Genomic DNA, 109,370 nt, shown 5'->3' with positions numbered 1-109,370 from the left:
TTCTACCCACTGGCGTTCTTGCTCTGATAGTTTTTCCCAGTATTTGGTACTGATCAGTAAGACATCGGGAACGGCTGAGTGTTCGTCTATTGTATAATACTTGCTTACTTCGTAATGGTTTGAGGAGACAAACGAGGGCGGGTTGTTCTCGGCTCCGTCCACTACGCCTTGTTGGATTGCGGTGTATAGTTCTCCATAGGCCATCGGTGTGGCCGAGCCTCCCATCGCATTGACCATGTTGATAGCCATTTGGTTGTTCATCACTCTTATCTTCAGTCCTTTTAGGTCGTCGGGGGTACGGATTGCTTTGGAACTGGTATAAAAACTTCTACTCCCTGCATCGTAATAACAGAGCCCTCGCAACCAAAATTTACTCCCTTTTTCCAATATCGACTTGCCTACAGGGCCTTCTAGTACGTCAAATTGATGCTGCTTGTTTTTAAATAGGTAGGGGATTCCCAGTACATGGTATTCGGGTACAAAATTAGAGAGCGTCGCGGCACTTACTTTGGTTATCGCTACGCTTCCTATTTGTAATAGCTCTAATACTTCGCGCTCGGAGCCTAACTGACCGTCTGGAAATACTTTTATTTTCAATGTGTTTCCTGACTTTTTTGCTAATACTTCTTGGAACTTTAAAATCCCTTTGTGTACTGGATGCGTCTGAGGTAAGGTATGGGCCAGATACAGAACCTTCTCGCCGGATTCTTCTTTACAGGAAATAAATACAAGGAACAGTAATAGTATGGGGAGTCTTTTTAGCATTACGTATAGTATTGAATAATTTGACTTTGTTAATTTACTTTTTGTTTTATGCATCTCTTTATGGTAAAAAACAAAACACTAAAACTATCTTATTTTAATTCATGTTTTTGCACATACTACAAGATAATTTATATTATGAGCAATTTTAATATAAATATTAAATATGACGAATAAATTATAATTCAAACACTATAAACTATAATCCCTTTATGAATTATAATTTATATTATTCTTCACTAACATTACTTATAGAATTCATTTTCTTTTAATCAACTAACTTTTATTAATGAACTCTTCTATTGTTAGTCAAATTCATTTATGTTTGAAATTACTAGTTTTAAACATCTTTCTAAATAACCTTGCTCAATTATACAACCCTGTATTACCTGCTTCTAACAATGGCATTAGCTTATTTACAGTTTCTGCATTTTCTGATGCTATATTAATGGTTTCAAAAGGGTCATTCAGATAATCATATAATTCGATTGTTGGCTCTCCTTGTCTAAAATATTTGGTTAAACGGTATCTCTCTGTTCTTAGTGAAATACCATTTTTAAAATAACTATAAGCTACATCTTTTTGCCTTGGTTTAGAATTATCCATTAAACCTACCAAACTTCTTCCATCTAAATTATAAGGTGCTTCAATACCACAAAGTTCTAATAATGTTGGATAAATATCAACTGTTTCAACCACCGTTTTATTAGTTTTTCCAGAAGATTTTAAACCTGGAACTTTTATAACAAGCGTACTATTTAAAGCCTCTTCAAAGATAGTGTGTTTACCCCAAACTTGTTGATCTCCTAGATGCCAACCGTGGTCTCCCCAAACAACAATAACGGTGTTTTCTTCTAATCCAAGAGCTTCTACTTCTTTAATCAAAAGCCCTATTTGCTCATCAACATAACTAACACAAGCATAATACCCATGAATCAATTTTTTAGCATATTCGTCAGAAACTCGATGTTTAAGCGTTGCTATTTCATCCCCCAAAGCATAACGATTAAATTCTCCACTAGCATGCAAACTTTTCAAGTTTATATTTTTTGGAATGTTTGGGTTTTTTGAGATTTTTATTGAATCTCTATTGTATAAATCCCAATATTTTTTTGGTGAGTTGAATGGTAAATGCGGTTTAAAATACCCTACTCCCAAGAAAAATGGTTTATCTTTTTCTTTTAACCTTTTTAGTGATGATAATGCCATTTTTGTAGTAAGCCCGTCTGGATACCCATCATCTTCCACATTGCCAGCTTCATAAGGTTTTACCTGATTTTTCATGCTTTGACGGTTTTCACCATCGGCATAGGCAAAAAATGAATTCCAACCTGTCTTCCATTTTCCGCTATCAAAAAGTATTTCGTCCCAACTATGCGGAAGTTCTCTTTTATTTGAAGGCATATCGTTATATCCGTATACCAAACCATCTGCTGAGTGGCTAATTTTACCTATTCCAACGGTATAATATCCATTGCGTTTTAAATGATGGATGAATGATTCTGGCGTTTCTCCTTCTGGTTTGTTTGAAGTTTCTATGGCTGTTATATTGTTATCCAACTGAACTACCGTTCTTGGTCGTAATCCTGTTAGTAAACTTTGCCTTGAAGCACCACAGGTAGGAATTTGTACGTAATGATTAGCAAACGCTGTACCTACTGAAGCCAACTTATCCAAATTTGGTGTTTGAATAACCGAATTGCCATAAATGCCTAATTCGGTTTTTAAATCATCAACTGCTATGAATAATATGTTTGGTTGTTTTTCTTTCTGAATTATTTCGCTTTTACAAGAAAATGTAAAACATAATAAAACACTATAAAGAATGAATTTGCTAATAATTTTCATAAATTAATTTACAGGAATAATCTCAAAATCTTTGCTTAATCGTATATCTTCTGATGAACTACCAATCATAGCTTTAAACATACCAGGTTCGACAGTCCAATCCATATGCTTGTCTAAAATAACCAAATCGTCTGGGTTTAATGTGAAATTTACAGTTTTTGTTTCATTTGGTAATAAATGTATACGTTCGAAACCTCGAAGTTGCGATTCATAAGTCGTTACAGTACTTACATAATCTTTCACATAAAGTTGAACTACCTCATCACCTGCACGTTTACCTGTATTTTTTATTTTAAATGACACTTCTACATCACTTTGAGATTGTTTTGTTTTTTGATTCACCACCAAATCACTATACTCAAACGTGGTATAACTTAATCCGTAGCCAAAAGGATAGAGAGGTCCTAAAACTCGGGTATTTCCATAACCATTTGGTCCTGCTCCGGGTTGTCCTGCTTGTGACCCTGGTTTGAATGGAAAATTTAATGGAATTTGTCCTACAGATTTAGGAAATGTTACCGATAATTTTCCGCCAGGATTATAATCTCCAAATAATGTTTCTGCAATCACTTCGCCAGCAGCTGTACTAGGAAACCACGCTTCTAAAATAGCTGGTAAAAACTTGTTTTCCCAGTTTATAGTTAAAGGTTGACCGTTTATAAGTACTAAAACCACTGGTTTTCCTGTTTCATAAAGTGCTTGTACTAATTGAAATTGTCTTCCTGGAAGCCCTAAGCTGGTTCTCGATTTTGTTTCGCCTACTCGTTTTTCATCTTCACCAACTACGGCTATTATTATATCAGATTGTTTAGCTTTTTCAACAGCTGCATCAATATCGGCTTGCTCTTCACTTGAAAGTGGTGTTGGAATAATTTCACTCCCTGGCCAATCGGGGTCTACAATATCACAACCTTTTACAAAATTGACTTCGGCCTTATCTGCGACATAATTTTTAACGCCTTGACACACCGATGTTGATGGATTGAAAGCGGGTCCATATCGGCTGTATGTAAAACTTACCTCGTCTGCTAATGGTCCTGTAACTAATATTTTATTTACCTTATTTACATCAAGTGGTAATAAATTGTTTTCGTTTTTTAACAATACTAATGATTCTCTATTTATCTGCTTTGAAAATGCTTCATCTGCTTCTGTATGAACCAATTTATCTGCTTCTTTCGGATTTTCTACGTAAGGCGTATCAAACAAACCTAACTTAAACTTAACTCGTAAAACATCGGCAACTCTAGAATCAATAGTTTTCATTGATATTTTGCCTTCTTTTATCAACTCTCGCAAAGGTTCAATAAACGACTCTGGGGTTCTAAACGTGGTACGTACATTTAAACCTGCTTCTATAACTTGTCTAACTGCTTCTTTATAATCTGCTGCTACATGATGTTTATCTGAAACGTATTCTACGGCTTCACTATCTGAAACAACATAACCTTTAAAACCATATTGCTCTCGTAACAATTCTGTTAAAAAATAATGACTTGCTGAAACTGGTACACCATCATAATCGTTATAACTACTCATAACCCCCATAGGTTTAGCTTCTTTTAGTACTCTTTTAAAAGGGTACAAATGTAATTGATGCATTTCACGGGGTGCTACGTGTGGGTCTGTTCTTGCATCTCCATCTCTTGCTCCTTTTGGGATGCTATACACTGCAAAATGTTTTATGGTTGAAGCGACACCTTGCGATTGCACACCTAATACCATTTGTTTCCCCATTTCTGCTATATGAAATGGTTCTTCTCCATAGCATTCTAACACACGTCCCCATCTTTGGTCTCTCGCTATATCTAATATAGGTGCATACACATTTGTGTAACCTAAAGCTTTGGCTTCTCGTCCAACAATAGTTCCTGCTTTATAAACCAATTCTTTATTCCAAGTACTACCAATACCAATTGGTGCTGGTAATGGTGTTGCTTTTTTGTGACATAAGCCATGTACTCCTTCATTTGTAAAATCTACAGGAATGCCCATTCTTGTTTCTTCTACAAACCATTTTTGAACTTTATTAATGGCTTCGGCATGGGTACTATATGGAAACGATAATTTTGTATGGGTTTTTTCCTGATTCCAAATCGTGTTTAAGTGTTCATCTATATTGGCTATACCATCTTTCCATACACGGTTTTTCCATTCTGGTGTTGGCAATTCATCTTTTAAAACTCGTGCATAGCCATATAACGTAGCGAGTTGACATGTTTTTTCTTCAACATTCATCAAAGAAATTAAGTTAGCTACTCTAGCCTCTATATCTGCTTTAGAGTCTTCGAAAATATCTTTTACACCATTTTTATTAAAATCTATCCAGCCTTTGTGATAGATTTTTGAGTTTTCTTTTTTAATACTTGCTGATAATAAAAAAACACATGATAAAACTAATATCGATGTTTTATACTTCATCTTTAGTTATTTAATTTATTTGTTCTATTAATACTAAACTCCATGGTGTTATCTCGTGCTTAATTGACAGATTACCTTTATCATCGACTTTTACAAATTCTATTTTCATTTTGTTAGCGTATTCTTTCATCACTTTAATTTCTTCTCGTGTTGGTGGTTCTGGTTTACCCATAGATTCCCAAAAGTTATGAATGTTTCCATGATCTTTGTCTAAAATTTGAATTTCAAACATGGTTCCTGGTTTTAAGTTTGAAAGTACTAAATCAAGATTTTTAGATGTTCCTTTTTCGCGCTTATCTTTCCCTGCTGGTACTGAATTTTCATATTCTTCTGGATAGTTATAAGCAAGGGCAACAATATTTCCATTTTCAGATTTTTTACTTACAAAAAGGTAATCGTCTTTATATAATTTTTCATCGCCTAATTGATGCAACATACGATAGGCGTGGTAAGATGGTTTTACTAATCCTTGAAAATTAATCATACCAAAGCCTCCATGAAAGATACTAGCTGCTCCGCCTTTTTCTTCAAATATATCTGTGAAGGTCCAAAAGGCTAAAGAGTTTGTTAAACCAATACAATCTAGGTTACTTTTAACAATATAAGCTGCTGCGGGTAAACGATCGTGCATATCGTCTCTACTACTTGGGCTGGTATTCCATTCTGTAAGGTGCACTTCAACATCTGGAAATGCACTTTTTGCAATGGTTTTATTTAGCCATTCTAAATCTAACTTAGTAGATTGCACAAAACGAGTAAGCCCTTTTCCTTTTCCTGTTTCGGGATTAAAGGCATAGTCGGTTGGATACGGATGTGTGGTTACAAAATCTACAGGAAGCCTTTCTTTTTTGCAATACTTTAAAAAATCTTCTATCCATACGCCATGCCATTCCAAACTATTAATATCGTCAGTATTATAAATAGCTTCTGAAGCTTTATTATCGGTTGTTTCTCCATCAAAACGGGTGTCTGGCACAAAATTACTGGTTGATGGCCCTCCAATTTTTAATCTTTTATCAACAGATTTGACTGCTATGGCAGATTGTTTATACAATTCAAAATACTGTGATTTTGTACCATCCCAAAATAATGGGTATAAATTGGGTTCGTTCCAAACTTCAAAATACCAGGTTAGTACTTCTTCAATACCATATCTATCTACACAATGCTGTGTAAAGGCTTTAACTAAATCGTGCCATTTTTCAAATGAATCTTCGGCTGGTGTTATATTGGCTTTCCACCAGAACACGGTTTTAGAATTTTCGGCAGCCATACTGGTTGGTAAAAAAGCTAATTCTACAAATGGCTTGACATTTAAATCTAGCATGCGATCAAACAAATCATCAATATATTGCCAGTTGTAGAGGTTTTTTCCTCGTTCTATAATTACAGGAAACATATCGTCGTGAAAAAGCCCGTGAAAACGAACATATTCAAAGCCACAATTTTCTTCAACAGTTTGCAATTGTTCTAACCAACCTGCTCTAAGCCCTTCGTTTGCTCGACCTGCACCAACCACCTTACTCCAGAAATGTTCAAATTTCTCTCCTTCTTTAGAGGCATTAACATTAACTTGTTGTGCATTTACCCCCAACATTATAGTGAGTAAGAACACAGTGATTCTTTTTTTTAATAAATTCATTATTATAAATTAATTAGATGTTTAAATTTTATTTTTTTGTTGCACTTAATTGATATACTTTAAAGTTATCGACTGTCATATGATTATTTACTGTTCTAAAACCAAAATGCCCTGATTGATAAGGGTTTTTATCAAAAAAATCTACCATTAAAATATCGTTTCTGTAATATTGGATAATACCATCAAAAGCAATGATCTTTATTTTGTATGGCTTATTTGGCGTTAACAAAAAATCAGGGTCTGTATAATCATGTTCTGGCAACAAAGGTCTGTTACCATCTCCAACGTATCTTCTAAATCTGGTTTTTGTATTGTAATGCCCTCCAACTCCCATATAATACAGGCGTAAAGTATCATAATTAGAAAATTTACCGCCGCGCTTTTCAGAGTTTTCAAAAATATTATTTGAATTTTCAGGGTCTATCGCCATCCAAAAACAATTTAAATCTGACACTCTATCTTGTGGGCCACCATTATCAATTACAACAACATCATACTCAATCATAATTGGTCCCCTAAATGACATTTTTTGCCAAATGGTACAACCTGCTACATCTGTAATTTCTAATTTCCCATCTTTAATTTCAACTTTTCCTTCTGGCATTTGTTCTACTTTCCAATCGTCTAAATCGTTTTCAAAAGCATCATTATATATTAATGTAGCTTTTGCTGTAAGCGAATCGTTTATATGAACAGTATGTGCCTTTTTTTCGCATGAAAGCATAAAAACAGAGAGGCATAAAAGGGATAAAATGTAAAACCTGTTTGAATTAAATTTTTGAATATTCATTCGTATCAATAATTAATTTTAAATTATAAGTGTACTAATCGGTTTGGGGTTTATCTGCACCGAAATAGGTTTATTATTATACATAACATTCAGTGTTTTTGATGTTTCTTCTGGGTTATTCACAAGCAATATAGTACGACCATCTTTAAGATGAAAGGCTAAATGATTTTTTCCTTTAGAAGATTTTAAAATTTCGTTTTGTGGCATAATTGCAAAAAGCGGAATGCCTTTCTTTTTATACGTCTGAACAAATTTCGAAAAATATAACGCATAGGCTTTAAGATATCTTTCTTGCATTTTAAAGACCGTCGCATTGTTAGCTTGTACCCAACACTCTGTAGGTGTTGTATAAATTAAATCTATTTTTTGGGCAAAAAGGGAGTTAAACACAAAAGGCATGATTATTATTAAAGCATACTTTGTAGTCATTTTACAAGTCCATTTTTTAATCATCGTTATATTTTACTTTTAGTAAAAAGAAATAAATATTTTATGCAATTTTGCAAAAAATAAGATTTAAAACTATAAATAATTACCCATACCTTATAAATGATGGTTCATTTGGAAATAAAAAAGTTTGAACTAGCTTTTTTAGAGATTTTTGAAACGTTCTATGCTACTCTATTCCGAACTTCCCCTCTTTCTGTATTTAAAACAAAAAAACAGCACCAAATAAAAAATTTCTTGAAACGAACTATCCTCGAGGCAGTCCCGATAGCTATCGGGACATAGGGGTATTTCACTCGTTTCAAGAAATTTTTTATTTAGATTCCCGATTTCTCGGGAATGACAATTTCAACCGAAACCCCGAGGCAGAGCCTCGAGGAATTCTTTTTGATTAAAAAGTGCTGCTTTTTGTTTTTAATAATTTAATTTCTTAAAAATCTCTACCTTCAGATGGGTAAAGCTTCAAAAATTCTTTTCGATTAACTTATTCAATTCTTTACCAATTTGAAAGTCTTGGTTATATGATTTCCATTTAATGACATTATATAAACTCCTTTTGAAAGACGACTAATATCCAAACTCGATTCTTTTGCTCCTGATGGAATAAGGCCTTTTATATTTGCTCTCCCACTTATATCAAAGATGGTATAGTTATTAAATTTTGAAGCAGGTGTAACAATTGTTAGACTACTGGAAGTTGGATTGGGATAAATCCCCACATTACTTCTTTGATCATTTTCATCTTCTTGTGATAACAATTTCTCATTGGCTGTTTTTGAACTACTAGCAACAGTATCGAATCTCCACTGTTGATTTTGATTGTTACTATTTGAACTCCATAAATACACATTTTGGTTGATGGCACCTCCACCGCCTCCGTCGATAGAGTACCCCGATGCATTTCGTTTTTGTAGTCGATAGTGGCCATTTCCTGCATTAATTTTTTGCCAATGCTGGTTTTGGTTGTTGTCACTGCAAGTCCATAAATAAACATCTTGTCCATTGGCTCCTCCATTACCTCCATCGATACAATAATTGGTGCCATATTTTTGATAGGAATAGTAACCATTTCCTCTATCTATTTCGGTCCAGGTTAGATTATTATGATTTATATTCGTGTACAACTCGATACTCTGCCCATTAGCGCCACCACTGCCACCGTCCATGGCAAATCCCGTAGCATTACGCTTTACTAACCGAAAATTTGGGGAAGCCGTACCTCCAGGGCAAATACCTGTATTTCTAGTAACACTATTGCTGCTACCAGAATTGGTAATCGCCCCACAAGATATACCTGATATACTTGAACTGCCAGAGTTTAAAACCAAGGGATAATGAGAGTAATTATCTATATCAATATTACTTGCTATTAAACTATTTGTACTTCTAACAACTGTATTGGTGCCTGCTACGCGTACTCTGTACAGTGTGTTTATACCTGTTTCGGTACTATTCAAAGTAATGTTGTGTCCGCTACCTCCTATGTATGCAATCATTCTACTGCCATTATAAGCGCCACTTGTAGAAGGTAATAGAGTGATATTAATATTTGAGTTTTTATCATTATTATAATCAAAACCCAAAACAGGGCCATATTTAGCATCTCCACTACAATTGGTAACTGTTGCAGATGTGCCTACCGCAAAACCTCTTTCGCACTCAATTACAGTTGTTCCAGACACATTTTTGGTACCCGATGCATGAGTTATTGTTACACCGCCTCTCATGCGTTTAACAGTACAATTCTTAATAGTAACATTACTTGTTCCTCTACTATAAAATGTTCCATTAATAATTGTTTCACCAGCATTATATGCCCGAATACCTTCTTCTTGAAGACTCATCATGTAACCTGCCGGAAGTCTATATCCCCAAGTGGTCATAAAATTAACATCATAAGCAGGACCAGAGTTTTCTGCCAACATATTGTCTGTTGTACGCACTTCGCCTTCCACATAACACCCTTCTATAGTTGGGTTTACTGCTGCTTGCATAAATATTCCATGTCCATAAGAGCGATGAATAAGTGTACAGTTTTTAACTGTATTATCTAGGCCTCGAATAAGTAAAGCGGAATGCTTTTTATGTCCAATAATAGTGTTACTACCTCCTTTACCAAAGGCATCTCCATAACCGTAAGGGTAAGAGCCTTGTATGGTCATATGGAACCCTTCTACGGTATTATCTGAACCATCTATTACAATATCTGTTGCGCTTCTAGTTGGTCTTGTGTTACCTACATCCACCATTTTTAAGTTTTTAACTACTGTGTTATTTCCTGTTATTTGAAATTGATGAACAACATAGTTGCCAAATGCTTGTAATACATTGGTATTAAAATTAATCGTTACACCAGTAAAATCGTATGTGCTGTTTGACCCTTCAATTAGCATAACAGTTCGAGTCCAGTCCATTTGTGAAACTGTATAACCCCAACTCCCATTTGAGATATCGGTTGCTGAAATAGTGTACGTTCCTGGCGCAAGTTTAACATTTACGTTATTATCATTTAAATAAGGCTTTAGAGCCGCAAGTGAATTAACCGTTGTTTGAGCAAAACTATTTGCAGACACAAACAACAATAATGTTAAAAATATTTTTGAATATTCTTTTAATAAAAATAATATGATATTTTTTTTCATGATTTTATGTTTTATTTATTATTGTTTTTTCGCTAGTACACATACATTTATGTATATATTGTATACCATGATGACATTTAAAACAAACAGCTCTACTAAAAGATTCTGTTTACTTTGTTAACCAATTTGAAAGTCTTGGTTATTTGATTTTCATTTAACGAAATTGGAAACCCTTTCTCAAGAGTTGGAGAATTTTTCGAATAAATTTTGAATAATCCTGCAGAGATTCAGGTATTCTACTTCCTTATTGCGCATAGCTTTTTCTCCTTCAAAATATCATCGTAAAGCATAGTAATATGCAACACGACTGACACTTTAAAGAATCGTTATAAATTATGGTTTTGATACATTATCCAAAACCGCGTAATTGTATAACTTGCCATAGACAAAGTATATGTGTTAATACGGACTACAAAAGAATTCTATTTGTAGCTCTACCATAACCATATATCATTCGGTCCAGGTCGGATTTTTTGCGTAATAAAACCGAATGTACGAATTGGGTGTTTAAAGAATTTGTTACGGTGGGTGAAAAATGACAAAATAAAGAGTGTCCTTTTGGTTAAAGACAGACCACCACCTAGTCCATTAATAGTTTTTTTCATGCTTCTTAGTTTAAAGTTTAAGCGGTCAATAAAACATGTCTTTTCACCTTATAATAAATTGATTATCAATTTAAAATAGCATTCACATAATGTAGGGTTTTTATTTAAAAAAATATATAAATTATAGCTCTTTCTGTATAAATTATAGTTCTTTTTACTCAAAAACAATCATTCTATAATAGTAAATGAACTATTGGAATGAACTTTATTAAACTAATTATTTGTTAGTGATTTATTTAATTTTAGAGAAGATAATGCAGATTAGATGGTAGTAATATCGAATTTATAACAGCTATAACCATGAAGGTTTTAGTAAATTATTTGGAAATAAAGAAGATAGATACAACTATAGTATTTTTATTAATCTTCTGTTGAAAACACAGAGGCTGGTAAACCTTCTTTATTGTATAAATTTGCACCTTCTGGGTTTCCAGACCATGCATAGCGTACATGTAATGGATTTGTTATTGATACATTCCAAACTTCTATTTTATGCTCTGAAACTATTTTAGCTTCAGCTGGTTTCCATTCTCCATCTTCTCCAACTATTTCAAACCATTTTAATGGTTCATCAACCAAAACAGCTTCATCTAAAAGATGCTTATGTCCTACCATTAAACCAGTACCAGTATGAGTAAACGCAACTTCTATTTTATTGTTTTTTATTTCAAAAGATTTGTATAGGGGACCGCTTACTGCTTTAACTTTTTTATGATAGTCTTTTGCTAAAGCCCAAAGTGCCAAACGTTTTCCTGCATCCATTTTATTATGCGGATGAATATCTTTTGGCTCACCAATATCGTATAAAACAGCCATTCCTGTATTTGGTAATTTTAAAGTTCTTCGTAATTTATCATTAACGGTTGCCCAACCTTTATCAGCCTCATCATTTGCTCTATTGCATGCTGCTAATTGCACCCAATAGAACGAAAAATCTCCTTGATTCCAATCTGCTCTCCAACTATTTATCATAGTTGTTAATGATTCCTCATATTTATTTGCTCTATAAACAGCATTACTTTCTCCTTGATACCAAATAGCTCCTTTTATTTTATAGGGAATAATGGAATACAACATACCATTATACAATGTTGCAGGGATCTGTCTCTCTTTTCTTGGGTGTGTAGCTGGTCTTGGTTTACGACCTTTCTTTCCCTTTTTTGTCCAAGTTGCTAACTTACGTTCATAAATGGTGTCTTTATATCCCTTTGCATCCATCTTTTCTATAGTCTCGTTAACTTCCTTTCTATTGGCCTCAAAATAAGCTTTCATATTTTCATCGGCTAAATAAACATCTTCAGAAATCCAAGGTTCAATGCGTGAACCGCCCCAAGAGCATTCTACTAAACCTATGGGCACATTTAAATGTTTACGCAGTTCTTTTGCGAAAAAATAACCTGTAGCTGTTATTTTTTCAATGCCTTCTGAATTGGCACTTACCCAATTGCCATTAAAATTGGGTTTCTTTTCAAATATGGAAGTTGTTTGTGGTACTTCTATATGTCTAATCCAATCGTCATTTACAGTTTCTATTTCTTTCCGTATGTATTCTACTAAAGGTTGATGTTTTGGATCTCTGGCATCTCTAACAAACTTTGCCATTGCGAAATCCATATTAGATTGTCCTGTACATAACCACACTTCACCAGATAACACATCATTAATTACAATAGTATTTTTCCCAGAAACGGTTATTTTAAATGGTCCACCTGCTTTAGGTGTTTTTAACATAACTCGCCAAGTACCATCTGCTTGTGTTATTACTTCTGCTTGTGCACCCCAGCTTGCTACTACAGAAACTTTCTCATTAGCATCTGCCCATCCCCAAACTGGAATTTCTGTTTCTCTTTGAACGACCATGTGATCAGAAAAAACAGCATTGAGTGTTACATCTGCCATCAAAAATTGTGGCAAAAAAATCAAAAAAATACTTAGTAACTTATAGGGTGATTTCATAGGTTTTTAGTTTGTTTATCTAAACAAAGTAATTTATTGCAATTTTTCGAAAATAAAAAAAACAAACTATAAATTATGACCCTTTAATTATAAATGATGGTTATTTTAATTTTTAACCATTTTCTTGCTAGCAATTATTCCCTTATTATTAATTTGAATATAATATACCCCGCTATTAAAATTACTTACATCTATTGATTCTGAATTACCTTGAATCTTAGTCTTCATCATTAATTTCCCAACCATATTGTAGATTTTTATAACTGCACCTTGGCTGTTTGTAATTGTAAATTGATTAGTAACTGAATTTGGAAATAGTTTTATGGTATTTAAGGTAGTTTCTTCAACACTTAAAACCGATGTTCCATACACCTCTACCTCTGCCAGAGTTATTCCTCTATCCGAAGTTTTTTCAATTCTCACTATTTTACCAGTAATTTCATCTACATCTATTGTTAGTGAAGGGTTTGGAGGATCTACATATATTTCTGAAAAAGTGGTGTTTCCATTAGAATCAATAACAGATACCGTAAAATTATTTAACCTTTCGCCGTAATTACTACCTGTTCTATTGTAAATTACAATACTCCAAAGTATTTTATCTTCTCCTAAATCTACTTGCCACCATTTAAGACCCGCATCATTACTTGTATGTGAGACTGAACCCCCACCAAAGTTTCCATCTGTGTTACCATCAATAGCTAATTCGGGCAGGCCACCAAAATCTGTTGTAGATTGAGAAGCAATACTTCCATTCGAAGCTAAAGCTAGATTAATTCCTATGTCGCGAGTAACAGTTACCGCGCTTACACTTACATGTTCTCCATCTAATGTGGCTACTGTAATAGCAGTTGCTCCATAACCTATTGCTGTTATTAACCCGTTGGCATCTACTGTTGCTACAGATGTATTATTGCTAGTGTATATTACATTTTGATTCGTTGCATTTGTTGGATATATTGTAGTTGTTAATTGTTGCGTTTCTCCAAGAGCATCCATATTTATATTTGATGGTGTGGCAGATATCCAAATTATATCATTCGAGTTTAAAGGCGTACAAGTAAAACTATTTATAGTATTATTTGTACCATTATCTGTTACTGCACTACAAGAAGCTATGTTGGCTTGACTACAATTAGCTCCTAAAGTTATAGGAAAATAGCCTTGATTCTCAAATACAATGTTATTGGCATCTTTATAGGGGGGTTCTTCTCCTGAACCTGCAAGCCATCGATGGCCTAACCTAGTTCCTCCTATAAGAATTTCTATCTCGTTATCAACGTTTTCAGTTCCGTCTTTTAAAGTAACGTTATGGTTTGTACCAGCTATGTACATCGTAGGGGTATTACCATATTTTGGCACATAATTATTTAGTAATGTCAATTCTATATTTGAATTACTACGTTCAACATCTTCCGAATACAAAGGGCCAACGGATGCATCTCCTCGACAATTAATCACTTCGGCATCAGAACCACACCAAAAACCAGATTCGCAAGCTAGAGCGGTACAGTTTTCTACATATTTATCTCCTTGGGCCCAACCAATAGTTACACCCGATCTCATTTTAACAACCTCACAATCAATCACTCTTGGTCTGTTAGTTCCTCTTTCTAATTCAACACCGTTTATAATGGTTTCTCCTGCATTATAAGCTCTAATACCATCTTCTTGTAAACTAAAGGTGTACCCAGGTTGTAATCTATACCCCCATACGGTCATAAAATCAACATTATCTGCTGGTGAACCTGTCCCTTCTTCTGCTAAAACTTCATCTGTTGTTCTTAGTTCTCCTTCTACACGGCAGCCTTCAATTATTGGATCATTGGCAGCCTGAAAATAAATTCCATGCCCATAAGCTCTATGAATAAATGTGCTGTTTTTAACATGATTAGAATTTCCTCTAACCAAACATGCACTATGTTTTCTATGTGAAATAACTGAACCACCTCCTTTTCCAAATATGTCACCATAGCCATATGGAAAGGAGCCTCTAATAGTACAATGAAAACCTTCAATTCTATTATTCTCTCCATCCATCACAATGCTATTCGCCCCTCTTGTAGGAGCGTCTTCCGATGCTCCCACATCTACTAAAGTCAGATTTTTTATTACATTATTGTTACCTACTGTATGGGTCTCATATATTTGATAACTACTTCCATAAGCTTGAAACACTTTTGTTTCTACATTAATAGTAACATCTGTAAAATCATACGTACTGTTGTTTCCAGCGAAAAGAAGTAGGGACTTTGATAATCTACCAACAATATCTGTTCCTGTCTCATAAAGACCATTCTTTGCGTCTTCTTCTGTTATCCAGTACGTACCTGGCACTAGTTTTACGTTTGCATTATCATCATCTAAATAAGGCATTAACTCACTTAAAGAATTTACAATAGTTTGTGCTTGTAATTGAATACATGACACCAATAAGCATAAAAATGCCAGAACTTTTAAAGTATAATAATTTTTCATAATTTAATTTAAAAAAGTTAAATAATTCGAAGGTTCTAACTAGTGTCTTTTTCTCCTACTAAAGGTAAGAATAGTTGAATTTTTATTAAAAAAAAAGACTGTAAGATATAGTTCATTAACTATAAATTATTAGTCTTTTAGGTAATTATAAATTATATTTTTACTCTTTTGGCTAACGCTTCATTTTCACTTCTTAATTTTAAATACCATCCATCTAAATTTTCTCCAATAAAGAATTTCTTGAAACCAACTATCCTCGAGGCAGTCCCGAGGCAGAGCCTCGAGGAATTCTTTTCGATTAAAAATGGTTTATAAGTCATTTTTAATGTCTTTATATTTCACAATTAATTCTTCTAAATTCTTGGTGGTATGCTTTTGTTTAGCCATAAGTGCTAAAGAGAATAGCACTCTTATTATTTAAAACTTATAGTTAGTTTAATGTCATCCAGTTAACCTGTTTCCAATTTTTCTTCACATAAGGTTGAGGAGTCCCAACTGTCGATCTTCCATTTTTAATAATTTGGGTAATCTTCTCTTTGAGTTCTTTTACAATTTCTGGATGTTTAAAATAAAGATTACTCGTTTCTTCTGGGTCATTTTCCATATCATACAACTCAAACAAGGCTTCTCCTAAATCGGGTTTTATAATAGTTGGCTTTAAAGAGCCTCCAGAGCCTCTAAACATGTTTAATTTCCATTTTCCTTCTCTGATGGCAAAATGTCCTGTAAATGAATGATGAATAACGGCTCTATCTAAATTTTGATTCGAGTTGGTCCCTTTCATCATTGGATATAGACTATAACTATCTTCTCCTGCATTATCTGGAAGTTTTGCTCCTATAATATCTGCAATAGTTGCTAAATAATCGGATTGACATACAGGTGAATCAACCTTTTTTCCTGCACTAATAGCATTAGGCCAACGCATTAAAAACGGTACGCGATGTCCGCCTTCATAGATATCTCGTTTACCTCCTTTAAAATTCATACAGCTATAATGTTGATAGGTATCTCTTTGGTATGCATAATTAGATTCAGCTCCATTATCTGAAGAAAAAATAACTAAGGTATTCTCCTCTAAACCATTTGCTTTTAAAGCATCTAGCACTTGTCCAACACGATAATCGGTTTCTTCCATAAAGTCACCATAATTCCCACAGTTGCTACGTCCTTGAAAATCGGGGTGTGTACAATGTGGTAAATGCGGACTGGTTAATGGCAAATACAAAAAGAAAGGTTTACCAGACTTGGCATCATTTGCAGATTTATTAATATACTCAACTGCCTTATTAGCAAAGGTTTCTAGCACTAATTCATCATTAAATGAAGGAGCTACCTCAACATAACCTTTACTTTGCTCTTCTTTATATGGCGGAGTCATCCTATAGGTACGAGGCGTAATATCCATTTTCTTTTTAGTAAATAACGTGGGCGGATCTAATACTCGGTCGTTCTCTAAATAAGTCAATATTCCGAAATTCATAGAGGCAGGGATACCAAAGAAATAATCGAAACCTTTTTCTATAGGTCCATCGGTAAATGGTTTTGACCAATCTCGTCCACCTTCTTTTAAACTACCTTCAAACTCCATTTGAAGATGCCACTTCCCTACCATAGCTGTATTATAACCATTGTCTTTAAGTAGTGAAGCAATCGTCATCCGATCTTTTTCAATTAAACATGGCCCGTCTGAACCAATAACACCTTTTTTTAATGATGTTCTCCAACTATAACGCCCAGTTAATAAACTGTACCTTGAAGGGGTACAAACTGCATCACTACTGTGGCCATCTGTAAAAGTAAGCCCTTCATTAACCAATTTATCTATATTTGGGGTCTTAAATTTAGCTTCTGGATTAAGTGCACTTACGTCTCCATAACCTTGGTCATCTGTATAAATAATAATAATATTTGGTTTACTTGTTTGAGCACATCCAAAAAAAACACAAAAAACAAAGTAAAAACAACATGTTGGTATTGAAAAAAACCTATCTAATCTTGTTTGTATATTCATAGTTATTTTTGTTTTTTTTGATCCCAAAATCGATATGGGGCGTCAGAACAATTCTTTTTATTTAATCACGCTGTCTTAATTCGTTTACTTTACGGTCTGCATTATTTGTAATATGACGATCGTATTCTTGTGTATATAATGTTGCAATAGTGTTATATTGTTCTGGAAGCTTGTTGTAATCTACCCAAGCTTTATCATAAGCTTTAATCCACTTCTGAATACCTTTTTTATCACCTTTAGACTCAGCATCAGACATGTAAATAAGTGCTCTATATATTTTATAAAGCCTTAAACCATATTCTGCAGAACCTATAGCATGACTTTCGGCCTCTTTACTTTCCCAATGAATTGATTTTGCCAGCTTAACAATGTCTTCCCACTTGGCTACAGATTCGTCTTTTTGTTCTAAATTTCGTTTTTGCCCCACAATATCTTTTGCAGGTTCTGGCCATCCAATCCCTTGATCACGAGTCCACCATACATTCATATCATAATGAGTTGAATTTCTTCCTCTCACTACTGCCTCTGCCGAAAGCAGACAAAGTTTTCTAAATTTAGCAACATCGTCACCTTTTAAATGTAAACGCTCCATTGCGTATCGATTAAAAATAGACACTTCTGTTTGCTTGGTATTTTTGGCCCACTGTGCCATAACCCAAGAGTTTAAATCGCACCACATTTCTCTTTTTATATATGGACCTTCCCATCCACCACCACGAGACCAAGTCCAAATACCAGCATACAGTTCCGGTTTTTTTTCAACAAATTCTCGTAAGCTATTAGTTTTTTCTTCAGGCATTCTAGCATGTTCTTCAAATCCTTCAATTACTCCATTAGCAATATAGTTTGGATAAGCTCCTTTTCCTTCGTATTCACGAGCTGATTGTACTTCTATAATTTGAGGATGACGCCCTTGACCAATAACTTTACTGAATGGACGTGCCCTATGAAAATCTCCCTCACAATGCTTGATACTAATCATTAAATTCTCGTGTGGCTCAATAGCATTGCTAACTTTCATATAAGAACCTAGGTTTCTATCGAAAGCATTCCAAGTACGAAAAACAAGTTGCTTATTTCGTTTTACACAAATCTCTTCTCGCAAAATCTGCATTAAAGGAATAATCGTTTTTTCTGGATTTGTTTTATGTTCTATAGCACCTTGATGATAGGGAGCATCATGCAAATAAGTTTCCCCTATTCTTACAACCAATCCATCAAGACTAGGAAACTGATCGAACATCTCATTAATTTGAGCACGAATAAACCTCTCTGTTAATGGGTTGTTAGGATCTCCAAATGTATCTTCTATCTTATATTTCTCTATCAAACGTTTAGGGAACAAAACCAAATCGGACATAGCATAAATAGCCATATCTTGATCTTTACAGGCTTTATGCATTTTATTAATTTGTTTTGCTTTATCATCAACCCACTCACGCTCTTTGGAATCTTTTGGTAAAATATCTGAATCTACCGATTCCCAATTGATTGCCAATGCTGGAGATTCAAAAAGGAAATATACTTTTCCATTATATCCCATCTCTTTTATCACTGCAGGATTATTATAAACCGATTGATAAGGTGCCTCGCCTGGGTTATGGTGAACCATATCTAAAACTAAAGGTTTAGAAAACTGATTCTGTGCTATTAATTTAGTGCCCAACACAGCATTAGACACAAAAAGGGATAATACTAGTATCTTGCGAAGATTTAATTTATTCATTATATCTATATTATTATTTTTTAATCAAAACAATTTCTTGACCTATTTTTGTTGGAATATCATATAAGTACGTTGGTCTTAGTACCACTTCATTTAATGTAGCGGATTTAGATATTAATGGCTTTTTAATTGTAGGCGTTTGATAAAAAGGGTTTTTATTCATGCCTGAAGCTAAAGTAATCTCGTTTTTATCGGCATATACTAATTCGTTATAGGTACGTATACGGCAGTTACCTCCTAATTTGGATTTTATAACAACTTTTTCAACCACGCCATTTTTCCATTCTAAAGCTATAATTTCAAAACTACCCCTAGCACGTAAACCACTTACATTTCCATCTTTCCAGACATCGGGAAGTGCTGGAATTAAATGAATGGCTTCATCGTGACTTTGCACTAACATTTCGGTTAAACCAGAGGTAAATCCGAAATTTCCATCAATTTGAAATGGCGGGTGTGCATCTAACATATTTGCATAAGTACCGCCTCCTTTTGGAGAACCTGGCCTACCTACTAATTTGATTTGATCGCCCATTAATTTGTACGCATGGTTTCCATCTAATAATCTAGCCCATAAGTTAATTTTCCAATTCATAGACCAACCTGTTGAAGGGTCTCCTCTTTGAATTAAAGTATTTTTAGCTCCTTGAAATAACTCTGGGTTTCTGTAAGGTGATATTAGATTTGAAGGATACAATCCATATAAATGCGATACATGACGATGTTTATTTTCCGGGTCGTCTAAATCTTCTATCCATTCTTGTAATTGGTTGTATTGACCAATTTGCATTGGTGGTAGTTTAGACAATGTTTGTTCACTTTTTTGAATCCATTCAGAATCTACATTTAGTAATTTAGCGGCATTTATTGTTTTGGTTAGTATGTCAAACACTAACTGATTATCCATAGTCGTACCTGCTTCTATATTAACACTTTTTGGACGCCCTTTAGGACCGTGTTCTGGAGAAATTGACGGAGAAATAACCAACCAATCGTTTTCTGGGTCTTTAGTTAAAAAGCTTAAGCAAAATTCTGAAGCTCCTTTCATAGCAGGATACACCGAACGTAAATAATCTAAATCTCCACTAAACATGAATTTCTCCCATAAATGCTGACTTAGCCATGTACCTCCTGTTGGCCACATTCCCCAAGTAGCACCATCTACTGGACCACTAATTCTCCAAAGATCTGTATTGTGATGTGTCACCCAACCATCGACACCATACATAACCTCTGCTGTCTCTTTTCCTGTAACAGAAAGGTCTTTTACCAGTTGAATAAGTGGCTCGTGCATTTCGGGTAAATTGGTTACCTCGGCTGGCCAATAATTCATTTGTGTATTAATATTTACAGTATATGCACTTTTCCATGGCGGTGTTAATTGATTACACCATAAACCTTGCAAGTTTGCTGGCTGTCCACCTGGTTGTGATGAAGAAATTAGCAAATATCTGCCAAACTGAAAATATATAGCTGCTAATGAAGGATCGTATCCTTTACTAAACTCTTTTATCCTAACATCTGTTGGTTTTTTAACCGCATCTGTTTTTCCTAAATTAAGCGATACTCTTTTAAAATACTTTTGATACAAAGCTGAGTGGTTACTCAGTAATTGTTTGTAATCTTTTTTTTCTGCCTTAGCAATATAATCTGCTGCTTTTTTATGAGGGTCGGCACTAATATCATTATAATTTACAAAATTGGTAGCTACAGATATATAGAGAATAACACTATTCGCTTTAGAAACAATTAATTGGTTATTCTCTGAGGTTAACTCTCCGCCATTTGGTACAATTTTTACACGTGCATCAAACTCAACTTCTCCTTTAATAGCAGGAACATCTTTTGGTAACCGTTTGTTTTTATTATCACTACCAAAACCAGTCATTTTTAAAACATTCTCATTCTCTAAAGAAAGAGTAACCTTAGAAGGAGCAGGACGATCCATACTTGCTGAAAAGCTAATGGCTCCTTTTTTATTGGCTGTTAATTTCATTACTATAACCTGATCTGAAAAAGAGGTGAAAATTTCTCGCTTATAATCAACTCCTTCAACAGTGTACATGGTTGTATTCACTGCGTTTTCAATATCTAATTCTCGATGATAATTTGAAAAATTCTGATGTCCCACAAAATTCAATCTTAAATTCCCTACGGTTTCATAAGGCATACCGTGAGATTTTTTCGAAATAAATGCACCTTCTGCTAAACGATGCGCTTCGCTATATTTATCTTGAAATATTAGTTCTCTAACTTCTGATAAAACTTCTTTAGCCTTAGGGTTGTCATTTCTATGAGGGCCACCCGCCCAAAGTGTATTTTCATTTAACTGAATGTTTTCATGTGCTGGATTTCCAAAAACCATGGCACCTAAACGGCCATTTCCTAGAGGAAGCGCTTCATTCCAATCTGCCGCTGGTGCGGTATACCAAAGTTTTAAATCTGTCTTTTTTTGTCCAAAAACATTAGATACAATAAAAAGCACTATTATAAGAACAGCTATTTTATTCTTTTTGTATGCTATTATCTTATTCATCATAATTAAAGTATATGTGTATATAATTGTTTATTTATTAGTTTTTTATAATCCAATTCTATTGTTATGATTTACTTATCTATGTGAACTTTAAACTTTTTAGAATTGTAATCTCTTACGGCTATAACTGTTACTTTTTGTCCTTGATACTTTTTAAGATATTTTTCTAAATCAGCAATATTTTGAATTTTATGTTTGTTTATTTGTTGTATAACCCAATCGCTTTTCAATCCAGCATTCAACCACATTTTTGCCTTTTTAGCGTCTATTGATTTAATATAACATCCAAAGTCATAACCACCCGTTGCATCTATCAAATCTGGATCATCAGCAATATTTATCATTAAAGCACCATGCACCTCTTTTTCGAGTGCTTTTACTGATTTTTTTTCGTTTGCTCCTTCATATTTACCTGCTAATAACGTGCTTAACCAACTTGGGTAACTAACTGTAGTTACTTTTTTAAATTTAGCTTCCGTCGTAAAACCTACAGGAATACCATTAGAATTAAATGTTTTAGCTTTTAATAACGTAGTGGATGTTATTTGAAATGGCTTCGAATATTCTAACGAATGTGTATTTGGTTCTGAACCATCTAAAGTAAAATATATTTTAGCTCCAGTACTTGCTCGATTATCCGCCACTAAACTTACTGTTTTCTCCTCTGAAAACTCACCCCCAAAAGGAACAATCCTTGTCATTTGGTGTCCAAACTTATCCATTGGAAAGTTTTTAAAACCTAATTTTAAAGCTGGTGAATCTTCCTTAACTTGATAATTACCATTAATAGGATCTACAAAATTAGGGTTACCGACAACTGCATTAAGGTCATAACCTCTTTTTTGCCATGCTTCCATATTTACATTTTCTAAGACATCAAAATCATTAGGGTGATTTATATTCCAGTACAAATTGTTGTCGTAGTTAGTACTCCACTTAGTTTCTACTGGTAACCTCACATCTCTTATAAAACGCTTTGTGGGTTGCTTCTTTCCTGGAATAATCCCAGATATAACAAAAATATTTTTATAGATTTCGTCTTCAGATTCTTTTGGCCATACATGCCACCCTAAAGGAACCGCACTAACTGTAATATTATTAAAAACCTTTCTCGCCATACCATCTCTTAATTTAATGGTTGACCCCAGATTTAAATTATTGTAAATTTCAAAATAACTAGAGCCATCATCTAAATCTATAGTCCAGTTTCCTGCACTTATAGATTTACGGTAATTAGCAATACGGTTATTTCTTATAATAACATTATCAATAGCATCTAGTTTGGTTAATTCTTTTAGAAAATGCTCATCAGATCCTCTAGAACCTTTCCATTGCCTTTCTCGTCCCCAAGAATTAAAAGGGCCGTGCTCTCCAGTTTCTCTAGCTGTTTCCCATATATCGTTAAATTCAATGATGTGCCCTCCCCAAGTACCATCATTAATACATATTCCTGCACGCGGACAATTGTAAATAGTATTGTGAGATGCTTTAATTTTATGACTCATAGAAATATAAACTCCTGCAACTTGTTTCCCAACATCACCAAAATCGTGCATAATACTATTTTCCACCACGCATTCTTTTGGATAATCAGACGTTTTAGGGCCTGGTTTTAAATCCATATTCTTGCGCATCTCGTTCCAATCTTTTCCGTCAATTTCTTTATCATCCCATGTTTGGTAAAAACGAACCGCAGAAGGTGAACCTACAAAACAAACAGCACTTTCTCCTGTATGCACAAACCTACATCCTGATACTTTATTATTGCGATTGTATGCGCTCATAAAAACACCGTTACCGCCTATATATTCAAAGCTACAGCCTTCCACTAAACAGTCTTCTGTGCCTTCCATGAAAATGACTCCACCTCGATGAATCGCCCAGTCACCACGAGCAACTGGCTCATATTCTTCCATAAAAGTGTATGATGATTGTGTGAAATAAAACCCTTTAAACTGAATATTTTTTACTGGTGATTCTTTACTTCCTTTAAGTTGAATAAAGTCTTTAATAACAGGCACTTCCACTTTTGCCTCTCTTAAGCTAACTCCTGTTGCTGGATAATAGTAAAGTAGATTAGATTCTTTATCTAAAAACCATTCACCTGGCACATCCAATTCTTCAAATATATTTTCTATAAAATACCAAGAGCCTTTTGATCCTTTACCACCAACACCAAAATTTCTTTGTAATTGCCAACCTCCTTCATCTAGATACACTTTGTTTTCTTCTCGATTAACAGTTGCAATTCGGTATTGCATATTTCCCCAATTATGACTTTGATAAGCATGAACAATTCCTGTTTTCGGATTATTCCATATTTTATTTGAAAAAGTCTTGGGGTTATAAGAAAACCATTCATCATAACGGCGATCTGTTCCTCCTGTCACTTGCTGATAACCTTTACCTCCACGAAGCGGATTATCATAATCATAATTAGGAAAACGAGCTCGAATTTGGCGTTCATCATCAATAAATAACTGGTCAAATTCTAATGCAGATGGTAACTGGGTTACATATATACCATCTTTATATTGGTTCCAATGTAAATTTTCTAATCGTTTAGAGCCTTTTATAACAACCTTAGCTCCTGGTAATGCCGAAAAAACAACAGGTTTATTTGATGTCCCTGAATAGTCACTTCCTATTTGGATGGTTCTATCCAAGTAATAAGTACCCTCTTTAAACCAAACAGTGACAGCTTCTTTACCTGCTAACTTATTTACTTCTGCTAAAGCCTTATAAAATGTAGCATAAGGGTTTTCTTGAGTACCGTTTCCTTTATCATTTCCAATAGGAGACACAAAAATGTCTTTAGCAAAAAGATGATTTGCTATTATTAAAAAAATGATAAAAGCTTTATATTCCATGGGTATGTTACTATTCTACAAACTTTAATAATTAGTTTGTTTGATTCCACAATCTATATGGATCGTCATTAATAACCATTTGTTCAAGTAATAAACCTTCCATTTCTGCTAATTTATCGGCATATTTTGGGTTTTCTGCTAAGTCAGTTTCCAGTTCGCCAGCCTTATTATGCTCAGGTAGATATTCATTAGGGTTTTCTGCTAAATTAAAAAGCTGAGTTTCTCTAACTGCTCCATCTAAAACATCGTACTTTATAAGTTTCCAATCACCTTTCTTAACTGTACGCATTCCTGGTTTTGTTCCTCCAGCATAAACCCCATACATTACATCTCTAACCTCTTCTTTTTCTCCTTTTAAAACTGGAACAAAGCTTTTGCCTTCAACCGTTTCAGGAGTATCTATACCTGCTAAATCACATAAGGTTGGTAGTACATCTAAAAGGTAAATATTTCCTTTTACGCGTTTGCCTGCATCTATTCCTGGTCCCTTTACAATAAATGGAACCCGCCAAGTATGCTCATATAAATTTTGTTTTCCCATTAACCCATGTCTTCCAATAGACATTCCATGGTCTGAGGTGTAGATAATATAGGTATTATCCAACTCGCCCATAGCTTCTAATTTATCAAGCACTTTACCTAATTGTATGTCTATATTTTCTGAACAGGCATACTCACGACCTAATTCGTTACGAACCGTTTGTTCATCTCTGTTTTTCCAAACACCGCTTACACGCTCTTCGTCTCTAAGCTTTGGATGACCATGGTGAAATGGATGTGCTAACAGATAATTGTCCTGAAGTAAAGGTTGTTTTTCGTTGGCTGGGGGACGATTAATCGTGTCTTTATGATTTACTGCGCCATATTTCTCTAATAATTCTGGTGTTCCATCACGTGTATCATGAGGGTGTGAAAAACCAAAATAAATGAAAAAGGGTTCTTTTTCTTGATTAGCTTCTCTGTCTCCTAAATAATCTAGGACTTGTTTCCCATGCCATGCACTTCCACTTTCTTCTGTACCTCCTCGTTTTGTAGCATCTTTTACCACTGTAAATTGCTTGTTTGCATCTTTGTAAGAGTTCCCCATTTTACAAGTACGCATCGTTTTATAACCTGCTCTATTAAAAACAGCTCCTATAGTTTGGTTCGCAAGACTATCTGTACCATTATTTCTATTTTTTGCACTAGGTGGCAGATGCCATAAAGTGCGCCCACTCATAATCATATGTCTTGAAGGTGTACATACAGCACCATTCATAGACCCCATATGACGTGCTTGGTCAAAAACAGTTCCTTCTTTTGCAAGCTTATCTATATTAGGTGTTTCTAATATTGAATTGGAATCGTAGGTTTTTAAATCGAATGGTGATTGGTCATCCACTAATACAAACAAAAAGTTTGGTTTCTTTTTTTCTTCTGGTTGTTTTTCAACACAACTTGTACTCATTATTAAAATCGCAGAGACTACTAGTATTACTGTTTTTTTCATCTTTTGTAAAATGTATATATTATTCTTTTGGTTTAATTTACTACTCAAAACAAGTTTATAAACTTATTCTTTATAATCTCAATAATCTACCTGTTTTATAACCCTCACTGATATTTTTTTTGCCGTCTATAAGATAGAAGAGTGTTTATTTGTATAATAATATTAATTGTAAACAAACCATTAGAAGTTTTCAGTCGAGCATAAATTTCATTCTCAACTAAATTCCTCATCCTTATTTAGCTTTTTACAATAAATCAAAATCTTAAAGTAAAACCGTCTATTTAATCCTCTAAATTTAATGAAGGTGGTGGTATAGCTACACCCCACTCTTTATTAGGCTGTTGCCCTAGTTTTATTTCTAAAGTACCGCCCTCTGCGAAATCATCATGATAAAACCAACAGTTATTTAAAGCGCTACCATTCAATTTTGTTGATTGGATATAAATGTTTTCAGATAGATTATTGGAAGTCTTTATTACAAATTTTTCTCCTGGATAATATTCATTATTCAAGTGAATGGTAACTTCATCAAAAAGCGGGCTTGTAATTTCATAATATGGTTTTACAGAAACACCACCATCAAGCTCAAAAACTCCCATCGCCATTAAAACTCCCAAAGCTCCCATCTGCCCTTGATCTTCATCTCCTTTATAACCTCCATAGGGTGTTGTATCTCCATACACTTCTTTTACTTTTCGTACCCATTTTTGTGTTAACCAAGGAGCTCCCGAGTAATTAAACACATGTGCCATTCCTGTACCGGGTTGGTTACCATAATCAATCCAACTAGCGGCATGGTTTTTTCCTTCACCAACAAAATCTAGTTCTTTACCCTTTTTAAATGATGCATTCAAAAAATCATTATAAACAGCTTTGCCTCCAAATAATTCAATTAAACCTCCCATGTCTTGTGGAACAAAATGTGTATATATTGCAGAGTTACTTTCACAAAAACCACGTGCATTAAAATCATCAACCACAGGTTTAAAGTCTTTAATCCAACTACCATCTATTTCTCTAGGGTGCATCATTTTTGTTTCTGGATTCCATAAGTTTTTATAGTTTAAAGATCGTTTACTAAAGAGTTTATAATCTTCTTCTTTATTTAATGCCTTTGATAATTGAGATAAACACCAGTCCTGGTATGCATATTCTAATGTCATAGACGCACCATCCTTATGCCCTCCTTTGGCTTTAATGCTTTCTGGTACCCATCCTTGATCTACATAATACTGCATCCCGCCTCCATAGGCTGGAATGTTATGCTCATAACCTGCATGGTCACGAGAACCTCCAACAAAAGCATTTTTCCGCAATCCTTCATAGGCTTTTTCGATATCATAATTTCGAATGCCTTTATTATAAGCTGTAGCAAAAAATGACACTGAAGGATCTCCAATCATCACAAAAGTATAATTCCCTCCCGAGGGACCTCTAGGTATTAGTCCTCCGTTCTGGTACATATCTACCATAGTGTTACAAAATCCATCCATAAGTTCAGGGTATGCCATAGACCATAAAATATTTAGCGACCAATGACTGCCCCACCACGCATCAAAATTGTAATGAGGAAATAAGGGTTTCCCATTCTTATCTAACTTAACACTTCTGATTACTGGCTGTTCGCCTGTCATATCGGTGTATTTCCCATCAGCATCGCTTATAATTCTTCGTCCTAATAATGCATGCCATAAATCGGTATAAAACTTTACTTGTTGTTTTTGAGTCCCTCCTTTTATTTCAATTTTACTGAGCCAATCATTCCAAGTATTTAACGATTCATCAACTACTTTATCAAAATCCCAATGATTGATTTCTGTATCAAGGTTTTTACGAGCCTGTTCTACACTTACATAAGAAATACCCACTTTCATTAATACTTCACTGGCCTCTTCGTTTTTAAAAAACAACCCTGCACCCGCATTTACACCTTGAATGGTGTCCGTTTTTACTTTAAGCATATTGTTATTTACCCATCCTTTAAAGGAATCAAACGGTTTATTGAGCTTTGCAACAAAATATACCGGAGTATCTTTAGGGCGTCTCCCCGTTTTTTTTAAAACTTGCACACCCGCTATTTCTGTATTACTAACTTTCCAAACCTTAGAAAAGGTTGTTGGCCCGTGTGCTAATCTAGCTCCTGTATCAAAAATGATCGATTTATTTTTACTTTTAGGGAATTTATACCGGTGGAATCCCACTCGAGTCGAAGATGTTAATTCAACCGAAATGCCATAATCTTCCAGAAACACTTTATGGTATCCGGGTTTTGCTATTTCTCCTTCGTGACTAAATGATGATTGATAAACATCCATCCCTTCATGCCCTTTAAATTTACCTGTAGTTGGCATTACAGCTACACCTGCTAATTGCCATGCATGCACATGGCTAAAACAGCGAATAGAATCACTACCGTAAAGGTATCCTGAGCTCCACGTTTTATCTGTATCTGTATCAGGGCTTAGGTTTACCATACCAAAAGGACGACTTGCTGAGTTGAAATAAAACCAACGCGAATTATGTGTATCTACAAATGGGTTTACTAAATCTACAGGTTTAACTTGTGCTTGTAAGCTTGCAAAAAGCACTAAAAATGTACATAAAACGATATATTTAATTGATTTCTTTATCATATAGCAATTCTGTTTTCAACTATTTCAGGCATTTAATTAGTTATTTTGTTTGATCTAAAACTTCTCCCACACTATCAATTTGAGCGTTTTTTGCCCCTGGTAAAAGAAGAACTTTTGCTTCGGTTTGGTTATCCAATTGAATATCCGAGGCACTTACTCCTGAACGTTGATAGTATGCATATCCATTTCTGGATGACAGTTCTATTGTCAAAAGTGGAGGGATAAAAGAAGTACTGGACGTTTTAATAGTCACTTTATGCCCTGTACCATTTATCGCTGCTAGCAGATTGTTATTCATTCCTTCTCTGCTATCAAGAATTTCAATATCTACAGAAGCTTTTTTGGCTTTGGCATTAGTAATACAAAAAGCTTCTGCATATTTAGCATCAGCACTGCAATTAATAAGTACATCTTGGTTCCCCACATTGAATCCAGCAGCAATAGTATTGGTTACTCTACAATTAATAACGGTGTCTCCTTTAGCATTCAAACCTGTACAAATACCGCGTCTCATATTTGTTACTGTACAATCCTTAATTGTTGTTGAACCTGTTAAGGGGCCTGGAGATGTCCCTGTATATATCCGAATGCCATCCTCACTCATTGAAAACATTTCTCCCGGTAGAAAAGAGCCATCTTCAGCCACAATAGCGCCTTCAACATATCCTCCTTTTGCCGCTTTAAAGTTTTTATCGAAAGCATAACCAGACTTTTCGGCTAAAATATCATCCGTAGTTCTTAGTAATCCATCAACATGACAATCTTCAATCAAAGTGTTTTTAGCACCTTGTACAAAAATGGCATGTCCCATGGCTCGCATGTGTACTTTACAACCAATCAATTTAATATCTTCAGCTGGATACCCTATTCGAATCCCATTCATTTTACGCACATCATTTCCTCCTAACCCATAAAAGCTTCCATATCCCCATGGATTTGAGCCTGCAGTTCTTACTTCTGCATTTTTCAATGTTACATCTACACCTACTAAATTAAATATTTTGTTTTTACTTTGATGGCCATAATAGTTTCCATAAGTTTCAATATACGGTCCTTCCATGGTCGTATGTGTTCCCGATATTTCCAATGCACAGTACAAACTTTTCTCACTATTCCCTCTGGCTAAACTCTTGTTAGCAAATAATTTAGTATTTACCATAATACTAACACCATTTAAATCATATTGGCAATTATTTCCAGAAAGCTCAACAAAACGTGTGCAATAGGATTTGTCAATTTTATAAGGTCCTGGCTTAAGCTTAATTTTTACATTATCCTCTGCTGCATAACCTCTAAAGTCAGTAATGTTATCAACTAGAATAAATCCATCTTTATCTATTACAGGTTTTGTATCGTCTAAAGTAAATTTAATATTACTTACAACATGTGATAAAGCATTGGTTACTTCAACGCCTTTATCTTTTTCAATTCTAAAAACAAGTTGACCTCTAACTTTTAAATCTTTAAGTTCAATCAATTTTGATGATCTACTTTTCCCATCAAATCTCCACAATTCATTTGCAGCAGCGTCTAATAATGTTATAGGAACCGACATTGTTTCTCCTATTTGTTCATAATTAAATCTTAATTCTTTAATAGGATTATCTATCTTTAAATGACAATACGCATATAAATCTCCAGTATTTTTATTAATAGGATTCGTTTTGAATGTGAATCCTTCTTTTAAGGTCGATATTGTAAATAATTCTTGAGCTTTAGGTGTATTATAACGAACTGTCCATGCATCCTCAGTTCGATTTTGCGCAAAATATTGGTGCCCAGAAACTTGCATAAACATAATCATTAAAAACAAAAAGTTGTTTTTTAAAACCTGTTTCTTCATTTTATAGTTTTCTATTTAGAGTTTTAATTTATTTAAATCTTCACTTTCTAGACTATCATCAAGACTTGTTTTAGTAAATAATTAAGGGCAAGCCTACGAAATTTAGCGTTGTTACAACCTCACTCACTCTTTTAATTTGAAGGTTTATTGTCCTTGATCTTTCACTTCTTGGAATTCAATGATAATTTTACACTTTGCAAATTCACAGGCTTCCAATTATCTCGTGTTGGCTTGAGATGTATGCTATGATCCCCCGCTTTATCTATAACTACTTCCCCAACATTAACTGTTTTATAAGATTTGAATCCACCTGTTGCAGGTAGTTTGGTCTGGATTGTTTGTCCTGCAATAATTAGTTCTATTGCACTCTCTTCTTCTGAAGCTATGTGCATCGAAATTGTATAGGTGCCAACTTTATCAACAGTGAAATCCCAATCTACTGTCGCTTTTTTATTTGACCATTGATCGATGCAATCGTTTACTTTATTATAAGTTACATGAGAGCCTATCACATTATTAATTATGGATTTTTGCGCAGGTAATAAAACGGTTCCGTCCTTATTTTGCTTGATCTTGTCTGCGTCACTTACCACAGGTTTACCGCTTAATTTTAGGACAACAACAGAACTTATTGCATCTGGAGCTTTACCTACTAAAGATATTGTGGTACCCTGCTCATCGGTTTTGGTTTTATATTTTTGAGACTTATCCACAAGCAAGTTACAAGACATAACCTTATTGGTAATAGGAAGAAATATCGTGCCATTTTCTGGCCAATCAAAAACGTTAAGATATAGTGTGGTATTTTTTCCTTTTGTAAGTGTGGTGATACGTCCCCATGCAGGAGTACGGCAAGGACTAGCACTTGTACTATAGATTGATTCACTATTTTTATCCATCCAAGCTCCTATATTTTTTAATCGTTCAATGCTTGGTTCTGGTATTAGCCCTTCAGCTGTTGGTCCTACATTAAGCAAATAGTTTCCGCCTTTACTAGCAATATCAACAAGGTTTTGCACAAGTGTTTCGGTAGACTTCCATTTGTTATCGTAACTTTTGTATCCCCATGTTTTGTTCATGGTCATACATGATTCCCAATCACCAGGAAGACCTGTACCTGGTATATGCTGCTCTGGCGTACTGATGTCTCCTTTGTATTTTCCACCAAGTCTATTGTTATGAATGATTCCTGGTGCTAGTTTTAAAAGGGGTAAGAATTGTTCTGCTCGTTCATCATTCATTCCACGTGGCGTATCCCACCATAATATTGCTGGCTTGTATTGTGTTAAAATTTCCTTTACTTGAGGTACTGCAATAGTTTTAATATAATCGTCCATATCATGTTCTTGGGCAGGATCCCATTTGCCTTTATATTCATTGCCTCGAGCTGAACCACCTTGATTCCAATCCTGAGCTTGAGAATAATAAAGCCCTAGCTTAATACCATTCTTTTTGCAAGCCTCGGCCAAGGGAGCAATAAGATCTTTTCCATAAGGAGAAGCATCCATAACATCCCATTTCGAGACTTTTGAATCAAACAATGCAAAACCATCATGATGTTTCGAAGTAATAACAATATATTTCATTCCAGCTTCTTTAGCCAGCTTTACCCATGCTTCTGGGTCGTATTTAATGGGATTAAACTCTTTAGCATATTTTTGATATTCTGCCATAGGGATTTCTCCTTTAGACATAATCCACTCTCCTATTCCGTCTATTTTTTTACCCTTGTGGGTTCCTGCTGGAACAGCGTAAACACCCCAATGAATAAACATTCCAAATCGTGCTACACGAAACCATTCCATTCGCGCATCTCTTTCAGCTACAGTTTCATTGGCGTAAGGATCCAATGAGGACGCACCAGATTGAGCCTGTACAGCTCCCATCGTTATCACAAATAAAAGACAGCTTAATAATAGTTTTTTTATAATCATAATAGTTACTTTTTTATTTAAATCGATTTAATATGAATACTTATGTTAAAATTAGGTTGCTCCTCCTGTCCAAAAATGCAAAGTAGAGCGAACTGCTTGTTTTGGCATTTAGTTCTTTCATAATTTGTTAATTCTTGGTTTTAAATAGCGATGCAGGCAATCCTTCTTTATTATATAAATTGGCTCCTTCTGGATTTGGGGACCAAGCATATCGAACCTCTTCTGGGTCTTGAATATCTTTATGCCAAACTTCAACTTTATTTTGACCAATAATCTTCGCTTTAGCCCATTCCCACTGTCTATCACTACCACAAATTTGGAAACGTTGCAAAGGGGTGTTTACTTGTACTGTTGGTTCCATCAAATGTTTTTTTCCTACCATTAAACCGGAACCAGCATAATCAAATGTTATAAGTACTTTATTCCCTTTAATTACCGAACTCTTGTAAATTGGACCACTACACACGATATGCTTCCCATATACTTGTTTCATAGCCCATAATGAAAGCCGTTTTCCTGCATCAACTTTATTCTTTGGGTGAATGTCCTTTGCTTCTCCTATATCATTTAAAACAGCCATTCCTGCATCTAGAATAGTTAGGGCTCGTCGTTGCTGATCTTGTACAATAACCCAACTATCGGTTTCTTCGAGAGGCTCTGAATTCACCTTTTTATAATTTGCCAACTGACAGTAATAGAAGAACAATTTATTTTGTCCCCAGGCTTCACGCCACCCCTCTATCATAGCTGATAGACGCATTGCATATTGCTCTGGGAAGTTGTTTTGGTTACTCTCTCCTTGATACCAAATAGCACCCTTGATAGCATAAGGAATCATTGGATGAATCATAGCATTGTATAAAGTGGATGGAACTTGTTTGTCTCTGTTTGGAGCTTCTGGTTTTCTGGGTTTTCTTGGTTCCTTACTTCCATTTTGTTTAGCTTCATTGGCTTTGGTTTGCCATTTTGCTAATTCTAATTGGTACTTATCGTCTTCTTTCTCTTGATTCCAAGATTTTAATTGTTTTTTATGTAAATTGATTTGTTCTTCATAATAAGTTTTAAGCGTATCGTTTTTCTGATAGGCACTCATAGGTATCCACGGTTCCACTCTGGTTGCCCCCAGATTACAACTTAATAAGGCCACTGGCACATTTAACTCGCGACGTAATTCACGGGCAAAGAAATAGGCTGTTCCGCAAAATTCATTGACATCACCTGGTACGGCTTTGGACCATTTACCTCTTCCCTGAGTTTTCTCTTCAAAAACACTATGTTCTCGACCTACTCTAAACTGACGGAATAGCGGATCATTTGCTGTTGCTGCTTCGTTACGCAAATACTCTGCAATAGGTTCATATTTTGGGTCTACGGCTTTTCCTATTAACATTCTGAAAGGTCGGTACATATTTGATTGTCCACCAGCCAACCACACTTCGCCAACTAATACATCTAATATTTTTAGCTCCTTACTTTTGCCATTGAGGCTTACTGACACTCTCATAATCCTTGATTCTTTTGAAGCTTTCATTGGATTAAGGTCAATGCGCCATTTACCATTAGCATCTGCCTTTGTCACCTTTTTTTGTCCTGCAAATACAACTTCTACTTGGGCTTTAGCATCGGTTATTCCCCAAACTGGTACATTTTGCCCCCGTTGTAAAACCATACGATCTGCAAAAATACTTGGCATGGATAAGTTTATTGCCATGCAAGAACTAGAAAGCATTACAGCAAATAAGACATTGGCAAGAAGCATTAAATGATTTTTCATTTTACTTAATTTTCAAAAAATAATTGTTCAAAAAAACACTTTGAATTATCTTTTATCAATTATTCAAAAACGGGTGTATATTTTACTGTTATTGTCCCATTCTTAATTGGCTCTGTAAAATCAACTCCTATTCTATATGCTGGTGCACCCTCTCTTAACTTTTTAACAGGAACTACTTCGTCTGTAATTTTGATAGATGCGCCATTCCCCTTTATTTCTGCTTTTACCTTTTGGTTTTTAGAAGTTATGATTACGGTATTACTATCAATAATTTCATATGTATTTAAAGTCATTATTGCAATACCAAATGTTACTGGTTTTGTTGAAGAAAACGAATCTTTAATCGTGATAGTTCCTAATCCTGATTTATCATTTTCTATTATTCGTATTAACTTTTCCAAAGAAGGGATTTCATAGGCTGCTTTTATATCCATCACGACTTTGTCAGTTTCCTCAGAAAATGCTGTAGCAATTATTTCACCGGAAAACGCCCTCCCATTTGATTGAAGTGTATTATCTATTCTTGGTACAGGATGTCCCCAAGAGCTTCGTGCTTTGTTATTTGGCGAAAATGCTCCTGCGGTATAAGATGGTGCGCCAATATCTCCCGCCATTATATCACTATTTAATACCAGTGTGTAAGTACCAACATCGCTATGATTATGATTTTCTTTGTTATGACCTGCTTTCATTGCTATTGAAAAAGGCACGTTTTGTTTTCCTCGAGAAATTACCATTCCAAAATCATCGAAATAAGAATAATCAGGTAATTCTAATGCTTCTCTGTCTGTATTTTTATCATAATTGAAAGATTCAGGGCTATTCCAAACCATTAATTGTTCTACAGCTTCTTCTGTTCTCAATCCTGTTGGTTTTATAGATCCATAATGTTTAGCAGATAACGCATAAGCAAAACTATTCCCTCTTCTAATTGAAGAAACGCCATCTGAAAATGGCGAACACCTTCTGTTTTGGATTTCAAATTTTTCAGGAAAATTCCCAACGTTTTTTAATTTCTCAGGATTATCGGCATCAAATAAATTTATCCTGCCATCTGTATAATCATATATTGTTTGTGCAAGTTGTAAATAATGACCAAAGCCATACCCCCAGTAGCCAAGCCCTTCTGAACAATAGCCATCGCTACCAAAACCACTCAAATAATATTTCATACTATTTAAGGCACACCCAATAGCAGCAAGACGCTCTTCTTCTTTTTTAGAAATTGTAATTGATACAAATACGGAACCACTAGTACATACAGAATTCCAGTTGCTGGTACTTTTAATCCATTTATTATTTTTATCTAAAATCTCACAACTTTTTAAATAAGAATCTATAATTCGCCATTGAAGATGTGTTGTGATCTTATCTCTTAAATCTTGCTTAAGTTTATCTCCTAAAAGAACTTCTGCCAATGCTAAAACCGACCCAAATTTTCGAGCTCCCAAATCTATAGAGACTCGCCTCCCCTCCAGAACGCCATTTTCATCGTCATCATGGTTTGGATGCAACCATGATTTCATAGCTAAAATGGCATTGGAATAAACGGCTATTTGGGATAAAAAACGTCCTTTATTTTCTATACATTCTGCTAGTATAAAGTGTTCTAGCCGTTCCATTGTACGGTAATATCTGGGTTTATAAATGCCACGATTTCCTTGCTTATTGGCTAGTCTGTAAATACTATCTGTTATAGGAACTTCTGGTTCTTTTTCAAGCTCCGATAATGCTTCCTTTAAATAGTCTTTACCAGATTCACTAGCTGCAATTTTACTCCAGTAGTCTCTGGCTGTAATGGATGGTGCCAGTTGAAAAGACTGTTTTGGCATGACTGCTTTAAGCATTTCTATTTGCTTTGCAGATGGATATATAGTATCTGAATTTGCGTAACTTAAATATTCTGCAATATTTAAATCTATTGGTTTATTATTTTGTTTATTACAACTAAAAATTAGTGCAAAACATAACAAAAATATAGGGCAGGTTAATGCTTTTATCTTTCCTTTAATGTTCATCTTACTAGTATTAATTTAATACAGCAATGTATTTGTTTTTAGAAACATTATATATAAATCATCGTTCATGGTTTATAAATTATAGCCTATTTATAATTTATATATCATTTACGACGTTCCAGACTCATTAATTTACTTAAACCGTGCTATTATACTAGTTTGCTTCTTCTAAGGTTTTGCTTTAGGCTTTTTTTAATTCTTCACCCAAGTTTCATCGTATTATTTAGTCTTAAATTATGGATAGCATATTATTTCAATCCTCCAGTAATTTCTTCTAATTTATTGAAGAAACTTTTTTTTCGCGAAGAACTGATTCCCCAATTTACTGGAATGGATTGATAACCATTTTCAAAACCTTCATTTTTCATACGAAAATCAAAATAGCCCCAAGAAGTGTATGCTTTTACTGCATTTACAAAATTATTCTCTGCTTCTTCAAAGTTGAAGTGATCATCTTCATTAAAAAGAATTGGTTTAGGGGAATACCCTTTAATGGCTCTCGTTTTAACAACCATATTGGTTATAGCTGCTGGATCATGGACTCCATTCCCATGAATCAAAATGAAATCTGAAACCTTTACTACATTTTCTTTAGGAATTTTACCTCCACTGTAGCTTGTTCCCACTAAATAGCGGAAACCATTTTTCTCTTTTAATTGTATTTTTTTTATAACTTCATGTACGCGTTCTGGTTGAAGTATTTTATGTTTGTACTTGATATCACATTCATTATTAACTTCAATTATAACATTCTGATAGTTTTTCTCAAAAAGCCAATCTATTGTGTTGTCAACCCCATTTAATACTGCTGCTTCATCTTCTAACATATATTCTTGCCCGAAATAAAAAAGCCCTAAAATAACAACCATTCCAGTCTCATTTGCCTTATCCATTATCTTTTCTAACCGTTGCATATATTCTGGCCTCAATGCGCCTTTACTGTCTATAGCAGAATTAATCCAACCTTTATTACCATAACCTAATGGACTACCGCCTTGTAAATTAATAGTAAAAGCCAACAAACCTTTTTCATACCACGAATCCATAGCTGCTACAAATTCATTTGTATTACGGTCTGCATCCCATTTTTGAGTATCCTCATATTTCCATCTTTCGGCGGTCTCTGTATTAAGGTCATCAAAAATTCCTTGAACCATTCTGGAATTCATTAACAAACCTTCAATGGAATATCCATTCCATTTACGCCCTTTATAGGTAGGAACATTATTGATAAAGAATTTCTCGCCTTCAATACTAACAACGGTTTGTTGTTTATTTTTTGTTTGAGCTTCCAAACTTGCAGGGATAATACAAATAAAGAGTATAGTTAATAAGAAAATTGTTTGTTTCATATGAACAATTGTTTGTGTTAAAAAGTCGCTTTATATCTATTCGACTATATTACTACTAATACATTCTATAGTTGTTAATTCTGGATTCCCGCCTCTTTTTCCACATCCTGAAGCTATATACAGTTTCTTTTTATAGTGGATAATATGTGTTCCATGACGGCCTTCGTTTAATGGTGGTAATACACTCCAAAGCCCCGTCTTGGTATCTAAACTTTCTACTTCATTATGTGCCATTTTTTGTACCGAACTTTCTCCTCCTGTGAACACTATTTTATCTTTTACACAAACCGCCATACAGCCTGCTCGTTGTGTTGGAACAGGATTATCTAGAGTACTCCATTGTCCTGTTTTAAAATCGAAAACATCAACCTCTGGGATTGTTAATTGAAATACTTTTTTGGTTTTACCTGATGTTACTCTTCCTCCTAATAAGTACAGCTTATTATTACAAATTACAGAAGTAGCGTGGTCTCTCGCACGAGGGGCATCTGGAAGTGTTTCCCATGCTCCTGTTTTAAAATCATAAACATCAAACCATTTTACATGACCATCCCAATGACCATCAATAATACCTCCTGCTATGTATAATTTGTTTTTATAAACAGTTGTAGTAGTTGATGCTCTTACTCTATTTTTTGGCATTGAAAAGCTTTTCTCCCATGTATCATTAACTGGATCGTAAGCATATGCTTCTGTTAATGGTGTTTCATGGGGGTATTTACCTGTATGTGCTCCAACAACATAAATCTTTCCTTTATAGGAAACGCCTTGAAAATGATGCATTTCTATTGGAGGTTTCGCTCCTGATGTCCATGTGTTTGTTTTGGGGTTAAATATGGAAACTTCTTGTATACGTCTACCTCCTACAAGGTAGAATTTTCCATCAACTTCTATAAATGCGGCTTCATGTCTTGCTACTGGCTCTCCTGTACAATTTAAGGTTTGCCATTTATTTCCATCGGAAGATTGTGAAAATGTTTGTTGAAAAGTAACAAATAATAAAAGAAGGATAAATTTGTTTAAAACTCTAAACAAGTTTTTTTTAGTGTTCATACCTATTCATTTAATCCAACAATGTATTAATTTTTAGTATGATTATATATAAATTATGACCCACATTTTATAAATTATTAATTGATTTCATAATTTTATCTATTCTAATAGATCGTAGTTCGATTTAAAACAATATCACTATTCTTTAGATAACATTTCACCAACTTTCTTTAAAATATCAACTGATTCCGTGGGTATATCACCATTGCCTTCTGATCCTACATTTAATAAAAATTACCGCCTTTACTATTAATATCTTTTAGTTTTTCATAAACCTCATCGGCACTTTTCCAATCTGTACCTTTTATTTTAAACCCCAGGAATCATTCATAGTATAGCATGCTTCCCAGTAGTGTTTTAATGTAGAATCTGGATTAATTTGTACTAGCTCTTTTATTTGATTTTTATGTAATTAACGTACTCTTGTTTTCTATTTTCTTATTCGTCTAAGTATTGTTAGACTTATTGCTTTGAGTATTCAATCAATCAAATTTGATATATTACAGTTCTTTTATCTTAATGTTGCGATAAATTAATTCTGCATATTCTGCTTGTAATGCAATAAAACCAGATGTACAGGTAAGACCTCCATAATTAGCATTCGTAATTTCATTAATTAAAACGCCATTTAAATAGTATTTAGCTTTATCTTTTCTAACTTCAATAAGTACTTCGTTCCAGCCTTCTTTTTCTTCATCTGTCCACTTTACCGAACTACTATAATCTGCAACTTTAATTTTTGAAATATTACCATCCTTAACTACGTCGCATCTACAGCCTAATATACTCCATAGATCACCACAGTCTCCTTCTTGTATTTGGTATTCTAAACTTGGTGGCCAGGCATAAGTCCCTACTTGACTATGATAAAGTAATCCTGCATCACGAACCTTTTCTAAACGTGGAGCAAAACGGCGCTCTCCCCATTTAAATTCTAACTTAAGATCGTAAGAACTATATAGTTTTTTTGTTACCGCAATACCATAAGGTGCTGTAGTCTTATTCCATTTATACATAGCTTTTAATGATCCATCTGAATAATCAAACATGGCATTAGCTTCTTCTTGAGTGGCATCACCGTTTACAACGAAATCGTAATTTGGGCCTGATTTTGTATCTTCAAAAAGGTCTACCCATTCATTTGGCTTTGATGCTCTAATATTATCCAATTTTCTTATTCGAATATTTTTTAGCGCAACACGCCCATGATCTCCTTGAATTCTAAGAGGTCCAAAAGCTTGTTCTGGGGCATCACTTCCCTCTCGAGTAGCACCTGTAACTTCTTTATTTTCGTGTATTACTACGCCGTTAAGAACTACTTTTTCAAATACGGCATTTTTTATTTTATTGCCATCTGCATCAAATCTTGGGGCTCTAAAAATAATATCATAACTCTGCCATTCTCCCGGAGCTTTACAAGCATTTACCCGTGGCGGAATACCTTCATATCCTTTATTTTTCTCTGGTTTACTTTCGTCCCAGCGTTGATAAATACCTCCGCAATCTGAATGTTCAGGCGTGTCTTTCCCCCAACTATCCAATATTTGAATTTCATATCGACTTTGAAAATAAATACCTGAATTAGATCCTTTTGGCACCATAAATTCGAGATGAAGTTCTATATCTCCAAATGCTTCTTTGGATGTTAGATGCTTCGTTTTTCCAGTATCACCATTTACAAAAATTCCTTTTCCAGATGTATAGATAAATTGATTAGTATTTAAAGAATCTAGGCTAACCTCACTAGCTTGAAACCAATCGCCTCTAGGTTCTTTAAAATCGTTCAACTCTTTTAATTTAATTTGTGCAAAAATCTGATTTACACAACACATTGCTATAATACATTGGAGGAAAACCACTTGTTTTTTCATAATACCTTACTTATTATCGATTTTTATTAAATGCTCTTTTAAAATTTTCAATGTTTTATTTGTAACTCCGTTCCACTATATGTTACTTCTTCTTTCTCTTCACCAACTATTTCGACAATAAAGTCCATTGGATTTTCTTTAAAGTTTATGAAAGCATCTGTCCCATGTTTAATCTTTAATTCTTTATTGGATTCTGAATAGCTGAAAATCAATTCGGAGTATTCTCCTTTTTCATAATTGTAAGATTCATTATCATCTAGATATAGTGTATATTCAGCATCTTTTCCTGGATATACTTTTATTCTTAATGGTTTATCTGATTTTTGTGTAGCATATTGAAGCTTAGGGCCCATTGGTAAAATACTTCCTGCTTTTACAAATACTGGAGTTTCATTTAAGGGCGCAGCAACTATAATTTTTCTACTTCCTTCAATTTTTTCGTTTGTCCAAAAGTTATACCACGCTCCTTTGGGTAAATATATTTCTTTTTCTCGCTGTTGGTATGCTGTTACAAAACCTACCATTAGAGACTCTCCAAAAAAGAGCTGGTCTTTAATATGCCACGTGTTTTTATCATTTGGATATTGATACACCAAAGGCGACATCATTAATTTACCTTCATTCGTTACTTTTCTAGCTTCTGAATAAATATGGGGCATTAATTGATACCTCAAATCGATAAATTTACGTGCTGTATTTTCAAATTCTTGTCCGTATCTCCAGATTTCAGTTTCTGATACATAACCATGAATCCTAAAAATTGGGCTGAATGTTCCAAACTGAAACCAACGCGTTAATAATTCTATATATTCTTGATTCGTATATTGACTATCGTAAACCTTATTAAGGGATTTAGAATCTCTAAAAAACCCACCAATATCATGTGTCCAATACGGTACACCTGCCATGGTGAAATTAAGCCCAGCGGGAATTTGTTCTGCAAATTGCTCCCAAGTTCCTGCAACATCTCCAGACCACGAGGTTGCTCCGTAACGTTGTTGTCCTGCATAAGCCGATCGTGTTAGATTAAAAACACGTTCGTTAGGGTACTCTTTCCTTCTCCCTTCATACATTGTTTTTGTAACTACTAGCGAGTATACATTATTCACTTCTGCATAGGGTCCAACCGCTGTTGTAGAACCTTCATCAGGTTTTCCTTCTGGTTCTGTTCCATCTAACCATATAGATTTTACTCCTATATGAAACATAGAATCGCTTAACATTCGGTAATAGCGTTCGCTATTTTTTACATCATAAATATCAACATAATTACTCCCTTTTAATTTTATTAAGTTATATTTTTTCTCTAAACGATTGTTCTTAACTTCTGGCCATACAGACACCATTAAATTGTAATTCAAGTCTGTTAACTCGTCTGCCATGGCTTTTGCATTTGGGTATTTTTTTCTATCCCATTCCGGGCCTTTTGTGTTTTTTGGCCAGTAAAACCAATCTTGTACAATATTATCTACTGGTATTTCCTTTTCTCTATATGCTCTGGCATTTTCCAATAGTTCGGCTTGATTATGGTACCGCTCTCTACATTGCCAAAAACCATAAGATTTCTTAGTAAACATAGGTGCACGTCCTGTAAGTCGTTGGTATTCTGAAATAACTGCTGCGGGTTTCTCTCCATTTACAAAATAATAATCGATTGTATTACCTGCTAAACTGCTAAATACCGTTTTGTTATAATCTGGTGTATTATAGAATAATTTTCCAGGGATTTTTGCTCCAGTATTTTGAAAGACAACTTTGTATGCTTTCCCTGCTTCTAAATATTTCTTTCCAGAGTATCGTGTAGGCATCCAAATTGTTGAATAATTAATAACCTCATCTCCATCAATAGTCACCGTTATTTGTCCTCGCATTCTACCTTCATAATCGCTTAACGCCAAAAAAGAATATACTCCTGTTTGAGCTGGTGTAAAAACTGTTTCTCTAATATTTTTATCGCCTTTTAAAGCTGTCGCATATTCTACTACATTTTCTTTCTCTGTAACTGGCTCTAAATTTTTGTTGTTAGAATCAAGGTTTTTATTAGATGACGTAAATTCAATTTCATTTTCGGCATTATTAAAATCTGTTATACTGTAGTTATTCCAATAAATGCCATATCCTTTGGTTGAAACTAAAAAAGGAACAGCTATTTCTTGATTGTACTGTTGAAGACGTATTGGTACATTTTTCCAATCCATAATACCACTTTGAAACTGTCCTAACCCATACAAACCTTCATCTCCAGCATGGAAAGCTTGAGAAACGGTATGTTCCTCATTTTTGGGTTTTATGTAAGTTTGGTTATTGGTTTCTGCCAATAATTCCTGACCATCTATTGTTTTGTATTCAATAACACCATCACTATTAACAATTACTTTAAGTGCTTCTGTACTAATAGTTACTTGTTCTTTTTCCTCAGTTAATTCCCATGAAACATCTTGTGGTTCCAGAATAGTTACATAATCTGGTATTGTTGATATAGAATCTAAATGCAATGATTTTTTAACATGAATAATTGATTTATCAATGATTTCGATTTGGACAATTGCATTATCTAAATGAAGTGTTACGGAGTTATTGGATTTTTCAATTTTATGTGAAAAATTAGGTTTACAACCTATCAACACAAAAATTAAAATAAATGATGTTACTTTTAAAATTTTTTTCATACTTAATTATTTAATACTGCTTCAGATTCGCTTAATTCAATATATTTAATAGTTCCATCTGAAATCAATGTTACTGGCTTTCAAACAGGTACCTTTATCTTTCTTTTGATGTTCTTACCTCTTCTATTAATTCTATGGGTAAAATTATTTATTTTAATTGAATTAAATATAAATCATGACTCATCACCTATAATTTATAACTTATTTTTACGAGGTTCTATATTTTTATTTGTCTTTATTAACTGGACAGTAATTTAATTTATGGTTATCAATTTTAAAAAGTCATTATTAACTGCAACTATAAATCCATTTTTCGCATCATCAACTTTCCCTAGCCTAATCGGTTTTACTTTTTTTACATCTCCAGGAATATTTAATCCTGAAATATAATTGCTTACTGGTGTAAAGTTTTCAGTTCCATTTCCTTTCAAAAACAATCCTTGACCAGCATCGTTTCTAGGAGTTTCCGTTTCCGAATTAAATAGGTTTCCTGCAATAACTAGGTCATTTAATCCGTCGTTATCAAAATCATTATAAAGTATTCCAAACACCGATGAAGCCTGTGCTTCTCTTGGAAGTTTTACCAAATTAAAGCGCTCTTTGTTGTTAATTAGTATACTATTAGAAAATGTATGTGCTTTTAAATGTGTGGCATTTTCTAAAGATTTTGTATCATAAACATCTTCTAATGTGGCTAAGCCAAAAGCATTATAATTCTTAAATTTATTTTTGAGTGCGGGGATTTGCTGTGTTGAACATTCTTTTCCTCTTAATGGATATAATGTATCATTTTCATAAAAACTCAATACGATATCTAAAGAACCATTATTATCAAAATCATTAGAATATAAATTGAACGGCGCTTCTGGTGTCGTTTTGTATTTATAATTCTCGCCTAAGTTACCAAGTAAATAATCCATGGAACCATCGTTATTCACATCTGCTTCTGCTATACTAAACCACCAACCATTACTTTTATCGAGTCCAGAATTTTGTTTCAATTTACTTAGTGTTCCGCTATTGTTTTCGAAAATTGTAATGGGCATCCATTCTCCAACTAATATTAAATCTTTTACTCCATCACTATTATAATCTGACCAAATGGCATCTGTTACCATTCCTGGAAATTCCAAATCTGTAGAATGATTGGATGTTACATCTGTAAATTGCCCATTTATGTTCTCAAGTAAATAACTACGACTTGTTTGCGGGTATTTACCTGGTAACAACCTACCGCCTATAAATAAATCTAAATCACCATCTGCATCAAAATCGTTAGCTTTAACGACACCACCGCTTGCATGCATTTTAGGTATAGATTTTGTTGATTTGGTAAAGAGACCTTGACCATTATTAATATATAATCTATCTTGATAATATGGATGATTGATAGGCATTTCATTACCACCACTTACTACATATAAATCTAAATCGCCGTCATTATCGGCATCAAAAAATAAGGCATCTAAATCTTCATGTATACGATCAGTAATAATTTGTTTTTGATTTGTTTTTGTAAACGTCTTATTGGTGTTCTGAAGGTATATAGCTCCTTCATAATTCTTGCTTCCTCCTATAAAAAAATCGTCTAAACCGTCTTGGTTAATGTCTCCAACTGCAAGTGCTGGTCCAAATGTAGACATCTTATGTGGCAGAAGTACTTCACGTTTAAAATCGTTGTATCCGTTTTCCATGTGTTCATGGGATAAACCATACGCTTTAGTAATATCGGAGAAAAGAAACGTGTCTTCTTTTTCTTTAACTAGCGATGGTTCGGTAGCTGTATTATAGTTTATGGATACTAATTGGTTTGCTTCAACCTCTGTCATTTCGTTCACTTTACCATCAGGCCAAGTCACTCTTAATGTGTCAATTATTTCATTATTCCCAAGTCCAAAATGTAATTTAAAATCTACGCTAGATTGATAACCGCGGCTAACATGTTGCTCAATAAATTGTTTTCCGCTATTTGTTTGTACCATAACCTTTGCCCCAATTCCATTTACATTTAATGGGTTGCCATTAAGTTTTACTTTGATATAATGGTTATTTGATATTTCGGTACTATTATTTCTATAAACATGGGCTGGTTGGTCCACATTGTTTATTACTAAATCCATATCCCCATCATTATCGAAATCGGCATATGCAGCTCCGTTAGAAAATGAAGGTATATTGACACCCCAATTTTCATTCTTTTTTTCAAAGCTTAATCCATCAATATTTTTATAAACAAGATTTACCGCTTCTTCTGATGGAATCTTATTCAATATTTCTTTCACTAAAGATTTTATATCTGGTCTTACTTTTTTCCTTTCAATCTCAAATCTTTCTTTTCTATAGGTATCGTAATCTTTATTATTGGTGTTTTTTCGTATTCCATTGGTTATGAATAAATCCTTAAAACCATCATTATCTAAATCTACAAATAGAGGTGCCCAACTCCAATCTGAACTTGCTAAACCCGCCATGGGAGCAATATCTGAAAAAGTATGGTTCCCATTATTCATTTGCAAAGTATTCCGCATATATTGATAATGCCCACCAACTTTCACCAAAATATCGAATGCTTTAGGATCCATAGACGCCATATTAGTCTTCCTCCCATAATTTGTTGAGGATTTCATATCTACAACAAATATATCTTGCCAACCATCATTATTAATATCTGCCATATCTACTCCCATTGAAGAATAGGATATGTGGTTCATTGCTTGTAATGCATTCTCTTTAAAGGTTCCTTTTCCTGTATAGTTGTATAAATAGTCTCTCCCTAAGAAATCATTACAGACATATATACTTGGCTGTCCGTCATTATAAAGATCTCCTACGGCTACACCAAGACCATCTCCAAGTGGCGATTGTAGAATTCCTGTTGATTTCCCAACTTCTGCAAAATGACCATCTGTATTTTTATATAATTTATCACCAATGTTGGTATCGTCCTCATAATTATCTAAATGTCTTGTTAGTTTTTTTATTGGGTCTATGGCATGATTAAGTAAAAACATATCTAAATCACCATCAATATCATAATCAAAAAAGGTTGCTTGTATAGAATTACTGCTATCATCAAGTCCATATTCTTTGGCGTTTTCAGTAAATGTTAAATCACCATTATTAATAAATAATAGGTTGGTTCTATTTTGTGGGTGTACTCTCCCAGATCTACAAACATATATATCTAAAAGATTGTCTTGGTTAATGTCCACCATAGTGACACCTGTTTTCCAACCAGAAATAGTATCTAATCCAGATTCTGGGGTGATGTCTTTAAATCTGAACCCTCCTTTGTTTAAAAACAACTTTCCAGTCTTTTGATTGGCACTTAGATATAAATCTACTAAACCGTCATTATTTATATCTCCTACTGCAACTCCACCACCATTATAAAAGTTGGTATATGTTAGAATATTGTCGTTTTGCCCCAGTCCTTCTTTAATATCGTTGGAAAAATCTATACCTGTTTCTTCTACTTGTAAAAACTCCAACAGAGAAAGGTTTTCTACCTTTTTTTTATCACAGGCAACTACGACCAATAAAAGAGTACAAAAAAATAGAATTTTAGATTTCATCATTCCTTTTTTAAAATATCAAAACAATATATCATTAAAGATGTATTCTTTAAATGACTTTAGGCTTAACTTATGAATAAAATCATTTTGTTGTGTTTTAGTTTATAATTTATTTTTTTAGATTAACAAGATTAAAATCAGTATATCACTTTAATAATAGAGGTAACTTTAATATGCTAAAGGCACCTCTATTAAATACTAAACAAACTCAAACTAAATTTATTAAAACCTTAATACCCTGGGTTTTGTTCTAGATTTGGATTAAGTGAAACTTGAACTTCTGGAATTGGGAATATCCATTTATGGTCATCAGTGGTTCCTGATTTTTCTGTCCATGTACCACTAAGAAATGTTCCAAATCGTATTTGATCGGTTCTTCTAACGCTCTCCCATTGCATCTCACGCCCTCTTTCCTCCAAAATATCATCTAATGTTACATCAGTTAAAAGTGTTGCATTTCTACTTGCTCTTATCTCATTTATTATGTCTAAAGCCGTATCGCTACTTGTTCCTCCACGTAAAATCGCTTCAGCTTTCATTAATAGTACATCAGCATATCTAAAATGTACAATCTTAGTAGGGAAATCAGGGATATTTTTCATAAGCTTATATCCGGCATTAGGATCTGCACCAAGAAGTTGTGTTTCTTTGACATAATTTACACCTTCAAGCAGTTCTCCATTTTTCCTGTACTGTTGCCCTACAAGTATCCCTTGAGGAATATTCAGGGCATCATCGCTAGGATCAAAATCATTGGAATCAAATACATATCCAGTAGTTCCTGGACCTTTTCCAAGTCTATCATCACCTGTATCATAAAGATCGTATAGCTCAGGCGTAATAGAAAAACCATTCCATCCTCCCTGACCACTAGATAAATAAGGAAGCCAATAAGAAAACATATCATTAACTGAAACAAAAATATTTTCAGTACCAGATGCTCTCCAATTAAGATAATAATCGTCAGTCAATGTATAACCAGCATCTATAACTCCATCGGCTGATGCAATGACTTCATTCATATCTGTTGTAGAAAAATTAAAACTACCTGGAGCATCGGCTTCATAAACTGCTTTGTTAAGATAAACTCTAGCATTTAAAGCATAAGCTGCTTCTTTTGTAGCAACATTATGATTTGCAGGTGCTGAAGAAGGTAAAGCAGTAATAGCATCATTCAAATCTTGAATTACTCTATCTAATGCTTCCTGTCTTGAAAGGATTATTGGATTAATTTCTACGGGTTCATCAACCTCTCTTATTGGTACGACTCCAAACAAATCCGTTAATTGCCACATAGCATATGCTCTAAGAAACTTTGCTTCTGCTATTTCCTGATCACTTCCTCCCCAAAATAGCACTTCAGAGGCTGCAAAAATATTACGATTAAGACTTGTCCAAGCTGCATTTACTTCTGGATGAGTAGGCGTCCAATCATGTGAATGAAGACTTCTCCAATTTCCACCATCAGCCCAATCGCCAGTTGTTCTAGTAGGAGGAATATGTAAATCTGATGTTACATTCTCCAACGCATGAGCATTATTATATGCGCCATAGACACCAGAAATATTTAGATATAAAGCACTCAATATTTCTGTTGGGTTACCTCCTTCTTCTTCAGGTATGATTGAATCTATATTATCAATTTCAAGATCAGTACAACCAACCAAAAAGGTACTTATTAATATTCCTAAAGATAATTTTCTTGATATATTTAAAATTTTCATGATTTTAGTTTTTTGGTTTAAAAGCTTGCATTCAGTCCAAAAGAAATGGTTCTTACCCTTGGGTAGGGCGTATAATCAATTCCAAATGATGGTATACCATCAATAGGTTTTGAAGTATTTACTTCTGGGTCTTGACCACTATAATTTGTAATGGTAAATAAGTTTTGACCCGTTAGAGAAAATCTTAACGACCTCAAAGCCGAGTTTTCTCCCAATTCTAAATTATAACCAAGCGTAAGATCTTGAAGCCTTACAAAATCAGCTTTTTCTAAATATAAGGTAGATACGTTAAGTGGGCTTGTACTAGTCTCAACCCCAGATAATACTTCGTTTGTTGCATTTCTCCCACTTGAAACTGATGGAGCATTAAAAAATGCATTTGCAGTATTACTATAAATAGAATGACCAAATTGACCATTAAAAAAGATACTCAAATCAAAGTTTTTATAATGAAATGTATTGGTTAATGCCGCCGTTGCTGTAGGTAATGGTGTATCTCCCGTAAACTTTGTTTCACCAAATGTGGCTTCACCTGAAGAATTAAATCCAGTAAACTCAGGTAAATAAAACGCATAAAGTGATTGTCCATTTTGAACTCTCTGAACTGTTGTTCCTGAAAGTCCCTGCCCTTGAATAGCACCTGTTTCTAAAAACCCGAAATCAAAATTCTCCACTACATTATCATTAAACGATGCATTGGTTGATATAGTCCATCCAAAATCATCTTTATTAATTACATCGTATTCTAATTCGAATTCAATTCCTTTATTTATAACATCGGCATCAAGATTTTGCCATACAAATGCTTGTGGCGCTGGTTCTGCTGCATTCAATTGCACCAATAAATCAGTAGTCGTCTTATTATAATAATCTACAGAGCCTCTTAGCCTATTTTGCATAAATCCAAATTCTAAACCAAAACCTAATTGCTCCGTCTCTTCCCATTTAAGACCTTGATTTTCAAACGTTACATTAGAAATCCCTCCTGGAGTTATTTCACCAGTTATAGCATTAAGGGTTGGACTACCATATCTTTGCCTTCTTGTATATAGGTTATGTGGGATGTTTTGATTTCCTGTAACTCCCCATCCAACTCTTAAATTCAAATGAGAAAAAACTGATGGTGCAAAAGATTCTTTAGAAATTTTCCATTTAAAAGCTAGTGATGGAAATACACCTGTAGTATTGTCACTTCCAAACTTTGTAGATCCATCAAACCTCACAGTAGATGTTAATAAGTACTTCTCCTTATATACAAAATTCATTCTTGTAAAATAAGATTGTAATTCGTCTACAGTCCTAAACGTATAATCAAGTGTAGACAAATTTGCCGATGTCATATTATTTAACATTACATCTAAATCTGACACTCTAAAATCAGCAGCTTGTAAACCACTTCCCCATGAATCAAACCTTTGATAAGAATACCCTAACAGGGCATTAAAATCAAGACCTATTTTTTCAAAATAATTATTAAATGTAAAATAGTTCTCCCATATAATATTGTCGGTTTGTTGAGTTCTAATATAAGCCCTACCATTACCATCATTAACATCAATACCGGGAGCTACTAATTCATTGGAATATGCTGAACTTCTGGTAGATGATGATCTATCTATACCATACACAGTCTTAAATGAAACCCAGTCGGCAATTTTAACATCAGCACTAAAACTCCCAAGGACCTTTAATGTATTAGAAAAATCTTTACTTAATTCTAAAAATGCTAATGGATTAGGATTGTCACGATCTGGTTGGTAAAAGCTACCATCTGAATTTCGTACTGGCCATGTAGGATTGGTTTTTAAAGCACCTGCTAATAAATCTCCTTGATGATTTGAATTATCCGTAATAGGTGAATGGTCATCTTCAATATCTGATATTGTAAGTTGTGTTGAAATCTTGATACGGTCTTTTAAAAGTTTTTTAGAACCATTAAATCTACCTGTAATCCTTTCCATACCACTTTGCTTTACAATACCTTCTTGATCTGCATAGCTAAAAGAAAATCTATAATCTCCCGACTCATTTCCGCCTCCATAAGATAATTCATGTGTTTGAGATATGGCTGTTCTAAATATTTCGTCTTGCCAATCTGTATTTGCTCCTTGATTAATATCTGGGTCTGTACCTCCTGCACGTGCGTATCCTGCTAAAAATTCTTCGGCATTACCTACATCATATTTTTCTGTTATTTCACCTACACTAAATGTATATGAGTAATCAAGACTTCCTTTTCCGGAACCTTTTTTTGTAGTAATAATTACGACACCATTAGCACCCCTTGATCCATATATAGCCGTAGCTGATGCATCTTTTAAGATATCTATACTGGCAATATCTCTAGGGTTAATAAAGTTTAGTGGATTTCTTGCAGAACTACTTCCCGATCCTGGCGTTGAACCCGAAATATTGACATCGTCTCCCGAAAGAGGTACACCATCAACTACAAACAAAGGTGAGTTCCCACTTCTTATAGAGCCTGTACCACGTATTCTTATACTAATACCACCACCAGGTTCTCCACTATTACTAGTTACTTGAACTCCAGATGTTCTTCCTTGAATAAGCTGACCTGGAGATGCTATTAAACCTCCATTCATGTCTTCTGGCTTTAACGAAGAGACAGCTCCAGTAGCATCACCTGCCCTAATTTGTCCATATCCAATAATTACAACTTCATTTAAGCCTTCAGCATTTTCTTCTAAAACTATATTTACTGTATTTTGATTGTTTACATTAACTTCTTTTGTTGTATATCCAATATAAGAAACTATCAATATAGCATCTTTGTTTTTTAATGTTATTGAATAATTACCATCAAAATCTGTTTGAGTACCATTAGTAGTTCCTTTTTCAAGAATGTTTGTTCCTGGTAATGGAATCCCATCTTTATCTGTTATAATACCAGTTACTAATTGTTGTAATTCTTTTTTTGGCTTATTTAATTCATTTGCTTTTAATGCTGAGACATCTTCTGTTTTACTTTTGAATAATAAGATTTTCCGATTTTTAATTTCGTACGATGTGTTAACATCTAAAAATAGTTGATTTAAAATTTTATCTATCTTAACCTTATCAACATGAATTGATACGACACGTTCTAAATCAATCGATTTTGTTTTAAAAAAGAATTTAAATTCAGTACTTGTTTCTATTTGGTCTAACACCTGTTCAATAGAAACATTATTCATGCTAAGTGAAACCTTCTTCTTTTGTCCGTAGGACTCATTCGCCTGAAGGGCAAAAACTGTACTAAATAAAAAAAGTAGAAATAATCTCATTTTTAAGTCTAACTTAAATATCCATGATAAATATACCTTGGATTTCGGTGGTTTTTTCATAATTTTGAATGTTTAATAGTGATTGCTCATTTTTAGTGATCGCTTGACCGAATCGGGAAATGTTACAGCATTTTCCGATTTTTTTTATATCTTAAAAAGAAATGAATGCCAAGTGATAGTTTAATCAGAAATTTAAATTTATTTACATAATATTGGTTTTAGTTTATTATAATTTTATTGTCAAATACTTGGTATTGTATATCATGTACTTTTTTAAAATATTCAAATACCTGTAATATACTCTCATTATCTACTTCTATTGTTGCATTAAAAGATTCATTAGAAAGCATTTTATTATTATTAATGATAATGACATTATAATTTCTTTCTAGTTTTTTAATGATAAGATCAAAAGGTGTGTTTTTAAAAACCAAATTACCATTCAGCCATGCTGTATAAATAGTTGTATTTACTTTTTCTTTAGAAATTGTTTTACCCGTTCTATTGAATGAGCCTTTAAAACCAGGTTTAAGAATCACGTTTTTTTCGTCACCTACACCAACATGTCCCAGACTTACAGATCCGTTTGTAAGTACAACATCGGTTGAATTATCTTCAGGATAACTGGAAAGATTAAATTTGGTTCCAAGAACCTGAACATTTAATTCTTCTGTTTCTACTTTAAAAGGGTGCTGTTTATCATGTGCTACCTCAAAAAAAGCTTCTCCTTCTAAAAAAACTTGTCTTTCTTCTCCTTTAGGAAATTTTATAGGATATTTAAGTTTACTGCCCGAATTGAGATACACCAAGGTTCCATCTGATAAAACAAGATCAAATCTTTTACCATAAGGAATTTTAAGAGTGTTATAAATGACTTCATCTACCTTGGTCTGGTTATCGTCATATAATAATTTGCCGCTATTTTGAACACCAATAATCTTCCCTTTAGATTTTAAAACTTTGTTAACGTCGCCTTCTGAAATTACAATAATTTCTCCATTTTCAAGTTCAAGTGTTATTTTTTCTTCTTTAACAATGATAGGTTCATCAGTTGAATATCTTGATTTAATATTTATTAGAAAATACCCTATACTAATAAACAGTATAGCTATCGCAGCATATTTGAATGTTGTCTTAATTTTTTTTCTGAGGAAGAAAACCTTATCTGCTTTTATCTCTTTTTGTAAGCGTTTCTTAATTTCATCTTGATCTGGGTTACCCATGCTTAGTTTTATTAGATAATATGTTTTTACAAATTCTTTAAATATTTTTTTGTTTGATGGGACTTCTATCCAACTCTGAAGTATGTCTAATTCTTTTGCATTAGCTGAATTAGTCAGGTATTTTACAATAAGGTTTTGAATCGTTTTAATAGCCATTTTAATTTGTCATCATACACTAGTAATACAAAGCAGATTAACGATACCCTTATTTTTTTGTTATATTTTTTTATATATTCACACTTTTTAAGGGCTAAAAATGCACATATAATAAATTTTCATGGATTCTACGGCAAATACTAAACTAATTGATCGATTAAAGAAAGGAGAGGAAAATGCTTATATGTATTTATTAGAAAAATATCACAAAAGATTGCATGCCTATTCCATGTCACTGATTGATAATCATGCTTCAGCACAAGATATTGTTCAAAATGTATTTTTAAAAACATGGAAATCACGTAAATATCTTGATAATAAATTTTCTATAGAAAGTTTTCTTTTTAAGTCTGTCTACAATGAATTTTTAAATACTTATAAAAAAGATAGGGCTATTATGCTTTTGCAGATGAAATATTACGAATCTTTAGAAGAAATTGTAGAAAACACAAATGATAAATCTTTGGAAAAAATGGTTGAACTTGTAACCAAAGAAATAGAAAAATTGCCTCCAAAATGCAGACAAATATTTAATTTAAGTAAAAAAGAAGGTCTTACCAATATAGAAATATCTGAATTTTTGAATATTTCTATAAAAACAGTGGAAGCACAAATAACAAAGGCTTTTTGTGTACTTCGAGAAAAATTAGGAACGAAATACGAAACTATTATGCTTATATTTTTTACAAGACCCTCAATATCTTAAGACTCTTGTATTAGGCTATTTTAACGTGAGTCGATTTAATAGATATGAGTTTTATGTTGATTTTCAATTAATTAACGACATGTCAGGTCGAGCGCAGTCGAGACCTAATGAAATTTTATGAGTTTATATTAACCTCTCGACAAGCTACACTTGCTACTCTCACTACAAAATATATTTTGTAGCTCAGTAATGCTCGAGGAGACAAGCATTAATTTTATTAGCTAAAAGGAACTTTAAATCGAACTCACGTTATTTTATATTTAGTATCGTTACAAGTTTTTAAAACTCAATATTTTTCATTCCCTACTTAATTGTTAGCTCCTTTATTTCTCCTTTTTTCAAAGATATTTTTCCTTTAGATTTTCCTTGATATGCAAGTCTAAATGTCCCTTTTTGATTTGCACAAATAGTAGCCTTAACCAACGCGCCATCCTTCCATTCCATATCTACTTCAAACCCTCCACGAGCACGTAATCCTTTAATTGATCCATCTGCCCAAGCATCAGGAAGTGCAGGTAATAAATTAATTTCTCCATTATGACTTTGTAATAGCATTTCTGCAATTCCGGCAGTAGCACCAAAATTAGCATCTATCTGAAATACTCTACCGCTATTTAGTAAACTTTCAGACAAACCTGGAATAACATATTTATTAAGTGATTTATAAGCATTATTCCCCTCACCTATACGCGCCCATAAACAGATTCTCCATGCTCCTGGCCACCCATCATCAAACCCACGTTGAATTAATGAAACACGTGCTGCATCAAATAACTTTGGCGTATCTTTTGAATTGATTTGGCTACTTGGAAATAAACCATATAAATGTGACACATGTGAATGGGGATTATTTGGATTATCCCAATCTTCCTGCCACTCTTGGAGTTGACCATGACGACCTATTTTCATAGGAACTAATCTTGCTCTTGTTTTTACTACTTGTTTTTTAAATTTTTTATCGATCCCCAATATATCTGATGCCAAAATGATATTAGAAAACAAATCATTTAAAATCTGCGTATCCATAGTTGGCCCAGCACAAAGTGACGTTCCATCTCGTCCTATACTAAGACCATCTTTTGTTGTTCCTCCATGGCTATGCTCTGGGGATATAGATGGCGAAGTAATTAAATAACCATCTTCATTTTCGATTAAAGTATCCAAAAAGAACGCCGCAGCACCTTTCATGATTGGATATGCCTTTTTAAGAAACTCAACATCTCCCGTATATAGATAATGTTCCCAAAGATGCTGACATAACCAGGCACCTCCTGTTGGCCACATGCCCCATTGTGCACCATCTACTGGAGCTGTACCACGCCATAAGTCGGTATTATGATGTGTAACCCAACCATCTGCTTTATAATGTGTTTTTGCTGTACTTTTTCCTGGTTCTTGAAGTTCATCAACCATGTGTAAAAAAGGTTCATGGAATTCACTCAAATTACATACTTCAGCTACCCAATAATTCATTTGGATATTGATATTGATGGTATATTTACTTGACCAAGGTGGATTAATAGTGCCGTTCCAAATACCTTGTAAATTTAAAGGTTGAGTTCCTGATCTAGATCCTGCAATCATTAAATAACGCCCGAATTGAAAAATTTGTTCATCTAACAATGGGTCTGAAGCACCGTTTGAAACTTGATCGAGTCTTTTATCGGTAGGAATATTTTGGTTGTTTTTTTCACCTCCTAGATCAATCGCAACGCGATTAAAAAACTTTGTATAATCTTTAATATGCCTTTGGTATAACTCTTCAAAAGACTTTCCTTCTACACCCGCCATATAAGAATTAACTTTTTTTATTGGGTCGCCACTTACATCTTTATAATTTTCAAAGCTCGTAGCTGCTACATATACTAAAGTTACTGCATCTGCATCTCTAACCGAGATTTTATTATCATGATAAATAACCTCACCTCCTTCTGCTAACACTTTTACTTTAGCAGCAAATTTAGTTCCTTCTCCTTCCCAAGGTCCAATCAATCCTCGCTCTTTTCTAGCTCCTAATTGCCCTAACATTAATAATTTATTATCTTTTATCTGGGTAACGGAATTGTGAGGGCTTGTTAATAAAAGATCAAAAGTAACTTTTCTTTTAGCATTACTTTCTACTCGCATCACAATAGACTGATCTGGATGTGAAGCAAATATTTTTCTTGTAAATTGGGTTGAACCTATATTGTAAGTAACTTTACTAACTGCTGTTTCTAAATCAAGTTCTCGTTTATAATTCTGTGATTTTGGACCTTGTGGAAACATCAAAAACAAATCCCCAAAGGGTTGATAAGCCATTTGCTTAATTGGAGAACCTAACATTTTTTGTGCCATGTCCTCCGCTTTAATATATTCACCTTTATCTAATAACTCCCTTACCTCTGAGAGATGTTGATAAGCATTAGGGTTATCATAACTATGTGGACCACCACTCCAAAGTGTTTCTTCATTTAATTGAATGTGTTCCATTTGAATACCTCCGTATACCATCGCACCAAGTCGCCCATTACCAATAGGTAATGCTTTTGTCCATTCTGTGGCTGGTTGTTTGTACCAAAGCACTAAATCGTTATCTTTTATCTTTTTTTCTTCTTGAGCAAAAGAAAGTGTTTGAAAAAAAAACACCAATAATAATAAACTTCTACAACTGACAGACCTATAATTTTTCATTTTTTATGAGTTATGTAATTTAAATATTTAATTTTTCAAGTTGATTCGCCGTAATGCTCCAACCTCAAAGTTGTTGTTTTTACCCTTGAAAGAAATGGTAACTGGCACTTCGTTATGTAAATAGAATTCGTCACCCTTTTTCTCTACAACCACATTTCCATTTTCGCTAGCTGAAATCGTAAACCCTTTTGCGCTAAGCTTATTTCCATTGCCCATAAACAATACTAAATCACCATTCTTATCATTTCCAACCAAAGCGTAAGTCGCATTGGTAGACATGCCGTTATAACTTGCCGTTTTACCTCCATACGAGGAGAATACGTAATCTTCACGTCCTGATTTATTAGTAATATGCAAACCGGCAAAATCCTTATTCCCATTTTCATCATCGAATCCAACTATGGATGAAATACTTTTTCCTTCTTTCGAGGTATAAGGTTCATATACAGAAATAAAAGGATGTTCCCAGGCTTCTCCATGTTGCCTTGCTGCAAGGGTTAAATAGGGTGCTTTGTCTACTTCATACGGAATATTAGTCCCTTTACGGAATGCCTTATTAGGCGGCGATTTTATGGTGAATACTTCACGTCCTTCTGTACCTTTCATCCACAGGTTCATGAATACATCATCTTCGCCATCTGGCATATCTATTTTCCATTCTGCTTGATAATCTTCGTTAGTGCGAACCGATTTTTTATCCCACATATAATCGAAAGCATATAAATGCCCTCCTGCAAAACCCATTTCTTCACTTGGTGTTAATTCTAGAGGATTGCTTTTTACATCACTCACCTGCATACTTTGACCAAGGTTATGATAAAAATAATCATGAAATTTATCTCCTTTACGTTGTTTTTTTGAACGGAAAATATCGATATAATAACCTGTAGTTTCACCCGTTTTCACAATACTAACAAGACGACTTTGATCGCTACGGGTTTCTGGTTCTAAAAAGTAAACATCAGAATAGGTAATGTCTTTGTAGAATCCTTGTTTTTGTTCTGATTTTGGATATTGCCCCATTAAATCAAACGCATGGTAACTCAACATCTCGGTATACGAAGAAACTCCATCTACCATAACGGTATTGTGTGCTGGAAACTGCGAATAATACTCCAAATATTTTGGTTGAAGATAACTAGCCCCTTTGCCAGGATCGGCTCCTTGTACAAATCCTTTTCCGTATAATTCCATATTAATACCATTGGCATGCATGTGGTTACCAAGTGATCCGTTTAATGAAACCATCATCCCATCCTTTCCTGTTCCCATACGCTGTACATGCCAACTTACATTAGGTGCATAAAAGGTTTGGGTAATATAATCATTGATATCTCCTATTTCGTACTTTGGATTCAACACCAAAGGTTTACTTGCAAAAAAAGAAGATAGATTAGTTCTTGGTCTTCTTCCTCGACGCGACCTACCTGAACTTTCTGCAAATAGTTTATACATCCCTGTAAATTCTTCTTCTAACTTTTGGTTATTATTTTTCTGGGCAATACGAATCATATCACTAATTGCTTCTGTATTAACAGAACCATAATAGGAATCTCCAAAAGCAACCGTTTGTCCATTGGGAAATAAATACTGAGGCAACATTTTTACGGCCTCTGGAATAACAGGAGTATAAGGCAATATGTTATGATCGAATGTATTATCAAAATCTCTTATAAAATTAGTAAGGTCTTTGGTAACACCTTGTGAATAGCCAGGACATTCAGCCCAAACGCCATTATTTTCGTCATAGCCATAATCGATAAACTTAGTAAGTGACCATTGTCTAGCCGACGTCACATTTAAAATATAATCGATATAGTATTCACGCCCCTTTTTGTCTTCATAATTTTTGTTATCTTGTAATACCATCGCCGCTTTTAAAATGACTTTTGCTTGATGCAGGTTCCAATTGTTTTGTGGCACACCATTTTTTATAATCTGATCGGTCCATCTTTTAATGGTGGTATCGTACATTTCAATTTTATCTGGGTGATTTGCTTCAATATATTGATGCAAAAAATCGTAGAGTTCTGCTATACTAGTAAGAACGCCTTCATGTATCACTTGAAAATTAGTAAAACCAACAAGTGTTTGAATATGGCCATTGAGTAAATCAATAGGTTCACTTCTATAAGACATGCCTTCCATATATGTATGAAACACATCGAAGGAAAATTTCGCAAAACGTTCATCTTTTTCTAGCCAGTAAATAAAGGATGCATCTCTAGCCAGTCCTATAATTTCCTCATTAATAGAGTAAATGACTCTTCCTGTTTTAGATTGTGCCACCCACTCAAAAGGGTTTCCTTCCTTATTCTTGTTAGGTAAATACAAACCACGGGGGTCATCCATATACGGCAAAACATCCTCCAGTTTTGGTTTTCCATAAGGAGTAGTATAGTCACGTGAGCCAACAAATCGAACGGTTGGCACGGGGGCTTCGCCATCTGCGTGAGAATAATTTATGCCGTTTATGTATATATTGGTTGCTTTTGTTTTCCAGTGCATTTGTAAACGTGACACCATCCATTCTTTATCGGTGACATGACGCTCAACATGAGTATCTATACGTTCATGAATCCCATTAAGAACTTGTTTAGCCCAAGCTTCCTTTTTTATAGTCTTTTGCAAGTCTTTTTTTCCTTCTTGCGTAATATGCAAACGCGGATACCCTTGCTCTAAATTTTTTGGAAGTGGAATCTGTGCCTGTGACCATTTTCCAAGGGAAATCAATGCTATTAATACTAGTGTCTTTTTCATCTTTAATTTATATTTTTTATTTCTATTTAGATATATTATTACTTGAGTATCACATCTATTAGTAATACTTCTCCTTTACTCATAATCAATGATCTGTAGTTCTCACCATATTGAGAACTTTGTAATTTATCCCCGTGATTCGTTTTTATACTTTCTAATTCTCCAGGAAATTTCAAATCAAAATTTGCATCTCTTTCCGCCACAAGTTTTAGGTTGATTTCTTTCTTATCCATGTGCCATGATGCTGAAACTCTAACTCCAACACGTGTTAACATATCATTAAAATCACCTTTTTTCCAATCAAACGGTAGTGCTGGTAGGATATGAAGCATGTTCACCTCAGAACCACATAGCATTTCATAAACGGCTGCTGTAATCCCAAAGTTAGCATCCATTTGAAAAGGTGCCGACTTACCCCAAAAGCCACTGCCTGTAACACCCATATAGCGCCAATCATTATGATAGGTAAATAAGTTTTGTCCTAAACAACATCTTGCCAATATATCCAGTGCTTCTTTTGATTTATCTCCTTGTCCCAAACGCGCATAAACATTTGCCATATGTGCAAGAGACCAACCCGTTTGCGCCTTTAATCCAATTGTTTTTCGCTTTTCGATCGCGACTCTACAGGCTTCATATATTTCTGGATTAGATTCTAAGGTTACTTCATGACCTGGGAAAACAGGATATACATGAGACTCATGTCTGTGCTCATAGTTGTCTTTAAAATCAGGGTGTAACCACTCTTTCATAGCGCCATCTTCATTGATCTCATAAGCAGGCATATCTGCTACCATTTTTTTCCATCTTTTCACTCCATTGGCCTCAATACCTAGAAGTTCACAAGCTGATATCAAATTCATGAAAACTTCTTTGGAAACGGCTACAGCCATGGTAGAGTTGATCTGAATTCGAATACTCTCATTTTTCCCAGTCTCGGGGTTAAACCACACCTTATCTTTCGGCTGATTTTCAGGGGATTCAGAGGGAACAAACATATTCTTACCATTTTTATCTTTAATGATAAAATCTTCATAAAAAAGGGCGACTTCTTTTAAGAATGGTACTGTTCTATTTTCTAAAAATTCTTTGTCTCCAGTGAATAAATAATAGTCATAATAAAAAGATGCTAGCCAGCCTGCAGCTTCAGTATAATTAATGGTATGCGCTTGATTCTCGACAGTTATCGGATTTGCAGGAACCATGAAGGGTGGAATGTAAATCCCTCTGCATCCCCACAGTTGTCTGGCATTGTATCGAAATCCCTCAATATGTGCATCGAAATAGTCGAAGAAGGCCATCATTGATTCATTCAAATTACCTGGCATGGCTTGCCAATAGTTCATTTGAAGGTTTTCATTATTTCCGAGGTGACCATGCCAAGGTGGTGAGTAATCACCATTCCAAATCCCTTGTAAGTTGGCTGGATACCCTCCTGCCTTGCTACTCGATATCAAAAGATAGCGACCATAGTCAACCAGCTTTTGAACCAACACACCTGACGCGCTATTTTGATAGGCATTCAAAAGTAATCTTTCATTAGGGGTATCTATTTCTCCATTAGTATTTATGTTGACTGTAACTCTATTAAATAGTTCACTATGAACGTCCTTATGACGAGTGAATAATGCTTCATAATTTGCATCAAAACCTGAAAGTTGATCTTTTATTCTAGGCACGGCTGTCGCTCCTTGTTCATTGGCATAAATACCCACCAAAACTATTAATTCGTCGGCATCGCTAAAGGTAATTTGCTCACCGGTTCGATGGGAAGAAAAATGCATTTTCTGACCTCCTTTTTGGCCTGTCTGTCCATTTTTGGCTATCACTCTGGCTACTCCACCAAATTCACCACCATCGGTTCCATCTGCTCGAAACTCCACAAATTCCCCATCTATAATGGTCTCAAATGTAAAACCTGGATCAAATTGTTTTCCTCTGATGTTAACAGCATCCGTAAGGTCATGAATATCCAAAGTAACTGCTCCACTAATAACGCCCTTTTTATTGGCTTTAAGGGATAATACAGATATATCGTCAGGAATAGAAACAAACAAACGCCTAGCATAACTTGTATCTCCACCCCTCCATTTTACTTCCACCTCGCCAGTTTCAAAATTGAGCGTACGTGAATAGTCTTCGAAGAGTTGTTCTCGTTCCATCGTCAATATCATATCAAAAGCTGGATGGTAATCGGCATGCTTACCATTGAAGCCCTTCTCCTTCATTTTGTTAACGTAATGCATATTGGCCTTACCATATTCTCCTGCCAACATCCATTTACGAACTACAGGCAATTCCTTAGACATATCAGGCAATTTGGATCTTGTACCTCCAAACCATAGTGCACTATGATTGAACAAGATTCTTTCTGTCCCGATTGAGCCATATACCATGGCACCAATAGTACCGTTACCAGATGGAAAGGCCTCACGCCATTGCGACGATGGAGTAATCATGGTAAGTCCTCGTCTGTATGGCGAATTTTGCTCTATTTGAACGTCTTTCTGCTTTACTTCTTCACAGCTAATAAAACTGATAAGGAAAGAAAAAATTAGTAAGGTTGTTTTTTTCATAATTGTTATAGAAATATTAGATCTATGTTTTCTTAATCCAGTAAAGCTTTCCAATCTCCACCAAAATAGGCTTTATCAATTCTATCTGGTTTTAGCCCCTTTTTTATTCTCTTAGATTGATCTAGTAAATCCATATAGATATAGAATTGAAGCCAGTAACCATAATTGTATTTTTGATATTCCGATTTTGGGTCTTTCATAAAAGCATACCAGTTTGTATTTAGCCCTTGCTGAGTAGCCACTTTTAAAGCAGTTTCTGCCCGACTCCAGATATCATTGGACATTTTAGTATGTAATGCTCTATAATCTTCATAGCTCATTTCTGAAGACTTGATGATATCGCATTTGTCATCTATTTTCAATTTTAAAAGAGAGACTGTCTTGTCAAAAATCGTATCTCCGTCAATATCAATTGCTATTTGATCTAGGAAACCATTACCATCCGTATCTTCATATTTAAAAGTACTAAAGGGACTAAACGTTTGTTGAGACCGTCTGTGCTTAGGCTCATAAAAATCCTCCACTCCACCCCAGGATTGATAAGCCCAGGCTAATTGATCTACCCTCCAAGCTCCCCATTCTGCTCCATAGAGGTGTATTCTACCATCAAATTTAGAAAGGTAGATATCTCCATTGCCACTATTGTCCAAGTCCCACTCACCACGGTCTCCTATGGCGTCGGCTTGAATATGATCATCCAACCCTCCCCCTAAGGTATCTCCTCCATCTATCCATGGATTTCTCCCCCCCACTTTGAAAAGGTGCTTTGGGAAATAAAACTCCACTCTTTCCCAACGTTCACAATCATCATCCTCATCATATACAAAGAATACATTATCCCATTCTCCCCTGTTGAATGTTAAATCCATGACACTCTCAAATCCTGGGTAGATTAGTTCTGAAACCTGCCTCCATCGAGGATCTCCAATAAACCTATCCGATTCCTCAACTCTCTTATTTTCAAACTTGTGAACTTGATCCATATAGTCAAATCCTTTTCCTTGAAACCTAATAGACATGTCATAGTCATACTCGTTCCCAGGTGCATTGTCATTATCTAAATCATAGGTTATTCCTATATAATTTATGATCCCTTCGGTATACGATACATTACGATCTGCTGGTCTATCTACTGCCCTAATGGCCATTTCAGTTAAACCATCATCATCTTGATCAAAAAACAGAAAGGGGTTTTCCCAGTTCAGCCTTAAATCTTGCATACGATCTGTAGTGCCATGCGCCTTTAAGAATGTACTCTGTCCTGAGTAATCCTCAATAAAATTCGATCCTCCTTCATGGAGCCAAGCACGAAGCCGAAAGGTGTTCCAGTCAAAATAGTTGAATACGTTATCCTTATCAGAGTCTATCATCCACATATAATGTGCCCCTCTTCTTGTGCCTCTAGGTGCATTATCTACATAGAGCTGCATATCCGCGAGTCCATCATCATCCGTATCCACCCAATCAAAAGCTGCATCGTTAATATCACAGTATTTTCCATCCTTGTTGATATCGATTAACAAGCAGTCACTATCAGTATCTCCTTCAAAGTCACTGTCTTTCATATCATCATCATCATCGATCCACATAATGGGTGTATTACCAATTGTTACCGAGTAAATAATATCAGGATCTCCGTCTCCATCTAAGTCTTCAAAGATTGGCTTATAATCATGAGGTGGCGGTGGTAGGCGATAAGAAATAAGTGGCGTGTTATTATTCCAATAGTTATTTATTAAACGGTTTTGCTTTTGCGCAAGCAATTCTGTAGAAAATGAGTTAACAATTAAGAGGCATGTTGTTAGATGTTTCATAATGGCACGGAATTGGTAAAAGTTAAAAATACCTACCTATCAACTCATGATTGACAATTGCTTTTCTTACTTCAAGCATATCAACTAATCCCTGATACGAATACACTTTTTTCCCTCCTGGTTCAACAAGTAAAGTATAAGGAAGTGCTCCACTCCATTTTGGGTCTACTAATTCTATAAGTTCGTAAACATCATCTTCAGAATAGATATAATTTTTAACGCCAGAATGTTCTTTCTGTAAAAACTTTAAAACACTTTCTTTTTTTTCTATTTTGTCAGTAGAAATAGAAATGAATTCAAAAGCCTTATTGCCATATATTCTTTGCAGTGTCAACAAATCTGGATATTCTGTAACACAAGGTGCACACCATGTAGCCCAAAGGTTAATAAGCTGTAGTTTTTCTGTGTTATTGGCTAATAATTCTTTTACAGCTTGATTGTCAATTTCCTCTAAAGTAACATCTCGTTTTTTCCATTTAGCATCAACTTTTTCCCTGTTTGCTCCTTTCCACGACCATTTTGTTGAACATCCAAATGCTTTTGTTTCAGGGTTGCTCACTTCTTTTCCCGCAAGTAATTCGTCTACAGCTAGTTTCAAATCTTCAGAATTACCACCAGTACCTGGTTTTTCTTTTTTATCAATTCTTCCTTGATATCGAAGTTTTCTTTCTTTATCTAAGATGAACACATGCGGTGTTGACATTGCGCCATAATTTAAAGACATTTCCTGCTTGTCTCCGTCGTAGAGATAAGGAAAATTAAAACCTTTATCTTTTGCTCTTATAATCATATCCTCATACGAATCATCAACATCTGTCCATGCGCTTTCTCCATACATAAGCCCTATAGGACTAGCTGAATTTATAGCTACGACTGCAACTCCTTTCTCTTTATATTCCTTTGTAAACTCAACCATTCGGTCCTCATATGCCTGAGCTGTTGGACAATGATTGCATGTAAATATTAGTACAATTATTTCTGAATCCTTGAAACTTTTAAGGTTATAAAATTTACCATCAATATTTGGTAAATTAAAATCAGGAGCATCAGAACCTATTGAAAGCGTTTTTACTTCTCGCTTTTCGATTTCCTTCGGATTTGGTGTAAATGCAATATTTGAAGACTCTTTTTCTTTTTCTTTTTTATTAGAGTGATTACATGAAGAAAACATTATTGCTAAGATAGAAAGTAGGTATACAAATTTGAGACTAAACAATTTCCCTAAAGCTTTCATAATATTCTTAAATTAAATTAAACTGAATCGGTTTGTATAGTTATAAATAGTTTATTCTTGAAATTAAGCTTCAATTTTTATGATTACTATAAATTCTCTACTATTATTCTTCCTACTTCTTTTCCTTGTTCATTGAACCCTAATTCATTGTAATAAATCAACAACTGAAGCTGGTGCCACCCCAACACCTAAAGCACTAATTCCAAGAATTTTAATAAATTCTTTACGTTTCTTTTCTTTACTATATAATTAAAAATATCAACACATACATCTTTATTATTCAATGAATGCTTTCATTGGAATAACTTCATCAAATTCTTAAATATTAATACTATTACGGATAAACAAAAACAACTAATAGTTCTCTTTACCATTATTTGGCATTTTTTAAATACGTAAGAAATAGCATTCAATATTATTTATTTTTTAAGACAATCTGTATAAATCATCATTCAAGGTCTATAAATTATAGATTTAAAATGCCACAATAAACCAAATTAACTCTATTTAACATATAGAAGAGGTACAATAGAAAAATACTTTTACTCTTCTGTAAAGTATATTCTTTAAAAAAATATCCTCTCTTTGTTTTGTTATAAGTCCAAAATATAAATGTGAGAAAAAGAAATAAAAAAATTGAAATGAGTACAAATAGTAAAGATAAAAGTTGGAATATTGAACACAAAACCCTCATAAGAAGCTAAAGGGCTATCCTAAAAAACTTCACTAAATTCACTACCATTGATATTGAACGGAATTAGACCAACACAGCTGACTACCGGTTGTAACAAAAAAATATTAAAACTCTTTTTTTATCTAATTCGCGTTTATTTTATTATCGGGTTTTCCATAATATTTTTAGCCTATTTTGGATTGGTTTTTTCAACTCCTGTAAGTATATATAAATATTATTCTTAAACTAGGATGTGGAGGTAACTATAAATGCTTACCTATGTTGTTTAAACACTTTACTTATAAGTATTGTGTACCATTCCCAAATAAAAGTGGGTATTTAAAATACAAAAAAGCATGTCATCTATCTTACTGGCCTCTTATTTTATTTATCTATTATTATCTTTTGAACATATACTTGTGCTCCATCTATCATTTTCATTATATACATTCCTGTATTTAATGTCCCTAATTGTATATTATTATTTCCTTTTTTTACAACCCCAGAATACACTTTTTGTCCTACTAAATTTAAGATTGACACATCTACTTCTTCTAATGTAGTAAGTTTTATATTAAGAACATCTTTTACTGGGTTGGGGTAAAAAACAACGCCTGATAATTTTTTTCCAATACTGCTTGTACTTAATACAGATCTAAATTGAAGCCAATTTAGATTATAAGCACCTCCTCCAAAATAAACATAAACATCTTGTATCCCAGTTACATCATTATTTACAGGAACAGTAACATTTTCCCAATTTGTCCATCCTCCTGTTGCAGGTACAGTAGCCGTAGCTATCATAGTACCATTAGTAGGGTCGTCTAGCATAACATTTACATAGCCATCTGTATTGTTCTGACCTGATAAACTCAACGTAACACCTACAGGACTATTAGATCCAAAATCTACGCTTCCATAACGAACCCAGTCCCCATCATGAATGGATCCAACATATTCATCGTCGTAGGTTACAACTCCTGATTTTTCACAGTGTTCTATAGCATCTATTTCGCTAAATGCATCAACAATTTCCAGGCATGGATCATTTCTGAAGTATAAATAATCAACATTAAAAAGAGATCCTGGTCCACCTACAAAAACAACGAAAAGGTCTTGAACACCAGAGACATCTTGTTCTGCATAATTGCTAAAGACTTCGTACTGATCCCAAGCTCCGGTATTAGTAATAGCAATGCTTCCCAATAATGGACCATCGACTGTACCTGTTCTTAATTCAACAGTGCCTCCTCCGGTTTTTGATGACGCAGCTACTTCGATGGAATTGTAGTTAACTTCATCAAAATCGACATTAGCCAATTTTAGATAATCTCCATTATGTATATAACCTACTTCTTGGTTATCGTTCAATAAATAAGCGAGTTGAACTCCTGAAGCCTCGCAATAATCTTCTAGTTGTATTGGCAATACAGGATCAATAGTTTCTGTACATAAATTCTTTTCAAAACTAATTTCGTCTACATTAAGCAGGAAACCGCCTGGGCCAGTGAAAACGAAATAGATGTCTGTAACCCCATCAAACGTTTCTGTTAAGTCTGCTGAAACCTCTTGATATATACCATAATTGGAAGTATTGGGCACTGCAATAGTTCCTAACAATGTTCCTGTTACACTCCCTCTTCTTATTTCTATAGATACTCCGTCTTTTTGTGAACTTGTCGTTGCTTTTACAGTTCCCATTCCACTTAAATCTATGCTGTTAAAACTAATCCAATCCCCATTATTAGTGTATGATACTGCATCGTTATTAATATCTATTGATTCGGTTTGAACTCCACTCATGCTATCATAGCATTCTGCTTCTAGATTATCTACTGTATTATTACAGGTAATAACAAAGTCACAGCTATTAATAGTAACATTATTTCCTGATCCATTATCTATCACTGGGCCACAACTAGTAATGGTATTCCCATTTGCTGATGCTTCTAGAATAATGGTATATTCTGTTTCGTTTACAATAGTTGAATTATCACCTGCAACAACTATGGCTTTCTTTTCCTTATCATCTAAAGGGCCATCTGTTCTATGAAAAACAAGGTTTTGATTATTTCCCAAAACATCAGCGATATTATGCATTCCTCCAGAATTTGGTGAAGGAATAATTGTCCACTCGGCAGTCATTCCACTTCTACCTAATCTATTGTCTCTTAAAGGCCCATTGGTAAAATTCCCTGCTGAGTTCTCCACTACGGCATTAGCTGGTAAGTTCCAATTTGTATTCCCACAATCGATAGCTGTACTATTTTTAACGGTAGCATTACCGCCTAAATACAATCTTATACCTCCTCTAGTTTTCTTAACTGTACAATTTTCAACGGTAACACTTCCTACTCCATTATACTGTCTAATACCATCTTCGCAAAGTGAATGTACTTCTCCTACAGTAAATGGAGCATTATCTTCATAAGGCAATTTGAACCCGGATAAAAAGGGTAAATCATACGGTTGATTTTCGTAATATAAATCTCCTGTAGGACGTGTTCGCCCTTCTACGTAAGTGTTTTTTATCACCGTTTCATCTGCTTCTCCTTGCATAAATATGGCATGACCAAAAGCGCGTTGTTGTACCTCAACATTATCAAGTGTATTTTTTTTACCGTTAATTAAAAGACCACATCGTTTGTCTAAACCAAATGTATTTACTTGGTTTATTCCATACATACTTCCATACCCATAAGGGAAAGAACCTCTTACTGTTAATTTAATCCCATTAATCAAATTATCTTCTCCGCTAACTTCTAAAACTGCTGCACCTCTAAGACCGTATGCTAAATTATCTCGATCTTGATTATAAGCACTAAAATCTGTCACCTCAGTCATATTATTCCTGTATACGTCTTCAATTTCTCCGCCAATAATCGTATTGTTATTACCAGAGACATGTATATAGGTGGTTCTTACGCTACCAACAGGGACGCTTATATGGGCGCCAGTAAGGTTAATATTATTGTTAGATCCCGAAACATCAATATCTTTGTTATCGCTAGCTAAATCGTCAAAATTATAGTTCCCTGCTGCTAATACAATTTCTTGATTACTCTGTTTTACGGCTGTGATTAGTTCTGCTAATGAATTAACAACCGTTTGCGCATTTGTTGAATATAACGGTAGTAACATGATGACTATCGTTATAAAATAATAGTTTTTTTTTATGTTTTTGAATTTAAACATATCAATAAGTTTTAAGTTTTTATTTCCCACCTCCGTTATATTATTATTTCTTTAATCATAAAATAATTACGGAGTTAATGTCCTATATATAGTTTGTTATAATTTTAATTCTTAATCAACTTAAACGTTCTGTTTAATTGCATTCCAACCAGATATCCAAGGTTCTTCGCCAGCAATAACTTTAGCTCTAATGAGAGTTAAATCATCAGCTGTAAACCAGCCTCCTGGATGGTTTAATTGAGCATAAGAACTTGTTAAATTTCGAAGTAATACAAGTATAAAAACAAGTCTTATTTTGATAATTGTTATCATAATATATTTTTAAAAAATTCACAATACACCTTTAACCTTAATTTTTTAAAAGCTTTTTGTGTCTATTAAAAAGCTCTTGAAAAATTAAATTTTAAAGACTCTAAAACGTTGTTTAATATTTAAACAACTTAAAAGTTTTGGTTAAATGATTGTCTTTTAATAAGATTAAATAAAAGTTTAGTATTTGATTTTAGAAATAAAATGATTCTTCATTATTATTACATATAAATACAACGATACCCTACTTGTTTTTATACTTTTTTTTAATTCTTAACCAACTTAAAGGTTTTGGTTAATTGATTGCCTTTCAATGAAATTAAATAAATCCCTTTTGAAAAATTGCTTAAATCAATGTTCATTTTCTGCATCTCGCTTGTAATAACGCCTTGCTTATTTACGCGTCCACTAATATCAAAGATGCTGTAATGACTGAATTTTGAGGTTGGTATAAGTACCGTTACATTATTAGAAACTGGGTTTGGATAATAACTAATTTGGTCATCTTTAATATTATCTGACACAGATAATGATTCGGTTTCTAAATAAAACCAGTTTACATTAAAACCGCCTGAAAACACAAAATACAAATCTTGTGTCCCAGATACATTTGAAGTATCGAGATTTCCATAGGCTGTTGCATATGTAGACCTACCTGTTCCTGGAAAAGTGATAGTTCCTAATAAAGCTCCTGTGGTTGATCCCACTCGAACTTCAATAGTTTTCTCTGCTGTATTTCTGGCAGATATTCTAGCTTCAATACGAACTACTCCTGTTAAATCTATAGCATTAAACATACACCAGTCACCACTATTGATGTTCACCACCGCCTATATCTGAAGTAGGTTCTGTTCTTATATAATCATCGGGATCTTCATCTATAAGAAGCCCCATAGCATCGTTATCTTCCGCTTGAAGAAAAAAAGGCTCTGGATCTGCTTCTACTAGTAATACTGTAAAATTATTTAGTTTGAATGCATCGTCTGCTCCATTAAATAAAATTTTTAAAGATTGCACGCCTTTTGATAATCTGACATCACTTATAACATTAAAATTTTTCCAATCTGTTAAACCTGTTGAATTTGGAGCACCAAAAGGAACTGCTACGTCTGATGTAATATCTGTTCCATTAAAACTAAATTTTATAGTGCCATTAGTATTAGCTGAAGCATAATTTATATTTATATCGTAAGTGCCATTAGATGGTACATTTACGGTATATGTTAACCATTCCCCGCTTTCTATACTGGTAAGATTAAATCCACCTCCAGTTAAAGATTCGATATCTATAGCTTCATCTGTTCTATACTGTCCGCCACTATTAGAAACTGTAAGATCATTGTATGTTCTTCCTTGTCCAGAAACCGTAGAATGATCGAAATTCTCTGCTTCAATAGTTCCTGGCAGTGCGTGTATTGAATATTCAGGCAAACCGTTTAAGTCAAATCCACTAATTGGCTCACCATAACATCCTTCTGGTCGTCGCGATGTAAGAGCGCCCCAACCTATTGCGCCATTTTGATGACCAGCTGCCTCATATCCAGACTCCTCAATAGACACATCTCGTGCTCGTGTTGTCCACTTTATTTCTTCTTCAGTTTTAAATCCGCGTCCTAAATAATGCGCTAAAGGCATTTCGAATATAGGTCGTACCTCAACAAACCCTCCAACATGTGTGGGACTAATCGATTTAGAATATACACGTTGAGATGCATTAAAACGTTGAGTAAACTCACCTGATGCAACTGTTGGAATCCAATGAGTCGTCTGATCAGGATATGATCTAAGATAAGACACATTGTATTTTGTAGTGTATTCGAGCCCCAATAACAATCTATCGTTGGCATGACTGTATAGATCGTCACCTTGATTCCATGCCATTTCTGCCATGGCACACAAATTTCCTATTCCGAAAAGAGTATGTTGTTGATCTCTTGAACTTTCTTGACACTGTCCATTCTCATAAATATAATTGGTCATCACTTCATTGTATCCAAAATCAGGTATTGAAGTACCTACAGTATAGTTATAAGTGTCTTCGTAATCCCCTACGTTAGAAATTGTAGTAGCCTGTGGTGGTCCTGGTGGATAAGGAAGGTCATCTGAACGGTGCGGTAATCCTTGTATGTATCTTAATGCCCGGTCATACATAATTTCGTTATCTAAGAATATACCCATAGCCATAACTGCCCTAAACCCTGCCAAACCTTGGTTACCATGCCTCACTGAATCTCCTTGATAGGCTTGCCAATAAAAAGATCCTGATACTCTACTAATGCTTGGAGGTACCACGGTAGTTGAATACCCCGGATAAACCAACATGTCTTTAAAATCTTGAATATCACTAGCAGCCCAACCGTTATAGGTACTTTTAATAATTTCGGCAGCCTCAATCATAATGTAAACGATACCACCACTCAAGGCTCGAGTACCTCTACTGGTTACGTTTTGTAAATTATTCCATGCATTGAATATTTCTATGGATTTTTCGGCATGTCTTGAATCGCCTGTAACATACCACCGGATGGCATTATAATATGCCGCTCTTATATCGCTATTCCACGCATCATAATTTGTACCGTCGTCGCGCCCTAATTCTATAAAGCTTTGATTTCCTCGTACGGTATAATTATAACTTGATTTTGAATCTGAAACCATTTCCTGATACGAGGTGTACCATGGATCTATTTTAGCTTCTACCATGTATTTTACACGGTCTAAGTCACTTAATTTATTCGTTATTCCTGGATGTACAAATTGCGCATGTACTAAAGAGCATGAGATAAGTAAAAGAAAAACAAAAATCGGACGTTTAAATAATCGACAATTATTTTCTAAATTAGAAGATATTTTTAGTTTCATGTTTAAAAGAGGGCTTAAAGAGTTCATAAAAAAACCTATGCACCCTCTTTAATTTTCAAACAACTATAATATTGGGTCGCAAGACAACAAAATTTATAAAAATTTAATTTAAATACTATAAATTATAGACTCTTGACAATAAACTATAGTTCATTTTTATATTTGCCCCTCAAAATACTTGCTTCTTAAATAATTTGGATAGTTATATTACTCCATTGCAACTCTTTAACAAGAGTAACATTGAAAAAATATTAAAAAATTAATTTAACAATGTGGTTATAACGCATAGATTAAAAATTTTTCATAAATCAATAAAAAATGAGCCTTTACAATTTCTCTACACTTACGTAATACGCTCCAAGTGTTTCTTCGGTATCCAAAGTAAACCAAGTCTGAAGTTTTGTGTCTCCTTTATTTAAATCTACTGTGAATTCTATAAACTCTGCACTTGGATCTACTTCTTCTATCAACTCAGTATCCTGAATAGCTAATTTTGCTTGCTTTATTGTTAAGGATTTACTCTTTTTACTTTCTGTGACACTTGTTCCTGGTATGGCAGGTCGTATAGGTGCTTTTGCATTCATAGTTAAATGTGTTTCTTCTGGCCACCTACGAAGCTTAAAAGAATATTTTCCACTTTCTGCTATTGAAATTAACCAATAGCCATTATCAATATATCCTGTTCTAATATGCCTTTGATGCCAAGGACTGGCTATTTTCTTAGTATGCCAATCGTGAGAAAATAAATGTGTTGGGTTTTCTGCATGGTGCCCAATAATAATTCTTGGTTGGTCTTGATAACCTGGCTCCAAATCTTTCCACCATTTGTTATAGGCCGTTTTAAATTCTTCCATTTTCTCTGGAAATTGGTCTGCTATATTTGTTCGTTGTTCTGGATCTTTTTCTAAATCATATAATTCTACGCCATCAATAAGTCTCCAATTATTTTGCATGAGTGCGGTTCTTCGCCATGGTTCTGGTACTTCGACACGCTGTGAATTAGTAATTACAATTCTGTCTTTAAAGTTTTCATTCTCACCATTTATTAGAGGTACTAAGCTTTTTCCATCAAATTTTATTTCTGGATTAATATTCAGCTTACATAAATCTACCAGCGTAGGAAAAACATCAAAATGGGCTGTTAATTCATTAACATCTTTACCTGTGGTTATGCCACCATCTTTCCAATGTATAAAAAGCGGAACGCGGTGTCCCCCTTCGTACATACTTGCTTTAATGCCTCGCATACCAGCATTATTACCTTTTACTACAAAACCATCTAAACGATGCCCTTCTACCTTCGCGCCCTTCGCCGTACCATTGTCTGTTGTAAATATGATAATGGTATTATCTTTCAGTTTTATGGCCTCTAAATAGTCTACCATCTTTCCAATATTTTCATCCACATTGGCTAGCAAACCATAAAAAGGGGCATTAGGAATATTTTCATTGTCTTTATAAGGGTCTGAATATTTATCTGCCACAAAATAAGGGGAATGTGCAGCATTGGTTGATAAATAACAAAAGAACGGTTTGTCTTGCTGTTGTCCTATGAATTTCTTTGCATTTTCAAACCAAACATCTGTACAGAAACCATCATATTTCTTTAATGTACCGTTGTGCCTATACATATCATCAAAATAATCGTTATCCCAATAATCCATGGTTTGTTCCATGCCTCCGCCGCCATGAATCAAAACCTCATCAAAACCTTTGTCTTGTGGCCGAAACGGATAATTATCTCCTAAATGCCATTTCCCAAAGATTCCTGTACTATAACCATTTTCTTTAAAAACCTGTGCCATAATTGTCTCTCTCTCTAAAATAAGAGAGCGTCCATTAACTGTATGCCAAACCCCTGTTCTGTTAGAATGATGTCCTGTAAGGAAAGCTGCTCGTGTTGGCGCACAGGTAGGACTAACATGGTAATCGGTAAATCTGGCACTAATGGCATGTAGCGCATCTATATGAGGTGTTTTTATCTCTTTATTCCCAAGACTTGCAATATCTCCATAACCTTGATCGTCTACCATGATAAGCAAAACATTAGGTTGCTTTTTTATGTCGTCATTACACGAAAAAAACGAGAATGACATTAATAGGAATCCAATAAAAAAAGTTACTTGTTTCATTTTGTTACTCACTTTGTTTTTACTAATTATCTTAAAATAGATTATAAATCTCAACTGATACTTTATTAATCAACGAACTCTTCCATTGGAATAACTTCGTCAAATTCCTTAATCTTGATGTTTCTATAATAAATTTCTGCGGTTTCAGATTGGAAACCGATTATCCCTTCTCCTGGATTTAAAATCGTATTTGATATTCAATTCCTGTTGGCTATATTTTGTCATCAATGACATGATAGTATACGCCAGCATCATATTGCCATTGTTCAAAATTATTTGCTATTTTACTTCCCCATTTATATTCAAATTTGAGAATGTATTTGCTGTATTTCTTTCTTGGGCGTTACACATTAGTACTACCAAATAAAAAATAGTCAGTAATATTGCTTTTACCATTATTTAGTCCTTTTTGAAATATAAAATACCACTGTACAAGGTTATTTATTTTTTAGTATAATTCGTATAAATCATCACTCAGGATATATAAATTATGAACCTATTACAATTAGTATCTAGTCAGGTAGGTTAATAATCTCTCCTGTATTTGTAAAAGCGGTCTCAGGTTGATTGTGAAAAACAGAAACTTAATGCTACATTTCAATTGATATCAATGAAAAAAAGGATAAAAAAATAACATTGTACAAAGCTTTTTTTGATGCTATGCACAATGTTATATTTTTATAACATTGAAAACTATAAATTATAGTTCCTTAACTTTTTACTACTTTTTTAAAGCTTTTTTGATAGCTTCTTTTACCAATGGTTCCATAACTTCATATCCTTTAGCATTAGGATGAACGGTATCTCTACCATATTCTTTTTTTAATCCTTTATGTGCATCAACCATTGATGAATAATAGTCTAAATAGACTATGTTGTTTTTTTCGGCGTAAGTTTTAATTAGGCTATTAAGCGCTTCTATTTTTTCTATAGGTTCTACAGAGGGACTCCAAGAGTAATTACTAGCGGGAAGTACTGAAGCTAATACTACTTTTATGTTATGAGTTTTTGCTAATTCTGCCATTGAAAAAATATTAGCAGCAATTTGTTCTATGGTTATAGGGCCTCTATTACCAGCAATATCATTTGTCCCAGCATGTATAACAACTGCTTTTGGATTTAAATCGATAACGTCTGGCTTGAATCGTAACAACATTTGTGAGGTTGTTTGCCCACTTATACCACGTCCTACAAAAGGATTCTTTTTGAAAAATTCCGGACTATATTTAACCCATTTTTCGGTTATTGAATTCCCCATAAAAACTACTCTGTTTTTATTTTTTGTTGAAGAAGCTTTCAATTTTATATTTGCTTTTTTATAACGTTTTAAATTAGCCCAATCATCATTTGGCATTAATTTTATTTTTATAACTGTCGCAATGTTATTAGGTGCTTTTTCTGGTAAGTGAATGGTTAAATTACCATCTATTAGTTTTGTCTTTAACTTGGTATATGGATCTGAAAGCAAAGTTGCTTGTCTTGGTTTAATAGTTCTATTTATTACTAACTTACCATCTTCTGGCCAATCAAAAACATGTGCATATATAAACCCATCTTTTGCTGTATATCGTCCCCATTCTGGTTTATCATATGGACTTGCAGAGGCTCCATAAATAGACTCTCCATTTTCTCTAGTCCAAACACCCATAGCTTTTAAGCGTTCTACACTTTCTGGTGGAAATTGACCTAAACCATCTGGACCTATGTTTAATAAAAAGTTACCGCCTTTTGAAACGATATCGATTAAGTTTTGAGTGAGCCTTTTACTGCTTTTCCATTTTTTATCTGATGGTTTATACCCCCAAGATCCATTCATCGTCATACACGATTCCCAATCTGAATCTATTCCTGTTGCTGGAATTTCTTGTTCTGGTGTACCAAAATCTCCAGCAAAATTGCCTTCAGCATCCATACCTTCCATCCCTTTTCGTCCTTTGTCTACTCTATTATTTATAATGGTATTAGGCTGTATTTCACGAATAAAATCATAAAACTCTTTCCCCATCTCTGTTGTGTAATCTGCAATCCAATCACCATCAAACCATACAACTCCTATATCTCCATAATTGGTTAATAATTCTTTAACTTGTGGTTTAAGGTAATTTTCATAGTACTTAGGAAATTCCGGGTTTACTACCGTTTGATCTTTTTGTCCTGCATTATAATTAGGGAACAAATTTCCTTGAGCTTGCGGGTGATGCCAATCTACTATAGAATGATAAAAACAAAATATAATACCTTGCTTTTTACAAGCCTCCGATAATTCTTTTATAACATCTCGCTTAAATGGTGATGAATCCATAATATCATAATCTGACACTTTAGAATCCCATAAACTAAACCCATCGTGATGTTTTGAGGTGATTACAATGTATTTCATCCCTGCATCTTTAGCCATTGAAACCCACTCGTCTGCATTAAATTTTACAGGGTTAAACATGGCTGGGAATTTCTCATATTCCTCAATAGTATAATCTAATTTATCCATAATCCATTCTGCACCTCCGCCACATATTTTACCATCTCTTTCTCCTCCAGGTATAGAATACACTCCCCAATGTATAAACATACCAAATTTGGAATCGCGCCACCATGCCATACGTTCATCATCTGACAGTTTTTTTACTTCAGAATTAGTTTGGGCAAGGCAGGAGCTACAGTTTAAAGTTGTAACTAATAAAATTAGAATTAATCTATTAAATGTTTTCATTTTTGATAGTTTATGAAGGTTTTTATTTTGTTTTTATGGTAATTTCCTTTTCTGATTGATTTCTCATAATTACCAAATCTAATTCGTCTGTTTTATTATGAGCTGCACTAATCTCAAAAAAGTCTTTTATGTTTTTAACTTCTTTTCCTGCTGCTTTTAGTATAACATCGCCTTTTTTTATACCATCTCCTTGCGCTGCTGGACTAGGTTTCCATACACGAAGTATAATAACACCCTCTGCTGTATTTAACCCGTAAGCAGATTGTTCTTGTTCAGATTCTACGCTTTTAAGATTGTTTCGTAACCAAGCAACCACTGGAGCGCTTTCTTCACCCTTTTTTAAAGGATCTTTTAAATCTGGTATTTCTGGTGTTTTGGCTATGGCCTTTAAATCTGATTTTTTAACACCAAACTGATCCATCGGAAAGTTTTTAAAACCAACTTTAAATGCTGGCGAATTTTCAGAAATTGTAAAATCTAGATTCGCGGGGTCTTTAAATAAGGGGTCTCCAAATGTGCTATTTTTATCTCTATCGTAAATTTGGGATTTCATCATAGATACTTCTGTTGGAAAAAAATTATAATCCAATTCTTTTCCCCAGCCTTTTAAACCAACATCTTGATAAGCATCACCAACAATGTTATGTTTAAAGACATCTTCACTTTTCTCAAACCATACATGTGGATGTAAAGAGTTATTTACTATAATATTATTTTCGGCAACTCTATTAAAGCCTTCACGTAATTTAAGACCACTATTTAATAATAAATTATTATAAATATGATAGTTAGACGATCCATCATCTAAATCAATATCCCAACCATGATCGCAACGAAAACGGTTATTGCGAATAATCGTTGTTTTTATAGCGTCCCATTTAGGCATATTGGGGTTTGCTGTTGTTAAATTATCCATAATATGGCGTTTTGGATGCCAAAAACGGTCTCTACCCCAAGAGTTAAACGAACCATGATCACTGGTTTCTAACACGGTATTAAACACATCATTATATTCTAAAATATGCCCTCCCCAGGTGCCATCGCCAATGTTTATTCCAGCACGAGGCACATCATAAATACTATTATGACTTACTGTAATATCCATAGCCATAGATATTTGAACGCCTGCGGTTTGTTTTTCAAGCCTACCTATTCTATATATTAAATTATCTTCTACTAAACATGCTCTTGGGTATAATTCATTTTTTGGTCCAGAAATAGTATCCATTTTTGTCACTGGAATATATTCGCCATAATTGAATGACGGTGATCTTACCGCTGATGGATCTCCAATAAATGAGATGGCACTGGCACCACAATCATGTATATGGTTTCCAATAATTTGAAGGTCTTTATTATACTTGCTAGCCATTATAACATTGCCTCCTAAATTGGCGAATTCACTATTTTCTACTTTACAAGTTTCTGTGCCTTCAAAGAAAAGTGTACTGCCTCTATAAATAGTCCAATCGCTTCGCAATAAAGGTTCAAAATCTTCCATAAAAGTACGTCTGGTATTTTCGAATTTTATGCCGCTAATGGTTACATTTTTTACTGGATTTCCTAAAGTACCTATCACCTGTATTAAATCTTTTAATGCCGATACCTCAACTTTAGATGTTTTAAGTGATACCTCTGTTGTTGGCCAATAATAGAGTTTATTATTATGTTTATCTAAATACCACTCGCCAGGGTTATCCAATTCTTCAAAAACATTTTCAACCATACGGTATTCCTTGTGGGGTTTAGATCCTCTATTGTTTTGATGCCCTCCTTTCAAAATAGCCGTTCCGTCTTTGTTTACGCCTGTAATTTCAAAATGAAACCCACCCCATCTACCTCTGTGTAACGCATGAAAATAAGTACCTTCTGGTTTTTCCCATGATGCTACTCGCTCTTTCGATATCGCGTCTTCTGCATACCCTTGCCAATAATGAGCTTCTTCATTATAATTTGGGTAACGTGCTAAAATTTGAGGTGTGCCGTTAATAACTAATTGGTCGAAGTTTGAGTTTTTGGGTACAGAAGCAACATAAATATTATCATTATATTTATTCCACTCCAATGTTAAAAGCCTAGAGCCTTTAATGGTAACTTCGAATGTATCTGAGCCTTTTAGGGTTATACCATTTAATTGAGGCGTGATTTGTATTGCTTCAGATAAATAATAATCTCCTGGCAATATATTTATAATTATACTGGTATTAGGGGCTTTTAATTTTAGGTCACTTGCTTTTTTTATTGCTTCTTCTATACTTGGTAATGGATGTTGTTTTGATCCATCATTATTTTTAACACCTTCTTTTGATACAAAAAATACTTTATTATTTTCTTGTGCCACACAAGAAAAAGCTACAACAACTATAGTTAATAAAACGATTATTTTCTTCATATTTATTTTATTGTACTTTTTCCTTTTAAATAACCGATTGATTGTAAAAACAAATCTGCTTCGTGTACCGTCTCAATATAACATCTATCTCCTTCTTGTCTTCCTTTATTTAAAAACAACTTCTCCTTTTTCATAAGCTTCTGATAATCTAAACTCAATTTGTTTACTATATCTACTCATAACTGCTTGTCTTACCTCCAACAATTTATTGCCTTTATACAACCTTATTTCAGCCGATTTTTTATTGTTCAAAAAGGGTATTCTAATAAGCGCTGGTGCATTGTTTTGAAACTGATATCCGCTTTCTATATTTTCAAAAGATATCGTTACGGGGTCTCCTGATGATATAATCTCCCACCCGTTTTGCTCATATTTATACATGCCAGAAACAAACAAAAAGTCCATCGAATTTTTGTTTTTTAACTGCCTAGCTATAGAAAAAAGTCCTTTTTGATAAAATTCGCCATTTTTAACAGCATCATTTTCTGTTGTATTTAAAACCATTCTGTCTACTGTTGTTTTATCGCTCAATAAAACATCTATAACCTGTGTTTCTGGGTTATCTTTAAAGTTTAAATACGTTACATTTTCAATAGGATTTTCGGTTCCTTCAATATAAGGATTAAATACCAATGCAAATGGGTTTTCCCAAGCGGCAGCTTCTCTTTTTAAAATTAAAGTAGCCATAGGATTATTTACTATTTCTTTTGGAGCTGTACCGCTTGATGTAGCTTTAGATTTAGGCGATTTTACCGAATACACACTTTGATCTTCATTCCCTTTTACCCATATTTTCATTACATTATTTGGCGATTCTTTGCTTTCTATTTGGAACTGGGCCTGAACATCTTTTGGGGTTTCAATTTTTGTTTTATCCGTTAAATAATCATAGCCCTTTATATCGCCTTGATGTGATCCAAAATCATCTGTTTTAGATAATTTCAATTCATTCTTATTCTGGAATATTTGCAGTGATTGCCCTAAGTTATGGTAAAAGTAATCATGCCTTTGTTTTCCTGGTTCTTGCTTTTTAGATCGAAATATATCTACAATATAATTTTTATTAGAATTTGATTTAATGATGGCAGTAAATCGCTGCTGGTTAGATTTTGTCTTTGGTTCGAAAAAAGACACTTTGGAAAAGGTTATTTTATCGAAAATTGGAGTCTCACCTAATTCTGGAAAATAGTTATCCAACTCAAATGGATGGTATCCTCGCATGGCATCATAATCTGAAGCACCATCTACAACTACTGTATTATGTGCAGGAAAACGGGAATAATATTCTCTATGATCGGAGTGCCAATAGCTGGATCCTTTCCCCATATCTGGTCCTAAAACATACTTATTAGCAAATAACTCTATAGAGATTCCATTAACGTGTGAATGGTTTCCATAAGACCCTACTGTTGAAACCATTACAGCATTATCTCCTTGTCCCAACCTTTGGTTAAACATACTCACATTTGAGGCATAAAAAGTAGGAGAAATGAGCTTCTTTGCTTCTGCTTTATCCTTATTTGTTTCATCTTTTTTTATTTTATCTACATAAAAAAACAATTCAAATAAATTACCCGTTTTTCTTTTATATTTTCCTTCATCTAACATGGTATGAAGTAAACCAGAAATTAAAAGTTCTTTTTCTTCTTGTTTATATTTCTCATAGTTCGATATTAAAAGTTCAAAATTTTTGGGAGGAATTATTTTATGTGCAGAATCTCCAAAACCAACAATATAACCACTAGGAAATAAATATTGAAAAGAAGCTAGTGCTGCCTTTTCTATAATAGGGAAATTGGAAAGCTCATTGGTATTTGTAAAATTATCGAGTAGTGTAATAATTTCCAATAACGATGTAATAACATGCGTTGAATAGGATGCACATTCTGGCCACATTCCTGTTTCTTGGTCGTAAACTAGAAGTGATTCTTTTATAGACAGTTGTCTTTCGGTTGATTTATCGAATGTATGCTCTAAGAAATATTCTCTTCCTTTACCATTCTTGTAGTTTTCATTGGGTTCTAATACTAAAGCGACATAAGTTAAAAAACGGGCTTGAAAAAGGTTCCAATTATTATCTGGAATACCATTAACTATAATTTGATCTCCCCATTTTTGAAAAACAGCAACCGCATTTGAAAGATCTATCTTTTCTTTTTTAAAATAATTAAATAGAAAATCGTAAGTAGTTACAAGATGTAAAAGAATTTTTTCATGAATAACCTCGAAAGTCGCCAAACCAGAAATACGTTGTTGGTTAGAATTCTTTATATCTATAGGAGCATCTCTATGATACATCCCTTCTATATATTTTAAAAATACTGGAGTTGCAAACTCTGCATATTTTTTATCGCCTGTGACCCAATATAAAAAAGCGGCATCTTCTACCAAACTCATTACTTTTCTGTTAATACCTTCTATAGAATGTCCAGATTTAGAAGGATGTACCCATTCCTTTTTTCCTGTTTTTTTATGCTCTAAATAGACGCCTCTTGGATCATCTAAATACGGAATAACATTTTCAAGTTTTGGTTGCTTATAATCTGTTGCCCAATCTCTAGTTCCGGAAAAACGAACTGTAGGTACTGGAGCTTTTCCAGAAGAATACGAAAAATTACCACCATCTAAAAACACTTTACTATGTTTTGTTTTCCAGTTCATTTGCAATCTTGAAACCAGCCAGTTGGGGTCATTTTGACAAAATTTCAAATACTTTTCAAGGTTTTGGGTTTTCTTTTCAACAAAACTCTTTTTCCACGCAACATCTTTAATTCTTTGAAGGAATTCATCTTTAGAATCATTGGTTGTGTAAATTCTTGGATGCGCATTTGTTTGTGCTATTAATACGCTGATATTCAAAAACACACATGCCACTACAAAAGCAGCTTTAGTATACATGTTTATCTTTCTATAATTAATTTTTTTATACAACACTTATATTTATCCTTTTTAATATGAATGATTGAATCGTTATTTTTATTAAGAACTCATCTTGACTTTTTCTTCAATTTTTGTTAAGCCATGTCACAAATATTATACCTAAACTGTTATTTAATTTCTTAATTTCGTTTATAAATATGACTATCTGTTTATAGGTTTTCATATTCTATTTTGAATTAATCTTATTTGGATTTACTATTAAAAAAATTATCAAAAAAAACCATTTGATAGATTATAGAATGACTCCAATATTTATTTGTATGTCCACCTGGTCGTTCAATATAATCGTGTGGAATGTTACGTTCTAATAATTTGTTATGAAGTCTTAAATTATCATCATAAAAAAAGTCATCAACACCACAATCAAAAAGAATTTTTAAATTTTTACCATTTAATAAGTAAACTAAATTAATAACTGTATTTTCTTCCCAGTTTTTTGGATTTTCGGCATAAGTTCCTAACCGTTTAGCAATCTCCCACTTTAAAGAAAAAGGTCTAATATCAACGCCGCCACTCATGCTCGCTACTACACCCCAGATATCGGGATGTTTAAATGCTAAATACAGTGCGCCATGACCACCCATACTATAACCAGTTATTGCTCTATTTTTATTATTTGCTAATGTGTTATACGCTGTATCGATCTCTGCTACTAATTCTTTTGAAATATAAGTTTCATATTTCATTTTGGAATCGATAGGACTATCAAAATACCAACTGGTTTTATGACCATCTGGACAAACTATAATAACATCATATAAATCGGCATAGGTCTTAATATTTGGAGCCTTTTCTAACCAAGCTTCGTGATTACCTCCTGCTCCATGTAATAGATAAACAACTGAATACGCTTTTCCTTTTTTTGAATAAGAGTCTGGGGTAATTACGACATTCTTTATCTCTTTGTGCATTGATTTGCTATACACTACAAGTGTGTCTACGTTTGAGGCAAATGTTGTAACTACAAAAAGAAATAATACTACGAAATTTAGTATGGCTTTCATACTGCTAGAATTACTATTTCTTTAGCATTACATCTTCTAATTCTTCTAAAGTTTTCCCTTTTGTTTCTGGCATCACAAAAGCAACAAATAATAATTGAAATACCATCATTACTGCAAAAAACAAGAATACTAGTCCTGGACCAATTGCGGGGTGATTAAACAAAAATGGGATTGATGAAGGAATAATCCATGCCAAAATCCAATGTGTTGAACTTCCGAAAGCTTGACCTGAAGCTCTTAAATGGTTCGGGAAAATTTCAGAAATAAATACCCAAATAACAGCACCTTGCCCAATGGCATGAGCTGCAATAAATAGGAATAAAAATATAGGAACCATCATACCTGTCCACCCTAAGAAGAATGCTGCCGAAACCAAACTTAAAGATATAATATAACCGATAGAGCCTAAATACATTAGGGTTTTTCTTCCTAATTTATCTATTAAAAACATTCCCAACAATGTAAAGATAAGATTAGTTACACCTATACCTACACTACTTAACAGCGCTATACTTTCTCCTAACCCAGCTTCTTCAAAAATTCTTGGTGCATAGTATAGAAAAGCATTTATCCCAGAAAACTGATTAAAAAACGCAATTAAAAAAGCTAACATTAAAGGAAATTTATATTTTTTCATAAAAATATTCTCAGACTTATTACTAGTCGATGCATGACTTTGAAACTCTTGCAATTGTGCTTCAATATTAGCTTCTGGATTTATTATTTTTAAAACTTCTTTTGCTTCTTCTATTCTTCCTTTAGTTGCAAGCCACCTTGGACTTTTGGGCACACCTAATGCAAATAAAATATATAATACTGCAGGAATCGCTTCAACACCTAACATCCACCTCCAAGCATTTTCACCTAAACCACTCAACAAATAATTAGACATAAAAGCAATTAAAATACCAAACACGATGTTAAATTGGTACATAGCAACTAAACGTCCTCTGTTTTTTGCTGGAGCAATTTCAGAGATATAAGCGGGCGCTGCAATAGTTGAGGCTCCAACACCTAGGCCTCCTATAAATCTAGCAATAGCAAAAAACCAAGGGTCGTTAGCAAAAGCCGAACCTATTGCAGATATAGCAAATAAAACACCTATAACAATTAATGTGTTTTTACGTCCGTATTTGTTTGTTGGAAACCCTCCAAAAATTGCCCCAACTACAGTACCTGCAAGCGCAGCTCCCATAACTACCCATCCATGAAAAGAATCTGAAGATTCCCATAAAAGTTGTAATTTTTTATCTGCTCCGGAAATCACTACAACATCAAACCCAAATAAAAAACCTGCAAGGGCTGCTGTAATAGACCATAATACTATTTTTTTGTTCATCTTATAATAGGTATTAATTAGTTTATAATTATTAAATTTTATTTTAATGGGATTACCATATTCCAAGTTTTTGTCCCTTTTCCAAATCCTCCTGGACCATCCATAGTTGCAAAAAAGATATGTGTTGGTTTTCCATTTTCAACAAAAACAAATGGACGTTCTAATTGTCCTTGCTTAATAGTTTTACCATCATTCCACTTTACGGTTTTTGTGTATGCTTTAGGATACTCATCGATCACCCAATTAATACCATCTTTTGAGTGTGCCAAAAGACCATCACCTGCATGCCCCGTTATTTTGCCTCTTTGATCTTTAGCTATCATATGATACCCTTCGTTATCGCTCCATAAATGGGGGTCTTCAATTTCGCCAAAACGTTCCATAGAAAATAATGGAGTATCACCTATAACAGTATATGGACCATCAAATGATGGTGCGGTAGCCACTCCAATACTCATATCGCTATGCTTTATTTCATCTTCTTTATAACTTCTACCTTTAAAAAGCAAAACCACCGACCCGTCTTTTTTAATTAATGGAGACGGATTTGAAGTTAAAAAACTATAATACGTATTAGGTTTTACATCTAATATAGGTGCATCTAATCGTTTCCATGGTCCGTATGGGCTTTTTGATGTTGCAATGCCAATACGTTTTCCCCATCTGCCAGCTATACACCATTTACTAGATAAATCAAATTCATGACTATTTTTTTTGGTAACATCTTCGTAAGGATGCGTAGACCCCATGTAATACAAAATATAAGTGTCTTTATACTTTACAATTTTAGGATTGTGGCATGATTTTCCATCCCAATATTGAGTTCCTCTAGCTCCTAAAGCAACATCTTCATATTTATAAGGTCCTTCGGGCGTTTCGGAAACAGCGTGTACAATTTCTGAAGCTATCATCCAACCTGGGTGAAAAGGCAACATTTTTGGCCAACGTGATGCAAACATGTGATATTTACCATCATCTCCTTTTATTACGGAGCTTCCCCAAACCCAATAATCTTTCATCTCTAAACCTCCATAAATGGGGGCTTCATTGAGGTTATTTAATATCGGATTTTGGGTATAGGAAAGCGTAGTGCACACAACAAATAATAGTATGCTTAGATTTTTTTTTATAGCAAACTTCATGAGATACTTTTATGTTAGTACAATCATTGCTTAGCAAATTTTTAAAATAATCTTATTTTGATTGTTTAGGCTTTAGGGTGACTCTTTTCATATTAACTGCTTTCCACTTATTTGCTACAGGTAGCATGGAAATTTCATAATAACCTACTTTATCAATAGCAAAACTGCCTAATTCTACAACTTTAAACTTTTTAGAATTACCACTTGCAGGAATTTTAATATTTTCAGATTTACCATTAAAAGTAAGTGTTATTTCAGTATCGTTATTTCCTGCAAATTCTGCACTTATATCAACCATACCACCTGGTTTTTCTATTGTGAATGTCCAGTATACACGTGCTGTTTCACTTTCCCAACTACTCACACAATCCTTACGTTCATCATATTGCGCTCCAGGACCTTGCAAATTCTCATATTGTGCACGAAATGCAGGTAATGTTACTACGCCTTCATCATCTTGCCCCAATGGTTTTTGCGGAAGTGCATTGGGTAGCTCTTTTAATTTTAATACTATGACAGAAGCAATAGCATCAGGAGCATTCCCTGTTAACTGTACTTGTATTCCTTCTCCTAAAGGTATTGCATTAAAAGTTCTGCTTTTATCTGATAACAAATAACAGGCTTCTACTTGATTATTAAGTCTAATAGGAAGCGATGCACCGTCAGCCCAATCATATACGTGTAAGTATAATAGCCCTCTATTGTCAATGGTCTTCATTGTAATTCTTCCCCATTCTGGCTCATCTGCACATGGGCTTGCCTCTGTGCCATAAATAGCTTCACTATTTGTATTCATCCATGCTCCTATAGCTTTTAATCTATCTGTTGCTTCAGACTTTATCGTTCCTTCTGAGGTTGGACTTACATTAAGTAAATAGTTCCCTCCTTTACTACTTTGGTCTATTAGATTACGAATTAGCGTTGTTATAGATTTGAAATTATTATCATCACTACGGTATCCCCAACTACCACTAATAGGTTGACACAATTCCCAATATTTTGCTTCTGGTGTGCGTCTTGGACCATGTCTTTCAAAAGTTTTATGGTCTCCGGGATACGCCTCTCCTAAACGGTCGTTAGTTATAATTTTTGGTTGCAAAGCTGTGGTTATATGATATAAACTATCTACAACTTCTTTTGTCATTTTACGTGGTGTATCCCACCAAAAAATAGCAATTGGTCCATATTCAGTCAATAATTGTTTAACTTCTGGTAGTGCTTTTTCATACACATAGGCATCACTACTTACGCGTTCAATAGTTTTATCCCAGTTATTCCCCATACCTCCTGGATGATGCCAATCCTGCGCTTGAGAATAATAAAATCCGAATTTAATACCTTGCTCCTGACATGCTTTTGCCAACTCTTTTAAAACATCGCGCTTAAAAGGTGTGGCTTTTACAATGTTATATGGACTAGCTTTAGAATTAAACATAGAAAACCCATCATGATGCTTAGCCGTAATGACCATATATTTCATACCAGCTTCTTTAGCTAAGGCTACAAATTCTTTTGCATTGAATTTTGTTGGGTTGAATTCATTAGCAAATGTCTCATATTCAGCAATAGGAATCTTTCCTCTATTCATAATCCATTCGGCACTATTCTTTTGCGGTTCTCCTTTATAAAAACCTGCTGGAATGGAGTAAATACCCCAATGAATAAACATTCCGAAACGTGCCTCTTTCCACCATTCCATACGTTCTTCATCAGTAATCTGTTTAACTTCCTCTTCTAATTGAGTTTGGCTTTGAACTTCCTTACAACTTGAATTAAAAATTAAAATAAGACCTATAAATACTAAAATTAGTTTTCTCATCTTTATTATTTATCAACATTTATTTGCTATCTAATCTATTGAATTCTCATACTATTAGTAAAAAAGTAATGTCTCCTAGACTATCGCCATTATAGCCATTATCTGGAAACATTAACTATTAATTATATTTAATAACCCTATTTACTTTTGGGCTAGTGAGGCATTATTTAGAACCTCTATCTTTTTTAATCGCGTTAAAGCTTCCATATAATAATAATCTGCATAAATTATTGGTACGTCAATTTCTGAATTCTTAGGGTAATGCCCTGTAGAATGCAATAAAAGGGCTTGATTTGTATCACCACTAAAGTAATCTTTAGATGATAGTTTTTCTACAAAATTATTTGCCGCATTTATATATTTTTCTTTTAATTTTTCATCTTTAACTAAACCTGCTAATTCTAGCATCCCACAGGCAGCTATAGCTGCTGCTGATGCATCTTTTGGAGCATTTGGTATTTTCGGGTCGTCAAAATCCCAATATGGTATACCATCTTCAGGCAAACGGTCTAAAAAATGATTTGCTAACTTTATAGAAGTCTCTAAAAATTCTTGATTCCCAGTTTCTCTGTATGCAATTGCAAAACCGTAAATACCCCATGTCTGACCTCTTGCCCACATAGATTCATCTGCATACCCTTGATGTGTATGTCCTTTAATAAATTCTCCTGTCTCTTCATTAAACTCTCCTAAATGATAAACAGCATTATCTGGTCTAACAATATTTTTCATGGTTAATTCTGCATGGCTTACAGCTATATCATATAAACGCTTATCTCCTCCGTTTTTAGAAGCCCAAAAAAGAAGCTCTAAATTCATCATGTTATCTATAATTGTATTATGTGAATATTCCTCCCTCTTTATTGGCCAAGATAAAATAGACCCTACATTTGGGTTATAAAGTGTTGCCAACGTATCTGCGGCTGCCAATAATACTTTCTTATATTCTTCATTTCCTGTTAGCCTGTAACCGTTACCATAACTGCAATACACCATAAAGCCAATATCATGATTTCTTGCCGGACTATATGCTATAGTTTTAATAGGCAGGGTAAATTTTTCAGCTTTGCTTTTAATCGATTCATCTTTAGTGTACTCATAGGCATACCATAGCACTCCAGGCCAAAAACCACTACACCAATCCCTAACCCCTACAAATTCCCAATGGGTTTTATCTTGTGGAATATTTCTTAAAAAGCTGTCTGTTGCAGATAAACCTTTAAGTGTTTCTTTTGTTTTTAAAACACTTAAATCCAACATTTTTGTTGGGCTAAATATTGGTTCCTGCTTTTTAGGCGAAGCACATGCAACCATTAAAAAAATGGTTAATAGTAATAATGATAATCGAGTCATATCTGTATTATGTCTTTTGTGTTAAATTAAGGATTTTATGTTATTCTGAAAAATTCCTATATATTTTATAGCAAGTATAAACAGAATGATGAATATCAAGGATAAATTATTATTCAATAACTATAAACTATCATCCTTTTACATCATGTTTTTCTCTAATTATAAATATTTCAACTCCGTAAAATACAATATGCGCCTATAAATCTCATTACTAAAACCTTTTCGTAAGAATAATTACATGAAGTGATTTTAAATTCTTTACCAATTAATTCTTTTATGGAATCCCAAAAATAAATATGCATTTTAACACCACACTATAATTGCCTTAAAATCAAATCATTAGATTATTCGGAACAACTATTTAGAATATTCCCATCCTTTTAATACCCCATAAAACCTCATCCCAAAACTATTAAACATTATGTGTTTTATTAAGTTTTAATTTTGAAAAAAATAACAGAAAAGTAACCTACTAAATAACATTATAAACAAAATTTTAACATAAAACAATTAAGTTGAAGCTTCTACTTTTAATTAAAAGAACTATAATTTATAGTTATTGAATAATAATTTATTACTACTCTTATTCTTAATAATTAACATTGCCTTAACAATTTAAACTAACATTATAAATCAAAAAATTTATGACAAAACTAAGACACAATCAGTTAACACTGAAACTTTTAGCAAGGCTATTTGGTATAGTAGGCTTTTTATTTTGTAGCACATTTACACAAGTACATGCAGCTACAATAACCTCTTCTCTCGAAAAACCAATTTCGAATTTAGACATTGAACAAAACATAACCATTACAGGTATCGTTGTCAGTTCTGACGACAATATGGGAATACCTGGGGTAAATGTAATAGTAAAAGGGTCCAGTACAGGGGCAGTAACCGATTTTGATGGTAAATACTCTATAAATGCTCCATCGAGCAACAGTATACTAGTCTTTTCTTATTTAGGCTTTGTAACACAAGAAATTACTGTGGGAAGCAATACCTCTATTAATGTAACTCTACAACCTGACCTTACGACTTTAGATGAAGTTGTCGTTGTTGGTTTTGGTGAAAGAAGAAAAGAATCTTTAACTGGGGCTGTTGAGCAAGTTAAATCTGATGTTTTTGAAGATCGTGCTGTAACTAATGTTGCATTAGCATTGCAAGGACAATCACCTGGATTAGTAGTTAGCAGAACGTCTTCAAGACCTGGTAATGAAGGTGTTAGTTTGCAAATTAGAGGTACAACGTCAATTAATGGAGGAAGCCCATTAATTGTAATAGATGGCGCTCCTGCATTTGATAATAGTGAGTTTTACCAAATGAACCCAGACGATATAGAATCTATTAGTATCCTTAAAGATGGTTCGGCTTCCATTTATGGTTCTAGAGCAGCAAATGGTGTCATTCTAGTTACTACTAAAAAAGGTAAAGGAAAAATGAAGATTGAGTTTAATAGTATGATTAGAACCAATTTTATTGGATTGAGAGCTCCTTTTGGTAATATGCAAGAGTATGGGCAATTATGGCTAGACGCAGCAGAACAAGATACCACTCCTACTTATGGGGGCTGGGGAGAAGATACCATAAGAGCTTTTGCAGATGGTGTAACAGGTTTTGTTCAAACGAATCGACCTGGTCAGGGATATAACGGACTTATGTATGTTGCGCCAAGTGATCGCTTTAATGAATTATATGGTTCTAACACGGGGCATCAACAAAGTTTGAGTCTTTCAGGAAGTTCAGACCAAGCAAGATATAGATTATCTTTTGGTTTGTCTGAATCGGAGGGCGCTTTAAAAACTGCTTATGATGGTATAAAACAGTATTCTGTAAGATTAAACACTGATTTTGATATTTCTGAAAAAATAACATTTGGAACAAATATTTCTTTACAACAAAATGTTACATCTAGTCCCTCATCTGGGTTTGGGCGAGGATTAGTTGGACAGGATCCACCATTATTTCCTTCAAAAAATGCTCAAGGGCAATGGTATGCAAACTTTGGAAATGCAGGAGGAACTAATTCTATAGCTGCTACTACTGATGGTGGTAGAAACAATATAACAGAGAATATAGCTAAAGTTTCTTTAAATCTTAAATATGATTTAGGGCATGGGTTTAGTGCAAATGCGAATGCTACCTATAATCACGTAAATAGCAGACAAGATATTACCACTATAAATGTTTTAGTACATAATTGGAATGGTGAATTAGCTAATAACTCAATAAATGGAAGTCCTAGTATAGAAGCTCGACATATTACTAAATCATACCAAACTTATGGTGGTTTTTTAAATTATGAGAAAAGTATAGGAAAACATAATATACAAGCTATGGTTGGTATGACTGCTGAAAAGAGTGAATTTCAGGGACTTTCGGGAAGAAGAACTGGCTTTGTAGATGAAGGAGTATATGACATATTAGTAGCTTTGGGTCAGCAGACTAATGGTGGAGCTAATAACAATCGTCAGAGAGGTCAAGATCATGAAGGTCTTTATTCTTATTTATCAAGAATTAATTATGATTATCAAGAAAAATATTTAGTAGAATTAGTTGGCAGACGTGATGGTTCATCTCGATTTGCTCCTGGATTTAAGTTTAATAATTATGGAAGTGCTTCTGTTGGTTGGAATGTTCATAAAGAACAGTTTATGGAAAGTTTTGAGGCATTAAGTAATTTAAAAATTAGAGCTAGTTTTGGTTCAAGTGGTAATCAAGTAGGTATAGGTCAATACGATTATATATCTACAATAGGAACGGGTACAGAATTTTTTGGTGATGGTGTAGCGTTATCCCCAACTGCTTTTGTTAATGGATTAACAACTACAACACGTACTTGGGAAAATGTTGAAATGAAGAATATAGGAATTGATTTTGGGTTGTTTAACAACAAACTTACTGGTACTTTTGAGACCTACGAAAGAAAAAACAAAGGTATGCTTGTAAATGTAACATACCCTCTAGTACTAGGTGCTACGCCTCCAAAAACGAATGATGGAACCTTAAAAACTACAGGTTGGGAAGCTATTTTAAATTGGAAAGACACAAAAGGAAATTTTTCATATAATATTGGTGTCAATATGAGTGATAGCAATAATACATTAGTTAATATAGCAGGAGGAAGTTTAATACAAGCAGGCTTACGCCCACAAGTGGAAGGATATCCATTAAATTCTTATTTTGTATGGGAAACAGATGGTTTGTTCCAAACACAAGCAGAAGTAGACGCTTATAATGCGCAATATGCAGGATCTGGTTCAGAAGTTCCTACAGGTGCAAATGCAATACGTATAGGAGATACTAGAAAAGTAGATTTAGATCGTAATGGTGTAATTAACGATCAAAATGGAGATGATCCTAATGAAAAAGGTCAGGGTGATGTTAAATTTGCAGGGGATGCTCAGGCACACTATGTTTTTGGTATAAATTTGGGAGCAAAATACAAAGGGTTTGATTTTACAGCATTTTTTCAGGGGGCTCTAAAACAAAACGTAATTAGAGGTGGAATTAGTGCAGCGCCATTTCTTAGAAATTGGCCAAACTTAACTACCGCTTATAATGGTAAAACATGGACTCCAGAAAACACTGGTGCAACCTATCCAAGATTAACTGCTCAACAGGGTTTGGCAAACTGGAATTGGGGTAATACAGATGTGTTTTTACAAAATAACAGATACATACGTCTTAAAAATATCGTTATAGGATATTCATTACCATCTAAAGTTTTAGAAAAATTAAACATGGATAAAATACGCATTTATTTTTCTGGAAACGACCTTTTTGAGTTCAGTTCTTTGGTAGATGGATATGATCCTGAAGATGGGAATGTTCCAACTACAACTAATGCTAATGTTCAAAGATCTGTATACCCATTTCAGCGTACTTTAGCCTTTGGAGTTAATTTAGCATTTTAAATGATGCAAAAACGATTAATTATTTATAAAAATTTTATACAAATGAAAAAAACAATAATAATGTCTTTATCTGCGGTTCTATTTTTTTTGGTAGGCTGCGAAGATACGTTTCTTGATTTAAAAGATTTAGATAGTATAACCGAGGAAGTGTTTTTTGACGTACCTCAAGATTTCGAAGATGCTTCTAACCATTTTTATAGAGGTTTGCATTCACCAACAGTAAGAAACCCTGGTAATGGATCAGCAAACAATAATGGGTTTAACATGATTACAGATTTTGGTACAGAACTTAATGCCTGGGTACAAAATTGGGGTCAAGGCATCAACACTGCTACAGATATTGATATATATTGGGGTAATTCGTACTATTATATTAGAGAAACAAACATTTTACTTCAAAAAGCTGATGAATATGTTGATAATGGAGGGAGTGCAGCAGAGATAAGTGAATATGTTGCAACGGCTTATTTTTTTAGAGCCTATCACCACTTTAGATTACTAAAACGTTTTGGAGGTGTACCTATTGTAACTGAAGTAACCAATGTAGATTCAGAAATTCTTTTTGCTCCAAGAAATAGTAGATACGAAGTTGCAGCCCAAATTCTTGCTGATTTAGACTTAGCTATTGCTAGTTTACCTACATCAGCAACAGGTGAAGATCTAGGAAAGATTAGTGCCACAGCTGCATTAGCTTATAAGGCACGTGTACTACTATTTGAAGGTACTTTTGAAAAATATGTAGGTACTGCTACTGATTTTGAAGGCTCTGGAACTGGAAATAATTCGGCAGCTTATATAGCAGAAGCCGTTACAACGGCTAAAATGGTAATGGATAGTGGGGCTTATGAAATTTGGAACCAAAACGCCGATCCTAATATGGATAATAATTCATATAAATGGCTGTTTACTTTAGAAGGTACTGATTCTAACCCTGGAGGTTATACGAAAGCTTCAAATAATGAATTTATTATACAAACTATATATAGCTTTCCGGACAATACTATAGGAAGTATATTTACGCAAGTAGCAGAAGAGAGAAATGCACCTACACAAGTAGCACTAGATATGTATTCGTGCTTAGATGGGTTACCAATAGACAAGTCACTTCAATTTCAAGGTTACGCTAAACAATCTGATCAATTTATAAATAGAGATCGTAGAATGTGGGCTAACTTTGGGAGAAGTATTCCAGCAGATGGGTCTAATATAATAACTGAACTTGGAACCACTATATTAACTAATTTATCTAATTGGAAATGGCGAACTTGGAATCAATATAGATCTGTTAGAACAGAAGCTTATAATTATCCCCATTTAAGATATGCTGAAGTATTACTTACTTATGCAGAAGCTTTGTATGAACGTGATGGCTCAATTTCTGATGCTGATTTAAATTTGACTGTTAATTTAATAAGAGACCGAGCAGGTATTGCTCCATTAACAAATACCTTAGTTACCGCAAATAACTTAAATATGTTGGAAGAGATAAGAAGAGAAAGAACAGTAGAGTTATATATGGAAGATAATAATCATTGGAATGACTTACATAGATGGGATATTGCTAAAGACGTACTAAATGACGATTTAATTGGGTATGTTATTGAAGGGACTGAATATGAAAATGACACTGATCTTTTTGACCCAGCTATTGCTATTTATGACTTTAAAGATGATTACCCCTCTGGAAAAGGACCTGTAAGGGCTTTAATTATTGATCCAGTAAGTACTAGAGTATATAGCCATAAAAATTACTTATGGCCATTACCAATAAATGAAACTGTAAGAAACCCCAATTTATTACAAAACCCAGATTGGTAAAAAATATAAAAACTTGAATTAGTTGTTATGTTTTAGTATAAGCAGTCATAAGTTAAAATTTATGACTGCTTTTTTTAGTATAATTTTTAAAATTCTTATATAACTCAAATCCGGATATTTTACCCATTATCAATAACAGATTCGATTATAAACATTACTACAACAAAGTCCTTTCGCTCCTCTTTGTTCATCCAAACCTAGAGTAAAAATATTATTTTAACGTGAGTCGACGTAAAAATCTTGTCTTTAAGTATGGAAAAAGTAGAACAATCAACAAATTAAAGTGCTGATTTTAACATTATAACTAATTCTTCTACTTATGATTTCTTCATCTAAAACTGCTGAAATTTTCTGTTCCATTGATGATTTTTGCAAAAAACGCAAGAGAGCTTCCAAATTATCCCTATCCGAAGTCATGACTATTCAGGTACTGTTCCATTTGAGTAGCGTTAGAACTTTTAAGAAGTTTTATCTTGGCTATGTTCACTTACCCCTAAAAGACTATTTTTCTCAAGCTGTTAGTTATAATCCCTCATAGGCTCCAAAAGAGTCTTTAGTACTATGGCTAACGAAGATGAGAAAAATGAGATAAAAAACAACTAATTTTAAATTGTTGATTTTGAACACAATAATTTTACGTTAGTCAGAACAGAATGGTAGAACTCTGTTCAGAGAGCATGTTGTCACTTCTGGCTTATCTGAAAACCCAGATCACCTTTTAGCATCAAAAAAACATTACTTCAAGATTAAAAAACAGGTCACTTTAATTTAAGAATTACTTATTATTTTCTTCATTTAAAGGCTGTTTTTTTTCAATAAAATCTGACGGTGTTAAACCAAATAATTCTCGAAACGTTTTACTAAAATATGCAGTAGAATTAAATCCAGACATATGCGTAACCTCCTTTATGGAATAATTATTTTTCATCAATAACTCTGAAGCATATCTTAATCTTATAGTTCGAATAAAATAACTAGGGTTATTACCTGTAAGTGAATTTATTTTTCGATAAAACTGAGATCGTCCTATACTCATTTCCTTCAAGAGATGCTCTTGTTTAAAATCTACATCATTAATATTCTTTAAAACAATTCTAGTTGCTTTATCTAAAAATGCTTCATCTAAATTATTAGTGGTTACTTCATTTGATGCAAATACCCCTCCTCCAATTTCAGAAAATCGCTTTTTCAATCTATTTTTAGCCTCTAATAAATTATCTATCCTTGCCATTAAAACACTCATTACAAAAGGTTTAGACAAATAACCATCAGCCCCATTTTCATACCCTTCTACCCTATCTTCCTCTAAAGTTCTTGCTGTTAATAAGATGACTGGTATATGACATGTTTCTAATTCTGTTTTTATTAATTTACACATCTCAAATCCATCCATTGCTGGCATCATAACATCACTTACAACGATATCTGGATAATACTTTTTTACCATTTTTAATCCTTCTTCTCCATTAACTGCTTCCTTTACTATATAATTGTATTTTAAATCATTTTTTATATGTATTCTCAACTCTTTATTATCTTCTACCAACAATATTGTTGGCTTTTTCTTATTGCTTTCTTTACTATTTTTAGATTCGGATACAGTTGTTAATTCATTATTGGACGTTAACATTTCATATTCCACTGATTTCATAGAGTTTATTAAAAATTCATTTTTAACATTTTCTACGATATCTGGTTCTGCTTTAATATTTAGTGGCAACCTTACTATAAATTTACTTCCTTTAAGGTGTTGACTTTCAACAAAAATTTCACCGCCATGCATTTCAACTATTGCTTTAGTGAAATTAAGGCCTATACCTGTTCCTGTTTTAGTAATATCTACATTATAAAACCGATAAAAAATATTTTTTATTTGCTCTTTATTTAATCCAATACCTGTATCTTTTATTATTATTTCAACAAAATCCCCAAGTTTCTCTTTCTTAAAAAAAAGAAAACTGGATTTACTTTTTTTCTGTGATATTTTATTAATAGATACAGTAATCTTACCTCCACTATTAGTATATTTTATAGCATTAGAAATTAAATTTGTTATTATTTTTTCTACTTTATCAAAATCGAATAGAGAGTTTATGCTTTTGAACGCTGTATTGAATCGATAATCAATTTCTTTTTTTGCAGCTAAACCTTTAAAAAGTGAAAAAATGTCTTTGCTAAACGTTATAATATCCCCTTTTTCTAATTGTAAGGGAGCCATACCTGCATCCATTTTTCTATAATCCAATAATTGATCTACAAGGTGTAATAATCGTCTAGAACTTCTTTGAATTGATAAAGCAGATTCTTTTATCGTTTCAGAATCATAATTAAAACTTGATAATATTTTATCAACAGGGTTTAATATAAGCGTTAAAGGTGTTCTAAATTCATGCGAAACATTTACAAAAAATTGAAGCTTCATTTGATCTAATTCATGTTCTTGTTTCTCTTGTACTTTTTGCGTATAATAACGTGCTATAATAAAAAACACGCCACTCCCTACTATAAAATATAACATGTAAGCCCACCATGTTTTCCAAGGTGGGGACATAATTTCAAAATTAATTTTTGACGTTTGCGCATCTTCCCATTCTCCACTTGTCGATGCTTTAACTTCAAAAGTATAATCTCCAGGTAATAAATTCGAATAGTTTACATCTCTTCCTGTCCCTATATTAACAAACTCTTCATCAAGTCCATACATTTTATAAGCGTATTGTACTTGTTCTTGGTTTTCAAAATAGAGTGCTAAAAATTCAAACGAGATATAATTTTCTTTGTATTTTAATTTTAATTCTTTTGTTTCTTGTATTGGTTTTTTTAATAAAACTCTATTGTTAATTGTATCTCCTACAATAACGTTTTTATTGTATAATTTAAATGCCGTTATTCTTGGCGTAAGAACAGTTGGTGTTTTTAAAGAAATATCGCTTGGACTAAAAATATTAAAACCATTAATTCCTCCTACTATAATGCGTCCATTTTTAGTTTTCTCAATAGATTTACTTTGGTACTCTGTTCCCTGTAAACCATCATGTATATTAAAATTTTTAAACTGATGTGTTTTAGGGTTTAACATAGAGAGACCACTCCTTGTAGTAACCCAAAAGTTATTATTAACATCTTCTTTTATACCAACAACTAAATTGTTTGGTAGTCCATTTTGAGAAGAATATGATTTTACTAAATTTAAATCTTCATCTAATTTATAAATCCCGCTATCTGTTCCTATCCAAATATTTCCAAGATGATCTTCAATTATATGATTTATATTGTTGCCCTCAATTCCTTTTTCATTTACTTCTAAAAAGTCTATCTCTTCGGGAATAAAATCTTTTATATTATCTAAATCAACATAATTTAAACCCAATGATGTCCCTACAAGTAACCTATTCTTAGAATCAATAAATAAAAAGAACACAAAATTACTTACTAGGCTATTTTCCTTAACAGAAGTGTTCTTGTAATTATAAAACTTTTTTGTAGTTGGATCGAATAAATTTAGTCCTTCTGTTCTAAGCCCCAACCACAATCTGTTTTTAGAATCTTCAACACCTGACCATACTGAATTCTGACCAATAGAAAGAGAATCTCTCTCATCATGAAGAAATCTTTCAACTTTTGTTGTTTCTGGATTAAATTTGTTTAGACCTCCATCTAAAGTACATACCCAAATGTTACCATCGTGGGTTTCAAAAGTGTACAAAATCTTATTTGAACTTAAAGAATTTGGGTTATTAGGACTGTAACTATAATGTTGAAAAGAATTATTTTTTTCGTCAAAAAGGTTTAATCCACCATCATATGTACTTAACCAAATTCTTTCTTTTGAATCTTGTAAAACAGATTGCACAATTTTTTCGCTTAAACCATTTGGATTATCTGGCTGATAGTAATAATGTCCAAACGAATTTTGCGAAAGATCTAATTTACTTACTCCTTTATCATAACTTCCAATCCAGAAAATACCATCTTTATCCTCAAAAATCTTTGAAGGCTTATTATTTGGAAGTGAAAAATCATCAGTAAGATTATTTGTTATATGTTGTAGTATTTTATTTTCATTTTTATCCAATAAGAATAACCCTTCTCCATCTGTAGACGCCCATATAAGACCATTTTTATCTTGATATAAATCTCTAATCGACACCGTATAATCGATAAAAGACATATGCCTAAAACTATCTTCTTCTTTATTCCATAAAATTAAATTTGAAAGATCGTTGCCTATCCAAAAATCGTTATCTGAGTCGTTAAAAACCATTTTCGGAATGTGATTTAGTTCATACGGTTTTTTACTTGCTATATAAACCCGCTCAAAATTATCTTGTTTTGAATTATATCGATTAAGGTACTGCCCTCCCGTACCTAACCATATAACATTATCTTTATCTTTTAAAATAACATTAACGCTATTATTATCTAAAGAATGTAAATCGGATTCATCATTTGTATAGTAAGAGAATTTTAAGTTTTCAATATTTTGATAAACGTCTTCTAATATTATTTTAATAATACCATTCTTTGTTGCTACCCATAACGTATTATCATCTTCATCATAAAACAAATCATTAATGATTTTTCGGGGATTATTTGATAATGATATTTGTTTATAAAGGTTTACACGTACAAAACTGTTGGTTTTCTTATTAAAAAAATTTAGACCATTAGAAGTTCCTATCCAAAGATTTCCTTCTTTATCTTCTTCTATGGTATTTATTCTATTATTACTTATGGATGTGGTATCATTTAAAACAGATCTATATATTTCAAATTCATAGCCATTGTATTTATTAATGCCATCAATGGTTCCAAACCACAAAAAGCCTTCTTTGTCTTGAAATATTTCCAAGCAAGTACTACTAGAAAGCCCATCTGCAGTATCTAAATTCTCAAATTTAAAATTGTTAAATTGCCCAAATATAGCATTAGATAAAAAACAACATAATATAATAATGTAACCTCTAAAATTCATTGCTAATTGGTAAATCTTTTAAATTTAATATTCATTTTAAACTATACCTTAATTATAAAGTTATATGCCATGTATTCCTAATAAATTAGGCCTCCTACATTAGACTAAATATAAGGATAAGAGGTATTAGAATCAAATATAATTAAAAAGGATTCAAACACAAAAATGCTTATAAATACTTGGTTGAGCATACAGAAAAATATCGAATATATTAATATTAGACATTTAAACTTTATGCTAATTAACCTTTTTCAAATCAATGTATATTGTTTCTTCAAAAGTTTCTCGGTTCGAATCAAAAAATTAAGAAGTAAAATAACACGGCTCTATAAATTGAATGTCTTTTTATTTTCTCTAATTAAAATTTAAACTAAGAGTTTTTAGAATAAAGAATTTCTTGAAACCAACTATCCTCGAGGCAGTCCCGATAGCTATCGGGACATAGAGGTATTTCGCTGGTTTCATTTTGACCTAAAAAGGTCAAAAACCGAAATTCTGTATTTAGATTTCCGTTTTCACGGGAATGACAATTTCAACGGAAACCCCGAGGCAGAGCCTCGAGGAATTCTTTTCGATTAAAACACCCTTTTATCAACTACCATAATAGGTTTTCGGCTCAATTTAGGAAACTGAAGCTGTTGTATCTCTTTTTTATCATGAAATTCTATTTTAGGCGTAACTCTTAACTTAGCTCTAAAGTGGTCTTTAATATTCTGTAATAAAGTTTCAGTAGGGACTTGGGTTGCAATTTTTATAAGTATTTCGTCAGTGCCTATTGTATTATGTGAAATTTCAATGATATAATTTTCCACTTCATTAAAATCATTTAAAATATTGTTCATTGCTGGAGGGTAAAGCGTGGTACCTTTATACTTTACCATTTGCTTTTTTCTGCCTATTACAGGACCTAATCTTACAGTGTTTCTTCCACACTCACAACCATCATAGTGCGCTTTTACCATATCTCCTGTTTTAAATCGTAATAATGGCATGGCTTCTACTCCTATAGTTGTAATGGTTAGTTCGCCAACATCGCCATCATTTACAGGGTTTTCATCATCATTTAAAATTTCAATAATAATTAATTCAGGATGGTGATGTCCGCCTTTTTGATGTTCACATTCTGTAAAAGCTGTATTCATTTCTGTGGAAGCATAAGTAGAATATAATTCGATGTTCCAACTTTTTTTAATCTTTTCGGCTAGTGTATTAGGCAAAAAATCTTGTTCTCTCAATGACTCTCCTATACATATCGCTCCTTTTATTCCCGAGTTATTAATATCTATACCATGTAGATTCGCATATTCAATTAATTTTAGCAAAAATGAGGGTACTGCTATTAGGTAGGTAGGTTTAAATTTAAATATGGAGTCCCATTGCAACTCCGGAATCCCATTACCTACGCGAATAATTCCAGCCCCAAGTTTTCGTACGCCTAGAAAGTAAGCCAATCCAGCCATAAAGCATCTGTCCATAGTAGTCATAAGCTGTAAAACATCATTTTGCTGTACACCTGCGCAAGCAAAAGAAATAGCTTCGTTATAAGCTAACCGCTCTAAATCGTTATCTGTTAAAGCAAAAGTTACAGGCTTTCCTAAAGTTCCCGAAGTCGTTACATAATCTATAATTTTATGTTTTGGAACACATATAAAGTCATCATTGTATTTCTGTAAATCTTCTTTGGAAGTTGTTGGTATTGTTGCTAAATCTTCGAGTGTATTAATATCATTTATTGAGATATTATGCTGCCTGAATAGTCGTTTATAATATTCCGAATTAGTATTTAAATAAGTTAAAAGCTCTTTTAGTTTCCCTTCTTGGAACGCTTTTATTTCTGCTATTGGTGCTTGCTCTATTTCAGGAATCATTGGGCTAATTTCTTTTTTAATTTTTTAATATAGGCATCTATATTTCGTTTATCCGGAATTGTAGTGATTTCTTTTGTGTTCGCTTTTAAAAATGCATTTAATGCGGCTCTATAATACTTCTTTTTATAATAATATGCACCTACAATATAATAAGATTCCCAATATTCTGGATTTGCCTTTTGTATTGCTAACAAAGTAGAAGGTTCTACAGATTGTTTCTCTTTAATCGTGACTTCTATTTGATGCTTTAGCATTCTATAAGTTTCATAATCATGAAATGCCTTAGAGTATTGAAATGAATCTTTTTCGATATTTAATCTTGAATCGGACCATGTGCCTTTGGGTATACTCGACGTTTTATTATTAAAAATATCTTTTAAATTATAAGCAACATATTCGCCTAATTGGTATGGATTTGATGACACCCAAACTAGGCGTTGTTCAGGTTTAAAAACGATACTGTGATGTGCTAACAATTGATTAAGTGCTTTCTCGTTACCATAACCAATTTGCTTGTCTTGCAGCCCTTCTTTATTTCTAAGAATATCCACGGCATTATTAGGTGTTAATTTTTTATGATACTGCATAAGCTCTTCCATACGTTCATAGCGGTATTGCGAATGGCTTTCTGCTTTATGCTTCGTATTGTTTTCGTCTTCTGCGTATGCTTTACTTTGAAAATGATTGGAACAAATTAACTGGTTAGTATTTGATACTTCATAAACCCCAAAATTCTTTGGAGAAACTTCAATGGTGATGGCTCTTTTATCTTTTGCACTACCAACAAAGATAGATTCGGATACAAAAACCTGACGTTTTTTTGCTATGGCTATAGCTTCATCAATAGTTGAAGCATATTGCAAAATCTCGCGTGTTAAAATAGATATAGGCGTTTTAGCTATTAATGGAATTTTAGATTTCCCGGCATTAATAGTTACTGTGAGTCCATGTTCATTCATTCCAGAAACGACACCTATCATGCCTCCCCAAGTTACCGACATAAACTTATGTCCTTCTGCTGGGTTTACAAAAGCTATAATTTTATCTTTTGCAAAATCATCTCCAGCATAAAAGTCAAAATTTCTCCCAATAATCAAACTACCATCTTCGGTCTTGTCTCCCCATGCAGCAAAAGAAGTACAACCAACCAATGCTAAATCCTGAAATGCATGACCAATATCATGTGCGCCATGAAGATATAATATTCTTAAGTAATTACTTGCTATATGGTTATAGTCTTGTGAGGCATATTTTGAGAGTCCGTAAATTTCTGTTTTATATTCATCCGTAATATGCGAGTACATTTTTCTATTATACCAGGCTAAAATTTTTCGTAAAAAAAACTGTTTGGTTTTTGATGGTACAAACTCATTTACTTTAGATAAAAAAACATGTTCTTGTTTTTTAAATAACTCTTGTGTTAGGCTTCCCGTTTGCATACCAATTTCAAAAGGGTTTCCTTCAACATAAAGCTCCCATAAACCTTGCCTGTTTTTGGTTAAAAAATTATGACCTGAAACATAGGTAGAATCTGAAAGTTTAACCCTTTCTGGAATAACGGGGTTATATTTACTAACATCTGGAACATCATGAAGGGATTTTGAAACACCACATGACAACACTAATGATAGAAATACAAAAAGGCAAAACCACTTTACTATTTGGCCCTTTTTTAGCAACGTTTTATCAAAATTGGTTAATATGTTCATTACACATCATTTCGAATCGTTTCTTGCTTGCTATTCGCTTCCAAGATTTTGTTTAATAAATAGTCTTGGCCTAAAATTTCTGAACATGTCATAACTGCACTTATTGTAACACCTAAAATACCATGCATATTTAGGCTTTGCCCTGTAAACATTAGGTTTTTAATTTTTGTTTTTGGAGATATAAAAGATTGCATAGGTCTATTTACATCTTTAACATACCCATACATAGACCCTCTGTTACTTCCTATATAATCTCTATAAGACAATGGTGTAGATGTATATATTTCTTGAATACAGTCTCTTATATTTGGAAATTTACGCTCTAATTCTTTAATGAGTTTTTCTGCTTTCTCTTCTTTAAATTGTTCATACGTTTGGCCTCTTTCATTTTTATTGGCAACCGTGTTGAATGTATTCATCCATGGTTTCATTTCATCATAATGCATATAGGTCATGACAGTTATATTGTCTCCATAATCGTCCATGTTTTTCTTAACCGACATGGACATCATATAACCTTCCGGCCAACTTTCTTGGGTATATTTGTGAACATCCCAAACTCTATCGGGGCTCTTAAAATGATAGAAGTTTTTATTTTCGTATTTAAATGTATTCGGTTTTAAAACAATGTATAAACTAAATGCAGCTATAGTGCTTTCAATTTTATCAACTCTATTGGTATATGACTTTCTAAATTTGTCTTCGCCAACTAGCTTTAAAGTAAGCTTAGGTTCAATATTAGAAATAAACAAATCGCCTTTTATTTCTTTTTCGTTAGAACAAATTGCTGAAGTGATTTTACCATCATCAAAACCAAACCGAACAACATCATGATGCTTGTATACTTCTCCCCCATGCTCTTTTAGCTGTTTAATTAGGGCTTTAGTTATTTGGCTACCGCCGTTTACGCATCTATAAGCACTTTCTATATACGAGTTTATAGTTAAAGCATGAACATAAAATGGGGTACGCTCACCATCACCAGCATATAAAAAATTTGTTCCTGCTAATACCGCTTGTAATTTTTTATTATTTGTAAGTGAATTTATGTACTTTTTTGCTTCAAGTTGAAACATGGCAGTATTATCGTAATAAGGTTTGCCTTGTTTCATGTTATACAGCGGAAAACTGCTACAGGTTTCCTTTAACTTATTACAATAAGCTAATATTGCAGATTCTTCTTCTGGAAACTGTTCTATTAAAATTTCAATGAATTTTTCGTAACCTTGAGCGTGTTTATATTCGTTAGGATCATCATCAAAAGTAATGATATCAAACCCTTCTTCGTCTAGTTTTTTAAGAGTTAAATAATCTAAAATGCCGATATATTTAAAATATTGATACAGGTTTTGCTCTTTATCAAGTCCGCCAACATAATGCACCCCAGTATCAAATATGGTTTTGTTTCTCACAAAGGTTTGTAAATTGCCACCATATTGGTTGTTTTTTTCAAGTACACAAACACTATAGCCCTCTTTTGCCAGAATAATGGCAGAAACCAATCCCCCTAATCCACTTCCAACTATTACAACATCATAGTGTGTTTTCATCTATTTTTTTATCGTTTAAAAACAATAAGGTTCTCATCCTCATGATACGGCTTAAAACCTAAATTATTAATTATTTCAGAATATAAATTTCGACTTTCTTTTAGTAAAATTAAAAGGGTCATATTTTTTTTCAAGATACTGTTTATTTGTTCTTGAGAAATTTCTTTTGTATTAATTATTAATACGTTTGCATCATTCTTTAAAGTTGCTTCTATAGTATTTTCAAAAGTTATATTATTACGTTTATTCGTAATAAAACTATTTTGAAGCATCATTTTAACAGTAGTGTCTTCTATATAAGACATTATTTTTCTGTCTATAGCATCTAAAGATAATAGAAAATCCAGCTGTCCGTAATCTTGCGATAGATGAAGAATTCTATCTTTATTATCAATTGTCTTTAAAATGACATTATAGAGCTCTTTATTTTCTTTTAAGTCAGTTTTTACCTTTTTGTATAAAACATCTCCTTTGTATCTATAGTCATCTAATACGATATCATGAAAGTAAGCATCGTGTTCTATTTCTTGTCTTAAAACATTAAATTGATGCTTAAAATCTGCACTTATTTTTTTTGTGCGTTGTTTATATCCTTCTCCATACGATGTGTCTTCAATAGGAATTCGCTCCAATATTTTTATCGTAATACTGCCATTTCTAATAAGGAAGCTCCCTTTTGGATTAACCTCTGTATTGCCATGAATAAGTACCGGAATAACATCTAAATTTAGTTGTTCTGCTAAATAAAAAGCGCCTTTATGAAAGCGTTTAATTTTATTTGTTAAAGCTCTGGTTCCTTCTGGAAAGGCCATCAACGAATAACCTTGATCTACTTTTTCTTTTAGATGAGATACGCCATTTTCGATACCACTAGAAACAGGATAAAACCCAGCAGCTTGTACTGCTTTACCAAAAACAGGCGAATTATAAACCCAATCGTTTACCAAAAATATGATATTTGGGTGTAGCATTCCAACAGCTAAAATGTCTAAAAAAGAGGTATGATTCGCAATAATTATAGCTGGTTTTTTAAACGTTTCGTTACCAAGATTTATAATGTTCTTTTTTAGAAAGGGGTTGGTATATAGAACCGATTTCATGTACTTTGAAACTATTTTATGAAACCACCCCATCTTTACTTTTTTATTTACGGGAATTATTTTAAGCAACGTTACACTAAACAAAGAAATTAAAAGTCCTCCCAATCCAAAATACCCAAACGATACTATAGAGTGCACTAACAATCTTAGTGTTACAGGACGCTTTGTTTTACTACCTATAAATAACTTAAATAATAAAGGCTGAAGTGTGAATGAAATAATTAAAGCAGATAAAATCCCAATAATAGAAACTAAAGAAATGGAATACAATGCGGGATGCTTGGCAAATATTAAAACACCAACTCCTAAAATCGTAGTAATAACAGATAAAATAATTGACGTTTTATGAGTCACCAAAGCTTTTTCTCCTGTCTTATATTCGTGAAGTAAACCGTTGGTAATAAATATGCTGTAGTCTATTCCTAAACCAAAAATAAATGTAGAAATAATAATATTGAAAATATTGAACTCAATATGGAATAGGCCCATAACGCCTATAGTTAACAGCCATGTTAATGCTATTGGGATACTTGTTACTAAGGTTAATGAAAAACTTCTGTAAAAAATTAAAAGTAGAAGTAATACAACAGCTAATGAGTAAAGAACCAGACTATTGAAATCATTTTTTAGATTACCTAAAAAAGTTTCGTTCATCTGTTGTCTATCAATAACAAGTGTTTGTGGGGTATCTTTAAAAGTATCTATTATTTTCTTTGCGTTTTCATCTTGAACTTTAACTAAAGTGGCTACAGTTGTAAAATTATTTTTCGAAGTAATATAATCTTCTGCCGAAATGGTTTTTAGCCCTTTATAGTCCTCGGTTTGCAAGGGTTTAAAAACAGTATTTAAAAGTGTATAGAACGCATTGAATGTTGTAGATTTAAAGCCTAGTGTATTGCCACTTCCTATAAGATTATCTTTAGTATTAGTAATGGTTTTATCGTTCCAGAATGTATTCCATTTTGCAATACTTTGCTGTTGGGTTTGTTCTGAATTTATTAAAGATGCTATAGAACTAAAATTTATAATCTGTTTTTCTGCTTTAAGGCCTTGTAGTTTTTTATAGATGTTATCGTTTACCTGTAACGCTTCTTTTTCGGAAGTGCCATAGGCTACCAAATACACAGATTTTGATGCTATATTAGTTAATGCGTCTAAGCGTGTTTGCGCTTCTTTTAGGAATTGTGGCTCATAATTTAGCTTTGCGAGATCCTTGTTAAAAGTAACCGTATTATAAGTAAAGAGGCTAACTCCAAATGCTATAATGAGCATTATAATACCCCACTTTTTTTTATGAAATTGAAAACCGGCAAAACTATCTATTAGAGTTTGTTTTTTAGCCTTTTTTGCTGATTCTTTATATACTAATGGAATAAAAAGTAATGCAAAAACAGAGGCTCCTAACACGCTTATAGCGGCAAAAATGCCTAAATCTTGTAAGGCTTGTGAGTTTAAAAACAGTAAACACAAAAATGCTAAGGCTGTTGTTACACTACTCATTAGCAATGGCTTTGTAACTTCTTTATACAGAGCTTTTACATTGTTATTACTTCTAATATGAGTTAGTATATGAAGCGAATAATCTAAAGTTACACCAAGTAAGACAGAGCCAATTCCCAAAGAGATTGCTGAAATTTTTACGCGAATTACATAAAGTAAAGCAACTGCTAATAAGCCTCCAAATAGTGTTGGTACAAATAAGACAATTGGTATGCTTAGTTTTTTATAAAAAACAATAAGAATGATAAGTAACATACTCATTGCAATACCAACTGTAAGTTGAATATCGTGCTTAATTTGCTTTGCATTTGCAACGGCAATTAAAGCACCTCCAAAATACTCACTTTGTGCCTTGTTTTTAAATGTATCGTTTAATTGGTCGTTTATTTTATATAAATTTTCTGCGAATTTTGCATTTTCTGCTGTTTCACTAGAGCCTAAAGCTGGAGTAATAAATAGCAGAACATGATTTTTATCTTTACTAATTAAAAAACCATTATGCAAGCTAAAATCATCCCCAAAACCAAGTTGTTGCAGCTTTTTTAAAGCAATAAACGACAAACCCAAGGGGTCTCTTAAAATCGTTTCTTTGGCTACAAATCCAGAAGGAGACACCAGTGTTTTATAATTGCTTTTTGTTATGGCATCAATACTATCTTTTTCAATTTTGTTCGCAATAGTTTTATAATCGTTTTCATCTAAAAAAAGAGGAAGATTGTTATAAACAAAATCTAAAGTTTCAAAAATGTCTTCATCTTCTACCTTACCTTGAATTTGCTTAACATATTGGCTAGATGTTTTGTTTATGCTATCTATTAATTGCGATGCGTATTCTGTTATATCATCAACAGCCCCATTAGGCTCTCGTGTAATGTTTACAATAATTTTATCGGCGAAATTTACAGTTTTTAAAACCTTTTGTGCTTCAGAGGTTTTATCATTAGATGGGATAAGTTTGGTGATATCTTCTTCAAATTCAATTTTTGAACCTACATATACTAACGATAATAACAATAGGGATAAAACACCTAAACTTAGTAGTTTTTTCGCAACGATTTTTTGATATATGCTATAAAACACCTTATCCATTTTTTAGAGCTACTTTTTTATCGAAAATTAAAAAAAGAAAATAACTTACAAGCCCAAAACCCACTGCGGCTATTATTGCTAAAGAAAAACTACCAATAATATAAGTTTTAAGATGTTTTAAAACCTCGAAGTTTTTGGTCATTTCTTCCATGCTATATTCTAATTTTATCCCTAAAAGATATTGTCCCATTTTAGAACTGGCATAAATTATAAAAGGAATAAAAGGCGGTATGCTTATGTTAGAAAAAACAAAAGCAATTGTTTTATTTAATTTAAACAATAAAGCTAAAAAAATAACCAGTACTGTATGAAATCCCCAAAAAGGAGATATTCCTATAAAAATACCAAGAGCTATTGATAAAGCTTTTTTTGAAGGACTATATGTACCTAATAAGTCTTCTTTAAAAAACCTTTTAAATCCCTTTTTTTTATACCTTCTAAAAAAGTTTCGCGGTTTAATAAACAGAAAAGTAACTATTACAAACCATGTATTTAAAATGCTTATCCGAGTAAAATCTTTAAATGGCCTAAAATGAGAAACGCGTTCGGTTTGGTCATATAAAACTTTTATCGGAATATTTTTAACGTTAGTACCAGACCAGGCTGACTTTACTATAACTTCGATTTCGAATTCAAATTTTGTAGTATAGAATTTGAGTTTCTTCAATGATTTTAAAGGGTACAATCTAAATCCGGATTGTGTATCTTGAAGCTTAAGCCCTGTTTCTACCCAAAACCAAAAGTTTGAAAATTTGTTACCAAAACTGCTTTTTTTAGGCACTGTGTCTTGGCCCATATTTCGTGCACCAATAAGTATGATGTTTTTATCCTCACTTTTTTCAAGTTCATTAACAAAAACAGGAATGTCTTCTGGAA

At 33.5% G+C, this 109,370-nt stretch carries 55 protein-coding genes and 1 pseudogene (1 of these 56 only partly in view); 4 read left to right on the top strand and 52 right to left on the bottom strand.

What is annotated here, in order from left to right:
* The 28 genes from Q4Q35_RS18555 to Q4Q35_RS18420 all read right to left on the bottom strand — a co-directional run.
* Nucleotides 1-765: TRAP transporter substrate-binding protein (locus tag Q4Q35_RS18555; RefSeq protein WP_303279521.1), on the bottom strand; the 765-nt coding region annotated here is incomplete at its 3' end.
* 363 nt (nt 766-1,128) lie between these two features.
* Nucleotides 1,129-2,610 (bottom strand): sulfatase, encoded by a 1,482-nt coding sequence (locus Q4Q35_RS18550; protein ID WP_303279520.1) that lies wholly within the window; start codon nt 2,608-2,610, stop codon nt 1,129-1,131.
* Nucleotides 2,611-2,613: 3 nt separating this feature from the next.
* Entirely contained in the window at nt 2,614-5,031 is a 2,418-nt protein-coding gene (locus Q4Q35_RS18545; RefSeq protein ID WP_303279519.1) for a glycoside hydrolase family 3 N-terminal domain-containing protein, read from the bottom strand.
* 10 nt (nt 5,032-5,041) lie between these two features.
* Complete coding sequence (locus Q4Q35_RS18540) at nt 5,042-6,673, bottom strand: GH39 family glycosyl hydrolase (RefSeq protein WP_303279518.1); 1,632 nt, start codon at nt 6,671-6,673, stop codon at nt 5,042-5,044.
* A gap of 28 nt (nt 6,674-6,701) precedes the next feature.
* The gene (locus Q4Q35_RS18535) at nt 6,702-7,463 is read right to left on the bottom strand and encodes a DUF6250 domain-containing protein (RefSeq protein ID WP_303279517.1); all 762 of its coding nucleotides are present in this window, start codon (nt 7,461-7,463) and stop codon (nt 6,702-6,704) included.
* A gap of 18 nt (nt 7,464-7,481) precedes the next feature.
* Complete coding sequence (locus Q4Q35_RS18530; protein WP_303279516.1) at nt 7,482-7,892, bottom strand: hypothetical protein; 411 nt, start codon at nt 7,890-7,892, stop codon at nt 7,482-7,484.
* Nucleotides 7,893-8,398: 506 nt separating this feature from the next.
* Nucleotides 8,399-10,552, bottom strand: coding sequence for a T9SS type A sorting domain-containing protein (locus Q4Q35_RS18525; RefSeq protein WP_303279515.1), 2,154 nt, complete (start codon nt 10,550-10,552; stop codon nt 8,399-8,401).
* A gap of 965 nt (nt 10,553-11,517) precedes the next feature.
* A complete protein-coding gene (locus Q4Q35_RS18520) occupies nt 11,518-13,113 on the bottom strand; it encodes a sialate O-acetylesterase (RefSeq protein ID WP_303279514.1) in 1,596 nt (531 codons plus the stop codon).
* 105 nt (nt 13,114-13,218) lie between these two features.
* Nucleotides 13,219-15,591: a T9SS type A sorting domain-containing protein gene (locus Q4Q35_RS18515; protein WP_303279513.1), complete on the bottom strand. Its 2,373-nt coding sequence runs from the start codon at nt 15,589-15,591 to the stop codon at nt 13,219-13,221.
* A 152-nt stretch (nt 15,592-15,743) separates the two neighbouring features.
* Nucleotides 15,744-15,911: a hypothetical protein gene (locus tag Q4Q35_RS18510; RefSeq protein WP_303279512.1), complete on the bottom strand. Its 168-nt coding sequence runs from the start codon at nt 15,909-15,911 to the stop codon at nt 15,744-15,746.
* Nucleotides 15,912-16,021: 110 nt separating this feature from the next.
* A complete protein-coding gene (locus Q4Q35_RS18505; protein ID WP_303279511.1) occupies nt 16,022-17,605 on the bottom strand; it encodes a sulfatase family protein in 1,584 nt (527 codons plus the stop codon).
* Nucleotides 17,606-17,666: 61 nt separating this feature from the next.
* A complete protein-coding gene (locus tag Q4Q35_RS18500) occupies nt 17,667-19,331 on the bottom strand; it encodes a hypothetical protein (protein WP_303279510.1) in 1,665 nt (554 codons plus the stop codon).
* 13 nt (nt 19,332-19,344) lie between these two features.
* A complete protein-coding gene (locus Q4Q35_RS18495; RefSeq protein WP_303279509.1) occupies nt 19,345-21,870 on the bottom strand; it encodes a glycoside hydrolase family 95 protein in 2,526 nt (841 codons plus the stop codon).
* A 68-nt stretch (nt 21,871-21,938) separates the two neighbouring features.
* The gene (locus Q4Q35_RS18490; protein WP_303279508.1) at nt 21,939-24,737 is read right to left on the bottom strand and encodes a chitobiase/beta-hexosaminidase C-terminal domain-containing protein; all 2,799 of its coding nucleotides are present in this window, start codon (nt 24,735-24,737) and stop codon (nt 21,939-21,941) included.
* Between the two features lie 31 nt (nt 24,738-24,768).
* The gene (locus Q4Q35_RS18485; protein ID WP_303279507.1) at nt 24,769-26,226 is read right to left on the bottom strand and encodes a sulfatase family protein; all 1,458 of its coding nucleotides are present in this window, start codon (nt 26,224-26,226) and stop codon (nt 24,769-24,771) included.
* A 281-nt stretch (nt 26,227-26,507) separates the two neighbouring features.
* Entirely contained in the window at nt 26,508-28,859 is a 2,352-nt protein-coding gene (locus tag Q4Q35_RS18480) for a GH92 family glycosyl hydrolase (protein WP_303279506.1), read from the bottom strand.
* A gap of 40 nt (nt 28,860-28,899) precedes the next feature.
* Nucleotides 28,900-30,702 (bottom strand): right-handed parallel beta-helix repeat-containing protein, encoded by a 1,803-nt coding sequence (locus tag Q4Q35_RS18475; RefSeq protein WP_303279505.1) that lies wholly within the window; start codon nt 30,700-30,702, stop codon nt 28,900-28,902.
* A gap of 161 nt (nt 30,703-30,863) precedes the next feature.
* Complete coding sequence (locus tag Q4Q35_RS18470; RefSeq protein WP_303279504.1) at nt 30,864-32,636, bottom strand: alpha-L-fucosidase; 1,773 nt, start codon at nt 32,634-32,636, stop codon at nt 30,864-30,866.
* 127 nt (nt 32,637-32,763) lie between these two features.
* Nucleotides 32,764-34,410, bottom strand: a complete 1,647-nt coding sequence (locus Q4Q35_RS18465) for a sialate O-acetylesterase (RefSeq protein ID WP_303279503.1) — start codon at nt 34,408-34,410, stop codon at nt 32,764-32,766.
* Nucleotides 34,411-34,469: 59 nt separating this feature from the next.
* Nucleotides 34,470-36,428 (bottom strand): hypothetical protein, encoded by a 1,959-nt coding sequence (locus tag Q4Q35_RS18460; protein ID WP_303279502.1) that lies wholly within the window; start codon nt 36,426-36,428, stop codon nt 34,470-34,472.
* A 248-nt stretch (nt 36,429-36,676) separates the two neighbouring features.
* The gene (locus Q4Q35_RS18455) at nt 36,677-37,780 is read right to left on the bottom strand and encodes a hypothetical protein (RefSeq protein WP_303279501.1); all 1,104 of its coding nucleotides are present in this window, start codon (nt 37,778-37,780) and stop codon (nt 36,677-36,679) included.
* A 36-nt stretch (nt 37,781-37,816) separates the two neighbouring features.
* A complete protein-coding gene (locus Q4Q35_RS18450; protein WP_303279500.1) occupies nt 37,817-38,833 on the bottom strand; it encodes a Kelch repeat-containing protein in 1,017 nt (338 codons plus the stop codon).
* A gap of 500 nt (nt 38,834-39,333) precedes the next feature.
* Complete coding sequence (locus Q4Q35_RS18445) at nt 39,334-40,704, bottom strand: 3-keto-disaccharide hydrolase (protein ID WP_303279499.1); 1,371 nt, start codon at nt 40,702-40,704, stop codon at nt 39,334-39,336.
* Between the two features lie 47 nt (nt 40,705-40,751).
* Nucleotides 40,752-43,373: a glycoside hydrolase family 31 protein gene (locus Q4Q35_RS18440; RefSeq protein ID WP_303279498.1), complete on the bottom strand. Its 2,622-nt coding sequence runs from the start codon at nt 43,371-43,373 to the stop codon at nt 40,752-40,754.
* A 254-nt stretch (nt 43,374-43,627) separates the two neighbouring features.
* Nucleotides 43,628-46,951, bottom strand: coding sequence for a VCBS repeat-containing protein (locus Q4Q35_RS18435; RefSeq protein WP_303279497.1), 3,324 nt, complete (start codon nt 46,949-46,951; stop codon nt 43,628-43,630).
* Between the two features lie 227 nt (nt 46,952-47,178).
* A complete protein-coding gene (locus Q4Q35_RS18430; RefSeq protein ID WP_303279496.1) occupies nt 47,179-48,672 on the bottom strand; it encodes a RagB/SusD family nutrient uptake outer membrane protein in 1,494 nt (497 codons plus the stop codon).
* 17 nt (nt 48,673-48,689) lie between these two features.
* On the bottom strand, nt 48,690-51,956 hold the full coding sequence (locus Q4Q35_RS18425; protein WP_303279494.1) for a SusC/RagA family TonB-linked outer membrane protein: 3,267 nt from the start codon (nt 51,954-51,956) through the stop codon (nt 48,690-48,692).
* A gap of 218 nt (nt 51,957-52,174) precedes the next feature.
* Nucleotides 52,175-53,335, bottom strand: a complete 1,161-nt coding sequence (locus tag Q4Q35_RS18420; RefSeq protein WP_303279493.1) for a FecR family protein — start codon at nt 53,333-53,335, stop codon at nt 52,175-52,177.
* Between the two features lie 121 nt (nt 53,336-53,456).
* Here Q4Q35_RS18420 and Q4Q35_RS18415 point away from each other — a divergent pair, with 121 nt between their 5' ends.
* A complete protein-coding gene (locus Q4Q35_RS18415) occupies nt 53,457-54,041 on the top strand; it encodes an RNA polymerase sigma factor (RefSeq protein WP_303279492.1) in 585 nt (194 codons plus the stop codon).
* Between the two features lie 303 nt (nt 54,042-54,344).
* Here Q4Q35_RS18415 and Q4Q35_RS18410 read toward each other — a convergent pair whose 3' ends face one another.
* The 18 genes from Q4Q35_RS18410 to Q4Q35_RS18325 form a co-directional block, all read right to left on the bottom strand.
* Nucleotides 54,345-56,714, bottom strand: a complete 2,370-nt coding sequence (locus tag Q4Q35_RS18410; RefSeq protein WP_303279491.1) for a glycoside hydrolase family 95 protein — start codon at nt 56,712-56,714, stop codon at nt 54,345-54,347.
* 27 nt (nt 56,715-56,741) lie between these two features.
* Entirely contained in the window at nt 56,742-59,474 is a 2,733-nt protein-coding gene (locus tag Q4Q35_RS18405) for an endo-acting ulvan lysase-like protein (protein ID WP_303279490.1), read from the bottom strand.
* A gap of 38 nt (nt 59,475-59,512) precedes the next feature.
* Nucleotides 59,513-62,050 carry a glycosyl hydrolase family 95 catalytic domain-containing protein gene (locus Q4Q35_RS18400; protein WP_303279489.1) on the bottom strand — a complete coding sequence of 846 codons (2,538 nt, stop codon included), beginning with the start codon at nt 62,048-62,050 and terminating at the stop codon, nt 59,513-59,515.
* Nucleotides 62,051-62,082: 32 nt separating this feature from the next.
* Entirely contained in the window at nt 62,083-63,864 is a 1,782-nt protein-coding gene (locus Q4Q35_RS18395) for a hypothetical protein (protein ID WP_303279488.1), read from the bottom strand.
* Between the two features lie 22 nt (nt 63,865-63,886).
* Entirely contained in the window at nt 63,887-65,035 is a 1,149-nt protein-coding gene (locus Q4Q35_RS18390) for a redoxin domain-containing protein (protein ID WP_303279487.1), read from the bottom strand.
* A gap of 1,120 nt (nt 65,036-66,155) precedes the next feature.
* Complete coding sequence (locus tag Q4Q35_RS18385) at nt 66,156-68,966, bottom strand: carbohydrate-binding protein (protein ID WP_303279486.1); 2,811 nt, start codon at nt 68,964-68,966, stop codon at nt 66,156-66,158.
* 120 nt (nt 68,967-69,086) lie between these two features.
* Nucleotides 69,087-69,278 carry a hypothetical protein gene (locus tag Q4Q35_RS18380; RefSeq protein WP_303279485.1) on the bottom strand — a complete coding sequence of 64 codons (192 nt, stop codon included), beginning with the start codon at nt 69,276-69,278 and terminating at the stop codon, nt 69,087-69,089.
* Nucleotides 69,279-69,541: 263 nt separating this feature from the next.
* Nucleotides 69,542-70,099, bottom strand: a complete 558-nt coding sequence (locus Q4Q35_RS18375) for a carbohydrate-binding protein (RefSeq protein WP_303279484.1) — start codon at nt 70,097-70,099, stop codon at nt 69,542-69,544.
* Complete coding sequence (locus Q4Q35_RS18370; RefSeq protein ID WP_303279483.1) at nt 70,086-72,137, bottom strand: carbohydrate-binding protein; 2,052 nt, start codon at nt 72,135-72,137, stop codon at nt 70,086-70,088. The genes Q4Q35_RS18375 and Q4Q35_RS18370 overlap by 14 nt, the downstream gene beginning before the upstream one ends.
* 326 nt (nt 72,138-72,463) lie before the next feature.
* A complete protein-coding gene (locus Q4Q35_RS18365; protein WP_303279482.1) occupies nt 72,464-74,269 on the bottom strand; it encodes an arylsulfatase in 1,806 nt (601 codons plus the stop codon).
* Between the two features lie 721 nt (nt 74,270-74,990).
* Entirely contained in the window at nt 74,991-76,979 is a 1,989-nt protein-coding gene (locus tag Q4Q35_RS18360) for an alpha-L-fucosidase (protein ID WP_303279481.1), read from the bottom strand.
* A gap of 22 nt (nt 76,980-77,001) precedes the next feature.
* Nucleotides 77,002-79,371, bottom strand: a complete 2,370-nt coding sequence (locus Q4Q35_RS18355; RefSeq protein ID WP_303279480.1) for a PDZ domain-containing protein — start codon at nt 79,369-79,371, stop codon at nt 77,002-77,004.
* A 105-nt stretch (nt 79,372-79,476) separates the two neighbouring features.
* A complete protein-coding gene (locus tag Q4Q35_RS18350) occupies nt 79,477-82,269 on the bottom strand; it encodes a heparinase II/III domain-containing protein (RefSeq protein ID WP_303279479.1) in 2,793 nt (930 codons plus the stop codon).
* A 224-nt stretch (nt 82,270-82,493) separates the two neighbouring features.
* Nucleotides 82,494-83,315: an alpha/beta hydrolase gene (locus Q4Q35_RS18345; protein WP_303279478.1), complete on the bottom strand. Its 822-nt coding sequence runs from the start codon at nt 83,313-83,315 to the stop codon at nt 82,494-82,496.
* 13 nt (nt 83,316-83,328) lie between these two features.
* Nucleotides 83,329-84,654 carry a sugar porter family MFS transporter gene (locus Q4Q35_RS18340; protein WP_303279476.1) on the bottom strand — a complete coding sequence of 442 codons (1,326 nt, stop codon included), beginning with the start codon at nt 84,652-84,654 and terminating at the stop codon, nt 83,329-83,331.
* Between the two features lie 38 nt (nt 84,655-84,692).
* On the bottom strand, nt 84,693-85,796 hold the full coding sequence (locus Q4Q35_RS18335) for a glycoside hydrolase family protein (protein WP_303279475.1): 1,104 nt from the start codon (nt 85,794-85,796) through the stop codon (nt 84,693-84,695).
* A gap of 52 nt (nt 85,797-85,848) precedes the next feature.
* On the bottom strand, nt 85,849-87,615 hold the full coding sequence (locus Q4Q35_RS18330; protein WP_303279474.1) for an alpha-L-fucosidase: 1,767 nt from the start codon (nt 87,613-87,615) through the stop codon (nt 85,849-85,851).
* Nucleotides 87,616-87,756: 141 nt separating this feature from the next.
* Nucleotides 87,757-88,968: a glycoside hydrolase family 88 protein gene (locus tag Q4Q35_RS18325; RefSeq protein WP_303279473.1), complete on the bottom strand. Its 1,212-nt coding sequence runs from the start codon at nt 88,966-88,968 to the stop codon at nt 87,757-87,759.
* A 644-nt stretch (nt 88,969-89,612) separates the two neighbouring features.
* Here Q4Q35_RS18325 and Q4Q35_RS18320 point away from each other — a divergent pair.
* From Q4Q35_RS18320 to Q4Q35_RS22550, 3 genes and pseudogenes are all read left to right on the top strand, one after another.
* Entirely contained in the window at nt 89,613-92,885 is a 3,273-nt protein-coding gene (locus Q4Q35_RS18320; protein ID WP_303279472.1) for a SusC/RagA family TonB-linked outer membrane protein, read from the top strand.
* A 42-nt stretch (nt 92,886-92,927) separates the two neighbouring features.
* Nucleotides 92,928-94,703 carry a RagB/SusD family nutrient uptake outer membrane protein gene (locus tag Q4Q35_RS18315; protein WP_303279471.1) on the top strand — a complete coding sequence of 592 codons (1,776 nt, stop codon included), beginning with the start codon at nt 92,928-92,930 and terminating at the stop codon, nt 94,701-94,703.
* A gap of 319 nt (nt 94,704-95,022) precedes the next feature.
* Nucleotides 95,023-95,232, top strand: a pseudogene (locus tag Q4Q35_RS22550) (IS982 family transposase); the annotation flags it as partial.
* Nucleotides 95,233-95,478: 246 nt separating this feature from the next.
* On the opposite strand, the gene Q4Q35_RS18305 reads toward Q4Q35_RS22550, so the two are convergent.
* The 6 genes from Q4Q35_RS18305 to Q4Q35_RS18280 all read right to left on the bottom strand — a co-directional run.
* Nucleotides 95,479-99,678 (bottom strand): hybrid sensor histidine kinase/response regulator transcription factor, encoded by a 4,200-nt coding sequence (locus Q4Q35_RS18305; RefSeq protein ID WP_303279470.1) that lies wholly within the window; start codon nt 99,676-99,678, stop codon nt 95,479-95,481.
* 575 nt (nt 99,679-100,253) lie between these two features.
* On the bottom strand, nt 100,254-101,546 hold the full coding sequence (gene flxY / locus Q4Q35_RS18300) for a flexirubin biosynthesis putative acyl-CoA ligase FlxY (protein ID WP_303279469.1): 1,293 nt from the start codon (nt 101,544-101,546) through the stop codon (nt 100,254-100,256).
* Nucleotides 101,543-103,255 carry a C45 family autoproteolytic acyltransferase/hydrolase gene (locus Q4Q35_RS18295; protein ID WP_303279468.1) on the bottom strand — a complete coding sequence of 571 codons (1,713 nt, stop codon included), beginning with the start codon at nt 103,253-103,255 and terminating at the stop codon, nt 101,543-101,545. Before Q4Q35_RS18295 ends, flxY begins: the two co-directional genes overlap by 4 nt.
* Nucleotides 103,255-104,805 (bottom strand): phytoene desaturase family protein, encoded by a 1,551-nt coding sequence (locus tag Q4Q35_RS18290; RefSeq protein WP_303279467.1) that lies wholly within the window; start codon nt 104,803-104,805, stop codon nt 103,255-103,257. Before Q4Q35_RS18290 ends, Q4Q35_RS18295 begins: the two co-directional genes overlap by 1 nt.
* 8 nt (nt 104,806-104,813) lie before the next feature.
* Complete coding sequence (locus Q4Q35_RS18285) at nt 104,814-108,494, bottom strand: MMPL family transporter (protein WP_303279466.1); 3,681 nt, start codon at nt 108,492-108,494, stop codon at nt 104,814-104,816.
* Nucleotides 108,487-109,370: the 3' portion of a DUF2062 domain-containing protein gene (locus Q4Q35_RS18280; RefSeq protein ID WP_303279464.1), read on the bottom strand. It continues 307 nt past the right edge of the window; the window shows 884 of its 1,191 coding nt (coding positions 308-1,191); the start codon falls outside the window, past its right edge; the stop codon is at nt 108,487-108,489. The genes Q4Q35_RS18285 and Q4Q35_RS18280 overlap by 8 nt, the downstream gene beginning before the upstream one ends.

The sequence above is a fragment of the Flavivirga aquimarina genome (assembly GCF_030540835.1).
Lineage (GTDB): Bacteria > Bacteroidota > Bacteroidia > Flavobacteriales > Flavobacteriaceae > Flavivirga > Flavivirga aquimarina.
Note: the sequence above shows the minus strand (reverse complement) of the source record. Positions and strands in the feature narration are given on the sequence as shown.

What these genes read in the sequence shown, in the direction of transcription:
- Q4Q35_RS18550 (WP_303279520.1), bottom strand. Translation starts at nt 2,610, where the DNA reads ATGAAAATTATTAGCAAATTCATTCTTTATAGTGTTTTATTATGTTTT.
- Q4Q35_RS18545 (WP_303279519.1), bottom strand. Translation starts at nt 5,031, where the DNA reads ATGAAGTATAAAACATCGATATTAGTTTTATCATGTGTTTTTTTATTA.
- Q4Q35_RS18540 (WP_303279518.1), bottom strand. Translation starts at nt 6,673, where the DNA reads ATGAATTTATTAAAAAAAAGAATCACTGTGTTCTTACTCACTATAATG.
- Q4Q35_RS18535 (WP_303279517.1), bottom strand. Translation starts at nt 7,463, where the DNA reads ATGAATATTCAAAAATTTAATTCAAACAGGTTTTACATTTTATCCCTT.
- Q4Q35_RS18530 (WP_303279516.1), bottom strand. Translation starts at nt 7,892, where the DNA reads ATGACTACAAAGTATGCTTTAATAATAATCATGCCTTTTGTGTTTAAC.
- Q4Q35_RS18525 (WP_303279515.1), bottom strand. Translation starts at nt 10,552, where the DNA reads ATGAAAAAAAATATCATATTATTTTTATTAAAAGAATATTCAAAAATA.
- Q4Q35_RS18520 (WP_303279514.1), bottom strand. Translation starts at nt 13,113, where the DNA reads ATGAAATCACCCTATAAGTTACTAAGTATTTTTTTGATTTTTTTGCCA.
- Q4Q35_RS18515 (WP_303279513.1), bottom strand. Translation starts at nt 15,591, where the DNA reads ATGAAAAATTATTATACTTTAAAAGTTCTGGCATTTTTATGCTTATTG.
- Q4Q35_RS18510 (WP_303279512.1), bottom strand. Translation starts at nt 15,911, where the DNA reads ATGACTTATAAACCATTTTTAATCGAAAAGAATTCCTCGAGGCTCTGC.
- Q4Q35_RS18505 (WP_303279511.1), bottom strand. Translation starts at nt 17,605, where the DNA reads ATGAATATACAAACAAGATTAGATAGGTTTTTTTCAATACCAACATGT.
- Q4Q35_RS18500 (WP_303279510.1), bottom strand. Translation starts at nt 19,331, where the DNA reads ATGAATAAATTAAATCTTCGCAAGATACTAGTATTATCCCTTTTTGTG.
- Q4Q35_RS18495 (WP_303279509.1), bottom strand. Translation starts at nt 21,870, where the DNA reads ATGATGAATAAGATAATAGCATACAAAAAGAATAAAATAGCTGTTCTT.
- Q4Q35_RS18490 (WP_303279508.1), bottom strand. Translation starts at nt 24,737, where the DNA reads ATGGAATATAAAGCTTTTATCATTTTTTTAATAATAGCAAATCATCTT.
- Q4Q35_RS18485 (WP_303279507.1), bottom strand. Translation starts at nt 26,226, where the DNA reads ATGAAAAAAACAGTAATACTAGTAGTCTCTGCGATTTTAATAATGAGT.
- Q4Q35_RS18480 (WP_303279506.1), bottom strand. Translation starts at nt 28,859, where the DNA reads ATGATAAAGAAATCAATTAAATATATCGTTTTATGTACATTTTTAGTG.
- Q4Q35_RS18475 (WP_303279505.1), bottom strand. Translation starts at nt 30,702, where the DNA reads ATGAAGAAACAGGTTTTAAAAAACAACTTTTTGTTTTTAATGATTATG.
- Q4Q35_RS18470 (WP_303279504.1), bottom strand. Translation starts at nt 32,636, where the DNA reads ATGATTATAAAAAAACTATTATTAAGCTGTCTTTTATTTGTGATAACG.
- Q4Q35_RS18465 (WP_303279503.1), bottom strand. Translation starts at nt 34,410, where the DNA reads ATGAAAAATCATTTAATGCTTCTTGCCAATGTCTTATTTGCTGTAATG.
- Q4Q35_RS18460 (WP_303279502.1), bottom strand. Translation starts at nt 36,428, where the DNA reads ATGAACATTAAAGGAAAGATAAAAGCATTAACCTGCCCTATATTTTTG.
- Q4Q35_RS18455 (WP_303279501.1), bottom strand. Translation starts at nt 37,780, where the DNA reads ATGAAACAAACAATTTTCTTATTAACTATACTCTTTATTTGTATTATC.
- Q4Q35_RS18450 (WP_303279500.1), bottom strand. Translation starts at nt 38,833, where the DNA reads ATGAACACTAAAAAAAACTTGTTTAGAGTTTTAAACAAATTTATCCTT.
- Q4Q35_RS18445 (WP_303279499.1), bottom strand. Translation starts at nt 40,704, where the DNA reads ATGAAAAAACAAGTGGTTTTCCTCCAATGTATTATAGCAATGTGTTGT.
- Q4Q35_RS18440 (WP_303279498.1), bottom strand. Translation starts at nt 43,373, where the DNA reads ATGAAAAAAATTTTAAAAGTAACATCATTTATTTTAATTTTTGTGTTG.
- Q4Q35_RS18435 (WP_303279497.1), bottom strand. Translation starts at nt 46,951, where the DNA reads ATGATGAAATCTAAAATTCTATTTTTTTGTACTCTTTTATTGGTCGTA.
- Q4Q35_RS18430 (WP_303279496.1), bottom strand. Translation starts at nt 48,672, where the DNA reads ATGAAAATTTTAAATATATCAAGAAAATTATCTTTAGGAATATTAATA.
- Q4Q35_RS18425 (WP_303279494.1), bottom strand. Translation starts at nt 51,956, where the DNA reads ATGAGATTATTTCTACTTTTTTTATTTAGTACAGTTTTTGCCCTTCAG.
- Q4Q35_RS18420 (WP_303279493.1), bottom strand. Translation starts at nt 53,335, where the DNA reads ATGGCTATTAAAACGATTCAAAACCTTATTGTAAAATACCTGACTAAT.
- Q4Q35_RS18415 (WP_303279492.1), top strand. Translation starts at nt 53,457, where the DNA reads ATGGATTCTACGGCAAATACTAAACTAATTGATCGATTAAAGAAAGGA.
- Q4Q35_RS18410 (WP_303279491.1), bottom strand. Translation starts at nt 56,714, where the DNA reads ATGAAAAATTATAGGTCTGTCAGTTGTAGAAGTTTATTATTATTGGTG.
- Q4Q35_RS18405 (WP_303279490.1), bottom strand. Translation starts at nt 59,474, where the DNA reads ATGAAAAAGACACTAGTATTAATAGCATTGATTTCCCTTGGAAAATGG.
- Q4Q35_RS18400 (WP_303279489.1), bottom strand. Translation starts at nt 62,050, where the DNA reads ATGAAAAAAACAACCTTACTAATTTTTTCTTTCCTTATCAGTTTTATT.
- Q4Q35_RS18395 (WP_303279488.1), bottom strand. Translation starts at nt 63,864, where the DNA reads ATGAAACATCTAACAACATGCCTCTTAATTGTTAACTCATTTTCTACA.
- Q4Q35_RS18390 (WP_303279487.1), bottom strand. Translation starts at nt 65,035, where the DNA reads ATGTTTTCTTCATGTAATCACTCTAATAAAAAAGAAAAAGAAAAAGAG.
- Q4Q35_RS18385 (WP_303279486.1), bottom strand. Translation starts at nt 68,966, where the DNA reads ATGTTTAAATTCAAAAACATAAAAAAAAACTATTATTTTATAACGATA.
- Q4Q35_RS18380 (WP_303279485.1), bottom strand. Translation starts at nt 69,278, where the DNA reads ATGATAACAATTATCAAAATAAGACTTGTTTTTATACTTGTATTACTT.
- Q4Q35_RS18370 (WP_303279483.1), bottom strand. Translation starts at nt 72,137, where the DNA reads ATGAAACTAAAAATATCTTCTAATTTAGAAAATAATTGTCGATTATTT.
- Q4Q35_RS18365 (WP_303279482.1), bottom strand. Translation starts at nt 74,269, where the DNA reads ATGAAACAAGTAACTTTTTTTATTGGATTCCTATTAATGTCATTCTCG.
- Q4Q35_RS18360 (WP_303279481.1), bottom strand. Translation starts at nt 76,979, where the DNA reads ATGAAAACATTTAATAGATTAATTCTAATTTTATTAGTTACAACTTTA.
- Q4Q35_RS18355 (WP_303279480.1), bottom strand. Translation starts at nt 79,371, where the DNA reads ATGAAGAAAATAATCGTTTTATTAACTATAGTTGTTGTAGCTTTTTCT.
- Q4Q35_RS18350 (WP_303279479.1), bottom strand. Translation starts at nt 82,269, where the DNA reads ATGTATACTAAAGCTGCTTTTGTAGTGGCATGTGTGTTTTTGAATATC.
- Q4Q35_RS18345 (WP_303279478.1), bottom strand. Translation starts at nt 83,315, where the DNA reads ATGAAAGCCATACTAAATTTCGTAGTATTATTTCTTTTTGTAGTTACA.
- Q4Q35_RS18340 (WP_303279476.1), bottom strand. Translation starts at nt 84,654, where the DNA reads ATGAACAAAAAAATAGTATTATGGTCTATTACAGCAGCCCTTGCAGGT.
- Q4Q35_RS18335 (WP_303279475.1), bottom strand. Translation starts at nt 85,796, where the DNA reads ATGAAGTTTGCTATAAAAAAAAATCTAAGCATACTATTATTTGTTGTG.
- Q4Q35_RS18330 (WP_303279474.1), bottom strand. Translation starts at nt 87,615, where the DNA reads ATGAGAAAACTAATTTTAGTATTTATAGGTCTTATTTTAATTTTTAAT.
- Q4Q35_RS18325 (WP_303279473.1), bottom strand. Translation starts at nt 88,968, where the DNA reads ATGACTCGATTATCATTATTACTATTAACCATTTTTTTAATGGTTGCA.
- Q4Q35_RS18320 (WP_303279472.1), top strand. Translation starts at nt 89,613, where the DNA reads ATGACAAAACTAAGACACAATCAGTTAACACTGAAACTTTTAGCAAGG.
- Q4Q35_RS18315 (WP_303279471.1), top strand. Translation starts at nt 92,928, where the DNA reads ATGAAAAAAACAATAATAATGTCTTTATCTGCGGTTCTATTTTTTTTG.
- Q4Q35_RS18305 (WP_303279470.1), bottom strand. Translation starts at nt 99,678, where the DNA reads ATGAATTTTAGAGGTTACATTATTATATTATGTTGTTTTTTATCTAAT.
- flxY (WP_303279469.1), bottom strand. Translation starts at nt 101,546, where the DNA reads ATGATTCCTGAAATAGAGCAAGCACCAATAGCAGAAATAAAAGCGTTC.
- Q4Q35_RS18295 (WP_303279468.1), bottom strand. Translation starts at nt 103,255, where the DNA reads ATGAACATATTAACCAATTTTGATAAAACGTTGCTAAAAAAGGGCCAA.
- Q4Q35_RS18290 (WP_303279467.1), bottom strand. Translation starts at nt 104,805, where the DNA reads ATGAAAACACACTATGATGTTGTAATAGTTGGAAGTGGATTAGGGGGA.
- Q4Q35_RS18285 (WP_303279466.1), bottom strand. Translation starts at nt 108,494, where the DNA reads ATGGATAAGGTGTTTTATAGCATATATCAAAAAATCGTTGCGAAAAAA.